This is a genomic window from Nonomuraea sp. NPDC002799 (assembly GCF_053592075.1).
Genome location: NZ_JBSFVA010000017.1, coordinates 56,830 through 169,475 on the forward strand (window position 1 = coordinate 56,830; position 112,646 = coordinate 169,475).

A 112,646-nucleotide genomic window follows, 5' to 3' on the forward strand; every position below is an offset into this window, starting at 1 on the left:
CCGACCCCGCCGCCGCGGGGCCGCTGGCCGCGCTGGGCGCCGACGTGGTGCACGATCCGGACCGCGGGCTGAACACCGCGCTGCGCACCGGGGCCGCCCATGCCGTACGCCTGGCGCCCGGCGACGGCGTGGGCGCCCTGCAGGCCGACCTGCCCGCGCTGCGGCCCGCCGAGCTGGGGGTGGCGCTGGGGGCGGCGGCCGAGTTCGACCAGTCGTTCGTGCCGGACGCGCTGGACGTCGGGACGACCTTCTACGGGGTGCGCCCCGGGAGGCCGTTCACCCCGCATTTCGGCGGGGAGTCGCGGGCCAAGCACCTGGCGGGCGGGGCCAAGGAGGTGTGCGTGCCGGGGATCGACTCGGTCAGGCGGGACGTGGACACACCCGACGACCTGCGGGCCGCCATCGCGCTGGGCCTGGGCGCGCACACGGCGGCGGTCGTCGAGGAGTTGTGGCCGCCGGCCTGATCAGATCATGAGGCGAGGTCCCCGCCCGGCGCCCTCGCAACGGGGCGGGCCGGGCCTTACGCTGGTCTGCGTGCAAGCCACGGTACGCAGCTTCGACGAGACCACTCGCGCGGGCACGGTCTTCCTCGACGACGGGACCGTGCTGGAGTTCGGCACGCCCGCCTTCGACGCGGGGCCGCTGCGGCTGCTGCGCTCCGGCCAGCGGGTCAACCTGGCGATGTCCGGCGGGGAGATCACGTTCATCACGCTGTCGACTTTCCCGGTCCCCGACGCGTAGGGCGGAAGGCGCCGCTGAATGCGTCACGCCCGGGCCTCGCGGCCCGGGCGTGACGGTGTGACAGGGTTACTTCTTCTTACCGATTTTCTTGCCGCCGTCGTTGACCAGCTCTTTGAAATCCGAGCCGGGGCGGAACTTGGGCGCCCAGCTCTCCGAGACCTTGATTTCCGCGCCGGTGGATGGATTCCTGGCGGTGCGGGCAGGCTTGTGCACCATCTCGAACGCGCCGAAGCCCGTGATCGAAACCTTGTCGCCGTTGGACACGGCCTTCTGGATGGCGTCGAGGACCGCGTTGACGGCCTCGGTGGCGGCTTTCCTGTCGCCGACCCGATCCGCGATGGCCTCGACGAGTTCTCGCTTGTTCATGAAAGTTCTGCTCCCCCAGTGACGGCTCGGGGTTCCAGCTCACGAGTTCGACGTAGAAACCCCTTACGCGCTCGAAAGTAGGCGGGATTGCGGGGGAACTCAATCACCTAGCGTGTTTTCCTCATTGCGTGGCGTGTCGGAGGCCCCGTCGAGAGCGGCCAGAAACGCGTCGAGGCGGGCCGCCGCCCTTTCCGGATCCCGCTTCGCAAGGTCACAGATCGTGAGATATCGGCGCGCGGCCCGCTCCTTCTCGGCGGCGGGCAGCACGCGGACGCGGCGGTGCGCTTCCCGCAACCGCCGCGCCAGTGCGTCGTCTTCTAGACGGTCGTCGGCAGCCATGGCTGCCGACCATTCTCGTACGCCGTCACATCCTCGGCGTGACGCAGGGTCAGCCCGATGTCGTCGAGGCCCTCCAGCAGCCGCCAGCGGGTGTAGTCGTCGATCTCGAACGGGACGACCTCGCCGGCCCAGCGCACCTGGCGTTCGACCAGGTCGACGGTGACCTCCAGCGTGGGCTCCGCCTCGACGGCCGTCTGCAGGGCCTCCACCTTGTCGGCGGGCAGGATGACCGGCAGCAGGCCCATCTTGGTGGAGTTGTTGCGGAAGATGTCGCCGAAGCGGGCGGCGATCACGGCGCGGAACCCGTACTGCTGCAGCGCCCAGACGGCGTGCTCGCGCGAGGAGCCGGTGCCGAAGTCGGGGCCGGAGACGAGGACCGAGGCGCCCTCGTAGGAGGGGTCGTTCAGGACGAACGTCGGGTCCTCGCGCCAGGCGGCGAACAGGCCCCTCTCGAAACCGGTCCTGCTGACCTGCTTGAGCCAGACGGCCGGGATGATCTGGTCGGTGTCGACGTTGCTGCGGCGCAGCGGCACCGCCGTACCGGTGTGGGTGGTGAAGGCGTCCATCGGTCGGGGTCTCCTTTACAGGTCGGCGGGGGCGGTCAGGCGGCCGGTGACGGCGGTCGCGGCGGCGACCTGCGGCGAGACCAGGTGGGTGCGGCCACCCTTGCCCTGGCGGCCCTCGAAGTTGCGGTTGGAGGTGGAGGCGCTGCGCTCGCCCGGCTGGAGGATGTCGGGGTTCATGCCCAGGCACATCGAGCAGCCGGCCTCGCGCCACTCGGCGCCCGCGGCCTTGAACACCTCGTGCAGGCCCTCCTGCTCGGCCTGCAGCTTGACCAGCATCGAGCCGGGCACGATCAGCGTGCGGGTCTTCACCTGACGGCCGCGCAGGACCTCGGCGGCCGAGCGCAGGTCCTCGATGCGGCCGTTGGTGCACGAGCCGACGAACACCGTGTCGACCTCGATCTCGCGCAGCGGCGTGCCGGCGGTCAGGCCCATGTACTCAAGCGCCCGCTCGGCGGCCGAGCGCGCCACCGGGTCGGCGAACGACTCGGGTGACGGGACCGCGTCGCCCAGCGGCAGGCCCTGGCCCGGGTTGGTGCCCCACGTGACGTAGGGGGTCAGCGTCGTGGCGTCGATCTCCACGACACTGTCGAACACGGCGTCGTCGTCGGTGCGCAGCGACTGCCAGTAGGCGACGGCCTGGTCCCAGGCTTCGCCCTCGGGGGCGTGCGGACGGCCCTTGAGGTAGTCGAACGTGGTCTCGTCCGGCGCGATCAGGCCGGCGCGGGCGCCCGCCTCGATGGACATGTTGCACACGGTCATGCGGCCCTCCATGGAGAGCTTGCGCACGGCCTCGCCGCGGTATTCGACGATGTAGCCCTGGCCGCCGCCGGTGCCGATCTGGGCGATGATGGCCAGGATCAGGTCCTTGGCGGTCACGCCGGCGGGCAGCTCGCCCGAGACCTCGATGGCCATCGTCTTCGGCCGGTAGGCGGGCAGCGTCTGCGTGGCGAGCACGTGCTCGACCTCGGAGGTGCCGATGCCGAACGCGATGCCGCCGAACGCGCCGTGCGTCGAGGTGTGGGAGTCGCCGCAGACGATCGTCATGCCCGGCTGGGTCAGGCCGAACTGCGGGCCGATGATGTGCACCACGCCCTGACCGGCGTCGCCCATCGGATGGAGCCTGATGCCGAACTCGGCGGCGTTCTTGCGCAGCGTCTCGACCTGGGTCTTGGACACGGGGTCGGAGATCGGGCCGAGCACGGTGGGCACGTTGTGGTCTTCGGTGGCGATCGTGAGATCGGGCCTGCGCACCTTGCGGCCGGCGAGACGGAGCCCGTCGAACGCCTGCGGGCTGGTCACCTCGTGAATGAGGTGCAGGTCGATATAGAGGAGGTCCGGCTCGCCCTCGGCACGCCGGACTACGTGTTGCTCCCAGACCTTCTCGGCCAGTGTGCGGCCCATGATCTCCTCCTTGAGATTGCCCCCGACTTGCTTCTCATATGTCGAGACGGCAGTATCGGTGTATGGACAACTCTAGCGGAGTCGGAGTACTCGACAAGGCGGTTCTGGTACTCAATGCCCTCGAAGCGGGACCCGCTTCCCTGGCACAGCTCGTCCAGGCCACCGGCCTGGCCCGGCCTACGGCACACCGGCTGGCCGTCGCTCTTGAGCATCACCGCATTGTGAGTCGTGACACACAGGGCCGGTTCGTGCTGGGCCCGCGGCTCTCCGAGTTGTCCACGGCGGCCGGCGAGGACCGGCTGCTGGCGGTGGCCGCCCCCGTCTTGCTTCAGCTCAGGGATCTGACCGGGGAGAGCGCGCAACTCTACCGCCGCCAGGGTGACGAGCGGGTCTGCGTCGCCGCCGCGGAGCGGTCGAGCGGCCTGCGTGACACGGTTCCCGTGGGGTCGGCACTGCCCATGACGGCCGGCTCGGCGGCGCAGATCCTGCTGGCCTGGGAGGAGCCCGACCGGTTGCACCGGGGGCTGCGCGGCGCCAAGTTCACCGCCGCCACGCTGGCCTCCGTACGGCGTCGTGGGTGGGCGCACAGCGTCGGCGAGCGCGAGCAGGGCGTGGCGAGCGTGTCGTCCGCCATAAGGGGGAGCGGTGGCAAGGTGATCGCGGCCGTGTCCGTCTCCGGCCCCATCGAGCGGCTCACGCGGGCTCCCGGGCGGCTGCACGCCGTACCGGTGATGGCGGCGGCCGAACGCATCAGCGAGGCCATGCGCCGCACGTCCTGACTTCTCCGACCCGCGCGCCGTGATCTTCCGGGCTTCGGGATCGACGGCCGCTGACGTGACTCTGGTACCCGGCACGCCAGGTGACCCTGGCGGAAGCGCCACGTCCGCAGGCCGTCTTCCCCTGTCGGAACCGCCACGTTCGCACGTCATGATCGGCGAAAGGAGGTATTTGGGGAGCCGACTGCCTCGCGGGCGCACTAGCCTGAGTGCGTGACAGATCGCATCGAGGTAGCCGCCACTGAGCTGCGACCCCTGCTCGAAGAGTTCATCCTGTGGGCGCGCGCGAACGCGCCCGGCAGCGACCCAGAGCTCGTGGGCCCCGCCGCACTTTGGCACCGTCTCGCCTTCTCGCAGGACCTCGGCACGTGGAAGCGTGCCGACCTGCGCAACCTCCTGCTCGACCGCATGCCCAAGGTCGTCGAGGATCCCGACGCGGCAGCCGACGGAATGCTCCCGGCCGTGGACGCGTACCTGACGTTCCTCTCGCAGACCGGCAAGCTGACCGAGGGCTCCGACTCCCTCGACGAGCTGCAGTCCGAGCTCGACGACGTCGAGGACGAGTTCGTCGACCTCATGGAGGAGCTGCTCGAAGACGCCGAGGGCGCGGACGGGGAGGACGACGAGGTCGGCGATCTGGGGGATTTCGAGCCGTTCGCCGACGAGCTGGCCGAGCTCGACACGATCAGGCTGCGACCCGACACCGAGCTGGCCGCCGCGGCCCGCGAGGTGCCGCTGGTCGCCAAGGCCCGCGATCTGGCCCTGTGGGTGGGCTCCGGGCGCCGGGTGGGCGAGGACACCCTGCTCACCGACGCCGAGGTGGAGGAGGCGCTGGTCGCCGTCGGGCTGCCCAGGCCCGAGACCGACGGCCCGGTCTCCGAGGTCGTCCCCTACCTGTGGAACATCTGGAACCTCGCCGTCGACCTGGAGTTCCTGGAGCCCGGTGACGCCGGCACGGTGGCGGTGCAGGACGACACGGCGGAGTGGCCGTTCGACGACGACGAGGACGTCCTCGACGCGTGGATGCTGGGGCTGCACTCGGTCGACTACGGCGACCCCGAGCTGGAGGACGACGACCTCACGATGGCCCTGGCGGGCCTGACGCGGGGCGTCCTGGTCAGGCTGCTGCTCGGCGGCGGCTCGCGCGACGTCGACGAGCTGGCGCAGGAGCTGTCCGAGGCCGCGGCCGACCTCGACGAGCTCGGCGCGGACGCGTGGGAGGCGGCGGGCGACCCGCTGGCGCCCGCGATCGACTGGCTGGTCGGCTATGGCATGGTCCAGCTCGACGGCAAGGTCCTCAGCCTCACGGCGCTCGGCACCGAGGGCGTCGTCCACCTGGTCGACGACGCCGACATCGAGGTGGACGCCCGGCCGGCGATCGAGTCGATGAGCGCCCACGAGCTGCTGGCGCTCAGCGCCGAGCTGCCGGAGGACGAGGCGGACGCGGAGTTCGCGGCCTGGATGCGGCTGCGGGAGCCCAGCAAGGCCGCCGAGGAGCTGCTGGACGCGGCGGCCGAGGACGAGAGCGACGCGCTCATCAGGGTGCAGGCGGCCAGCGTGGTCGGCACGCTGGGCGAGGCCGCGATCCCGGCCTGGCAGGCGGCACTCAAGCAGCCTTCCCTGCGGCCCTACGCGGCCACCCATCTGAGTCAGCTGGAGATCGAGGGTGCTCCCGAGCCCACGCAGGACGACACGCACTGGCTGATCCTGGACATGTGGACGATCTCCGCGGGTCTGGGGCGGTCGGAGTTCGTCGGCAGCCTGCGGGACATCGGGCCGGACATGGTCAACAGCCTGCTCGAAGTGATCTGGAAGATCCCGCACGCTCATGTGGAGGAGCTGCTGGACCTGATCTCGCAGGTCCACCCGGACAAGCAGGTCGCCAAGACGGCCCGCCGCGCCCTGTTCAAGGCCCGCTCGGTGTAACTCGCTTTTCGCGTGATGACGTCCCCCCACCGGCCCAATTTGCCCCGGTGGGGGAGGTGATTTCGTGTTTTACGGCTTCGCACGGGAGAGTCCGCCCGCCGCACATGGCCGGGCTCTGTCCAGGGGAACGCTCCTCCGGTTCACGGGGCCGGGCGCCGTTACGTGCGCACCGTGGGCCTGCGACGTGACAGCCGGGAACTTCGCGGAGGGCGGCGAGCTCGATCCGCCTCATCATGGCTCGTGAGCTTGGGATGCCAGAATGCGGAAAGCTCCGGGCTTTTGGGCTCCGGAGCTTTGGTGAAGGTGTAGTCCCGACCGGATTCGAACCGGCGCTACCGCCTTGAGAGGGCGGCGTCCTGGGCCACTAGACGACGGGACCTTCGTGAGCTTGTGACAGTGGTAGTCCCGACCGGATTCGAACCGGCGCTACCGCCTTGAGAGGGCGGCGTCCTGGGCCACTAGACGACGGGACCCTGTCCACAAGCTGCTGTGCCGGGGTTTCCCCCGGCGACGTCGGTAACTCTACCGCACCCCGCAGACCACAACCAAACCGCTTATCAGCCCATCAGGTCCGGCCTGTGGCGCCGGACCCGCGCGTCCGCCGGGCCTCGCGGCCCCCGGCACGTCGAGCTCTTCCACGCTGCTTCCACGCTGTCAGTCGTGGAGGAGGCCGCGGCGGTAGGCCTCCCCTACGGCGGCGGCGCGGTCGCGGACGTCGAGTTTGGCGTAGATGTGCAGGAGATGTGTCTTGATGCTGGCCTCGCTGATGAAGAGCGTGGCCGCCGCCTCCTTGTTCGTCGCTCCTGCGGCCACCAGGCGCAGCACCTCCGACTCGCGCTTGCTCAGCCGTCCCCTGGCGGGTCTGCGCAGGGAGTCGGCCAGGCGGGCGGCGACGGCGGGGGCGAGGACGGTCTCGCCCGCGTGGGTGGCCCGGACGGCGCGCACCAGCTCCTCGGGAGGAGCGTCCTTCAGCAGGTAGCCGCTGGCGCCGGCCTCCAGCGCGGGCAGGATGTCGGTGTCGAACGTGGTCAGCACCAGCACGCGTGGTCCGGTGCCGCTGAGCCGGCGGATGGCGGTGAGCCCGTCCATGCCGGGCATGCGCAGGTCCATGAGGATGACGTCGGGGTGCAGCTCGGCGGCCAGGCGCACCGCCTCCGCTCCGTCGGCCGCCTCTCCGACGACTTCGAGGTCCGGCTCGCCGCCGAGGGCCGCGCGCAGGCCGTCGCGCACGATGGGGTGATCGTCGGCTATCAGCAGCCTCAGCCGCATCGGTCCTCCGCGAGGTGATCGTGTCGTCCTGCCATCAGGCTCTCATTGACCGGGCAGGGCGGGGAGGGCGGCGGCGACGGCGGTGCCGTGGCCGGGGGCGGACTCGATCGTGAGGGTGCCGCCCGCGCCGCGGACGCGCTGCCGCATCCCGTCCAGGCCGAAGCCGTCAGTGGGCGTCTGCGGGGAGAAGCCCGCGCCGTCATCGCGAATGTCCAGGAGAATGGTTTCGCCGGTGTACGACAGGGTCAGGCCCGTCCTGGTGGCCCTGGCGTGCTTGGCGACGTTGGCCAGCGCCTCCTGGGCCACGCGGAACAGGGTGGCCTCCACCTCGGCCGCCAGGGTGACGGGGGTGCCGGTGATCTCCAGCGTGAGGTGCACGCCCGACGTCCGCGACCACGAGCCGGCCATCCGGCTGATCGCCTCCGGCAGCCGGGCGTCCTCCAGCGGCTCGGGACCCAGCGCGCGCACCGACCTGCGAGCCTCGGCCAGGCTGCGGCGGGCGAGCTCGGCCGCCAGGTCGAGGTGACGGCGGCCGCCGACGACCGGCGAGGCGCGGCGGGCGGCGTCGAGCTGGCTGATCAGGGCGACGAGATCCTGGGCGACCGTGTCGTGGATCTCGCCCGCCATGCGGTGCCGCTCGCCGAGGACGCCCGCGTGCCTGGCCTGGTCGAGGAGCCGGGCGTGCAGGTCGGCGTTCTCGGCCATGGCGGCACGCAGCCGATCGACGAGGCGGCGGCGCTTGTCGTGCTCGGCGGAGACGTACCAACCGGCCAGGACCAGCGGCAGGGCCACGCCGGCGATCACGGTGAGTACGGTGGACCGGGCGCCGGGGCCCGCCTGGGCGGCCACCGTCACCACGGCGGTGATCATCACCCCTGACATGACCAGCCGGGCGGGGAGCAGGGCGATCGCGAGCGGGTAGCCGATCGCGGCGAACAGGACGAACGCCGCACTCTGCACGATCAGCGCGCCCGCGAGGGCGATCAGGACGATGTAGTGGGCGATGACGAGGACGCGGCGGGTGTCGCGGCGGGGGTGGAGCCAGGCGATCGGCGCCAGCCACAACGCGGTGCACACGGCGAGCACGGGCCAGGAGAAAGCCCAGGGAAGGGGCCACGGCACGGGCGAGAGGCCGGGCTGGGACGAAGCCGCGGGCAGGAAGACGGCTCCGGAGGGCGGGGTCGCGAGGACGGCCGCGGTCGTGGAGATCGCGAGCAGTCCGTAGGCGAGCCCCAGGAAGACCCAGCGCTCGCGGCCGTCGAGCCGGCTCATGAGGTCAAGCCTGACACGACATCGGCCGATCGGTGGATGCCCGGCATCCCCCGGACGGCACGCCGCGCGTGCGATGCCCGGCATCCATCGGACGTCGCGCCGCGCGGGCGATGTGCGACCGCCCCGGCCTCGGCGAACATCGCCGTATGAACGATCCGACCCGCAGGAAGATGTTCCAGTTCGCCGCCGTAGCAGGCACGGGTGCCACCGTGGCCACGGCCAAGCCCGGCAAACCCAAGGAGGTGACCACGTACGTCTTCGTGACCGGCTCCAACGGCGTGGCCTCGGCCGATCCCGAGCTGACGCTGCGCGGCCACCGATCCGTGGGGGTGAGCCTGCCCGGGCACGGCCCCGAGGAGCAGTTTCACCACGCCTACCAGGCGCCGCAGGACCTGGCGAAGCTGGCCGTGCTCCCCTCCCCCGTGACCGGCGTGACGCTGGACGACTATGTCGAGGCCACGGTGAACGTGGTGCGCCGCGCCTCCGGCCACGGCCCGGTGATCCTGGTGGGCGGCAGCCTGGGCGGCGCGACGATCACGAAGGCGGCCGACGCGGTGCCGGACCTGATCGACCGGCTCGTCTACGACGCGGCGTACTGCTGCACCGAGCTGCGCTCGCCTGCCGCGTATCTGGAGACGCCAGAGAACGAGACGAGCCTGGCGACCAGCGTCCTGGGCGCCATCGTCGGAGACCCGCGCGTGCTCAACGCGATCCGCGTCAACTGGCGGACCAATGACCGCGACTTCCTGGAGGCGGCCAAGACGGCGTTCATGGCGGAGGGCAGCGACGGCGAGCTCCTCGCCATGCTGAACACGCTGCTGCCCGATGAGAGCCTCCAGGTGTCGAGCGCCGACGCGCGGGGACGGAAGGGGTCGTGGGGGCGGGTGCCACGGGTCTACATCAGGCACGCGCGCGACCGGGTGATCCCGCTCGCGCTGCAGGATCGCATGATCAGGGAGGCGGACGCGGCTACGCCGGGCAACAGATTCGAGGTCTTCACGGTGGAGACGTCACACGCGCCGACGCCGGCGGCGTATCGGCAGATCACTGACATTCTGCATCGGCTCGCGAAATGAAAAACGGACGCCTCTTCGCGGAGACATCCGTTCACTGCTGGGGTACCAGGACTCGAACCTAGACTAACTGAACCAGAATCAGTCGTGCTGCCAATTACACCATACCCCACCGCTACGCAGCAGTCCCGAGGAACCTGCGTTTGGCGACGTCCGAAAGAATAGCCCAGCTCTGGGGCTAAGACCAAAACGATTGGCGGACCCGCCCTCCCCCGCCCCCGGCACGGGCCCGGTCGTGCCAAGCTGATGGGGACAAAACACCACGTGGAGGAGCCAAAGCGTTGGTCGAGAATCCGTTCTTCGCCCCCAGCAGTCTGCCTTACGAACTGCCGCACTTCGCGGATGTCCGCGAAGAGCACTTCCTGCCCGCCTTCCAGCGCGGCATGGCCGTGCAGCTCGCCGAGGTCGACGCGATCGCCGGCAGCGCGGACGCGCCGACCTTCGACAACACGATCGCGGCACTCGAGCGTTCGGGGCGGATCCTCGACCGCACGGCCACCGTCTTCTTCAGCCTCGCGGCCTCCAACTCCAGCGACGGCATCATGGAGATCGAGAAGCAGATCTCTCCCGAGCTGACCAGGCACAGCGACGCGATCCGGCTCGACCGGGCGTTGTGGGCCCGGATCAAGCAGGTGAGCACGGACGACCCGGAGGAGTCCTGGCTGCTGGAGAAGTACCGCGACGACTTCATCAGGGCCGGGGCCGACCTGTCGGAGCCTGAGCAGGCCCGGCTGCGCGAGCTCAACGAGGAGTTGTCGAAGCTCTCGACCGAGTTCGCGCAGAGCCTGCTGAAGGCGTCGACCGAGTCGGCGCTGGTGGTGACGGACCCCAAGGAGCTCGACGGCCTCGACGAGGCCAAGATCGAGTCGCTGCGCAAGGACGACAAGTACGTCCTGCCGCTGCTGAACTTCACCGCCCAGCCCGCCCTCGCCCAGCTCACCGACCGTGACGTGCGCCGCAGGCTCTACGAGCTGAGCGTCCGCCGCGCCCCGGGCAACTTCGGGCTGGCGGCCAGGATGACGGCGCTGCGGGCCGAGCGGGCGGCGCTGCTCGGCTTCCCCAGCCACGCCGCCTACTCCGTGGCCGACCAGACGGCCAAGTCCGTCGAGGCGGTCGAGGCGATGCTCGGGCAGCTCGTCGGGCCCGCCGTGCGCAACGCCCGCAAGGAGGCCGGGGAGCTGGCCGAGCAGGCCGGGTTCGACATCGAGCCGTGGGACTGGTCGTTCTACTCGGAGAAGGTGCGCGAGGCGCGCTACGACTTCGACGGCGCCGCGATGCGGCCCTACTTCGAGCTCAACCGGGTCTATCGCGACGGCGTCTTCTTCGCCGCCGCCAAGCTGTACGGCGTCACCTTCACCGAGCGGTCCGACCTGAGCGGATATCACCCGGACATGACGGTGTTCGAGGTGTTCGAGGAGAACGGGAGCCGCCTCGGGCTGTTCGTGCTCGACCCGTACGCGCGGGAGAACAAGCGCGGCGGCGCGTGGATGAACAATCTGGTCGACCAGTCCCTGCTGTTCGCGCTGAAGCCGGTCGTGCTGAACAACCTCAACGTCACCAAGCCCTCCTCCGGGCCGACGCTGCTCACCTACGACGAGGTCAACACGGCCTTCCACGAGTTCGGGCACGCGCTGCACGGCCTGTTCTCGCAGGTGCGCTACCCGCGCGTGTCGGGCACCAGCGTGCCGCGCGACTTCGTCGAGTACCCGTCGCAGGTCAACGAGATGTGGGTGACCTGGCCCGAGGTGCTGGCCAACTACGCCAAGCACCACGAGACGGGCGAGCCGATGCCGGCCGACCTGGTGGGCAAGCTGAACGCGGCGGAGAAGTTCAACCAGGGCTTCAAGACCGTCGAATACCTGGGCGCGACGCTGCTCGACTGGGCCTGGCACAAGCTGGCAGCCGGGGAGACGGTGGCCGACGCCGAGGCGTTCGAGGTCGCCGCCCTGGAGGCCGCCGGGATCGCCCTGCCGACGGTCGGTCCGCGGTACCGGACCAACTACTTCGCGCACATCTTCGCGGGCGGCTACAGCGCCGGCTACTACTCCTACATCTGGAGCGAGGTGCTCGACGCGGAGAGCGTGGAGTGGTTCAAGGAGAACGGCGGGCTCACCAGGGCCAACGGCGACCACTTCCGCCGCGAGCTGCTCTCCCGGGGCGGGAGCCTCGACCCGCTGACCGCGTTCCGCAACTTCCGCGGGCGCGAGGCGAGCATTCAGCCGCTGCTCGTCCGCCGCGGGCTGGACTGACGGTCCGAGGCGGCGGGCTGACGAGAGGGACGGCGCCTCTCGTCAGCCGCCGCGCGGGCCGGTGCGGGGCCTTCAGCCGCGGCAGGGCCGTTCGGCGCAGGAGGCGGCCTGGCGCTACTTCTTCGTGATCAGCGTCATCCCGTCGGCGACGGGGAGCAAGAGCACGTTCACCCGCGGATCCTCGATCACCAGGTCGTTGAACTCGCGGATCTGCACGGTCGTCTCCTCCTCGTGCGCCGGATCGGCCACCCAGCCCCTGCGCAGGGTGTTGTCCACGACGATCAGCCCGCCCGGCCGCAAGCGGTCCATCAGCAGCTCGTAGTAGCCCGGGTAGTTGCCCTTGTCGGCGTCGAGGAAGGCCAGGTCGATGCTCTGGTCGAACGCGGCGAGCGTCTCCAGCGCCGGCCCGAGCGTGAGCGTGATCCGATCGGCGACCCCGGCCGCCTCCCAGTAGCGCCGCGCGATGGACGTCCACTCCTCGCTCACGTCGAAGCAGTGCAGCCGCCCGCCCGACAACCCGCGGGCGATGCACACCGACGAATAGCCGGTGAACGTTCCGACCTCGACCGCCACGGCCGGCGCCAGAAGCTGTGTGACCATGGTCAGAAAGGTGCCCTGGTCAGGGGAGATCTGCATGGCCACGGCCTCGCCCGTGGCCTCGGAGGTCTCCTTCGCCAGCGCCTGGAGCAGGGGGTCCGGCGGGGTGGAGTGCTCGAGCGCGTACTGCGCCACGGCGGGGTCCAGCAGGTATGCCTTCATGCGGCCATTGTTTCGGCTTCGGGTAAGGTCTGCGCGATCAATGACGTGAGAGTGGGCTGATGATGAAGCGGTTGATGGCGGTCGTGGTCGCGTGCGTGGCGATCGCCGTTCTCGGGGTGCTGGCGTTCTCGGAGCCCAGCGAGTCGTCCGACGGGGTGCGGCTGACGCGGCAGATCGACGGCTCCATGGTGCTGGCCGACAAGGCGAGCGACGCGCCCATCCTCGACCTGTACGAGGATTTCGACTGCCCCGTCTGCAAGGACCTGCACGCCAAGGTCGACGCCACGATCCGCAAGCTGGCCATGGCGGGCCAGGTCAAGGTCGTCTACCACGCCGTGACGATCTTCCGGGACGAGCCCATGCGCTCCAACTCCATCCGCGCCGCCGCTGCCGCCCGCTGCGTGCCCGAGACGAGCTGGCAGGCCTTCAGGGACGAGCTGTACGCCATCCAGCCCGCCCCGCATGGCGTGGCGTCCGGGTTCACCGTCGAGGAGCTGGTCAAGGCCGCCAGGAAGGCGGGGGCGTCCGTGGACGAGTGCGTGACGTCGCAGTCGTACGCGAAGGCGCATCTGGCGGAGACGGCGAAGGTGAGCCTGGAGGGCACGCCGACCGTGGTGCTCGACGGGCGGATGCTGGGCCAGGAGGCGTTCGATCCGGCGGCGCTGGAGCGCGCCATCACCGGCGACGACGGCGTACGGGTGTGACGGGCGTGTCCAGACCATGAGACCGGTGTGCCAAATGGTGAATACGTGTGGCAGACTGGGCGGCACCATGTTCTACGGTCTGCTCATTATCAGCAGGCGCGCTGGCTGACAAAGGGACACCGCCAGCGCGCAGACCTCTCACGTCCGTGAGGGGTCTTTTTGTTTTCCCGCAGGATGTGCTTTTCCAAGAGAGAAGAGAGTCATGGCCGACGACCGCTTCCACGTATACGACACGACGCTCCGTGACGGGGCTCAGCAGGAGGGCCTCAACCTGACCGTCGCGGACAAGATCGCTGTCGCACGTCACCTGGACGGCCTGGGCGTCGGCTTCATCGAAGGGGGCTGGCCGGGCGCCAACCCCAAGGACACAGAGTTCTTCAGGCTGGCTCGAACAGAGCTGGATCTGAAGCACGCGCAGCTCGCCGCGTTCGGCGCGACCCGCCGGGCCGGTGCGAAGGCAGCCGACGACCCCTTGGTAGCCGCACTGCGCGAATCCGGCGCGCCGGTCGTGACCCTTGTCGCCAAGAGTCACGACCGGCACGTGGAGCTGGCCCTCCGCACGACTCTCCAGGAGAACCTCGCGATGATCCGCGACACGGTCTCCCACCTCCATGCGGAGGGGCAGCGAGTCTTCCTCGACGCCGAGCACTTCTTCGACGGCTACAAGTCCAATCCAGCGTACGCGCTGGAGGTCCTGCGGACCGCCGCCGAAGCCGGAGCCGACGTCATCGCCCTGTGCGACACGAACGGCGGCATGCTCCCCGACGAGCTCGCCGAGATCGTCGCCAACGCCGTGGCGACCAGCGCCCGGGTCGGCATCCACTGCCACGACGACACCGGCTGCGCCGTCGCCAACACGCTGGCCGCCGTCAAGGCCGGCGCCACGCACGTCCAGGGCTGCGCCAACGGCTACGGCGAGCGCTCGGGCAACGCCAACCTCTTCACCGTCGTCGCCAACCTCCAGCTCAAGCGCGGCTTCGACCTCGTGCCGCAGGAGGCGCTCGCCGACATGACCCGCATCGCCCACGCGATCACCGAGGTCACCAACGTCACCCCCAACTCACACGCCCCGTACGTCGGCACGTCCGCCTTCGCCCACAAGGCCGGCCTGCACGCCAGCGCCATCAAGGTCGACCCCAACCTCTACCAGCACATCGATCCGGCCGCCGTCGGCAACGACATGCGCATGCTGGTCTCCGACATGGCCGGCCGCGCCTCGGTCGAGCTCAAGGGCCGCGAGCTCGGCTACGAGCTCACCCCCGAGCACACCAAGACGCTGGTGGAGCGGGTCAAGGACATGGAGGCGCGGGGCTTCACGTTCGAGGCCGCCGACGCCTCGTTCGAGCTGCTGCTGCGCGACACCGTGCACGGCTCCCGCAAGCGGCACTTCGAGGTCGAGTCCTGGCGGGTCATCGTCGAGCGCACCAAGGGCGGCGAGCTGGTCAGCGAGGCCACGGTCAAGCTGCACGCCAAGGGCGAGCGCATCGTGGCCACCGGCGAGGGCAACGGCCCCGTGAACGCCCTGGACAAGGCCGTTCGCCTGGGTCTGGAGCAGCTCTACCCCGAGCTGGCCAAGCTGGAGCTCGTGGACTACAAGGTGCGCATCCTTGAGGGCACGCACGGCACGGACGCCATCACCCGGGTCCTCATCACCTCCAGCGACGAAACGGCCGAGTGGGCCACGGTGGGGGTCGCGGAGAACATCATCGACGCTTCGTGGCAGGCGCTGGAGCAGGCGGTCACGTACGGGCTGCTGCGCGCCGGGCGCGAAACCGTCTGAAGGGCCTTCGCGGTCGGGGGCGCTGCGCGTCACGGGCTTCGGGCGGCGCCTCCCAGGGGGCTCCGCCCCCTTTTACAAGCCCGCTCGGCCATATGCCAATAACTGATGATCGGTCAGTTGCCGCGAGGGGTGCCTTCGGTGATCTGCCGGAGGATGGACGTGTAGCTCTGGAAGGCGTCGCGCCCTTCGTCGGTCAGCGCCAGCCAGGTTCGAGGGCGTTTGCCGACGAAGCCTTTCGTCACCTGTACATAGCCCGCCTTCTCCAGCGTTTGGATGTGCTTGGACAGCAGCGAGTCGCTGACCTCGATCGTGTCCCTCAAGAAGCTGAACTCCGCTGTTTCCGCCGCCGCGAGCATGGCCATGATGGACAGCCGCACCGGAGCGTGGATGATCTCGTCGAGGGCGTGCCGTGGATGGCTCACCGGTCCTCCGCGGAACGGAGCATGCGCACCGCGCCGTACAGCAGGGGGGCGCTCGCGATCAGCGCGACCAGGACATCGGCCACCACCCACCACGGGCCGGCCGGCTCCTGCGGGTGCAGGAACATGTTGTAGAGCGCCCCGATCACGGTCGTCCCCACGAACGCATAGGTGACGGGGTACGAGAGCCGGGACAACACCCGGCTGTAGACCCGCTGCCGGGAGATGTAGAGGAACCCGGCCACGACAAGGACGCCGAGCGCCAGATTGGCGTATCTCGTGACTGCTGCGGGGCCGAGCAGCATGGCCAGCCAGATGCCGGTGGATCCGAGCCCCATTCCCAGGAAGAAGTACCCGCCCCACCGGCTGGACTTTCGTACAGGGCCCTGCGCGCGGTCCACTTCACGAAGGGCGGCCTCTGCCGACAAGTCATCATGTTCCGGCATGTTTCCTCCAGATCACATAGTTGACTATCAGGAGAGTACTCAACCGCCGTTCAAGTGTCCAGCGATGAATGGATCGCCCCAGCCTCCGCCGTCCGAGCGCGAGAAATACAGAGATTCTGGTCTGTCTCCAGTGCAACGCAGGTCAGCGGCGGGGTAGCACGCCCAGGAGGGTTGCGGTCACGGCCAGCTTCAAGGAGTCCTTCAGCTCCAGGTGGAAGCGGGCCAGGTCGGGCTCGGCCTGGTAGGCCGCCTGCAGGCCGGGCGGGGGCGTGCTGTACGCCGACAGCGCGCCGGCCATGACCAGGGTTTGCAGGCTGAACTGTGTCGCGTTCTCGCCCAGCTCCGGCAGGCACTTCTGGAGCAGGGCGGTCATGGTTGCCAGGCGGCCCAGGGAGGCGCGCTTGTAGCGTGCCACGACCTCGACGGAGACGTTGTGTTCCAGGACGCTGCCCTGCGCGCCGAAGAGGCCGCACAGCACCACGCGGCCGGAGAGTGAGCGGCTGAGGATCTCGGCCACCGCTGCCGCTCGCTCGGCCATGGGCAGATTCTCGTCGATGCCGGCGGCCAACTCGCCCGCCAGCTCCGCCAGCCACTCCTGCAGGAAGTGGTCCAGCAGTTCCAGCAGCACCGCCTCGCGAGACTCGAAGTAGCGCAGCACGTTCGGCTTCGCCAGGCCCACCCGGCGGCTGAGCTCGTTCAGGGTGACCGCGGCCACGGGCATCTCGTCGAGCATCGCCGAGGCCATGTCGAGGATCGCCCGCCGGCGGATCTCCCGCTGCTCTTCGGTTCGCGCCCGCTGGAAACTCACGATCGCCAGCCTAACTTAGGTACCGGCGGTACGTTGACAACGTACCGAGAGTACTTTAACGTCATCACCACAAGATACCTTCGGTACGTTACTTGTTGGGAGCCTGACATGGGCGAGAAGTGGACGACGGCGAACATCCCGGACCAGGACGGGCGGGTGGCCGTGGTGACCGGGGCCAACACCGGACTGGGGTACGAGACCGCCAAGGCACTCGCCGAGCGCGGGGCGTCCGTGGTGCTAGCCGTGCGCAACATTGAGAAGGGCGAGCAGGCCGCGGCCCGCATGACCGGCGACGTGACCGTGCAGGCGCTGGACCTGACCTCGCTCGACTCCGTCCGGACCGCGGCGGCGGCGCTGCGGTCCCGGCTCGACCGGATCGACCTGCTGATCAACAACGCCGGCGTGATGTACACCCCGAAGCAGACCACCCGGGACGGCTTCGAGATGCAGTTCGGCACCAACCACCTCGGCCACTTCGCGCTCACCGGGCTGCTGCTGGACCTGATGCTGCCGGTGCCCGGCTCGCGCGTGGTGACGGTCAGCAGCACCGGCCACCGCATCCGGGCCGCGATCCACTTCGACGACCCGCAGTGGGAGCGGTCGTACAGCCGGGTCGCCGCCTACGGTCAGTCCAAGCTGGCCAACCTGATGTTCACGTACGAGTTGCAGCGCCGGCTCGCCACACACGGCACCACCGTCGCGGTGGCCGCGCACCCCGGCATGTCCAGCACCGAACTCGCCCGCAACACCCCCGCTGCTCTCCGGCTTCCGCTCACCTGGCTCGCGCCGCTGATCACCCAGACGCCGGCGATGGGCGCGCTGCCGACCCTGCGCGCCGCCACCGACCCCGCCGCGCTCGGCGGCCAGTACTACGGTCCCAGCGGACGCAACCAGATCATGGGCCACCCCCGGCTGGTCACCTCCAGCCCGGAGTCGCACGAGATAGCCGTCCAGCAGCGGCTGTGGGCCGTCTCCGAAGACCTCACCGGGGTGAAGTTCCCCGTCGTTCAGCCCATCGAGACCTCTGTGCAGTGGTGAAGTCAGCAACTCCACCGAGCTGAATCGCTGTATCGGCGACCCGTGTCGAGGGTGTTATCGACGGCCCTGACCTGCTTCACCCCACTCCTTGTCCGGCGGGTCCGAGACGGCCCGCCACAACGGCCATCTGGACATCCTGCGCGAGATGCTCGACGGCACGACCGGCGGCTAGATCTGGCGGAGATCATGGGCGAAGCCAGAGCCGGATCGAGGCGACGGTGACGGCGCCGTGGAAGATGTAGCCGCGCTTGTCGAACCTTGTGGCCACAACTCGGGAGTTCTTCAACGCGTTGACCCGCTCGGCTTCGTTCCTTCGCCTGTAGATCGTCTTGTCGAAGCCGGCGGGTCGGTGCCGACAGCGCCTTCGTTTCACTCACCGATCTGTGAGCCACCCTCCCAGGAGGCGGATCACGAAATCTGTCGCGCAGAACCAGCGACACTCAGCCGGGATCGAGAACGCGCCACGCCTCGGTGACGCAGCCCTCCTCGTAATCCCACCAGCCGTCCTGCCCTTCCACGAGGAGCCGCTTCGCTCCGGCAAGGTCCGCTGCCGGCGGAATGTTCAGCGCCACCAAACCGAACCGCTCAAACCCTTCCCCCTCAACGCCCAGCGGCGCGAACAGATCAAGGACAGTGATCAAGTCACCCTCGAGATCGCCGTTACGGTCTGGGACCACCCGGATCGTGCAGTTGTCGGAGAACTCCACGACTTCCTTTGCCCATACGGTGCCCTCGGCGTCCGCTTCGACGCGCACCACATCGCCGCAAGCGACTCCACGGGCGAAGAAGGGGATGTTGTCCAGCCTGACCAGACCTGGACCAGCGGGGGTAGCCCACAGACGCTCGGACCCGGCCGGCGGCCAGCCGTCCTCGTCCTGCTCAAGCTCGAACACCACACGCACATGCGTGCTCGCAACGCTGTTCATCACCGCAACAGGATGCCCTACGGGCGCGTATCCCCCCACTGGCACTCAGATCGGGCAGCAGCCAGAGATGAAGATCGTTATCTCAACTTGCCACGCGAGCCCGCCCGCGTACACACGGGATGTAGGGACCAGGGCACACCAGAGGGGCCCGCAGGCAGGCCCCTCTGGTAGACCAACTAGAAGTCGAACTCTCCCTTGGACATCCCGTCCCTGAATGCGGCCCACTCGGCCGGAGTGAACACCAGGGCCGCCCCGTTGCGGTTCTTACTGTCTCTCACGGCGACGCGACCTCCGCTGAGCGGAGCCACCTCGACGCAGTCACCGCCGGTTCCGCCACTAGCCGTCGCCTTCCGCCAGGCGGCGACTGCCAACTCCTTGTCAATCATGGCTCTCCATCACCCTCTGAATGATCTCCGTGCTTACGTACGTAGGTTGCGCCAGGCCGGACAGCAACTCCCATCGATCGTTCAGCTTCCTGATCATGTCGGCCTGGTGGGTAACCTCTCCGGTTTCGGCGTTCTCCAGGAATGCCGCGTAGGCGTCGTCATCGTGTGCGATCACGAACGGCCCGATCAGGCCCGCCGTGCTGCGCGACGACAGGGGGACAACCCGCACGGTAATACATGGGTGCTCCATCACGGCAAGCAGGTAACCGAGCTGTTGCCGCATGACCTCCCACCCTCCGATCTGACGGTGAAGGACGCTCTCGTCCAGGATGAAAGAGAGTGTGGGAGGGTTCGGCCTGTTGATGATCAGCTGACGTTGAAGCCGGGCTTTGACGGCTTTTTCCACCTCCCCGGAGATGGCTCCAGGCTCCCCGCCGAACACGGCCCTGGCGTATGCCTCGGTCTGGAGGAGGCCGGGGATGAGGGCCAACGCGTAAGCGCGAATGGCCCGTGCCGCCTCTTCGATCGCCGGCCATTTGCGGAACCATGTGGGGCTCACGTCTCGGATGGCGGGAAGTAGCTCAAGGAGCTCCCCATTCAGCCCGAGTGGCCTCTCCAACTGCCGGGTGAACTGCTCCGTAGGCAGGCGGGTGCCGCGTTCCACAGCCCCGATCAGACTTTCACTGCAGGGCAGCTTGAAGGTGAACGTTTTCCAACCTCCTGGACGCATGCCCTGATCACAGCATGATCGCGATGCTGGTGTTCGGCCGGTGATGCAAAGAAGCTCCTGGTAGACGGGTTGATCACCACAATCCTCACCGTCACGACCAGGAGCTCAGGTGCTGTTCTATCGCGCCGCCGTCGATTTGTCGCCTCAGACCCTGAACTACGTCGCCGGGGTGATCCGCGGACCCGGCGGACGCGCCAACGCTCAGCTGAAGAGCTGGAAGATCCTCGCAAGCTACGCTGCAGCCCTTCCAAGGTCGGCCACCTGTGCAAGGCCATCGCCGTCCTTCCTGACCACCGCGTCGCACAGGCAGCCTGAGGTTGAAAGGAGTCAATGATGATCGCGCAGGTGAAGATCACCATTCAGCGAGTGCGGCTTGGCGCCTCGGAATTCCGGGTGATCCGCCCGGCCAAGCCTCTGGCCAATGGGGCGCTCTACGACACCGGCAGTCAGTATCACATGTATGTGGACCGGGCGGATGGCCGACGGATCGGCGCGCTGTGGCTGCTCGCGGCCCGATCGCCACGCTCTCTGGTCTACCTGCCGATGCGCGCCACGCCGGCCGCCCCTGGGATCAACCCCGACTGGGACAAGGAGGAGAGGTGCCCGGACCGGCCGCTTGATCTCGTGCTGGTCCACCACTCGCTGCAGTTCCCGCCCTCCCGCTGGAAGCAGGTACGAAAGCGGATCACTGCGGAAAGCTCTCCGTGCGAAATACGGACAGCAGGTGTGCCGGACACCGACCTGCCCACCGACGAAGAGATCGACTACCGGGCCCTGAACTACCAGGAGAACAAGGACACACTCCACCAGCGCGTGCACGCCGAGACGCTGTTTCTGACCGGCAGCACTGCGGCGTTTCGGCAGCCGGCCCGTCACTTTTTCGCCGTGGCGAAAGAAGGGCCGCCCGTTGCCGCGACCTCGCTGTACATCTCGGGCGCCTGCAACTATCACGTCTGCCGACTGTTCTACTGGCCGAATCTGGATCCAGGCGGCGGGCAGGACATCCACCTGGAGTACGCCCCGCGATGGACGGTCTGACAAACCCATGACCTGTGACTTCAGGTTGGAAACCCTCCGTCTTCCGAACTACGAGGAAGCCCCCACGACCCGAGCGGTTAACCGTCAGTCCTGTTCCGTGAGGCGTCCATGAGTTCCGGTGGCCGGCCAACGACCTTGCCAGGCGGCCCGGCATGTGGATTCGTCGGAGCAGCCCTACCACTGCAGCGCACTGAGTCCGAACCGCTCCCGCAAGAGCTCACCTGCGCGTCTGTAGCCGGAGCCTTACTCGTGGGGGAGCAGATAACGCCACGAGAGCGCGATGTGCTCGCCGGTTGACATGCGATAGACGTGCCAGGATCCGTCACCTGGCATCAACCGGACGATCGTGTGCGCCTTGTTGCCCTTGTAGTCCTTGCTTCCCAAGCGCGCCTGCGTCTCGGGCGGCAGGGGGACGCCCCCCGGCAAGGGCTTGGCGGGCATCGCAGGAACCGTGACCTGCTCGGTGGACAGCCGTACACGGTCGGTGGAGTAGTTCCCGCCCTGTGCGGTCACGCGGTCGGCCACGCGGGCGAGGCGGTCGCGGGCGGTGACGAGCGCGGCGTCGTAGCCGGCCGCGGCATGTTCCAGAGACGGCACGTGCACCTCGCGCATCCCACTGCCGCTGTCGACGCCGAGGACCGTGGTGGGCGCGTCATAGATCCTCGGCGACCCCGGCAGGGGCGAGGCAGTGGCGGGTTGCCCTGCCAGATCATGATTGAGGGCCTCGACCAAGGTTTTGACCTCGGCGGGTGGAAGGCGCAGCTCATGCGCGGCGTCGGCGATGGCCCGGCCGTCGGCGTAGACCATCAGCATCGGAGGGCGCACGGCTGCGCTGCGGGGGGCCTTCGAACCACCCACCCGCAGCCATTCGGCGACAAGGCGCTGCGCGGGTCCGGCTGAGGCCGGCTCAGCAGCTGGCCGGCCAGTCTGCTCCAGCCTCGGCGTTGTCCCGGTCTCCTGACCTCCTGTGCTGCTGCACGCCGCAAGTATCAACACCAGAGCGAGGACCCAACTCCATCTCATATCCCTGAAACGATCACCTTCGGCGCATGGTTCAGGCGTGGTGCCACAACGCCGTACTCCGAACATCCCTGCTTGCCCCATGGCCCATCGTGCAGCCAGTCAGCGGGCAGGGACCACAGCGAGCGAGGGTCGAAGAGGGCGCTGCCCGAAGCCCCCCATGGCGCGCAGCGTCCCCGTCGGCGAAGGGCCTAGCTTTCAGAAGAGGTCGGCGGAGAAGGAGACGCCGTCGACGGTGACCTTGCTGCCCGAGCAGGACACCTTCGGCGAGTCCGTGCCCGGCACGATCACCGTCAGCAACGACTTCGCGGCCGGCGACACCACGACGTTGGCCGGCTTCTTCGACAGGTACGTCGGCGACACCCAGCCAAGCTTCCCGCCCCGCTCCACCTTCTGCCCGCCGACCTTGTCGCAGGACGACATCTGCAGCAGGGTGACCTTGAACTTCCCGTCGCCCAGCACGACCTTGCCGCCACCCTCGGAGAGCACCTTCAGGGACGGGTCGAAGCGCCACACGTTCTTGATCTTCTTGCCACCCGAGGCGGTGTCGAGCACCGCCATCAGGTCCTCACCATGGTTGACCAGCACGGAACGGGTCCGGCTCACGCCATAGGCCTTGTCCGTCAGCTTGAACGACTGCCGGTCCTTGCCGTAGTCCGTCTTGACGAGCTTGGACGGCACGCGCGGGCGGAAGCGGGCGCCCACCACGGTCGGCACGTTGTGCGCCTCGGGCGAGAGCGTCCAGTAGCGGTAGGCGCTCTTCTCGTAGGAGTGGAACCCGCCGTCGACCAGGATGTCGCGGCCCTCGGCGTAGTACGTCACGCCCAGGTGGTCCTCGTGCCCGTGGAACTTCAGGCCGGGCCCGAACCTGATCGAGTAGTAGGCCGACTCGGGCTTGCCGAACGCCGTGCGGCCGAACACGTAGCCCGCGCGGTAGGTCTTGACCTCCTGCTTCGGCGTGCCGGTCTCCATCTTGGGCTCGGTCTCGGCGCTGCCGTCCCCGAGGGGCACCATGTAGCCGTTGGGCATCGTCGAGTGGGCGATGAAGTCCTTCAGTGCCTCGGCGCGCTTGGCGATCTCGCCGGGCACCTTGCGGCCGCAGGCCTTCATGTTGGTCAGCGCGACCTGCAGCCGCCCGTACACGTACACCGCGTAGCGCGGCGCCTGCTCCATCAGCGCGCCCTGCGAGTCGACGTCGAGCTTGACCGTGCCGGTCAGCCGGCGGGCGGCCAGGCTCTCCCAGTCCTTGCGGTCATAGCGGCAGCCGATGCCCATGAGCGCGATGTCCTGGTCGATGCCGTGGTTGTGGCCCTTCTTGTACAGGCTCGCGTTCGACAGGAGCTTGGCGTGGGTGGCCAGGCTGTCCTTCAGCCAGCTCTCCTTGACGTGCATGCTCAGGCAGAGCAGCGGCTGGGTGCGCAGCGAGACCGGGTGGTCCTTCCAGACGTACGACTTCGTGCCGCGGGCGCCGTACTTGTTGCTCGCGACCCAGTCCTTGGCGATCTCGGTGGCGCGGTCCAGGTAGCGCTGCTCGCCGCTGTTCTCGTAGGCGACGACGAGCGAGCCCATCCAGCGCAACGACTGGAAGACGAACTCCCACGACCTGTTCTTGTACGGGCTCGCGCCCCAGTTGATCTTCTTGCCCAGCTCGTACGCGGGCAGCCCCACCAGCGAGATCTCCCCCCGCATGACGTCGTCGACCGTCGGCGTGCCGGGCAGCCAGTCGCCTTGGCACTCGGCCGTACGGGTGACCTTGTCGGCCTGCGCGGGGCTCACGAATGCGCCCAGTGCGACCGTGAGGGCAAGAGATATCGCAAACCGGCGCACGCCAGTTCCTTCCGGACAAAATGATGAGGGCGGGACATGCTTTCGGAACTTGATCAACCGGTCAAGCCGATTGCCGGATTCGTTAGCCGCCCGATGCGCTGTCGCCACCCCCGGCCGCGAGGGGAGATGCTGGAGAAGTGAGATACGACGACCTCGTGATCCCGGACACGCCCGCCTGCCGCGGCGCACTCGAAGTGGCCGGCCGCTACTGCTCGCCGTCGCTGCTCAACCACGCGATCCGCGCCTACCTGTGGGCCGCGGCGTACGCGCGGGAGCACGACATCGCGTTCGACGCCGAGCTGCTCTACGTGTCGGCGATGCTGCACGACATCGGGCTGGTGGCGGAGTTCGACAGCCACACGGTGCCGTACGAGGAGGCCGGCGGGCACGTGGCCTGGGCGTTCGCCGCCGGGGCCGGCTGGTCGCCCGAGCGCCGCCTGCGCGCGAGCGAAGTGATCATCCGGCACATGTGGGAGGAGGTGCCGGTGGAGGAGGACCCGGAGGGACACCTGCTGGAGTTGTCCACCGGCATGGACATCTCCGGCCGCCGCACCGAGGACATCCCCGAGGGGGTGCGCCGGGAGGTGCTGGAGCGTCATCCGCGCCTGGACATCACCAAGGAGTTCGCCGTGTGCGTCTCCGAGCAGGGCGCGCGCAAGCCGTCGAGCCACGCCGGCCGCTTCGTACGCGGCGGCATCCTGGACCGCATCGCGCGCAACCCGCTGGACGCCCCCTAAGACTTGGGGCCCGTGGTCTCGGCGACCTCGAAGGACCACACCTCCGAGCCCGTCGCCGCGGGCCCCTGGCCGTGCCCGTGGCCCTGAGCCGGGCCCTCGCCCTGCGCCGCGGCGGCGGCCTGGGCGTGCCCGCGCTGGAACGCCGCCCCCTGCTGCCACTTCTGGAAGTCCTCCTCGCTGCGCCAGCGGGTGTAGACGAGGTAACGCTCCGTGCCCTCCACCGGCCTGAGCAACTCGAACCACTCGAACCCGTCGGCCGACTCCACCATGCCCGCCCGCTTGGCGAAGCGGCGTTCGAGCTCCTCGCGCATGTCGGCGGGGACGGTCAGCACGTTGATCTTCACGACGGACAACGGAACCCCCTTCAGCGCACCGCTCGATGCGGCGCGGGTGAGGGCTCCAGGCTAACGCGGGCCACCGCCGGCACATGATCCCGGTCCAGCGCGTCGCGCACATGCGGCAGCGCCACCGTGGACAGGTGCCGGGTGAGCCCGCTCATCAGGGCCGTCTCGTCGGCGGCCAGCCGCAGCCGCACCTCCGGGCGGCCGAGCGCCTCCACCAGGCCGGCGTCGGCTCTCAGCACGGCCGGGTTCGACTCGACGTCGGCGGCGACGGCGTGCGCCATGCTGCCGGCGGAGACCTCGGTGCGGCCGGCCGGGCCGTCCTCGATGCGCAACGGCCCATGCGCCTCGCTGCGCCCCTGCGCGAACAACCACCGCAGCCCGATCAGCGCCAGGATGACGCCCACCACGGCCAGCGCCCACCAGATCCACGGGCTCGCGCCCGCGAAGAACGCGCGCACGTTTCCGTCCACGATGGGGGTCCGCGCGGCGGCCCAGTTCTGCGAGAACGCGCCCAGCCCCCGGGCCAGGCCGAGCCCGCCAAGGAGCGTCAGCGCCAGCCCCACCAGGGCCAGCCCCCATCGGTTGACGCGACCGGCGATCCTGTTCATCGGCGCTCCTTGACGTTGACGGCCACCCGGTACGGCTCGACGAGGTCCAGCGCCGCCAGCCTGGTGAGCACGGCACTGCGGACATCCTGGGCGAACCCCTCCTCGTCCCACCCCGAGGTGACGGGCGTGACGGCCACCGTGTGACCGCGCAGGGAGGCGCGAGCCGAGTGCACCCCGGGAACCTCCTCGGCGGCGTGCGCCAGCGCTCGGGTGAGGCTTTTGGGGCGCAGGCCGACGATCAGGTCGGGATCGTCGCTGCGGACCGGCACCATGCTCGGCCGTCCCGGCACCAGCGCCGTGACCAGCAGGGCGAGGCCGATCAGCGTCACGAGGGCCGAGCCTGCCAGGAACACCGGATCCGACCAGAGCGTCGTGGAGGCCCAGGCGAGCATCCTGTCGTACGGGATCAGACGCAGCGGCCGGCCGACCAGCGCGGAGATCGTCTCGGCGGCGATGAGCAGGCCCAGGAGCATCAGCAGGACGGCCACCACGATGGCCGGAATCCTGCGGTGCGGCCGGAACGCCCGGATCGCCGCCCGGTCCGCCGCCCTGTTCCGTGCCGGCGGCCGCGCCTGCTGCTCCCCGGATTCGGTGTACGCCTCCAGCGCACCGGACTCGGTGTACGCCTGATGTTCCCCGAACTCTGGGTATGTCTCCCGCGGGGTCATGGCAGGTCACCGCCCACGTTCGCCATGATCACGTCCAGACGGGTGACCTGCAGGCCGGTCTGGTACGCGATGCGGTTGGACACGTGCTGCCGCAGGCACGCCGCCACCGCGTGCAGCGGCGCCGGGTAGGCCACGCTCACGTTGAGACGGACGATGGCCCGCTCCCCGTGCACCTCGGCGCTCGACGGCCGCGACCACGGCAACCCTTTGAGATGCACGTCGCGCACCTCGGGCACCTCCCTGGCCGCACAGCACGCGATCTTGACGACCGCCCGGCCGGCGATCTCGGTGCGCCCGCGCCACTCCGGCTCCACGGGCGGGCGGCGCTGCGCGGGCACCGTCACGGCACCCGCGCCGGCGACGGTTTCCGGCTCGCGGCCGTCGCGGGCGACCGTGGTCATCTGCGCTTCCCGGTCAGGCCGGACAGGTTCACCTCGCCGGTCTCGGCGAGCCGGCCGACCAGGAAGCCGACCGCGCCCAGCACGAGGACCAGCAGGAACGCGCCGAGGCCGCCGAACGCTCCGGCCAGCCCGAGAATGATCCCGACCGTCATACCGATCAGCGGCATCCAATGAACGTTGTTCATGATCCCTCCACCATCGTGTCGTGCTTCTCCGTGTCGCTTGTCGCCGTGCCGCTTCTCGCCGTGTCGTGCTTCTCCGTGTCGGCCGTCTCTGTGTCGGCCGTCTCTGTGTCGGCCTTCTCTGTGTCGGCCTTCTCTGTGTCGGCGAGCGCGATGTCGTCGATGCGGACGTTCACCGGGCGGTCGCCCGCGAGGTCTGTCACGGCCCGCCGCACCTCATCCGCGGTTTCCAGCAGCGGGCGCTCCAACGTGGCGACGACGGAGATGTCCACGGCCGAGCCGCTCACGGAGACGCCGAGCAGCCGCTCGCCCGGCAGGTACGTGGCCACCGTCCCGAACGGCCCCCCGGACAACCCCGCCACCCCCCGGCAGCTCCGCACCCGTTCGGCGATGACCCGAGCCTCCTCAGTAGCCCCCGCTCCCCCACCGTCCCCCGGCCCCGAAGCCGCCGAAGCCGCCGAAGCGCCCGCAGTTCCCGAAGCCGCCGACGCCCCCAAAACGTCCGCATCGCCCGGAGTACCCGGAGCACCCGGAGCACCCGGAACCGCCGACATCTCCGAAGGGCCCGAAGCCGGAGGGTCCGAACCCGTCATCGGACCCTGGGCTCGGACTCGCCATCCGACCTGTGCCCGTTGCCCTCACCCTGACCCCGGTCCCGGTCCCGGTCCCGGTCCTGTTCAGGCAGGTGGACGTCGTCGACCCTGATGTTGACCTCGGTCACCTCAAGCCCGCACATCCGCTCGACGGCCTGGATGACGTTCTTCCGCACGGCCGCCGCCAGATCGGGGATGACCGTCCCGTACTCCGCGACCAGGTCGAGGTCGATGGCGGCCTCCCGCTCGCCGACCTCCACGGACACGCCCTGCATCGGGTTCCGGTCCCCGCCGACGATGCCGCGCATGCTGCCGAGCGCCCGCGCCGCGCCGCCTCCCATGGCGTACACGCCGGAGACCTCCCGGGCGGCGAGTCCGGCGATCTTGGCCACGACCGCGTCGTCGATGGTCGTGGTCCCCAAGTCAGTGACCAGCGTGCTCGCCGAGCCGCCGTCCTGAGTCCTGGCCCGCGGCACGGCCGGCGTCATGGACCCCACTGTGGAACCCCCCGCAGACCCCTCTGTTGACATCATGTTGGACACGGTTCTTCACCCCCTGATTTTCCTCCTAGGAGGGAGACATAACCGCTCCAACGCTGCTGATGCACAACAAAACGGACTCTAGGGGCATTTATCGACAGTTCCTGACTGCACCGTGGAGCGGGGTGGGCGGACCCCTCCGGCGGCGGCGATAGCCTTGTCGGGTGCGTATAGCGAGGTTCTCCACAGGCGACGGCGTCTCATTCGGTGTGGTCGAAGGCGGCCCCGGTGAGGAGTTCATCTCCGGCGTCTCCGGCCATCCGTTCGGCGACGTGCAGTTCACCGGCGACCGCTTCCCGCTCACCCAGGTGAAGCTGCTGGCGCCGATGTTGCCGACCAAGGTGATCGCCATCGGCAGAAACTACGCCGAGCACGCGGCCGAGATGGGCAACGAGGTGCCCGAGGAGCCGCTCATCTTCATGAAGCCGTCGACCACGGTGATCGGCCACGGCGAGAGCATCGCCTACCCCACGACGCTGTCCGACCGCGTCGACTACGAGGGCGAGCTGGCCGTGGTGATCGGCCGGCTCTGCCGCGAGGTGCCGGTCGAGCGGGTCAAGGACGTCATCTTCGGCTACACCTGCGCCAATGACGTCACCGCGCGCGACCTGCAGAAGAAGGACGTGCAGTTCACCCGGGCCAAGGGCTTCGACACGTTCTGCCCGCTCGGCCCGTGGATCCAGACCGATCTCGACGCCGGCGACCTGGCGCTGACGACCACGGTCAACGGCGAGATCCGCCAGGGCGGCCGCACCAGCCAGCTCATCAACGACATCCCCGCGCTGGTCGCCTACGTCAGCGCGGTCATGACCCTGATCCCCGGCGACGTCATCCTGACCGGCACACCGGCCGGCGTCGGCCCGCTGGAGATCGGCGACGAGGTCAGCGTCGCCATCGAAGGCATCGGCACACTCACGAACAAGGTGGTCTCCCGTGACTGACGTACGGGTGCGGTTCGCCCCTTCTCCTACCGGCATGTTCCATGTGGGCAGTGCCCGAGCCGCGCTGTTCAACTGGGCCGTGGCCGAGCAGTCCGGGGGGCGGTTCATCCTGCGCATCGAGGACACCGACGCCACCCGCAACCGGCCGGAGTGGACCGAGGGCATCATCTCGGCGCTCGACTGGATCGGCGTCAACGGCGGCAATCCGACGTTCGAGGGCCCCTACTTCCAGTCGGCCTACGAGCCGCAGCACCGTGAGGCCGTGGCCAAGCTGCTGGCCGACGGCAAGGCCTACTACTGCGACTGCACCCGCGAGCAGCTCCAGGAGCGCACCGGCTCCAAGGACAAGGGCTATGACGGCCACTGCCGCGACCGGGGGCTCACCGCCGGCGCGGTGCGCTTCCGCACGCCTGACGAGGGCGTCACGGTGGTCGAGGACCTGATCCGCGGGCGGGTGGAGTTCCCCAACGGCGCGCAGGAGGACTTCGTGATCGCGCGGAGCGACGGCTCGCCGCTCTACGTGCTGGCCAACGCCGTCGACGACATCACGCAGGGCGTCACCCACGTCGCCAGGGGCGAGGAGCACCTGCCCAACGCGGTCCGGCAGGAGCTGCTCTGGCCCGCGCTGGGCGCGCGCCCGCCGGTCTGGGCGCACCTGCCGGTGATCGTCAACGAGCAGCGCAAGAAGTTGTCCAAGCGCCGCGACAAGGTGGCGCTGGAGGACTACCGCGCCGAGGGCTACCTGCCCGAGGCCATGGTCAACTACCTCATGCTGCTCGGCTGGGGCCCCGGCGAGGACCGCGAGATCATGCCGTGGGCGGAGATGGTGCAGCGGTTCAGGCTGGAGGACGTCAACCCGTCCAACGCGTTCTTCGACGAGAAGAAACTGCGCGCGTTCAACGGCGAGTACATCCGGGCGCTGCCGCTGGAGACGTTCGAGGAGCGCTGCGCGCCCTACCTCGACCCCTCCTGGGACAGCGAGCTGTTCAGCAAGGTCGCCGCGCTGGCCCAGACCCGCATCTCGGTGTTGTCGGAGATCCGGCAGAATGTCGACTTCCTCTTCCTGGAAGAGCCGGTGTTCGACGAGACCTCGTGGGACAAGGCGATGAAGAACGCCCCGGTGGAGATCATCACCGGCTATCTCGACCGCCTCGGCGCCGTGAGCTGGGACGCCGAGTCGCTCAAGCAGGCGCTGGAGGAGGTCGGGGCCGCCCACGGGCTCAAGCTGGGCAAGGCCCAGGCGCCGGTCCGGGTCGCGATCACCGGCCGGACGGTGGGCCTGCCGCTGTTCGAGTCGATCGAGGTGCTCGGCCGCGAGCGCGCCCAGGAGCGCCTGCGTGCCGCCCTGGACCGCCTGCGCGGATGACCCGGGCCAGGCTGCCTGCGCGGATGACCCTGGCCAGGCTGCCTGCGCCGATTGTTCCTTCCGGATGAAGTCGGCGGCAGACGCGGGCGTGCGGCCACAGCCCGCGCCGCCGCCGTCGACGCCTTCCCTGGGGAGAAGCGCGTACGGTTGACGGCGGCGGCCCAGGCGCTGGGGCGCTCACTGACTTGTTGCGAGCGCTACGTTCCTGGCCTGGATGTCGTCCTGGGTCTCGGGCACCATCAGGCCCAGGTTGTCACTGATCCGCATCTTGGTATCGACCAGCTTTCGCTGCTGGTCCTCGTAGCGGCGGAAGGCTTCGCGGTGGTCCGCGCCCGCCAGCTCCGTGGCAAGCAGATAGCCGCCGGTCAGGGCCAGCTCCGCCCCGGCGCCCGAGGCGGGGGAGGCGCAGTAGGCGGCGTCGCCCACGAGGGCCACCCGGCCGGCCGACCACGACGGCATGCGTACCTGGCTCAGGGCGTCGAAGTACAGGTCGGGGTCGGCCAGCGCGCCGTCCAGGAGCTCCGGCGCCCGCCACGATGTCTCGCCGGCGAAGTTCTCCTTCAGCAGCAGGCGCTGCTCGTCCAGGTCGTGGTGATCGTAGTCCATCGCCTCCGGACGCCGGAACATGAAGTACGCCTTGGCCTGGGCGTGGTTACCCGAGCGGTAGATTCCCACCATCTTGCCCGGCGTGTTGAACATCGTGATCGTACGGTCCGCGCCCAGTGCCGCGTCGGCGTTGCCGAAGGCGAAGTAGTAGCCCTTGTAGTCGAGGAATTCCGACTCCGGCCCGAAGGCCAGGCGGCGCACGTTGGAATGCAGCCCGTCCGCGCCGATGACCAGGTCGAATCGGCCGGTGCCGCCGCTGTGGAAGGTGACCGTCACGCCGTCGGAGTCCTGCGCCAGGCTCTTGATCGAGTCGCCGAAGACGTAGTCGACGTCGTCCTTGGTCACGTCGTGCAGGATCTTCGCCAGGTCGCCGCGCATGATCTCGATGTCGTTCGCGAGCTCCACGGAGGCCACTCGCTGCCCCGCGGCGTCCACGAACCGCATCTCGCGCACGTCGGCCACCGCTGCCCGGATCCGCGGCAGGATGCCCATGCGCTCGACCACGTCCAGTGCCTGGTCGCGCACGTCCACACCCTGGCCGCCGGTCCGCAGCGTGGGCGTCCGCTCGATCACCGTGGTCTGGAAACCGTGTGTGGTCAGCCAATAGGCCAGGGTCTGCCCGGCGATGCCGGCTCCCGAGATGAGAACTGTTTTGTGCACTGCTACTCCAAGGGTGTCGTTGTCGTATGTGGCCCATGCAGGAGAAAGCCGGCTCAGGGCCCGGCTTGGTCTGGCGGGGCAAGGAGGTGGGCGATGACGATCTCGGCGGCCGGGAGTGAACCGACAGGTTGACGATCGGCGAGATGCCGAGCTAGGAGATGTCGGGATCTGGTCGGACGGACACCACCATCCGGCGAGGGGCGTCGGCCGCGCGCAGTTGGTGGGCGAGTGCGTCGATGGCGTCCCATGTGGCGTGCTCGCCGTCCAACGGGACGAGTCCGCCGTCTGCGAGCAGGTCCAGCAGATAGGCCAAGTCGGGTCCGAACCGGTCGCCCGCCCAGAATCCCTCGATCGCGCGGCGTCGCCCGACCATCTGGTAGGGGGCGAACGTGGTCGGCTGTCCCGAGCTCGCGCCCACCTGCTGGATGAGACCGCCCTCGGTCAGCAGGTCGAAGGCCTGGGTGAGGAGCGGGCCGCCAACTGATTCGATCACGCCGTGCACGGGAGCGGACACCTGGTCGAGGCCGGTGACCACCTCGTCTGCTCCCAGGGCCGGCAGCCGGTCGCGGCTGCCGGAGTCGCGGACCGCGGCGATCACGTGCGCGCCGGCGAGACGACCCAGCTGGATGGCGAAGTGCCCGACCGCGCCGCCGGCCCCGGTGACCAGCAAGCGGCGGCCGGTCAACGCGCCCAGCCGCCGCACGGCTCGCAGCGCGCTCACCCCGGGCACCAGCAAGGTGGTGGCCTGGCCGGAGTCGACCTGCTCCGGCACGATCGCCAGCTCGTGCGTGGGAACCGCACGCGACTGCGCCCAGGCGTTCCCGGTCATCAGTGTGGCCACTCGGGTGCCTGGCGCGGGACCGGTGCCGTCCTCGGCTGCCCGTCGTACCACGCCCACCGCGTCGAAGCCCGGGATGCTTCCCGCCGGCAGCGTGGCCGCGTGGTCAAGATTGCGGGCGAGCACGGTGAAGCACCGCACCTCGATCACGACATCACCGGCCTGCGGCACCGGCTCGGGGACGTGGCCGAACCGCACACCAGCAGGGGCGCCCGGGTCGCTGATCAGCGCTTGCACAGACCTCTCCAAACTCGTGAATTATCTGAAATAAGCATTCCACTTAAGGATATGGAACGGCTATTTCAGATGTCAACCGCCGACCACCCGCCGGGCCGATGCCATGACCCCGGCCAGGCTGATGGTGGCTCCGGCGGCCATCGACAACCACACCCCGGTGACGCCGAGCCACGCGCTCAGCAGATAGGCGAGGGGCAGCTGCACCGCGAAGCCCGCCAGCGTGGCGGCCAGCAGGCGGCTGCCCCTTCCGCTTGCCTGCAGCACCCCGCCCGCGGCGATCAGCCCGCCGAACGGCACCAGGTAGAGCGCCATCCAGCGCAGGAACCCCACGGCGGCCTCGGGCTCGGCGGTGAACAGAGCGGTGAGCGGCGGCGCGGTCACGTACAACACGGCCGCCACCACCGCGCCCGTGCCGAGCCCGAGCCAGAGGGGCGACGCGACGGGCTCGGAGCGCGCGGTGCGGATCATCGTGGCCTGGCGCAGCGCGTAGAAGATCATGACTCCGGCGAGCATGATCTTCTGCCCGATCCCGTAGCCGGCCACCTCGGCGGTGCCGAATCCGGCGACGATCTCCACCAGCGCCATGCCCACCAGGGCGCGGGCCAGGAAGTCGCCGGACATGGGGAGCCCGGTGCGGATCACCTCGCCGGTGACGAGGCCGTCGCCGGGTGAGCGGAGCCGTACGACGGAGATGAGCGCGATCGCCAGCGTGATGGCGCGGGCCAGCACGGTCGCCAGCGCGGCCCCCTGGACGCCCAGGTCGAAGCCGTAGATGAAGAGCGGATCCAGGGCGATCACCGCGACGTTGCAGATCAGCGCGTGCCGCATGGGGCGCTTGGTGTCGCCCCGGCCCTTGAGTATGCCGTCCACGACCGTCTGCGCGAAGTAGACCGGCAGCCCGCCGAGCGAGATCAGGAAGAAGTCCGCGGTCAGCGCCGGATCGTCGGTGAACAGCGCGGCCAGCGGCTCGCGCAGCAGCACGCCGGGGACCACGATGGCGACCGAGAACACGGCCCACAACAGCCAGCCCGTCCTGATCACCGGAGCCAGGGGCGCGGTGCCGTCGCGCCGCCCGACCAGCACGGTGATCCCCGTCGGCACCGCCAGGAACAGGCCGTAGGCCAGGTATTCGGCCGTGGTGCCCACGGTGACGGCGGCCATGGCGGACACACCGAGCCCCGACACCCAGAGCAGGTCGATCACGCCGACCGCGACCACGGCGGTGAGCAGTTCCACGTAGATGGGCAGGGCCAGCCGGATCATCTATACCTCGTTTCGATGTATATCGTTTAGAGGTATAGCGTTACGATGCATACCATGGCAAGCGGCGGTGACCTGAGTCTCACCATCCTGGGATTCCTGAACGAGCGGCCCATGCACGGCTACGAGCTCAAGACGCGTCTCACCGCGCTCACCGGCCACCTGCGCCCGATCAGCGACGGCGCGCTCTACCCGGCCATCCTCAGGCTGGAGACCAAGGGCCTGGTGGAGCGGCACGAGGAGGCGGGCACGGCCGCCGCGCGCCGTCAGGTGCTGACGCTCACCGGCCCCGGCCGCGCTGAGCTGCTCCGGCGGCTTCGTGAGCCCGCGGACCTGGACATCAGCGACCAGACCCGGTTCTTCGCCCTGCTGACGTTCCTGTCGGCGCTGCCCGACCCCGCCGACCAGGCGAAGGTGCTCGGCCGCAGGCTGGCTTTCCTGGAGGCGCCCGCGAGCTTCTTCTCCGAGGGCGGCCGGCCGGTCCGGATCAAGGACGAGCCCGACCCCTACCGGCGTGGCATGCTGGTGATCGCCCGCGCGTCGAGCCAGGCGGAGAAGGAGTGGCTCCGCGGGCGCATCGAGGAGCTCGACGCGCCGCAATAGTGTCTGCCTTTTAGCCCGGCCGGCTGTCCCGAGTTATTCCGGCAGCAAACCAGAGATAGCCATCTGGTCTGAGTGAACAGCGTGACGAGCGCCCGGCATTACGCTGAGTGACTCCCCCCACGGCACAAGGACGGCGCATGGTCAGGCCACTCGAAGAGCGTTTCCGCACGGTCCGTGATTTGTTTCCGGAATTCCGGGTGGAAACGCGTAGAGGCCGCCTCCTGGTCAACGAGTCGGGCACCTGGCAGCACAACACGATCCTGTCCAGATTGCTCTTCCAGATCGCCGCGCCGGCGGCCGGGCGGAGCTGGGAGCTCTGGCCCAACATCACCGTCCACCTGGGCGAACATGCCGACCGTTACGTTCCCGACCTGGCCGTGGTGCCCGAGTCCCCGCGCATGGAGGAGGACCACGCGATCCACGGGGACTCGACGCTGCTGCTCGTCGACGTCGTTTCGGCGAGCAGTGTCTACGACGCCTATTTCGTCAAGCCCCGTGACTACGCGCCGGCCGGAGTGCCGCTTTATCTGGTCATCGATCCATTTCGGCGGGAGCTGACACTCTTCAGCGAGCCGGGCGGGCGGGGATATGGCCGGGAAACGGCGGTGCCGGTGGGTGAGCCGCTGCGCCTGCCATGGCCGTGGCAATTCACCGTCGACACCGGGAAACTGCTGAATGCCGAGACGTAGCCGGAGAAGCCGCACTCTCAGCCGGCGGCGTCCTCGGGAGTGAACACGCAGAATTCATTACCCTCGGGGTCGGCCAGAACGTGCCAGTCGATCTCGTGATCACGCTTGCGGATCACGGTCGCGCCCAGCGCCACGAGCTGATCGGGGTCACCCCACACGTCGAGATGCATACGGTTCTTGCCCGACTTGACCTCGGGCACCGGATTGAGCCAGATCAACGGGCCGGCCCCGGAGGGATCGGCGATGGGGACCGGCCACTCAAGTGGCCGGTCCGAGCCGTCACGTGGCGCCTTCCGCGCATAACCCAGCGCCGTGCACCACCAGTCGGCCAGAGCCTGGTGGTCCAGGGCGTCGAGCGCGATGTCCTTGAAACGGGCGGGAGCCCTGTCCTCGTCAATCATGGGTCCCATGAAAACACGACACCGGAGCATGTCGCGCTACAGGCCGCCCGTTTCCGGACATGGCATCAAACGATCTTGTGGATCCAGTTGCGGGGGTCGGGGCGGACGCCGTACTGGATGCCCACGAGCTCCTCGCGCACCCGCATGGTCACCGGGCCCGGGGTGCCGTCGGCGATGGTCCAGGAGGTGGTGGCGCCCTTGACCACGCCGACCGGCGTGACCACGGCCGCCGTGCCGCAGGCGAACACCTCGGTGAGCTCGCCCGACGCGCAGCCTTCCTGCCACTCCTCGACCGAGACGAGGCGCTCCTCGGTCTCCAGGCCGAGGTCGCCGGCCAGCTCCAGGATCGACTCCCTGGTGATGCCGGGCAGCAGGGTGCCGGTCAGGGACGGGGTGACGAGCTTGTTGCCGAAGACGAAGAAGAGGTTCATGCCGCCCATCTCCTCGACGTACTTGTGCTCGCCGGCGTCCAGCCACACCACCTGGTCGCAGCCGTTCGCCACGGCCTGCCGCTGCGCCACGAAGGCGGCCGCGTAGTTGCCGCCGCACTTGGCGAAGCCGGTGCCGCCGGGGGCGGCGCGCGTGTACTCCGTGGACAACCAGACCGAGACGGGCTTGATGCCCCCCGTGAAGTAGGAGCCCGCCGGGGAGGCGATGACCAGATACTTGTAGGACTTGGAGGGATAGTTGACCCCGAGCCCGGCCTGGGTGGCGATCATGAACGGGCGCAGGTAGAGGCTGTGGCCCTCGGCCGTGGGCACCCACGCCTGGTCGGTCTCCACCAGCAGTTCGAGCGAGTCGACGAAGGTCTCCTCGGGCAGCTCGGGCATGGCCATGCGGAGGGCCGAGCGGTTGAAGCGGGCGGCGTTGGCGTAGGGCCGGAACGTCACGATCGAGCCGGTGGTCTGCCGATAGGCCTTGAGGCCCTCGAACAGCTCCTGCGCGTAGTGGAAGACCGAGGTGGCCGGATCAAGCGAGAGCGGGCCGTACGGGAGAAGCCTGGCGTCGTGCCAGCCCTCGCCCTCCGTGTAGTCGACCGAGATCATGTGGTCGGTGAAGGTCTGCCCGAATCCCGGGTTCGCCAGTACCTGCTCCCGCTCGGCCGCGGTGCGAGCGTGGTCGGATAGCTGCACGTCGAAGCTGAGCTTCTGAGCGATGGTCATGACGTCGGTCCTTCTCTCTGCGACTACTGCGAAATCTAGCGAAACTACCAGTTCTCCGGTTTTCGATGCCGGACAGCATCCTCGCGGAGGGCAGCTCGTACTTCCTATTGTCTCGCTATATGGGATGACAAGCGGCCGATGGGGTGGTTGGAACCTGCGGACGCGAAAAAGCGCCCGGCAGTCCTCATCGGACCGCCAGGCGCTGTGGGGGGCTAGGCGGTCCTAGCCGGATACTCGCGCGGTGATGTCGTTGCCGATCTCGCTGGTGCTGCGACCGGCCCAACCGGCCAGCCGGTCCACGATGTCGTCGGCGACCGCCTGCTCGACCCTGGCCGCCTCGGTGTGCAGGCCCAGGTGCGAAAGGAGCATGGCGACCGACAGGATGGTGGCGGTCGGGTCGGCCTTGCCCTGCCCGGCGATGTCGGGGGCGCTGCCGTGCACCGGCTCGAACATGCTCGGCGCGGTGCCCTCGGGGTTGATGTTGCCGCTGGCCGCCAGGCCGATGCCACCGGCGATGGCCGCGCCGAGGTCGGTGATGATGTCGCCGAACAGGTTGTCGGTGACGATCACGTCGAACCGCTCCGGCTGGCTCACGAAGAACATCGTGGCCGCGTCGATGTGGCTGTAGTCGGTCGTGACCTCGGGGAACTCCTCGGCCACCCGGTTGACCGTGCGCTGCCACAGGTCGCCCGCGTAGGTGAGCACGTTGGTCTTGTGGACGAGCGTGAGCTTCTTGCGGGGCCGCGACTGGGCCTTCTGGAACGCGTAACGCACCACGCGCTCGACGCCGTAGGCGGTGTTGAGCGACTCCTGAGTGGCGATCTCGTGCGGCGTGCCGCGCCGCATGACGCCGCCGGTGCCCGCGTAGAGGCCCTCGGTGCCCTCACGGACGACGATCATGTCGATGTTCTCGGCCGGGGTGTCGGCCAGCCGCGTCTCCACCCCGGGGAACAGCTTGACCGGGCGCAGGTTGACGTAGTGGTCGAACGCGAACCGGAGCCGCAGGAGCAGGTCGCGCTCCAGGATGCCCGGCGGCACGCTGGGGTCGCCCACGGCGCCGAGCAGGATCGCGTCGTAGCCGCGCAACTCGTCGAGCACCGCGTCGGGGAGCGTCTCGCCGGTGCGGTGATAGCGCGCGGCTCCCAGGTCGTAGTGGGTGGGCTCGATCTTCGTGCCCACGGCTTCCAGGACCTTGAGTCCTTCGGCTACGACCTCGGTGCCGATGCCGTCACCAGGGATGACGGCCAGGCGGATGTTACGCGACTCCATGGGCCGTACCTTACCGGCTCGTCTCGACTGACGGGCACACCGTCTCATTTTTTGGACGTCCGATTTGTTAGGTATTGCGCCTTTTTGACCGTTTCGTTAGAGTCCGAGACGCCTAATCCACACAGCCGCTGTGTGGAGCCGGGGACCCACTTTCCCCCCAGGGGCGAATCGGCACCCGCCGTAGGGCTACTTCCAGGCCCGAGCCCGTCAGCTAACCCGGTCGGCCACATGGAAGGACAGTTCACTGTCTCGCATCGCCATTCTCGTGGTGGCGGGCACCGCCGGGCTCTTCGCCCTGGCCGGCCCCGCCCAGGCAGCAGCCGCCCCCAAGGCCGCCCCCAAAGACGGCTCCGAAACGACGACCCTGACCGGCCCCCAGGTCAAACGTATCCAGCAGGCACGCGACAAGCCCGCCTGGAAGACCGCCCTCGACTTCGCCATGGACAAGCAAGGCGTGCCGTACGTCTGGGGCGGAACCAGCAAACGGGGTTACGACTGCTCGGGGCTCATGCTCCGGGCCTATGAGAAGGCGGGGATCGAGCTGCCCCGCACCGCCGCGGAGCAGTACGGCGCCTTCGACAAGAAGATCACCTGGAACGATCTAAAGCCAGGTGACCTGGTCTTCTTCAGCGGCCTCGGGCACGTGGGCATGATCTCCAAGCCCGGTTTCATGGTCCACGCGCCGCACACCGGTGACGTGGTGAAGGAGGAGCGGCTGTCGGCCTGGCGCAGGACCGCCTTCGTCGGCGCGGTCCGCCCCGACCCCAAGGGCGTACGACAGTGGGCCGAGCAGCGCCGCACTCCGGCGCCCTCGATGCTGACCGCGACCCTCTGACCAGCGCCGGGTGGCCCCGCGACGGCGGGGCTGCCCGGCGGCCGGCTCATTCCGCCGGGTGGACAGAGCTCGGCTCGTTCCGCCGGCGGAATTCCGGGACCGCGTCCTATCGGCCGGAGTCCTGGGGGGCGCCGCCGTTGTCCCTGCGGTCCAGCGCGATCTGCACGGCCTCGACGGCCTCGTCCTCGTGCTCCTCGGCACGGTTCCAGGCATACATCTCGTACATGTGAGTCATCTCTTTTCGCGGGCGCGTTCCAAAGGACGTCGGATCCCGGTCGCGAACCCGACCGGGCCTGATCTCGTGGTCCGGGTCACGGACCGAACGAAAGGGACTTGACGGCCGACGCGACGCCGCACACCGCGGCGGGTCGTCGACCTGCCCTAACAGGCCCCGCCGCGGCAGGTAATAAGTACGAGAACCTGGCGCATTTCCGTCAACGATACCCCAGCCATCTCGTTGGACGTCCTACTATCTCGCATGGTGAGACGAAAAAGGCCGCCGTCCCCGGTGGGGACGGCGGCCTGCGCGACTGGGGGAGGTCAGTCCTCCAGGTCCACCGAACGGCCGCTGTCGGCGCCGATCTCGGCCACGATCTGCTCGACCACGTCGGCCGGGATCGCGGAGTCGACCGTCAGCGCGATGAGCGCCTTGCCGCCCTTGACGTCACGGGCCACCTGCATCGAGGCGATGTTGATGCCGTGCTCGCCGAGGAGGCGGCCGACCACGCCGACGATGCCGGGACGGTCGGCGTAGGTCAGGAAGCACAGGTGAGCCGTCGGCTCGATCTCCATCTCGTAGCCGTTGACCTCGACGATCTTCGTGATCTGGCGGGGCCCGGACAGGGTGCCGGAGACCGAGACCTGGCGGCCGTCGGCGAGCACGCCGCGCACGGTCACCACGTTGCGCCAGTCAGGGCTCTCCGAGCTGGTCACCAGCTCGACGCTGAGGCCGCGGTCCTTGGCGAGCAGCGGCGCGTTGACGTAGGTGACCTGCTCCTCGATCACGTCGGCGAACACGCCCTTGAGCGCGGCCAGCTCGAGCACCCGCACGTCCTGCGCGGCGATCTCGCCGCGTACCTCGATGTCGAGCTTGGTGGCGACCTCGCCGGCCAGCGCGGTGAAGACCCGGCCCAGCTTCTCGGCCAGCGGCAGGCCCGGCTTGACGTCCTCGGCGACCGCGCCGCCCTGGACGTTGACGGCGTCCGGCACGAACTCGCCCGCCAGCGCCAGCTTCACGCTCCGCGCGACCTGGGTGCCGGCCTTCTCCTGGGCCTCGTGCGTGGAGGCGCCCAGGTGCGGGGTGGCGACGACCTGGTCGAGCTCGAACAGCGGGCTGTCGGTGCACGGCTCCTTGGAGAAGACGTCGAGCCCGGCGCCCGCGACACGACCTTCCTTGATCGCCGAGTAGAGCGCGCCCTCGTCCACGATGCCGCCGCGCGCCACGTTGACGATGCGCACGGACGGCTTGACCTGGTGCAGCTCCCGGTCCCCGATGAGCCCGAGTGTCTCCTTGGACTTGGGCAGGTGGACGGTGATGAAGTCGGCCTGCTTGAGCACCTCTTCGAGGCTGAGCAGCTTGACGCCCATCTGCGCGGCGCGGGCCGGCGGCAGGTAGGGGTCGTAGGCGATCAGCTCGACGCCGAACGGCTGCAGCCGCTGGGCCACGAGCTGGCCGATCTTGCCCAGGCCGAGGATGCCGACGACCTTCTCGTCGAGCTCGACACCGGTGTACTTGGAGCGCTTCCACTCCCCGTTCTTCAGCGCGGCGTGCGCCTGGGCGGTGTTGCGCGCGCTGGCCAGGATGAGGGCGATGGTCTGCTCGGCGGCGCTGGTGATGTTGGAGGTCGGGGCGTTGACGACCATGACACCGGCCTTGGTGGCCGCCTCGACGTCGACGTTGTCGAGGCCGACGCCGGCGCGGGCCACCACCCGCAGCTTGGGCGCCGCGGCGATGGCCTCGGCGTCGACCTGCGTGGCGGAGCGGACGATCAGCGCGTCCACGTCCGCGAGGGCGGGCAGGAGCTGGGAACGGTCGGCGCCGTCGGTGTGGCGGACCTCGAAATCAGCGCCGAGCACGGCGAGGCCAGCCTCGGACAGCTCTTCTGCGACCAGAACGACGGGCTTGTTCACGGGTGTGGATCCTTAGCGGGACGGCGGGTCTTCGGGGGACACCTCCACGGATCCCCCGGCGGTCCCACTGAGTCTAGCCGCCGCTTGTGAACGCGTTCACGAGAGACCCACCATGTGAGACGAGCTCCGGCCTACCCGGTGACCGAAAACTCATCCACGTCACACCCATCTTTGTCTTGATCGGGAGATTTATTCGCCATTAGCCTGATAAGCCGTGGCCGACTACCTATGGTTCGTCCTATGAGCATCGGGAATCCTGCGCTTGCCGACGTGCTCGCCCAGCATGGCACCCCACACCGCCTGCTGAGCGCACTCGCCGACGGTGGAGTCCTGGTGGCAGTGCGACCAGATCGTTCGGTTGTCCTAGGGACAACCCAAGCCGGTGACCGAGTGCTCCTCGGTTACACCGGTCCTGCTACCTATGCCAGACACCGCGGCAGCCATTCCCTGTCAGCGTGCGACGCCGACACCATCCTGGACATCCAGCGCGTCACCGGCGTGCGGGAGATCGTGATCGACGCGGCCGGACCAGCCGCCGCGGCCGTGCCGATCGAGGATCTCCAGCGCTTCCTCACCAGTACGCGCACGGGGCCGACGCCTGTGCTGTCCGGGGCGGTTCCGGCCGCCTACGCGACAGGGGCGATGGCGACCGTGTCGCGCGGTGCCGCGCTGGCCCAGGTGGCGCCGCCGAGTCCGGACGCCCCGGCGCTGCCGTGGGTGCCCGCGCCCCGGCCGCACCTGTCGGGGCCCATGCAGCAGGTGGACCCGGGATACCGGCGATGTACGCATCCGATCCTGCCCGGGCTGCGGCAGGCGATCGCCTACCTGCTGATGGACTTCCCGCTGGTGCACCACGTGTGGATCTCGGAGGCCAACACGGCGTCCGGGGCCCCGGGGATCATGCTGCACGTCAAGGTGCACATGTCGGCCGCCGAGGACGTCGTGCGCGACCTGCACCGCCTGGTGCGCGCCCGGCTGCCGCAGTTCGCGGCCTCAGGGGCGCCGATCCTCATGGCCAGGGTGGCGGACGCGCGCAGCGAACGCCGGATGATCGAGATCGGCGCGCACGTGGTGTGCGCCGACGTGTCGGACTGACCCACCGGTACGGCCGGAGCCCAGGGCGACCCGGGTTCCGGCCGGCCGAACTGGGCCCTACCGAACAAGCCCTCGCTCGGCTTCAATGAGGGGCATGATCACACCGGCGGCGCCCGCGTCCACGGTCCCCAGGAGCGTCCGCCTGGGCTACGGCGTGGGGTCGTTCTGCACGGCCACGGTCAACGCCGTGCCCGGCCTGCTGCTGCTCTACTACATGACCAACTTCATGGCCGTGCCCGCGTGGCTGGCCGGGGTGGTCGTGACCGCGCCCAAGGTCTGGGACCTGGTCGTCAACCCGCTGATCGGCCGCTGGTCGGACCGGACCAGATCGCGCCTGGGCCCCCGGCGGCCGTGGCTGCTGGCGGGGGCCTGCACGCTGCCGATCGCGTTCTTCCTGGTCTTCGCCGGGCCGCCGCTGACGGGAGTGCCCGCGGCGTTGTACGTCGGGGTGTGCTTCATGGCGACGGCGACGGCGTACGCGCTTTTCGAGGTGCCGTACAAGGCGATGCCCGCCGAGATGACCGACGACTACCACGAGCGGACCTCGCTCCTGCAGTGGCGGATGATCTTCATTGGCGCGGCGACCGCGATCAGCGGCGTGCTCGCGCCGGCCATCGTCAACAGCCAGGGCGATGACGGCACGCTGGGCAGCTACCGGCTCATGGCGGCCACGATCGCGGTCATCCTGCTCGCCTCGATGCTCGGCTCCTTCTTCGGCACCGCCCGCGCCCCCATGACCGGTGCGCCGGAGGCCGACCACGGCGGGTGGCGCGAGCAGTTCGCCGCGATCCGCGGCAATTCGGCGTTCATCTGGATCACGGCGCTGGCCTGCATGCAGATGCTCGCCATAAGCATGATGCTGGCCGCGGCGCCGTATTTCGCGGCCTACACCATCGGCACCCCCAGTGCCACGCAGACGTTGTTCGCGGCCCTGGTGGGGCCGATGGTGCTGACGATGCCGTTATGGGTGCGCCTGGCCAAGCGGTTCGACAAGCGGGGCGCGATGATCCTGGCCGCGCTGCTGTTCGGCGGCGGCACGGCGGCGGCCACGGCCACGCCGCTCTTCGGCCCGCTCTACGCCCACGCGGCGATTCTGCTGGTCGGCGTCGGGATCGCGGGGGTGCAACTCCTGCTGTTCTCGATGCTCGCGGACGTGATCGCGATGGACGCGGCGCGGACGGGCAAGCGGCGGGCGGGCGTGCTGACCGGGTTGTGGACGGCCATCGAGAGCGGGGTCAGCTCGTTCGGCGCGCTGATCTTCGGCATCATCCTGTCGCTGGGCGGCTTCATCGAGTCCGAGCCGAGCACGCCGGTCCAGCAGCCGGACAGCGCCGTGACCGCGGTCCTCATCGGGCAGACCGCGATCCCGGCGGTGATCATCCTCGCGTCGGTGCTCGTCACGCTGCGGTACCGGCTCACGCCACCCGTCGCGCCAGCCTCGGACGTGCCCGCGTGAACAACCCGGCCAGCAGGGCCGCCAGCAGCGGCAGGCCCAGCACGACGGCGGCGACGAAGGCCCACGGCACGGAGAAATACTCCGGCAGCCCGTACCTCGACGCCGTCCGCCAGGTCAGGGCGACGCCGGCCACGATCCCTCCGGCGAGCCCGAGCACCGCGCCGAGCCCGGCGATATAGCCGGCCTGAGAGGCCACCACGAGTCTGCGGGTGCGGGGCCGGCCGCCCACCGCCGACAGGGTGTCCAGGTCGCCGCGCATGTCGGCGGCGGCCAGCCCGGTGGCCGCCAGCGTGCCGCCGAGCACGAGGATCAGCGCCCCGGCCAGGGCCGCCGCGAGCAGGTAGACGATCTCGTCGTCGGAGCGCGTCAAGGCCACGTGGACGTTGCCGTGCACCGCCCGCAGGTCGCGCTCGAAACGCTCGGGGTCGGCGGGCTGATGCATGGCGTACAGCCGCCGCTCGGCCGTCTTGAGCCCGGCCCCGGTCAGCGCGGAGGGCGGGAGCACGCCGCCGCCCTGCCGCGAATCGGCCGAGGTGGCCAGCACGGCGGGCACCCGGATCGCCGCGGGCGCCTTCGACGCGTCCAGGGCTTCGAAGGAGACGGCGATCTCCCCCTTCCGGATCAGGCCGGGGTCGAACACCACGGCCTTGCCCGCGGCCAGCGCGGCGGCCGCCCGCGAGTCCCGCCGCCCTTGGAGGAAGGCGAGCAGCCGGGCGTCACCGACCGGCAGGTCGTAGAAAGAGGATCGGGTGAACGAGCAGGCGTCATCACAGGGCTGGATGCCGGTATTGACGAGCACGTTCAAGCTCCGCCCGCTCTTGTCCCGCGCCTCCGCCCCGGCGACCAGGCTCGCTCCCGGCAGCCGCTCCCCGGCGACCGCCCGCATCTTGGCCCAGGTCGGATCGTCCAGCGAGTGGCCGCGGATCTGCATGCTTCCGTCGGGGGCATCGAGCAGGCGGTGCACGTTCTGGACGGCGAAGGAGCTGTTGAAGGTGATGCCGAGGGCGACCGCCGCCATCGTGGCCCCCATGACCGCCGCCATCGCCGAGGCCGTACGGCCCGTGTGGCGGGCGCCGTCGCGGACCGACAGGCGCATCGGCAGCGGGAGCCGGGCCGCGAGCCGCCCGGTGCGGCGGACCAGCCACGGGGTCACCGCGATCACCCCGAACACGACCACCGTCGAGGCCACCACCACCGCCAGCTCGCTGCGGGCCGCGGCGAGAGCCGTCGCGCCCAGCCCGAGCACGATCAGCACCAGCCCGAGCACGGGACGGCCCGCGCGCCCGCGCAGGTCCCCCGGCCGGCCGGCCAGCACCTGGGCCGGATGCTGCCGGGCCGCCTGAAGGGCCGGCACGAGGGCCGCCGCCAGCGCGCTGACCAGGCCCAGCGCCGCGACGCCGAGCGCCTGGGCCCAGGGCACGTCCGGCGGCCCGCTCGTCCAGTCCAGCATCCGGGCGGTTACCGTCTCAGCCAGCAGGCCCGCGCCGGCGCCCAGCACCACGCCCAGCAGGGCCGCCGCGCCGCCGAGCACGAGACCGTCGGCCAGCACGATCATCCGCAGGTGACCGGCGGAGCCGCCCTGCGCGGCGATCACGGCCAGCTCCCTTCTGCGCCGCCGCAGTCCCACGGCGAACGCGGGCCCGGCCAGCAAGGCCGTCTCGGTGACGACCAGGATCACGCCGACGGCCGTCCAGCGCAGCGTGCGCCCGTCGTCGGGGGCGACGATCTCGGCCCCGCGCGGGCTCTCGATCACCGCGCGGGAGGCCACCAGCAGACCCGCCTTGTTGAGCCGCCGTACGTCCGCCCAGCGCACCGGAGCGGAGGTGTCGATGAGCCAGGCGGCGCCCGACCCGTCGCCCCTGTCCCGCAACATCGCGCCCGGCCGGCCGACCAGTTCCCTGATGCCGGGCCGGTTGGGATGCTCGACGACGCCCACGACGCGCAGCGGCTTGCCCTGCCGGGTCACCTTCAGCGTGCCGCCGAGCCGGACGCCCCGGCCGAGGAGCGCGGGCGTGACCGCCACCTCGTCGGTCGTGGCCGGGATCCGGCCCTCGGACAGCGGCCTGATCCCGGCGGCCAGCGGGTCGAGCAGGTCTGTCTCCAGCACCTCCACCTCGTCGTAGCCGTCCGACAGCAGCGCCTCCGTCCTGCTGCCCTGGATCGGCAGCAGGCGGCCGGCGATCAGGGCATTGACCTCAGCCGGGGTCCACGTCGGCGGCCGGTCGCCGGACTGGTTCCGGTTGGGGTACCGGCCGGCGGGGTCCTGCTCGACGGGGTCTCTGTAGTAAGTGGTCGTGATCCGCGCGTCGGCCACCGGGCCGAGCTGGGAGGCCAGCTCCTCGCGCGCCGTCACGCCAGTGGTGTCCACCAGAGTGAGCACGGCCGTGATGACCAGCACGGGCAGGCCGATCATGACCATGATGAGCGCGGTGCGGCCCTTGAACCGCAGCGCGTCCCTGCGGGAGATGCGCAGCGCGGCCCGGAACGCGCTCATCGGGCTCCTCCGCGCCGCCCGGCGGAACGCGCTCATCGGGCTCTTCCGGGCCGCCCGGCGGAACGCGCTCATCGGGCGCTTTCCAGGCGCACGGCGCCCTGCTCCGCGAGGAGGCCGTCGCGCAGGTAGACGACGCGGTCGGCCCAGGCCGCGTAGCGCGGCTCGTGGGTGACGAGCAGCACGGCCACGCCGGCGTCACAGCGGGTGCGCAATAACCGCAGGATCTCGTCGCCGGTGGCCGTGTCGAGCGCGCCCGTCGGCTCGTCGGCCAGCAGCAGCCGGCGCTCGCCCGTCAGCGCCCTGGCGATGGCCACCCGCTGGCGCTGCCCGCCGGACAACTCCTCGGGGAAGCGGTCGGCGACCTCGTCGGCTCCCATCTCGGCGAGCACGGTCAGCGCCTCCGCGCGGGCGCGCCCCGGCCGCACGCCGTCGAGCTCCCTGGGCAACATCACGTTCTCGGCGGCCGTCAGGGACGGGATCAGGTTGAGGTCCTGGAAGACGTACCCGACGCTGCCGCGCCTGAGGGCGGCCAGGTCCCGCACGCCGGCCAGGTCCGCGCCCTCGATCGTCACGCTGCCCGAGGTGGGCCGGTCGAGGCCGCCCGCCAGGTTGAGCAGCGTCGACTTGCCCGACCCGGACGGGCCCATGACCGCGACCAGCTCCCCCGCCGCGACCTCCAGGCTCACGCCCCTGAGCGCGTGCACCTGCCCGTGCTCGCGGGTCACGTCCCGCAACGTCATCACCGTCATGCCTTCTTCTCCTTGGAAGTGTCCTTGGACACGGCCTCGCAGTGGTCCAGCCAGCGCTGTTCCGCCTCGGCCTTGAAGATCATCGAGTCGAGGACGAGCCGCTGGGCGAGCCCGCCCGTGGCGGCCCGCTTGGCCTTGGTGAGCTCCTGCAGCGCGCGCATGGTGGCCATGCGCTGCGTCTGGATGACCCCGGCCACGTCCACGCCGCCGGACACGGCCATCGCGATCTTGATGGCCAGCTCGTCCCGAGGCCGGTCGGACTGGGCGACGGGGGTGCCGAACCAGCGCTCCAGCTCCTCGCGACCGGCCTCGGTGATCAGGTAGACCGACCGGCCCTGGTCGTCGGCGCCGCCGGGCGTGACCAGGCCGTCACGTTCGAGGCGGGAGAGCGTCGTGTAGACCTGGCCGATGTTGAGCGGCCAGGTCGCCCCGGTCGACGCCTCGAACTCGACCCGCAACTGGTAGCCGTAGCGTGCCCCGCCGTTCAACAGCGCGAGCAGCCCGTGTCTGATCGACATGGATACTGAGTATGCATACGCAGTATGTTCTTCGCAACTGATACGCGTATTCTGGACACGGCACGCGGTTCAGGCCGATACTCGCTACATGAGCTCGACGCATCCGCCTTTTCGCGCATCCGACGGCGAGCGCGACCGCGCGATCGACGAGCTCAGAGATCGGGCCGTGGAGGGCCGGATCTCCCATGACACGTTCGTGGGCCGGGTGGACCAGGCGCTGCGGGCCCGTAGTCAGCACGAGCTCGACGAACTGGTGGCCGACCTGCCGCGACGGGCGACGTTCCGGCAGCGGATGACGGACGCCGTGTCGTCGGTGTCGGAGTTCACCACCAGGCTGCAGTCGGCGTGGCGGCGTCCGCGCCTGCCCCGGCTGGCGCTGCCCGACGACGAGCGGCTGCGTTATGTGGTGGGCCGCGGCTCGGCCTGCGACCTCGTGTTGTCGGACCTGACGGTCTCCCGGGTGCACGCCGAGTTGCGGCGTGACGGCGGCGACTGGTGGATGCTGGTCGATCTGGGCTCGCTCAACGGCACCCGGCTGAACGGGTGGCGGCTGGTGGGGCCCGCGCGGGTCAAGCCGGGCGACGAGATCTCGTTCGGCGACTGCATCTTCCTGCTGACGGCCGGCCAGCCGGCGCACTGACGCCTCGGTCGCGCCCACTCCCCCGATATATACGGATATTTGCGGATTACAGGCTCACTGCGCTGATTCATGCTCTCAGGCGATCCCTCAGTCGACTTGGAGACCCCATGCGGCGCACCTCAGCCTCCCTCGTCGCGGGCACGCTCGTCGCGGCCCTCGCCTGGGCGTCCAGCCCCACCTCTCCCGCGGTCGCGCTCGATCCCTCGGCGGGCGTGGCCGATCTCACCCAGGACATCAACCAGATCCTCAGCGACTCCCGGCTCACCATCGCCCGCGCGGGCGTCGTGGTGAAGAGCGCGGCCACCGGCGAGGAGCTGTACGCCACCGACGCCGGCAAGCTCCTCACCCCGGCGTCCAACACCAAGCTGTTCACCTCGGCCGCCGCCGTGGAGACGCTCGGACTCGACTACCGCTTCCCCACCACCGTGCTGAACACCGGCCGCAAGGCCGGCTCGGTGCTGGCCGGCGACCTCGTGCTGCGCGGCACCGGCGACCCGACCATGCTGGCCGAGGACTACGACGCGCTGGCCGCGAAGGTCGCGCAGGCGGGCATCAAGGTCGTCACCGGCAAGCTGGTCGCCGACGACACCTGGTTCGACTCCCAGCGGCTCGGCAACGACTGGTCGTGGGACGACGAGACCGCCTACTACGCGGCGCCGATCTCGGCGCTGACCGCCTCGCCCGACCGGGACTACGACGCCGGCTCGGTGATCGTCTCGGTGGCGGCCGACGGCGACCAGGTCAAGGTGTCCACCACGCCGGAGACCGACTACCTGAAGATCGTCAACCGGGCCACGGTCGGCGCGGAGACCGACGTGCTCATCGAGCGGCAACACGGCACGCGCACGGTGGTGATCACCGGCACGGTGGCGGACCCGTACCAGGAGTGGGTGGCCGTGGACGACCCGACGGCCTACGTGTCGTCGTTGTTCCGCAAGTCGCTGACCAAGCACGGCGTCAAGGTCCTCGGGCCGACGGTCGCCGGCGCGGCCGCGTCCGGGGCCAAGGAGCTGGCCGCGCACCAGTCGATGACGCTGGGCGAGTTGCTGGTGCCGTTCATGAAGCTGAGCAACAACATCCACGCCGAGATCCTCACCAAGGCCATGGGCCGCAAGGTCGCCGGGCAGGGCACGTGGTCGGCGGGGCTCAAGGTCGCCACCGACTTCGCCAAGGCGGGCGGGGTGCAGATCATCAACATGCGTGACGGCTCCGGGTTGTCGCGCCGCGACGGCTTCTCACCGGGCTCGATCGTGCAGTTGCTCTCGACCGTGCGCGACAAGCCCTGGTTCGGCACCTGGTACGAGTCCCTGCCCATCGCGGGCAACGCCGAGCGGTTCGTCGGCGGCACCCTGCGCAGCCGGATGCGGAGCACGCCGGCCGCGAACAACGTGCACGCCAAGACGGGCTCGCTGACCGGCGTCACGTCGTTGTCCGGGTATGTCACGAGCGCCGACGGCGAGCCGCTGATCTTCTCGATCATGCTCAACCAGTATCTGTCGGGCTCGCCCAAGGACATCGAGGACAAGATCGCCGTCCGGCTCGCGCAGTTCTCCCGCGCCACGGCCACCGACGCCGTCCAGCTTCGCTCGGCCGACCCGGGGGCGCCGGCGGGCGACCTCGAATGCTCGTGGCTCAAGCCCGCGCAGTGCTAGCGGGATCCTGAAAGAAACTTTTCCGGCCCCCTGACGCGCAGGGGGCCGTTCAGGTTTACCGAGATCAGCACGGGTGCCATCACGATTCGGCCACTTGGAACTCCAGCTTCGGTTGGCAATTTCAGTACATAGCCGACTTTGGGGGGCCAGAATTCGGATCTGACGCCTACAGAGCCAAGGGAGCGTCGGGCTTCCAACCGGCCCCACCCCGAGCCGGTTAACCCACCGCACGCCCAAACGCTCCCCTTCGGGCGGACCCGGCCGCGCCTCCCCCCGCACACAGGACCGCGGCCGGGTCCGCATCACTCCATCCCATCCACCCGCCAGGGTCCGGTTAACTCGGTGCCATGCGTCCCAAAGCGGAACTCCACCTGCACATCGAAGGCACCCTTGAGCCCGAGCTCGTCGTCGAGCTGGCCAGGCGCAACCGGATCGAGCTGCCGACCTTCGACGTGGCGGCCATCCGCGCCCGCAACGACTTCGCCGATCTGCGGTCGTTCCTGGACGTCTACTACGACAACCTGGCGGTCCTCCGCACCGAGCAGGACTTCTACGATCTCGCCACCGCCTACCTGAAGCGGGCCGCCGCTCAAGGGGTGCGGCACGCGGAGATCTTCTTCGACCCGCAGGCCCACCTGAGCCGGGGCGTGCCGATGGACGAGGTGTTCGGCGGGTTGTCGGCCGCGTTGCGGGACGGCGGGATGTCGGCCGCGCTGATCCTGTGCTTCCTCCGGGACGAAGGCGCGGAGGAAGCCGAGCAGGTGCTGCGCGCGGCGCTGAAGCACCGGGAGCACTTCATCGGGGTGGGGCTCGACTCGGCGGAGGTGGGGTATCCGCCGTCGTTGTTCCGGCGGGTCTTCGACATCGCCGCCGCCGAGGGGCTGCACAGGGTGGCGCACGCGGGCGAGGAGGGCGGCCCCGGCTACGTGTGGGAGGCGCTGGACATCCTGCGCGTCGAGCGGGTGGACCATGGCATCCGGGCGATGGAGGACCCGCGGCTGGTGGCCCGGCTGCGGGCCGAGCGCATCCCGCTGACGGTGTGCCCGCTGTCGAACGTGCGGCTGCGCGCGGTGCCGTCCCTGCGGGACCACGTCCTGCCCGCGATGCTGGACGAGGGGCTGGTCGTGACCGTCAACTCCGACGATCCCGCGTACTTCGGAGGCTACGTGGAGGACAACTACGCGGCGTTGCGGCGGGAGCTGGGGATGACGGAGGCGCAGCTCGACCAGATCGCCCGCAACTCCTTCGAGGCGTCCTTCGTATACAGCGAAGGGGCCCGCCCTTGACGGGCAGGCCCCTTCGTGAGTCTGGTCAGCCGCTCAGAACCCGGCTGAGGAGCTGGTTCAGGAGGTCGAGGTCGACGACGTCGTTGTCCTCGCCGAAGTTGTTCCACTCACCGAAGTCGTACTTCACGTCGTCGTCGTGACCGTGGTTGGGGCCCGGCAGGATGCCGGTGTACGCCGGTGACGCAGCGAGCGCGGAGCCGCCGAACATGACCATCCCGCCGACGAGCCCGGCCAGGATGAGTCCTGATCTGTACATATCGATTCTCCCTGATACCTCTCGACTACTCTCCGTAGCTATCGGAGGAAGATCTGCCCTGCCCCCCTGTTCGACAAACTCTCGCCATTTTGCTCTTGACCAGGCAAGATCCGAGGCCTGATCGAACTGATGCCGGGGATCGTCCCGCTTGACGATCAGGTCGTCTTCGCCTGACGGGCGCGCTGGTCACTCATTGCCTGCCGACAACCATGGCGCGGGCCGTTCCGGAGCCTCACACTGGTCCGTGGCACGGGGAGGCAGATCATGACCGCACCTATCGGGCACACCCAGCGAGCCGCCGAGCGGCGCCCGGAGCTCGACGCGATGCGCGCTCTCGTGGTGGTCGGGCTGGTGTTCTTCCACGCGTCGATGGTGTTCGACTCGCGCGACGACTACTACGTCAAGAACGCCGAGACGACCGACATCACGCTCATCATCGCCGCGCTCTGCGTCATCTGGGCGATGCCGCTGCTCTTCCTCATCGCCGGGCTGGGGTCGTGGCACTCGACGCGGCGGCGCGGGCCCGGCGGGTTCGCCGCCGAGCGCCTGCTCCGGCTGGGCGTGCCGCTGGTGTTCGCCACGGTCACGCTCATGCCGTTGCCGCAGTGGTTGCGGCTGCGGGCCGATCCGGCCTACCACGAGTCCTATCCGGCGTTCCTGCCGAAGTTCTTCAGCGTGCGGCTGGACCTGGCCGACTTCCCGTTCATCCTGCGCGGGCCGTACTTCGAGACCGGTCATCTGTGGTTCGTGGTGCTGCTGCTGACGTTCTCGCTCGTGCTGGCGGCGCTGGTGCGGTGGGCGCCGCGCGTCCGGCTTCCGGCGATCGCGCGGCCACGCGGCGCGCTGCTGCTGCTCGGCCTGCCTGTCGGGGTGATCTGCGCGTTCGTGGGGCTGGAGGAGGCGTTCGGCGGCTGGAGCCGCTGGGCGTACCTGGTGTTCTTCCTGTACGGGTTCCTGTTCGCTACCGACCGTGACGTCCGGGCGGCCATGCGGCGCGACTGGAAGATCGCCGCCGTGCTCGGCGGCCTGCTGATGGCGGTGGGGGTGCCCGGCTTCCTCATCGCCGGCGACGCGCCCGGCGCGGACGCCTTCACGGACCTGACCCCGCTCGCGATCGGGGTCCGCGGCCTGTACGGCGTGGCCGGCTGGTGCTGGGTGGTCGCGATCCTCGGCGCCCTCGACCGCCCGCGCGCCCCCTCCTCCGAGCCCAGGCCGCCCCGGAGGTTCTACGGCTATCTCGCCCCCGCCGTGCTCCCGCTCTACATCCTGCACCAGCCGATCGTGGTGGCCGTGGCCTACCTCGTGGTCGGGTGGCGGGCGCCGATCCTGGTCGAGTATCTGGTGATCGTGGCCGTCTCGCTGGTCCTGACGGTGGCCGCGTACGACGTGCTGGTGCGGCGGACCAGGCTGACCCGGCTGCTGTTCGGGATGCGGGAGCCTACGGCACGGTGAGGACGACCGGGCCGTCCTCGGTGATCGCCACGGTGTGCTCGACGTGCACGCTCCTGCTGCCGTCGCCCGAGCACACCGACCAGCCGTCCTCGGCCATGTAGTAGCCGTCGTCGCCCCCGGCCATCAGGCTCGGCTCGATGGCGATCACCAGCCCCGGCCGCAACCGCAGCCCGCGACCCCTGCGGGCCTCGTTGGGCACGAACGGCGACTCGTGCATGGCCCGCCCGATGCCGTGGCCGCCGAAGTCGTTCTGCATGCCGTAGCCGGCGCCGCGCCCGACGGTGGACATCGCGTGGCCGATGTCGCCCATCTTGCCCCCGGGCACCGCCGCCTCGATGCCCGCGGCGAGCGTCTCCTGCGCGACCCTGATCAGCTTGAGGTCCTCCTCGCGGGCCTGCCCGACCGTGGCGCTCACCGCGCCGTCGGCATGCCACCCGTCGACGTACACGGCGCAGTCGACGCTCAGCAGGTCGCCGTCCCGCAGCCGGTAGGGCGTCGGCAGCCCGTGCAGCATGACCCCGTTCACCGACGTGCAGATCACCCCCGGATACGGCATCGCGCCGAACGACGGGTGGTAGCCCAGGAACGAGGCCCCCGCGCCGCCTTCCTCGATGACCGTCCGCGCCACCTCGTCGAGCTGCCGCAACGACACCCCCACGGCGGCCCGCGCCAGCACCGCGGCCTGCACGGCGGCGACGACCCGGCCCGCCTCCCGCATCGCGGCGATCTCACCGGCGCTCTTGAGCTCGATCACGGCTTCCCCTCCCGGTCGATAACTATACCGGTATTACTATCACGCCCGCCGGGTCAATCCATCCCCTTCCTGCCCGGCGTCCAGAACGGCTTCGTGCGGACGTCCTTGCGCTGCCAGCCCCGCTCACCGACCAGATGAGCCCGGACGGCCTGGATCGTCCGGGCCTCCCCCGCCAGGTAGGCCACGCCGGGCCCGTCCGGCAGATCGAGCTCCCTGACCGCGTTGACCAGGGTCTCCGACCGCGCCGCGGCCGCCCCGCCCCGGCAGACCTGGACCAGGCCGGGCAGGTCGAGGTGGTCGCCCGGCCCCTCGGCCTCCACCACGCCATAGGCGGTCGCGCGCGCGGGCAGGGCCCGCAGCATCGCCCCGAACGCCACCGACGCCGTCTCCTCGCCGGCGAACAGGTGATAGGGCGCCTCCTCCCGCAGCACGAGGCTCCCGTCCGGCCGGGTGAAGGAGATCTCCTGGCCCGGCTTCGCGCTCCGCATCCAGGACGTGCCCGGCGAATCGCCGCCGTGGTCGTACCCGATCAGATCGACGGCCTCCCAGCTCGGGTCGTACGCCCAGATCGAGTAGGTCCGCAGGACGCCGCCCAGCACGCCGCCCCCGTCGCCGATCAGCAGCCGCACGTGCTGGCCCGGCGTGTATTTCAGATCCCGCAGGGACTCTCCCCCGATCCTGACCCGGCGCATGCGCGGGGTGAGCTCCTCGGTTTCGACGACCTCGCCGCCGAGGAACATCCGGTCGAGCAACCTGCGGGCGATGCCCTGCCTCATCGCTGCCTCCTGGGGTCGAGCTGCTCGATCTCGCGGCGGGCGGTGACGAAGACCTCCTGGATGCGCTCGACCACCCGGGGGTCGCCGTGGGCGTGGTGCAGCGTCTTCACCGCGGCCTTGACCAGGCGCAGCGCCGGGCCGACGATCTCCGCCGCCTCCGGCTCGCGGAACATCCCCCACTCGCTCCTGCTGACCGCCCGGCCCCACAACCGCTCGATCACGTCGGCCTGCTCCCCGGCCGCGCGCCTGCCCTCGTCGGTGACGTGGTAGACCTTGCGGCCGTCGGCCGGCTCGACCCGCACGAGACCCTCGTCTTCCAGTAGTTGCAGGGTCGGGTAGATCGAGCCCGCGCTGGGCTCGTAGGTGCCGTTGAAACGGTCGGCGAGGCGGCTCATGACCTGGTAGCCGTGGCCGGGCTGCTCGGCGACCAGGGCGAGGATCGCCAGGCGGAGCTCGCCAGGCCCGAAGAAGCGTCCGGTCGGGCCCACGCCCGGTGTTCGACGCGCGTTCATCATGAGTCGGATGCTATATCGAACGATATAGCGAAGCAACACCGCCCGTCGTCCTGCCGGCAGGACACCGGGCCCCCAAGCAGAACGGCGGGCGAGGCGAAGGAATCGCCTGCCCGCCGTTTCGGCGGCGAACTACGCCTTGAGCCAGCTCATCATCGGACGGAGCTTGGCGCCCGTCTTCTCGATCGGGTTCTCGGCCAGCTCCTCGCGGTAGCGCGTGAACTCCTTCTGGCCGCCGTCGAACTCCTCGACGAGCTGCCGGGCGAAGGTGCCGTCCTGGATCTCGGCCAGGATCCGGCGCATCTCCTGACGGGTCTCGTCCGTGATGATGCGCGGGCCACGGGTGTAGCCGCCGTACTCGGCCGTGTCGGAGACCGACCAGTACATCTTGGAGACGCCGCCCTCGTACATGAGGTCGACGATCAGCTTCATCTCGTGCAGGCACTCGAAGTAGGCGACCTCCGGCTGGTAGCCGGCCTCGATGAGGGTCTCGAAGCCGGCCTTGATGAGCTCGGACACGCCGCCGCAGAGCACGGCCTGCTCACCGAACAGGTCGGTCTCGGTCTCTTCGGTGAACGTCGTCTTCAGCGCGCCGGCGCGGGTGCCGCCGATGCCCTTGGCGTACGAGAGCGCCAGGTCCAGCGCCTTGCCCGAGGCGTCCTTCTCGACGGCCACGAGACACGGCACGCCGCGCCCGGCCTCGAACTGGCGGCGCACGAGGTGGCCGGGGCCCTTGGGGGCGACCATGCACACGTCGACGCCCTCGGGCGCCTCGATGAGGCCGTAACGGATGTTCAGGCCGTGACCGAAGAACAGCGCGTCGCCCTCGACGAGGTTGGGGGCGACGTGGTCGGCGTACAGGTGGCGCTGGATGTGGTCCGGCGCCAGGATCATGGTGAGGTTCGCCTCCTCGACCGCCTCGGCCGGGGTGACGACCCGCAGCCCGTCGTTCTCCGCCTTCTCGCGGCTCTTGGAGCCCTCCGGCAGGCCGACGCGCACGTCCACACCCGAGTCACGCAGGGAGAGCGCGTGGGCGTGGCCCTGGCTGCCGTACCCCAGCACGGCCACGTGGCGCCCCTGAATGATCGAGAGGTCGGCCTGGTCGTCGTAGTAAATGTCCGTCACTTGCTTAAAACCTTTCAGGCGGTACGGTCCAGTGCCCTGAGGGACCGGTCGGTGATGGAACGGGCGCCGCGGCCGATGGCCACCATGCCCGACTGGACGAGCTCTTTGATGCCGAACGGCTCAAGGACCTTCACGAACGCCTCAAGCTTGTCCGGAGTGCCGGTGACCTCGATGGTCACGGCGTCGGCCGCGACGTCGACGCAGCGAGCGCGGAAGAGCTGGACGAGCTCCAGCACGTGGGAGCGGCTCTCGGCGTCGGCCTTGACCTTGATCAGCATGAGCTCGCGCTGCACGGATTGCGACGTGTCGAGTTCAACGATCTTCAGTACGTTCACCAGCTTGTTGAGCTGCTTGGTGACCTGCTCTAGTGGCAGCTCCTCGACACTGACGACGATGGTCATCCGCGAGATGTCGTCGTGCTCGGTCGGCCCGACTGCCAGCGAGTCTATGTTGAAGCCCCGCCTGCTGAACAACGCGGACACGCGCGCCAGCACGCCAGGCTTGTTCTCCACGAGCACGGACAGGGTGTGCCTGCTCATCGGCCGATCCCCGTTCCTCGCTCGTGTGCGCTCCTAGTCATCTTCGCCCTCCCACTTAGGCGCCATGTCACGGGCGATCTTGATGTCGTCGTTGCTGGTGCCCGCCGCGACCATGGGCCAGACCATGGCGTCCTGATGGACGACGAAGTCGATCACGACCGGCACGTCGTTGATCTCCATGGCCTTCTTGATCACGGCGTCCACGTCTTCGGGACGCTCGCAGCGCAGGCCGACACAACCATAGGCTTCGGCCAGTTTGACGAAGTCCGGGATGCGGCGCTTCTTCTGCAGGTCGGTGTTGGAATAACGCTGGTCGTAGAAGAGGGTCTGCCACTGCCGGACCATGCCGAGACTGCCGTTGTTGATGACGGCGACCTTGACCGGCACACCCTCCAGCGCGCAGGTGGCGAGCTCCTGGTTGGTCATCTGGAAGCAGCCGTCGCCGTCGATGGCCCACACCGTGGCGTCGGGGCGGCCCATCTTGGCGCCCATCGCGGCCGGGACGGCGAAGCCCATGGTGCCCAGGCCGCCGGAGTTGATGAACGTGCCGGGCTTCTCGTAGTCGATGAACTGCGAGGCCCACATCTGGTGCTGCCCGACCCCCGCCACGTAGTAGGCGTCGGGGCCGGCGATCGCGCTCAGCCGCTCCATGACGTACTGCGGGGCCAGCGAGCCGTCCTCGAACGTCTCGTAACCCAGCGGGTAGGTCTGCTTGTAGCCGTCGAGCGACGCCCACCAGCCGGTGTAGTCGCCCTGCTGCCCCGAGGTCTGGATGGCGGCGATGAGGTCGCTGATGACCTCCTTGCAGTCGCCCACGATCGGCACGTCGGCGTGGCGGTTCTTGGAGATCTCCGCCGGGTCGATGTCGGCGTGCACGATCTTGGCGAGCGGCGCGAACGAGGCCAGATGTCCCGTCACCCGGTCGTCGAACCGCACGCCCAGGCCGATGAGCAGGTCGGACTGCTGCAGCGCGCCCACGGCCGACACGCTGCCGTGCATGCCGGGCATGCCCATGTGCTGGCGATGGCTGTCGGGGAAGGTGCCCCTGGCCATCAGGGTGGTGACGACCGGGATGTTGGTCAGCTCGGCGAGCTGCAGCAACTCTGCCGAGGCGCCCGCCTTGTGCACGCCGCCGCCGACGTAGAGGACCGGGCGCCGGGCCTCGGCGATCAGCTTGGCGGCCTCGCGGATCTGCTTGGAGTGCGGCTTGGTGACCGGGCGGTAGCCCGGGAGCTGCATGGTCGGCGGCCAGCTGAACGTGGTCTCGGCCTGCAGCGCGTCCTTGGAGATGTCCACGAGAACCGGGCCGGGACGGCCGGTGGAGGCGATGTGGAACGCCTCCATGATCGTCCGGGGGATGTCCAGCGGGTCCGTGATCAGGAAGTTGTGCTTCGTGATCGGCATGGTGATGCCGGAGATGTCGGCTTCCTGGAACGCGTCCGTGCCGATGGCGCCGCTGGGCACCTGCCCGGTGATCGCCACGATCGGCACCGAGTCCATGTAGGCGTCGGCGATCGGCGTCACCAGGTTGGTCGCACCGGGACCACTGGTCGCCATGCACACCCCGACTCGGCCCGTCGCCTGCGCATAGCCCTCGGCCGCGTGCCCCGCACCCTGCTCATGGCGTACGAGCACGTGCCGGACCTTGGTCGAGTCGTAGAGGGGGTCGTAGGCGGGCAGAATGCAGCCGCCCGGGATCCCGAACACGGTGTCGACTTCCATGTGCTCCAGCGCCCGCACCAGGGCCTGCGCACCTGTCATCCGTTCGGTCATCGGCTCGTTCCTTGCGTGGCTACTCGCTTAAGGACATAAAAAAGGCCCCGTCCCACCAGTCGGCGGGTTTGGGGCGGCGCGCAGGTCGTCGTGCTTCGCTATCGGCCTGCGCGCCGGCGAAGTACTACGAGAATCTCACTGCGAAGCATGCTTTACACCATAGCCGCTCGGAACGCATGAGTGTCAACTTGGTGGACACAAGTCTCAGACAGTGAGACTAGTGCGCATCAGCGAGTCCACCCCACGGGCCGCCATCGGGCGGGCCACGAGGAATCCCTGCCCTCTGGTGCAGCCCATCTGCTTCAGCAGCTCGAGTTGCTCGGGACGCTCGATGCCCTCGGCGACCACGATCAGCCCGAGGTCGTGGCCGAGCCGCACGATCGTCCGGGTGAGCAGGGTCAGCGTGTCGTCCTGGCCGAGACCGGCCACGAAGGACGGGTCGATCTTGATCATGTCGACGGGAAGTTGCCGCAGGAACGCCAGCGACGCGTAACCCGTGCCGAAGTCGTCGATCGCCAGCCGGACACCGAGCGCGCGCAGCTCCGACAGCCGCTTCACGGTCTCCTCGGCGTCCTCGACGAGCATCTCCTCGATCACTTCGAGGGTGAGCGCGGAGGCCGGCAGCCCGCTCTCGGCCAGCGCCTCCTCGACCGTCTCCACGAACCTGGGCGCGGTGATCTGGCGCGCGGAGAGGTTCAGCGACAGGCCGATGTCCCAGGAGGAAGCCCGCCAGGCGGCCACCTCGCGGCACGACTCGCGCAAAATCCACTCGCTCAGCGGCACGATGAGCCCGGTGTCCTCGGCCGGGCCCAGGAACTGCTCGGGCGGCACGAACACCGAGCCGCGCCACCATCGCACGAGCGCCTCGACCGCGGTCACCCGCGACGTGGCCAGGTCGACCACCGGCTGATACTCGATGGCGAACTGTTGTTCGATAAGTGCGCGCTGCAGGTCCGCGGCCAGCTCCAGCCTGCGCACCACGTCGGCGTGCATCTGCGCGGCGAAGACCTCCACCCGGCGCCCGCCCAGCTCCTTCGAGCGCGCCATGGCGACGTCGGCGTTGCGGATGAGGTCGGCGGCGGGCAGGCCGTCCTCGGTGAAGGCCACGCCCACGCTGGCGGTCATCGCCACGTCGCGGTCGGCGACCCGGAACGGCTCCTGCGACACCGCGCGGACCAGCCGCTCGGCCAGGTCCACCGCCACCTGCGCGTCACCCCCGGTCTCCATGAGCACCGCGAACTCGTCGCCGCCCCACCGGGCGAGCGTGTCGTCGGCCCGGACGGCTCCGCGCAGCCGCCGCGCGGCCTGCCCGAGCAGGTAGTCGCCGCTCGCGTGCCCCACCGAGTCGTTGACCGAGGTGAATCCGTCGAGGTCGAGGAAGATGACCGCGACGTTGCCGGACGTGCGGCCGGTGAGCACCTCGCGGGTGCGCTCCTCGAAGTAGGCGCGGTTGGGCAGCCCGGTGACGCCGTCGTGGAAGGTCAGGTGCGCGACCTGGTTGCGCAGTGCCTCCTCGTCGCTGATGTCCCTGGTCGTCACCAGCATGAGGTCGTCGCCGCGCACGTGGCGGGTGGCGACCGACTCGGTGGGACGCCAGGTGCCGTCGGCGGCGCGCACCCGGCAGGCGATCAGGCAGACTCCGGGGGTGGCCTCCTCCTCGTCGAGGTGCATGGCCCGCAGCGCGAGCTGGATGCCGGGCACGTCCTCGGGGTGGATGTAGTCGAAGATCGACCCGCCGGTCACCTCTTCGGGGCGGTAGCCGTAGGTGACCTCGACGCCGGGGCCGATCTCGCGCACCACGCCTTCGTAGTCGCAGGTGAACACCACGTCGCCGGTGCTCTCCGCCAGGTCCTTGAGCTGGCGCTCGCCGAGCTTGACCAGGCCGCGCAGGCGTACGTTGGTCGCCGACACCACGAACAGGCGCAGCAGCAGGAGCAGCACCACCGAGACCGCGACCACCACGACGCCGGTCACGGGCTGCTCGGAGCGGCCGCCGGCCAGATGGGCGAGCAGCGTGCAGGCGGCCACGGCGACCAGGACCAGCGGCACCAGCGTGACGATGGCGCTGGGGGCGGACCCGCCGGCCCGGCCCTGGCGCGCGCTCCACGGCACGGCCGCCAGCAGCAGGAACGCCGCGGGCGCGAGCATGACGCTCCAGACCTGCGGGTCGCCGCCGTCGAGCCGCGCCACCGCCGTCGCCACGCCCGCCACGGTCGTGGTGGCGAGCACGCCCACGCCCGTCAGGCCGAGCAGCCAGGAGGACTTGCCGGTGAGCACCGACGGGATCACCGCGCACGTCACCAGCAGCGCGATCATCGGCGGCAGCATGACGAGCGTGAACGCGGGCGGGTCGGCGGCGTCGGCGTAGACGTGGCGCAGCGCCACCACCCAGCCGATCAGGAAGAGCGAGGCGGCGCACAGGTAGGAGTCGGTGAGGTGCCGGAAGGCCACCCTGGCCGGGAACGTGCGGTCGGCGGCGATCAGCACGCCGCCCCCCATGATCACCGTGCCGACCAGCACGAACAGGTCGGCGAAGCTGAGCACGAAGCTCTCGGCGAACGGGCGCAGCACCACTCCGGCCGCCCAGGTGACCGCGCCGGCGGCCATCCATCGGGTGCCCAGCGCCGTCGGACGATGTCCGGCCGGCCGCAGGGAGGCGACCAGCAGGGAGGCCGCGGCGATCAGCGCCGCCAGCACTCCGGCGATCGCGCCGGTGAGCGTGGCCGGACCATCCGCGAGGAGCGCGGCGGCGAACGCCACCACACCTGCCGCGGCCGCGGCCGCGGGCGGCACCCGTGGATCACGCCAGCGGATCACAGTCGTTGCCCATCCTGTCTCGAACTCTGCACCAGGGATCCGCCGAGGGCCGGCGGATCGTCTCGCCAGTGTGGGCGGTCGCGGGTGCGCGGGTGATGACAACGCCGATGTCGTCACCGATCTGATAACCACACAGACCATTTGCCGCCAAGAGTGCCTTGACAGTGAGTCAGGAACTCCCTGCAAACGTAACCGTACGCACCGAAGGTCACGGACCAGCCACGTTCCGGGATCCTCTCAATATGAGTCGGTGATGAGGTTGTTCAGGTCTTCGCCGGCGAGATAGCGCTGGAGCTGGGCCCGCATCAGCCGCAGGATGCGGCGGTCAGAGGCGGGGGTGCTGCCCGCGACGTGCGGCGTGATCAGCAGGCCGGGAGCGCTCCACAGGGGGTGGCCCGCGGGCAGCGGCTCGGGCGCCGTCACGTCGAGCGCGGCGCGCAGCCTGCCGGTCTTCAGCTCCGCGATCAGCGCGCCTGTGTCGACGATCCCGCCCCTGGCGGCGTTGACGAGGACGGCGCCGTCCTTCATCCGCGCCAGGAACGCCGCGTCGACCATCCCCGCGGTGGCGGCGGTGGCGGGCACCAGCAGCACCACGACGTCCGCCTCGGGCAGCAGCGCGGGCAGCTCCTCCATGCCGTGCACGCCCTCGCGGGCGCTGCGCGCCACGCGGACGACCTCGACCTCGAACCCGTCGAGCCGCCGCTCCAGCGCGCCCCCGATGGAGCCGTAGCCGACGATGAGCACGGTGGAGTCGGTCAGCACGCCGGTGTGGTGATAGGTCCACTCGCCCGCGCGCTGCGCGTCCACGAACCCGGGGAACTCCCGCAGCACCGCGATCATCGCCCCGACCGCCCACTCGGCGGTCCCCGCGTCGTGCACGCCGCGCGCGTTGCAGAGCACCGCGCCCTGCGGCATGTGCGGCCGGTACGGCTCCACCCCGGCGGTGACGGTCTGCACCAGCCGCAACGAGCTCATCCGGGCCAGCGTCCCCGGCACGTCGGGCACGGTGACCAGCGGCGGGATCCAGACCTCCACCTCCTCGACGCCTTCCGGCATCGGGGACGTGCCGTCATACACGGCACATTCCACCCCGGGAAGGTCGGACAGAACTTCAGCTACCGAAGCGGACGGAACCCAGGTCTTCATGCCGAGAACCCTACGACTCGGAGGGAAGTATGGAACACATGAGGAAGCTTGGCACGATCATGCTGCTGGCCGCCGTCACCGCCTGTTCCAGTGCCGGACAGGTGCTCCCGACCGCCGCCGTGGAAGGCGCCGCCGTTCCCGGCGCGCCCAGGGACGTGGCCACGGGACTGGCCGTGCCCTGGGCGATCGCGTTCCTGCCCGGCGGCGACGCGCTGGTGACCGAGCGCGACTCCGCCAGGCTGCTGCGGGTCACGCCGGCGGGCCGGGTGACCCCGCTCGCCACCATCGAGGAGGCCCGGCCGGAGGGCGAGGGCGGCCTGATGGGCGTCGCCGTCAAGGAAACGCAAATCTTCCTTTACTACACCGCGGAACAGGACAACCGGATCGTCCGCTACCGGCTCGCCGACGGCGGCCTCACCGACGAGCGGGTGCTCGTCCAGGGCATCCCGAAGGGCGGCAACCACAACGGCGGCCGGCTCGCCTTCGGCCCCGACGGCCACCTGTACGCGACCACGGGCGAGACCGGCGAACGCGGCCTGTCCCAGCGGCGCGACTCCCTCGGCGGCAAGATCCTGCGCATGACCACGGACGGCGCGCCCGCGCCGGGCAACCCGTTCGGCACCCTCGTCTACAGCTACGGCCACCGCAACGTCCAGGGCCTGGCCTGGGACGGCTCAGGCCGCCTGTACGCCACCGAGTTCGGCCAGAACACCTACGACGAGGTCAACCTGATCAAGCCGGGCGCCAACTACGGCTGGCCGGAGGTCGAGGGCCGCGGCGGCGACGACCGCTACGCCGACCCGATCCTCACGTGGAGCACCGGCGAGGCCTCCCCGTCGGGCATGGCGTACGCGAACGGCTCCCTGTGGGTGGCCGCGCTGCGCGGCGCCAGGTTGTGGCAGGTGCCACTCGGCGCGGACGGCGCGGCGGGCCGGCCGGTGGCCCACCTCACCGACCGGTACGGCCGGCTCCGCGCGGTCACCACCGCCCCCGGCGGCGCCGCCCTGTGGGTCGGCACCAGCAACAAGGACGGCCGCGGCTCACCCCGCGAGGGTGACGACCGCATCCTGTCGGTCGCCACCTCCTGAGGCCGGCGACCACATCCTGTCGGCCGCCACCTCCTGACGCCGGGGTCAGCCGGTCGCCGTGCAGGTCGTCTGCGCCTGGGGACGGTATTTGGTGGTCAGCTTCTTGTCCCGCTTGACCACCTTGCCGTCCTGGTGGAACACCCGGGTGACGTCGATGGTGAAGCCCTGCTCCCCCACCGTCGGCAGGCAGCCGGCCGCGGCGCTGGTGTCCCGGCGGAACGGGGTGAAACTCCTGCGCTCCGACTCGACCGCCTCGATCTGGTCGTAGCGCTTGACGCCCCACAACGTCACCGACACCGAGGTCTCGGTGAAGGCGGTCTTGATCAGCACGCCGTTCTCGGAGTCGTTGCGCCACTTCAGGTCCAGCGCCGGATAGAGCAGCGCCACGTCGCGCCCGGCCGGGTAGCGGGGGGCGAAGTAGTCCATGGGCTGGTGCTCGACGAGGTCGAACCCGCTGAAGAAGGCCGCGTTGTACATCGTGGTGGCGAACTGGGAGACGCCGCCGCCGACGATGTTGACCATCCGGCCGCCGACGATCTGCCCGGCCTCGACGTAGCCGTCCTCGACCGTGCGCTCGCCGATCACCTCGTTGAGCGAGAACGTCGCCCCCGGCTGCACGATCCGGCCGTCGACCTCCTCCGCCATGCGCTGGATGTTCTTCACGCGCGGCTGGCAGCAGTCGAACGAGGTGGTGAAGGAGGCCGTGATCTCCTTGATGCCGAGGCCCCGGATCTGCGTGGTGTCGACGTCGGGGGCGACCGCGCCCAGCCGTACGGGGATCGTGCGGGCGCCGCCCTTGTCGAACAGCTTCTCGGCGTCCCTGGCCAGCAGCTTGTCGTTCACGCCCCGGCCGGTGCGCGCGGCCACGAGCACCGGGTTGCCGTCCACGATCTCGTACGTGGCGTCGCGCGGCTGCTGGGCGGCGTCGACCAGGCCGCTCTCCAGGGTGGCGAGCACCGCCTTGGCGTCGAACTCGGGCACGAGCGCGCCGTCGCCGTCGGCGTTGTAGGTCAGGTTCGCGGCGATCATGGCCGGTGAGATGACCGCCTGCTTGGCGTCGAGGGTCAGCGTGACGGGCGCGGCGACGGCCGCCCTGGCCTTGACCAGGGCCGCCGCGACGGCCTCGTCGGTGGTGACGGGTTTGGCGGGCCGCAGCGTGAGCGCGACCGCGCCGCCGCCCTGGAGGAAGGCGTCGCTGATCCTGGTCACGGCGTCGTCGCGGTCGAGCAGCACACCGTCCTGGGGCCGGCGGGCCTTCGGCTCCAGCCCGGTGAAGGACACCCGGCCCTCGTGCGCGCGTTTGTCCGCCGCCTCGGCCAGGCCCTCGACGGTCCTGGTGAGCTGGGAGGAGTCGATAGTGATCTTGGGATCCAGCTCGGTGGTGCCGGTCAGGCCCCGCCACACCTCGCGCGGGCCGGGGAATCCGCTGGGCGCCTGCCCGATCGTGCCGACGACGTCGAGCTCCAGCCCGGCCTCGTCGGGCTGGACGGTCTCCTTCTTGCCGCCGATGTCGACCACCACCGGCTTGCTCAGCTTGGCGGCCAGCTCGCCGCGGAGCTTGTCGGCCGCCTGGGTCACGGTGAGGCCGCCGATGTCGACGCCGGACACGTGGGTGCCGCGCAGGACCGAGCCCGACATGAGCACGGCGGGCACGACGTACGCCAGCGCGGCCAGGATCACCACCAGCGCGAGCAGCCCCAGGACCAGCCGGCGCCGCCGGTGCGGCTCGGGCTCGTAGCCGGACGGACGTTCCGCCGGGCCAGGCGTGCCGAACACCGGAGCGGGCGGGACCACGGGGCTCTTGTCCTTCATCGGCCACGGTTGCGGGGGCGGCGCCACGGGGGGCAGCGCGCCGCCAGCAGGACCGCCCGGAGCGCTCGGACCCTGGGCCTGCCGCGACTCCTGCCGGTCCTGCGGGCCGAAGATGTCCCGGGAGACGCCCGGGGGGAGACCTTCGATCCGCGGCTTTCTGGAGACGCCCGACGCGGGCAGGGGAACCGAGGCGAACGGGTCGGTCGGTGATTCGATCGGTCCGGCGTTACGCACGCCTCAATCTCCTCCCGGTCCGCAGCCAAGTCTCAGGCAACAGTAAGGCACGGGGATCGGCATATGTCACGAGAATTGACTACGGAAGTGTGTCAACCTAGCCACCGGTAGCGATGTTCCGGACGGCCCGCCGTGCCGTAACGCGGCCGGAAGCCGGCCTGGCCGGTCGCGCACAGATGTTCGAGATAACGGCGGACGCTCACCCGCGACAGGCCCGTGAGCTCGGCGGCCTGCGCGGCCGACAGGTCATCGCCCGCCGTTCGCAGGATATCGGCCACCAGCTCGCAGGTGGCCGCGGACAACCCTTTCGGCATGGGGGCCGCAGTCTTGGGCGTGCCGAAGAGGCGGTCCACGTCGTCCTGGTTGACGCAGTGCCAGGTCACGCCTTCATCACATCACGAATAGCCGGCGCGGCGATCGGGCATGCGGATAGATGGTTCTTGGGATGGCCCCGCCGATATGTCCGGATCGGCGGGGCCGCCAAAGTCACTCAGCTCGGCGGGCCGCCACGGTCACTCGGAGACGCCGAGCTTCTCCAGGATGAGCTGCCGGGCCCGGCCCGCGTCGGCCTTGCCCCTGCTCGCCTTCATCACGCCGCCGACCAGCGCGCCGACCGCCGCGATCTTGCCGGAGCGCACCTTCTCGGCCGCGTCGGCGTTGTCGGCCAGCACCTGGTCGATGATCGCCGCCAGCTCGCCCTCGTCGTTGACGATGCGCAGCCCGCGCCGCTCGACCACCTCGTCGGGGCTGCCCTCGCCGGCCATGACGCCTTCGAGCACCACCCGCGCCAGCTTGTCGTTGAGCGCGCCCGAGGCGACCAGCGTGGTCACCTTGGCGATCTGCTCGGGCGTGATGGGCAGGTCGGCCAGCGCGACGCCGTTCTCGTTGGCGCGCCTGGCCAGCTCGCCCATCCACCACTTGCGGGCGTCCGCCGCCGGCGCGCCCGCCGCCACCGTGGCCTCGACCAGGTCGAACGCGTCGGCGTTGTGCATGGCCTGCATGTCGAGGTCGGACAGGGCCCACTCGGTCTGCAGCCGCTTGCGCCTGACCGACGGCAGCTCCGGCAGAGCCGCCTTCAGCTCGGCCACCCACGCCGGGTCGGGCGCGATCGGCACCAGGTCGGGCTCGGGGAAGTAGCGGTAGTCCTGCGCCTCCTCCTTGGACCGGCCGGACGTGGTCGTGCCGGTGTCCTCGTGGAAGTGGCGGGTCTCCTGGAAGATCTTCCCGCCCTCGGCCAGGATGGCCGCCTGCCGCTCGATCTCACTCCGTACGGACCGCTCGACGCTGCGCAGCGAGTTGACGTTCTTGGTCTCGGTGCGGGTGCCCCACTCGGTCGCGCCGCGCGGCATGAGCGAGACGTTGACGTCACACCGCAGCGAGCCCTCCTCCATGCGCACGTCGGAGACGCCCAGCGAGCGCATGATCTCGCGCAGCTCGGTGACGTAGGCCTTGGCCACCTCCGGCGCCATCCGGTCGGTGCCCGGGATCGGCTTGGTGACGATCTCGACCAGCGGGATGCCGGCCCGGTTGTAGTCGACCATCGAGTGGTCGGCCCCCTGGATGCGCCCGGTCGCGCCGCCCATGTGGGTGGACTTGCCGGTGTCCTCCTCCAGGTGCACCCGCTCGATCTCGATCCGCACGGTCCTGCCGTCGATCTCGACGTCGACGTAGCCGTCGAAGCAGAGCGGCTCGTCGTACTGCGAGATCTGGTAGTTCTTCGGCATGTCCGGATAGAAGTAGTTTTTCCGGGCCATGCGGCACCACTCGGCGATCGAGCAGTTCAGCGCCAGGCCGATGCGGATCGTCGACTCGATCGCCGCGGCGTTGGCCACCGGCAGCGCGCCGGGGAAGGCCAGGCAGGTCGGGCAGACCTGCGTGTTGGGCGGCGCGCCGAAGGTCGTCTTGCATCCGCAGAACATCTTCGACCTGGTGCCCAGCTCGACGTGCGTCTCCAGCCCGAGCACCGGCTCGAACAGGTCGAGCGCCTTGTCATAGACCATGGTCATAGCGACGGGGCCTCCTTCAGCAACGGGCCGCCCCAGCGGCTCTCCAGGGCCTTCTCGACGGCGGCGCCGACGCGGTAGCAGCGGTCGTCGGCCAGGACCGGCGCCATGATCTGCAGGCCGACCGGCAGGTTGTCCTCGTCGGCCAGGCCGACCGGCACGGACATGGCCGCGTTGCCCGCCAGGTTGGACGGGATGGTGCACAGGTCGGCGAGGTACATCGCCATCGGGTCGTCGGTGCGCTCGCCGATCGGGAACGCCGTGGTGGGCGTCGTCGGCGACACCAGCACGTCGACCTGCTGGAAGGCGGCGTCGAACTCCCGGGAGATGACGGTGCGCACCTTCTGCGCCTGACCGTAGTAGGCGTCGTAGTAGCCGCTCGACAGCGCGTACGTGCCGAGCATGATGCGCCGCTTGACCTCGGGGCCGAAGCCGGCCGCCCGGGTCAGTGCCATGACCTCCTCGGCGCTGCGGGTGCCGTCGTCGCCGACGCGCAGGCCGTAGCGCATCGCGTCGAAGCGGGCCAGGTTGGACGAGGCCTCCGACGGCGCGATCAGGTAGTAGGCGGGCAGCGCGGTCGTGAACGACGGGCACGAGACCTCGACGACCTTGGCCCCGAGCGACTCCAGGAGTTGCACGGCCTCGTTGTAGCGGGCCAGCACGCCGGCCTGGTAGCCCTCGCCGCCGCCGAACTCCTTGACCACGCCGATCCGCAGGCCGGCGATGTCGGCGTTCCTGGCGGCCTCGACCACCGACGGCACGGGCTCGTCGATCGAGGTGGAGTCCATCGGGTCGTGCCCGGAGAACGCCTCGTGCAGCAGCGCCGCGTCGAGCACGTTGCGGGCGAACGGCCCCGGCGTGTCGAGCGAGCTGGCGAACGCGATCAGCCCGTAACGGGAGGAGCCACCATAGGTCGGCTTCATGCCCACGATGCCGGTCACCGACGCCGGCTGCCGGATCGAGCCGCCCGTGTCGGTGCCCGTGGACAACGGCGCCTCGTAGGCGGCCACGGCGGCGCTCGAACCGCCCGACGACCCGCCCGGCACCTTCGTCAGGTCCCACGGGTTGTGCGTCGGGTGATACGCGGAGTTCTCCGTGGAGGAGCCCATGGCGAACTCGTCGAGGTTGGTCTTGCCGAGGATGACCAGCCCGGCCTCGCGCAGCCGCGTGGTGACGGTGGCGTCGAAAGGCGGCCGCCACCCCTCAAGGATCTTGGACGCGGCCGTCGTCGGCATGTCGCGGGTGCTGAAGATGTCCTTGTGCGCGATCGGCACGCCGGCCAGCGGCCCCAGCTTCTCGCCGGCCCTCAGCCTGGCGTCCACCGCCCGCGCCTGCTCCAGCGTCGTCTCACGATCGATGTGCAGGAACGCCCTGACCTTGGGCTCCACCTCGGCCATGCGGTCGAGATGCGCCTCGGCCACCTCGACGGCCGACACCTCACCACCGGCGATCATCGAGCCGAGCTCGGCGGCGGTCTTGCGGATCAAACTCATGCCTCCTCCTCGAGGATGCGCGGAACCCGGAAGCGGTCGTCCTCGACGGCGGGCGCGCCGGCGAGCGCCTGCTCAGGCGTCAGAGACTGTCGCACCTCGTCGGCACGGAAGACATTGGTGAGCGGGAGCGCGTGCGACGAAGGCGGCACATCCTCGGCGGCGACCTCTGCCACCTTCGCGACCGCTTCGATGATGGCATCGAGCTGGGTGGCGTAGTGGTCGAGCTCGTCGTCGGCGAGCGCCAGCCTGGACAACCGGGCCAGGTGCGCGACCTCGTCGCGGGTTATGGCGGACATGAGTCGGTTAACCCGTTTCGTGGATGGAGTCTGTGGACACTGCCATCCTAGGGGGATCGACGGAGCAGGCCCGAACGGTTAACTCCCTGGCAACACCCGCGTTACGCCCCCCGCGCACGGCCGCCCTCACCCGTAGAGCTCACCCAGCCCGACCTCGCGCACGTCTCCTTCCCCGCCCAGCGCGCTGTCGAATCCCACGCCGCTGTAACAGGCCAGCACGGCGTCCTCGACGTCGTAGCCCTTGGCGCCGAGCAGGTCTTTGGCCCGTCTGAGCCGCGCCACGTGACCAGGCCCCATGGTCTTGCCCCACTTCGCCTCGCCCAGCGAGAGAATGCGCCGGCGCTCTCCAGGCATGGCGGGGGCGAAAACCACGACATCGATCTGGATCTGCTCCCGCCGTACCGGATCCGTGACGGTCCCCGCGCTCACCTCGCCAGGCAAGCCGCCGAAGAAGTCATCCTGGATCATCACGAACTGCCGGCACATCTCCTTGAAGTGCGGGCCGAGCACCTGATCGCTGAATTTGCCACGGGCGTCCGCCCACACGTTGGCGGCTCGGCCCACTTCGAGCAGCCCCCAACGCGGCCGCATGACCACGTGGTAGAAGCTGATCAACGGCTCGCAGACACGGTAGACCGAATGCGACGGCCGAAAGGCGTCAGGTTCTCTGCGCAGGAGGCAACAGTCTTCCAGCACGTTGAGATGATGGCCGATATCGGCCGCTTTACGCCCGATGTAGGCGGCGATCGCGCCTCGTGTGCCATTGCCTGTCGCCACCGCCGCCAGGACCGAGTGATAGAGCGCCGAATCACGCACCTCCGCTTCCTCTTCAAGGAGGTAGCGGGCCTCTCTGAACAGGGAGCTACTGGGATCCAGCACAGCCCGCCGGACCCAGTCGTCGAAGTCCGCCGGCCCCACGGGTGTGTCACCTTGCACGAACCGCAGATAGGCGGGCGATCCCCCGACCACCGCATGGGTCTGCACAGCGAGCCGCCGGTCTTCTATGCGCCAATACTCGGCGGCGGCGCGGTAGTCGAACGGGCGGACCACGAGCTCCATCGAGGCTCTGCCCCGCAGTGGTGCATTACCCGCGAGCAGACGGCCCATGACCGACAGGGCGGAGCCGCACAGGAGCAGTGACACAGGAGCGTTCTGGGAAACCGCCCGATCTATCTCCCGCTGCACGATGGACGGCAGGGCCGGCGCGACCTTGCTGAGATAGGGAAACTCGTCGATCACCATGAGCAGGCGCCGCTCCGCGCTGATCGCGAAGAGCCGCCGGATCGCTTCATCCCAGGTGGCGAAGCGGAACGAGTGCGGCTCTCCGACGTGTTCGGCGAGGGCGGTGGAGAACAGGGCGAGCGACTCGGTCTCGGTGGCCTCCGTGGCCCCGAAGTAGAAGCCCCCGGTCTGCCGGGCGAGTGCCTCCAACAGGAAGGTCTTCCCCTGGCGTCGCCGCCCGCTGACGACGCCCAGCTGAGGGGTGTGGCCGATGCGCCCGGCGAACCTGGCCAGCGCCTGCCACTCGAACTCCCTGGCGAAGATGTGACTGGGCTTGGGGATCAACGCCGCTCCATCGTCGCGAACCATACTTCGACGAAGTGTACTTCGGTGCGGATGCGACTACGGATCGTCAAGCCGTACGGCTGACCTCGGGCTGGTAGCCGAACTCGGCCGGTGGCGCCGTCGCGAAGTGGTCGTGCAGCCACGCGGTCGCCTCGGTGGCCGGCATGGGCTGGCCGAACAGCCAGCCCTGCCCCATGTCGCAGCCCATCTCGGCCAGCCGGATGGCCACCTCGTCCGTCTCCACGCCCTCCGCGACCGACCGCAGCCCGAGCGAGCGCACCAGGTCCACGATCGAGCGGACGATGCGGTCGTCGTCCTCCGACTCCGCGATCCGGCTGACGAAGGAGGCGTCGATCTTCACCTCCGACACCGCCAGCCGCTGCAGCCTGATCAGCGAGGAGTAGCCGGTGCCGAAGTCGTCGAGCGCCAGGGGAACCCCTAGGGTGGCCAGCGCCTTGATGGTCTCCTGCGTGTAGGCCTGGTCGCCCGTCAGGATGCGCTCGGTGACCTCCAGCTGGATGGCCCCAGGCGGCAGGCCGCAGCCGGCCAGGCCCAGCTCCAGTTGCTCCGGCAGGGCCGAGTCGAGCAGGTCGCGGGCGGAGATGTTGACGGAGATCTGCACCCGCAGCCCGGCGCGCCACCAGCGGGCGGCCTGATCCAGTGCCACCTCGATCACGTACGCCGTGAGCTGCCGCATCAGGTAGGACTGCTCGGCCAGCGGGACGAACTCCGACGGCGGGATCGGCCCGTGCACCGGATGTTGCCAGCGCAGCAGGGCCTCCACCCCGCGGACGGCCCCCGTGCCGAGGCTGACCTTGGGCTGGTAGTGCAGCCGCAGCTCGCGGTTGTCGATGGCGCGGCGCAGGTCGCCGAGGAGATTGAGGCGTTCCGGGGAGTTGCGGTCCTTGTCGGGCTGGTAGAGCTCGACGCCGGTGCGGCCCTCCTTGGCCAGGTACATGGCCACGTCGGCACGCTGGAGCAGCAGCTCGAAGTCGGGGGCGTGGTCAGGGTAGAGCGCGATCCCGACCGAGCCGTCCACGTCGAAGGTCATGCCCTCCAGCCGCACCGGCTCGGTCAGCGCGGCCCGCAACCTGGCCGCCACCTCCCTGGCGGCGTGGGTGTCCCTGATCGAGGGCAGCAACACCGCGAACTCGTCGCCGCCCAGCCGGGCGACCACGTCCCCCGGGCGTACGGAATGAGTGAGCCGATGCGCGACCATCTGCAGCAGGCGGTCGCCCACCGGATGGCCCATCGTGTCGTTGACCTCTTTGAACCGGTCGAGGTCGAGCAGGAACAGGCCGACCCGCTCGTCATGGCGGGCCTCGGCCAGCGCCTCCTCGGTGCTGACGATGAGCATCTTGCGGTTGGGCAGGCCGGTCAGCTCGTCGTGCAGGGCCTGGTGGTCGCGGCGCATGGAGAGCGTGGCGGTGAAGTAGACGGCGGCCAACGGGGCGACGAAGAGGGGCACCAGGCCCGGCGAGTGCTCCATGACCACCACGACCAGGGGGGCCAGGCCGAGCAGCGCGGCGTACACGAGGCTCTGCGGGCCGACGGTGACCTTGAACACGCGCGTGATCGAGCGCCGCTCGTGCAGCGCGACCGCGCCGGAGACGAGGGTGGCCCTGGCCACGAAGTACGCGATTCCGGCCAGCGCGATCGGCAGCAGGTCGCGCCCGCCGGGCACCCAGGGCACGGCCGGGCTCGGCACGATCCCGAACAGTCCCAGCGTCACGGCCGCGGCCGTGAGCGCGAGCGTCGACTGGGCGATGTTGAACATGACCCGATGCCACGACTTGCGCGTCACCACGCCGTTGATGGCGACGGCGACGGCCTGCAACAACACCGCGACGGGCAGCCCGAGGTGCAGCAGCACGGCGAAGGTGAACATGGTGGACGGATAGGTGCCGCCCACCGCCGTCGCGGAGGACACCATCACGGGCCTGAGCTCGCCCAGGATGACCAGCACCGCCAGCACCCAGAACAGCGGCGTGCGGGCGAGGTCCATCAGCCAGGCCAGGTCGAGCCTCAGCATGGCCACCACCAGAGCGGTGAAGCCGATCACGGTCACGCCCGCGAGGAACGCCCACAGCGGTGTACCGGCACGTGGTCCGGTGTCGCGGGTGTCGGTTGGGTCAGTCATCGGTAACAGAACCCCCATTAGGTCACTATGGGAGGGTACGACCTTCACCCCACTTCGCGAAACCAAGCGCGTACGTTGCGTCACTTCTCCTTTCCGACATATACCCAAAAACCACCCTCGGTAGCAAATCGTGCACAATTACGAACATCAAGCCGTGATACGGGCGGCTCCCGGCGCGCCTCGACTTGAATAGCGGCGTGACACGGGCGGCCCCCGCACACCGACGTGACACGGGCGGCTCCCGCGCGCCGAGGGAAACGGCCGGGCCCGCGCAGGAGCGGAACCGGCCGGAGGGGGCGCCGTGACGGCGCGGCGCGGCGGTGCCCGCCGTCCGCGACGGCGGCGCCACGTCGTAACGGCGCGGCGCGCGCGTCCTATGCCTCGGGGGTGACCGCCCGGTCGGCCGCCGCCTGCGGCCCTTCGTCCAGCAGGACCTCGAACCCGGCCTGATCGAGGATCGGCACCCCGAAGCTCACCGCCTTGTCGTACTTCGACCCCGCGTTCTCCCCCGCGACCAGGAACGACGTCTTCTTCGACACCGACCCGGCGACCTTCCCGCCCCTGACGGTGATCGCCTCCGCGGCCGAGTCACGGGTGTATCCCTCCAGGGTCCCCGTCACCACGAACGTCAGTCCTTCGAGGGTCTGCGGCCCCTTCTCCGGCGCGGGCTCGTCCGCCATCCGCACCCCGGCGGCCCGCCACCGCTCGATGATCTCCCGGTGCCAGTCGACCTCGAACCACTCCCGGATCGTGGCCGCCACCCGGGACCCGATGCCCTCGACCGCCGCCAGCTCCTCCTCCGAGGCGTTCATGACGGCGTCGATCGAGCGCATGGCGCCGGCCAGGTCACGGGCCGTGGGCGGGCCGACGTGCCGGATCGACAGGGCGACCAGCACCTGCGCGAGCGGCGCCTGCTTGGCCCGCGCCAGCTCCTCGACGAGTTTGAGCGCGTTCTGGCTGGGCTCGCCGTTGATGTTGGAGAAGAAGGAGACGACCTTCTGCTCACCGGTCTTGGGGTCGATCTTGGGCAGGCCGGTGTCCGGGTCGCGGACGACCGACTTGATCGGGATGAGCTGCTCGATCGTCAGGTCGAACAGGCCGGCCTCGGTGCGCACCACCGGCTCCTGGGGCGGCAGCGGCTGGGTGAGCGCGGTGGCCGCGACGTAGCCGAGGCCGTCGATGTCGAGCGCGCGCCGGCCCGCGGCGAAGAAGATGCGCTCGCGGATCTGGGCCGGGCAACCGCGCGCGTTGGGGCAGCGCAGGTCCGCGTCGCCCTCCCGCTCGTACGCCAGCTCCGTCCCGCACTCCGGGCAGTGCGTCGGCATGACGAACTCCCGCTCGGACCCGTCGCGCAACGCCATGACCGGCCCGACGACCTCCGGGATGACGTCGCCCGCCTTGCGCAGCACCACGGTGTCGCCGATGAGGACGCCCTTCTTGGCCACGACGGCGGCGTTGTGGAGCGTGGCCCGCTCGACGGTCGAGCCCGACACCACGACGGGCTCCATCACCGCGTACGGCGTCACGCGCCCGGTCCTGCCGATGCCCACCTGCAGATCGAGCAGCTTGGTGTTGACCTCTTCCGGCGGGTACTTGAACGCGATCGCCCACCGCGGCGCCCGCGAGGTCGAGCCCAGCTCCCGCTGCGTGCGGAAGTCGTCGACCTTCACCACGACCCCGTCGATCTCATAGGGGGGATCGTGCCGATGCGCGCGGTAGTGCTCGATGAACTCGTCGACATCGGCGAGGCCGGGCACCACCTTGTACAGATCACTGACCGGGAGCCCGAACTCGCGCAGCCGGCCGTAGACGTCGGACTGCGCCCGCGGCTCGGCCGCGCCCTCCCAGACGCCGATGCCGTGCACCAGCATCCGCAGCGGGCGCTGGGCGGTGACGCGCGGGTCCTTCTGCCGCAACGTGCCGGCGGCGGAGTTGCGCGGGTTGGCGAACGGCGCCTTGCCCTGCTCGACGAGCTGCTCGTTGAGCCGCTTGAAGTCCTCGACCGGGATGTAGACCTCGCCGCGCACCTCGACCAGGCTGGGCACGTCGTCACCCGTGAGCCGGAGCGGCACACCCTTGATCGTGCGGACGTTGGCCGTCACGTCGTCGCCCGTGGTCCCGTCGCCTCTGGTCGCGCCCCGCTCCAGCTTGCCGTCCCGGTAGACCAGCGCGATGGCCAGCCCGTCGATCTTCAACTCGCAGAGGTAGGGGCCCGGGTCGCCCTCCGCCAGCCGCTCCACCCGCGCCTGCCAGGCCGCCATGTCCTCGGCGCTGAAGGCGTTGTCGAGGCTCTCCATCCGGTTGAGGTGCGCGACCTTGGCGAAGTCGCCGGAAAGCGGCGCGCCCACCTTCTGCGTGGGCGAATCGGGCGTCTGGAGCGACGGATGCGCCTCCTCCAGCGCGAGCAGCTCCCTGAACCACCCGTCGAACTGGGCGTCGCTCGCGGTCGGCTGGTCGAGCACGTAGTAGCGCCAGCGCGCGTCCTCGACCAGCTCGCTCACCTCGGCATGCCGCTTGAGCGCGGCAACGGGCACACCCCCGACCTCGGTCACCAGGGCCTCCTTCCGATCGACACCCTGAGCAAACGCTACCGCCGAGCAGCGGCCGGGACACGCCCCAGCCGCCGCGTCCGCATCCGGAACGGCCCAGCCTCCGCATCCCTCCCGGAAGCCGGGCCGCCTTCGGCCTCCAGGACGGCTCAGCCTCCGCATCCCCTCCCGGCCTCCCGGACGGCTCAGTCCTCCCGCATCCCGTTCGCGGGATCGTCCTTGAGGACCTGGGCCGCCTTGCGGCAGGCCGCCAGCGCCGCCCGCGCGTAGTGCGGCGACGCCCCGGCCAGCCCGCACGCGGGCGTCAGCACGACCTGCTCGGCCAGCGCGTCGGGCGCGAAACCCAGCCGCCGCCACAACGCCACCGCGGGCCTGGCGATCGCCCCCACGTCCGCGAGCCGCACGTCCGTCCCCGGCACGACCCCGAGGAACAGCGCGATCCCGGCCTCGACGAGCTCCCCCAGATTCTCGTCGTCCCTGCGCCGCAGCCGGGACGCGTCCATCGAGATCCCCCTGACCCCGGCCGACCGCAACACCTTGAAGGGCACGGAAGAGGCGCAACAGTGCACGACGGGCCGGTCGAACAGCCGCAACACCTCCTCCACCCGCCACGCCTCCACCGCCGCCAGCCGCCCGAACCCCGAAGCCGTCGGCACGGCCCCCGCCAGCACCCCCGGCAACCCGGGCTCGTCGAGCTGGAGCACGATCTCCGTCACCCCGGGCAGCCGCCGCCGCACCTCCGCGCAGTGATCCGCCACCCCTTGAGCCAGCGACGCGGTCAGGTCGCGTACGGCTCCCGCGTCGGAGAGCATCTTGTCGCCGTACTTGAGCTCGATCGCCCCTGCCAGCGTCCACGGCCCGCAGACCTGCAGCTTGAGCGGCCCGCTGTAGTCGTGTCCGATCTCCTCCAGCCCGTCGATGTCGCGCCGCAGGTGATCGACGGCCCGCCGGTGGTCGCGTCCCGGCCGATCGGACATCCGCCACCCCGACGGTTGCACCTCGACCGGCAGCTCGACGAGCAGCGCGGCCGTGCGCCCCACCATGTCGGCTCCGACGCCCCGGCCGGGGAGCTCCGGCAGGTACGGCAGCCGGGGCACCTCCCCGAACATGACCTTGATGGCCTCGAAATGATCCTCACCCGGATGCGAGCCGACTCCGGTGGCTTCCCACGTAGACATGGGGCAAGCGTAGGCTCTGGCGAATGGAGCTCACCAAATACCAGCACGCGTGCGTGCGCGTGGAGAAGAACGGCAAGGTCCTGGTCATCGACCCGGGAGCGTTCGCCGACGCTCCAGTCCTCGACGGCGCCGACGCCGTCCTCATCACCCACGAGCACTTCGACCACATCGACGTGGGCAAACTCGGAGCGGCCGGTCCCGATCTGGAGATCTGGACCTGCGAGGGCGTCGCCGCGGGGCTGACCGGCGTGCCGGGCAAGGTCCAGGTGGTACGCCACGGAGACGACTTCGAGACCGCCGGCTTCCAGGTGAAGGCGTTCGGCGAGTGGCACGCCAAGAACCACCCCGACATCCCGGTCGTGCAGAATGTCGGCTTCCTGGTCGACGACGAGATCTTCTACCCGGGCGACGCCCTGACGGTCCCGGACGTGGAGGTGCCGACCCTGCTGGTGCCGACCGGCGGGCCGTGGCTGAAGCTGGCGGAGATGGTGGACTATCTCCGGGCGATCCGGCCGGCGCGCGCCTTCTCCACGCATGACGGCCTTTACAGCGACATCGGGCTGATGCTGGTGGACAACTGGCTGAAGGAAGAGGCGGAGAAGCAGGGCGCCGACATGCGCCGCCTCGCGATCGGCGAGTCGGCCACCCTCGGCTAGCGTGGGACGGCCGAGACGACCGACCTCGGTCAGCGCGGGGCGGCTGAGACGATGGTGGCCGAGCCGATGACGGTCGAGCCGGCGTAGAGCACGGCCGCCTGGCCCGCCGCGACGCCGGTGGCCGGGCGGTCGAGGCCGATGCGCAGGCCGCCCTCGACCTCCTCGAAACTGCACGGGTAGACCTCGCCGTGCGCCCGCAACTGCACCGTCAGGTCGCCGTCGCGGGACGGGCCGTTCCAGACCGGGGAGCCGCAGGTGATCGAGGTGACCTCCAGCGCCGAGCGGGGGCCGACCGTGACCGTGTTGGACACCGGCTCGATCGAGAGCACGTAGCGCGGCCGGCCGTCGGTGGCCGGGCGGTCGATGTGCAGGCCCTTGCGCTGGCCGACGGTGTAGCCGTGGGCGCCCTGGTGGCTGCCGACGACCGCGCCGCTCTGGTCGACGATGGGCCCCTGCGCCGAGCCGAGCCGCCCGGCCAGGAAACCCCGGGTGTCGCCGTCGGCGATGAAGCAGACGTCGTGGCTGTCCGGCTTGTCGGCGACGGTCAGGCCGCGCCTGGCGGCCTCCTCGCGCACCTGCGCCTTGGTCGAGTCGCCCAGGGGGAAGATGGCGTGGCCGAGCTGCTCGCGGGTGAGCACGCCCAGCACGTAGGACTGGTCCTTGCCCTGGTCGGGGCTCCTGGACAACACCCCGTCGACCAGTTTGGCGTGGTGGCCGGTGGCGACCGCGTCGAAACCGAGGGCCAGCGCCCGATCCAGCACCGCCGAGAACTTGATCTTCTCGTTGCACCGCAGGCACGGGTTGGGCGTGCGGCCCGCCGCGTACTCGGCCACGAAGTCGTCGATCACGTCGCGCTGGAAACGCTCGGCCATGTCCCAGATGTAGAAGGGGATGCCGATCACGTCGGCGGCGCGGCGCGCGTCGCGCGAGTCCTCGATCGTGCAGCAGCCCCTGGCTCCCGTGCGATGGGATTGGGGGTTGGCCGACAACGCAAGATGCACACCAGTGACGTCGTGACCGGCCTCGGCGATCCGAGCGGCGGCCACGGCGGAATCGACGCCGCCCGACATGGCGGCAAGCACACGCAGTCCCATGACCTTTCCAGGGTACTGTCCGGCGGGGAGTGCGCGACCATGGCCCCGGTCTGGAAGGATTCAGCACATGCGACTGTTCGGGCGCAAGGACGCACAGGAAGAGGCCGGCGACGGCATCGCCGGGTTCTGGGCATGGTGGCAGGAGACCAGGCCGCGGATCGACTCGCTGGTCGCGACCGGCGCGGTCGAAGGTCTGGAGGAGCTGCTCGCCCCGGCCGTGGCCGCGATCCACTCCGGCCTGGTCTGGGAGGTGGCCCCCGGCAGCGACGCGGCGCACGCCCTGGTGGTGACGGCGGCCGGCGACGCCGAGCTCCGCTCGCTGGCGCACCGCTGGGCCAAGGCGGCGCCGGAGGCGGACCTGTTGTGGGAGTTCCACCCCTCCCGGCAGGCCAATCCGCAGGCGCTGGACCTCACCCTCGACGTCGGGGGCTACGAGTTCGCGCTCGACAAGCTGATGCTGGGCCTCCGGGTGCCACGCGACCAGCCCCGCGTCGACGTGTCCGCCTACCATCCGATCTTCGGCGAGCTCGACGAGGAGACCAGGCTGGAGGCCACGCTGCTGGCCCTCGACTGGCTGCTCGGCGAGGACGACGTGGCCAGGTGGGTGGGCGAGATCACGCCGGCCACGTTCCAGCCGATCGACTCCGTGGCCGCGGCGCACCTGCCCGCCGTGGTGGCCGACCTGGCCTCAGGTCATGAGGAGGAGTGGGTCCTGCTCGAAGGCAAGACCGGCAGCGGCGCGCCGCTCGTCGCCACGGCCCGCCATCCGCTGCGGCCGGTCGACCATCCGCTCTTCGACCAGCACATCGCGATCGCCCTCCCCTACGCGCACCGCGACGAGAACGGCCTGCCGGTCGGCGACTCGCTCACGGCGCTGCGCGACTTCGAGGAGCGACTCGCGGCGCGCCTGCTCAAACCGCACGCCGACGCCGTGCTCGCGGCGCATCTGAGCGCTGAGGGACATCGCATCATCCACGTGTACGCCGACCCGACCGGTGACGCGGCCGTTCACGCCAAGGAGCTGATCGTGAGCTGGGAGGAGGGCGAACCGCGCGTGGACGTGGGCACCGACCCGTCCTGGTCAGGCGTGCTCCCCTTCCTGACCTGACCGGGTCAGGTCAGGCCGGCTCTGCGGGCGCGTTCGACGGCCACCGGGAGCACCGCGATCAGGCGGTCGACGTCGTCGTGGGTCGAGGTGTGCCCCAGGGTGAACCTGAGCGAGCCCCGCGCCGCCGCCTCGGCGGCCCCCATCGCCAGCAGCACGTGGGACGGCTGCGCCACGCCCGCCGAGCACGCCGAGCCCGTCGAGCACTCCACCCCCTTGGCGTCGAGCAGCATGAGCAGCGCGTCACCCTCGCAGCCCGGGAAGGAGAAGTGGGCGTTGCCGGGCAGCCGGTCGGCCGGATCGCCGTTGAGCACCACGTCGGGCACGGCGTCGCGGACCCGCTGGATGAGCTCGTCGCGCAGCGACGTCAGGCGGCGGGCCAGGGCCTCCTGCCCCTGCACCGCGGAGCGGACGGCGGCGGCGAGCCCCGCGATGGCGGGCGCGTCGAGCGTGCCCGAGCGGACGTCGCGCTCCTGACCGCCGCCGTGCAGCACGGACACCGGCGTCTGCCCCCTGACCAGCAGCAGCGCGCCGACGCCCATCGGGCCACCGACCTTGTGGCCGGTCAGGGTGAGCGCGTCGGCCCCCGACCCGGCGAAGGAGACGGGCAGTTGCCCGACCGCCTGGACCGCGTCGGTGTGGAACGGGATGCCGTGGTCGCGGGCGATGGCGGCCAGCGCGGGCACGGGCTGGATGGTGCCGACCTCGTTGTTGGCCCACATGACGCTGATCATGGCCACGCCGTCGGGGCCGCGCTCGATGGCGGCCCGCAGCGTGTCGGGGTGCACCCGGCCGAACTCGTCGACCTCCAGCAGCTCGACCTCCGCGCCCTGGCTGTCGGCCAGCCACTGGGCGGGGTCGAGCGCGGCATGATGCTCCACCGAGCTGATCAGGACGCGCCTGCGCGGCCGGCGCGCCCAGTAGAGGCCCTTGATGGCGAGGTTGTCGGCCTCGGTGCCGCCGGAGGTGAACACGACCTCGCTGGGCCTGGCGCCGAGCGCGTCGGCGATCGTCTCGCGCGACTCCTCGACGACCCGGCGCACCTGGCGGCCGGTCGCGTGCAGTGAGGAAGCATTTCCGACGCGTTTGAGTTGATCCGTCATGGCCTCGATCGCTTCGGGCAGCATGGGGGTGGTAGCCGCATGATCAAGATAGGCCGACGGTCTGGTCACCCGTTCAGGGTATCTCGTTTGCGACTGTACCGTCCGGACGGTACAGTTGTGGCATGCGAAAGGACGAGTTGCTGGATGCGGCGGAGGAGCTCCTCTGCGACCAAGGCTCGGCCGCGCTGACCCTCGCCGCCGTCGCCGAGCGCGCCGGCGTGAGCAAGGGTGGCCTGCTCTATCACTACGGCTCCAAAGAGGCCCTGATCAAGGGCATGGTGGAGCGGCTGATAGACGACTTCGACGAGCTGCTGGCGGCCCAGCCCGGTGCGACCTACACCGAGCGCTATGTCGGCGCGACGCTGGCCTCCGTCCGTTCGGGCAAGCTCCGGCGATGGGCGGTCGTCACCGGAGCCTCAGGAAACCTTTTCCTGCTCGCGCCGCTGCGCGAGGCGATGGCCCGATGGCACCGCGAGGAGCTGGCCGGCGAGCCCGACCCGCTGGCGGCCCAGATCGTCCGCCTGGCCTGTGAGGGGCTCTGGGACGTGGCGAGCCATGACCCGGAGCTCAACACCGAAGACGACCTCCAGGCACTGGAGCGCCGCTTGCGGGCTCTGCTGAAACCTCAGCCCGCCTGACTTCCGCCTCCACCCTTTGCCGGCCCTGAGCCGGCCTTTCGCCACGTTCCGGGCCCTTTGCGCCCTGCCGTCCCCCGTTGCCCACCGCCCGGCGCGCACAGCCGGCGGGCGACGGGTGACGGCCTGCGGCGCGGCCTGACAACTCCTGAACGACCTTCGAGATACCCATGTGAGAGGTGTGGCCTTATGACCCGCGAGCTGAGGAGTGCCCGTTATGGGGCGGTCCTCACCTTTGTCCTTGCCGGCCTGATGGTGGGCACGATGACCGTGCGCATCCCCGCGCTGACCGACAAACTCGGCCTGTCCGAGGCCACGGTCGGCGTGATCCTGCTGGTGTGGGGCCTGGGCGCTCTGGTGACCATGCAGTCCATGCGGCGCGTCATGGCCCGCGTGGGCAGCCATACGGTCCTGCGGGTAGGCGGCCCACTGACGGCGATCGGCCTTCTGGCCGTGGCCTTCGCCCCCGACCTCCCCTGGCTGCTGGTGGCCGTGGCGCTCTTCGGCATGGCGTTCGGCATGGTCGACGTGGCCATGAACGCCCAGGGCTCGACGGTCGAGCAGGCGTACGGCCGGCCGCTGATGAACGGCATGCACGCGGGCTGGTGCGTGGGCGCCATCGCGGCGGGCGCGCTGGGCAGCCTGGCGATCGCCCTGAGCCTGCCGTTCACCGCCAACGTGGCGCTGATCGGCCTGGTGTCGCTGCCGATCATGCTGGCGCTCGGCCGCACGTACCTGCCCGAGACCCCGGCGGCGGCCGGCGCCGGGACGGCGGCCCGGCGGCGCATGCCGCCGATCGTCTACCTGCTCGGCGCCATCATGTTCTTCGCCTTCATGGTCGAGGGCACGGTCGCCGACTGGAACGGCCTGTACCTGCGCGACGAGCTCGGCGCGCCCGAGGCGCTGGCCGCGCTCGGCTACCCGGTCTTCGAGCTGGGCATGCTGATCGCCAGGCTCACCGGGGACCGGCTGCGGACCAGGTTCGGCGTGCGCGGCATGCTGACGGTCTCCGGCCTGGCCACGGCCGGGTTCTTCACGGTCGTGCTGCTCGCGTCGGGTCCGATGGTGGCGGTGGGGGCGATGTTCTTCGTGGGGCTCGGCGTGGCGACGATCTCGCCGCTGACGTTGTCGCTGGCCGGAACCGCGACCGACGCCCCGGGGCCCGCGATCGCCCAGGCCGGCGCCATGGGCTACGCGGGGCTGCTGCTCGGCCCCGTGGTGATCGGGTTCCTGTCGGACGTGAGCTCGCTGCGTGCCGCGCTGGGCATCGGCGTCCTGCTGGGCGTGCTGATCGCGCTGGCGGCCCGCCTGCTGCCGGACAGGGAGACGGCCAGGGTCACCTCGCTGCCGGTCCTGGAGCCCGCCGAGGTCGCGGCCTGACATCGGGTACGCCCGGGTGGCATCATCGCGGAATGGATCTTGAAAGGAACGTCCCCTTCGACGTCCAGGCGTACGAGGCCCGCGTGAAAACGATCCCCTGCTTCATCTGCGCCATAGTGGCCGGCGACCCCGCCTACGACCTGGAGCAGATCGTCTACGAGGACGAGGACCACCTGGCCTTCCTGGCCCGCTACCCCACCCTGCCCGGCTACCTCCTGGTCAGCCCGAAGCAGCACGTCGAGCATGCCGTACGCGACCTGGACGAGGCCGCCTACCTCGCCCTCATGCGCGTGGTCAGGAAGGTCGCGCTGGCCGTGGAGGCGGTCGTGCCGTCGGAGCGGACCTACCTTCTCTCCCTCGGCAGCCAGCAGGGCAACTCCCACCTGCACTGGCACATCGCCCCGCTCCCCCCGGGCACCCCCTACGCGAAGCAGCAGTACCACGCGCTCATGTCCGAGAACGGGCTGATCGCGTGGACGCCGGAGCAGGCCAGGGACCTGGCCGGCCGTATCAGACAAGCCCTGACATGACGGAAAACGGCGCCGCGATCCGCGACGCCGTCCCCCGTGAACCGCCTACTTACGCTTCTGCACCTCTTCGGTGAGCTGCGGCACGACCTGGTGCAGGTCGCCCACCACGCCGTAGTCGGCCAGCTCGAAGATCGGCGCCTCGGCGTCCTTGTTGATCGCGACGATCGTCTTGGCCGTCTGCATGCCCGCCCGGTGCTGGATGGCCCCGGAGATGCCGGCCGCGATGTAGAGCTGCGGCGACACCGTCTTGCCCGTCTGCCCCACCTGGAACTGGTGCGGATACCACCCGGCGTCCGTGGCGGCGCGCGAGGCGCCCACGGCCGCGCCGAGGGCGTCTGCCAGGCCCTCGATGATGGAGAAGTTCTCGGCGGAGCCGACACCGCGACCGCCGGAGACCACGATGGCGGCCTCCGTCAGCTCGGGCCTGGCGCCCTTCTCCTGCTTGACTCGCTCCACGACCCGGGTGGCCTTGGCGGCGTCGGACAGGGTGACCGAAACCTCTTCCTCGGCCCCGGCGCCCGCGACCGCCTCGGGAGGCGTCGAGTTGGGGCGTACGGCGACGATCGGCGTGCCCTTGCGCACCCGCGAGTGCACGTTGACGCCGCCGCCGAAGATGGACTGGCCGGCCACGAAGCCTTCGGCCAGACCCACGGCGTCGGTGATGACCCCGGAGTCCGTCTTGATCGCCAGGCGTCCGGCGACCTCCTTGCCCTCGGCCGTCGCGGCCACCAGCACGGCGGCCGGCGACTTGTCGGCCACGAGCTGGGCCAGCAGCTCGGCCTTGGGCGCGACCACGTACTCGACGATGTCACTCGACGGAGCGACGTAGATCTTCTCCGCGCCGTACTCGGCCAGCCTGGCCTTGGCCTCCGGTGTGATGCCGGGGCCGGCCCAGACGGCGGCGGGCGTGCCGAGGGAGCGGGCCAGGGTCAGCAGCTCAAGGGTGACCTTCTTGACCTCGCCTTCGACCTGCTCCACGAGAACGAGAATCTCCGACATATCAGCAAAACCCCCGTTCTCAGATGAACTTCTTGGACGCGAGGAAGTCAGCGGCGTTCGAGCCGCCGTCGCCCTCGTCCTTGACGATCGTGCCGGCCGCGCGCGGCGGCGCCGCGGCGAAGTCGACGACCTCGGACCACGCCGCGGCCAGGCCCACCTGGGCGGCGTCGATGGAGGCGTCGCCGATGGCGAGCGTCTCGACCGGCTTCTTCTTGGCCGCCATGATGCCCTTGAAGGAGGGGTAGCGCGGCTCGTTGATCTTCTCGACCACGGACACGACGGCCGGCAGCGTGGCCTCGACCTTGTCGTAGCCGTAGTCGGTGATCCGCTGCACCTTGATCGCGTTGCCCTCGACGTCGACCTTGTTGGCCAGCGTGAGCTGGGCCGTGCCCAGGCGCTCGGCCAGCATGGCGGCCAGGACGCCGGTGCGCGCGTCGGTGGACTCCGAGCCCAGGATGACCAGGTCGAACCCGATCTTCTTGAGCACCTGAGCCATCGCGTACGAGGTCGACAGCGCGTCGGAGCCGTGCAGCGCGTCATCGCTCAGGTGGACCGCCTTGTCGGCGCCCATGGCCAGTGCCTTGCGGATGGTCTCGGTGGCCCTGCCAGGACCCATGGTGAGGACGGTCACCTCGCCGCCGTGGGCTTCCTTGAGCTTCAGCGCCTCCTCGACCGCGTACTCGTCGAGCTCGTTGACCACGCCGTCAGCGGCGTCGCGGTCGAGCGTGTTGTCATCGGACCGCAGCTTGCGCTCGGTCGCCGTGTCGGGGACCTGCTTCACGCAGACGACGATGTTCATGGCCGGTGGCCGACCTCCCGTAGTTCACGTGCGCCACCGCCTGGCTGCGGTGGGCGCCGGATGCATGCTGTCCAGACTGCCAGGTGCCCGCCGGGCCCCCGACAGAGGGTGCCCGGCAGAAATGGTGCGTGGCTTCCGCGTCATGTTACCCATGAGTAGCTTGCGCGCAAACCACCAGCTCGTACGGTTCACTATCGTTCCCCACCATACCGAACTTTATTCGGTAGTCGCTTACGCGGACAGCAGGAACACGATCCCCACCACCAGAGCCGTACCCGCGAACAGCGCCAGGGTCACCGTGCTGAACAGCGCCGCCAGCCCGAAGCAGAGCCCGATCGAGCCTGCCACGCCGACCAGATCCATGATCATACGGCTGCGTTTGAAGGGACTGTGCGAGAACAACGCCACTCCGGCGTCGGCGACCACGCCCAGCGAGTAAGCCGCCAGCAGGAAGAGCGCCACCTCGGGCAGCGGCTCACGGGCGGCGGCGGCCAGCAGCGAGACGAACAGCCCCGAGCCGATCAGCCAGCGCCTGCGCACCTTCTCCCGGTGCCTGGCCCTGGACGCCTCCACCGACTTGCGGTGATGGGCGGCACCCGGCCGCCACTCACGGGTGCTCATGTCGTCGGCGGGACGGGGGCGCACCGCCGTGCCGGCGGCCGGTCGGTGGGAGATTTGACGTACGTGGGAGATCGGGGCGACGCCGAGCCTGGCGCAGAGTTGCGCGGCCGTCGGCCGGGCGGCCGGATCGGCGGCCAGGCACTCGCGTAACAGCGGTTCCAGCCACGCGGGCACGCCTTCGAGGTCGGGCGCGTGGTGCACGACCCGGTAGGCGATGGCGGAGGCGGGCCCCTGCCCGTACGGCTGCCGCCCGGTCGCCGCGTAGGCCAGCGTCGCCCCGAAGGAGAAGACGTCGGCCTCCGCGCCCACCCGCTTGCCTTCGAGCACCTCGGGGGCGAGGTAGCCGGGCGTGCCCACCACCGCGCCCGAGGCGGTGACCGACAACGAGTCGAGCGCGCTGGCGATGCCGAAGTCGATGACCACGGGCTCGCCCTCGGTCATCATCACGTTGGCCGGCTTGAGGTCGCGGTGCACCACGCCGGACTCGTGCATGGCGAGCAGCGCGTCGGCCAGCCCGCCCGCCAGCAGGCGCAGGTCCGTGACCGGGGTGGGGACGGCGCTGAGCGGCAGGCCCTGGACGTAGCGGGTCACGAGGTAGGGCCGGTCGCCCGCCAGCGAGGCGTCGAGGACCTCGGCGACGTGCGGCCCGCCGACCCGGCGCATGGTCTCCACCTCGCGGGCCAGCCGGGCCAGCGCGCCGGCGTCGGCCGTGACGTGCGGGTGCAGGACCTTGACCGCGACCGTGCGCCCCTCGGGGTCGAGCGCGAGGTGCACTTCGCCGAACCCGCCCGACCCGAGCCGGGAGAGTAGCTCATATGGGCCGAGGTGCTCGCTCATACCTCTACTCTCCCCCGCGGAGCCTGCGGGAACACTCAGGACCAGGGAGTCAGGAAGCCCAGCCCGAGCCCTTCGAGCAAGCTGTCGATCAGCCCGGTGATCAGACCGATCGTGCTCTGCCTGGCGTCGTTGGCCAGGTCGTCGATGACCGACGTGGGCGCCCGCCACGGCGACCACACCGGGTCCTGCCCCAGCGCGAACATCACCGCGAACAGCGCCGCGGTGCCCACCAGGACGACCGCGACCAGGGCCGCCCCCGGGCTGCGCAGCACGCTGGTGAGCGTGCGGGTGACGGCCTTGCGCGGCGCGCCGCCGCCGGGCAGCACGAACAGACCCCCGGCGAACGCGCCCGCGCCGTAGGAGGCGGCCTCGTTGACGCCCATCCCGCCGGCCCAGTGCAGCAGGCCCCACACGCAGACGCCGAACAGCAGCGCCAGCGGCACGTGCACCACCGTCACGAGCGCGGAGCGCACCAGCGCCCACGGCGTGCCGACCAGGGCGAGCAGCGGATCGGCCGCGCTGCTCCCGCGCACCTGGCGCCGCTTGACCAGGTCGCCGAAGAGGTATTCGCCGATGCGCAGCACCAGCGCCAGCGCGACGGCGACCGCGCCCATCACGACCGGCATCATGACGGTCAGCGCCACCAGCGTGACCAGCAGCAGCAGGCCGACGAGCTGGCTGCCGAACAGGTATCTGCGCCGCTCGCCCGGCGGCGTGTGCTGACGCGGCGGGGCGTAGGGCCGCACCTGCGACTCGGCCGTGGGCGGCGGGGCGTAGGGCCGCACCTGCGAGCCGGCCGTGGACGGCGGCGTGTAGGGCCGCACCTGCGACGCCGCGGCGGACGGCGGCGCCGGGTAGCCGGCCACGCGCTGGTCGGTACGGGGCATGGGCGGCCGCGCCGAAGCCGGCGCCGGCACGTAGGGTGGCGGCCGCTCCTCCCGGTAGGGGTGCGGCGGCTCCTGCCCGCGCTTCTTCTTGCCCGGCCGCGCCTCGGGCGGCGCCGACCTGCCGTACTCGACCGGCGGCAGCAGGTCGGAGTAGGTGTCCATGGTCCGCGTGCGGTTGTCGCCCATGCGCTTGGTGCCCGTGGGCCCCTCGAACTCGTTGAACGTCGTCACGGCCGGATCGAGCGCCCTGGCCGTCCGCAGCAGCTCGTGGGCGCCGGGCCGGGCCGACGGATCGACCTGCAGCGCCCGGCCGAGCCAGGTGCGCAGCCACGCGGGCGCCCGGTCGAGCTGGGCCCGCCCCTCCATGATGTTGAAGCAGACCGCTTCGAACGTTCCCGTGCCGAACGGCGGCGCCCCGGTCGCGGCGAAGAACACCGTCGAGGCCAGCGCGTGCACGTCGGCCGCCTGGGTGATCTCCGAGTCGCGGATGATCTCGGGCGCCAGATAGCCCGGCGTCCCCACGAACATGCCCGTCTGCGTCAGCCTGGTGGCGTTCACCAGGTGGGCGATGCCGAAGTCGATGACCAGCGGCTCGCCGTCGACCAGCATGACGTTGGACGGCTTGAAGTCGCGGTGGATCACGTCGGCCGCGTGGATGGCCACGAGCGCCTGGCAGAGCCCCTGGGCGAGCCTGATGAGCTCGCGCGCTTCAAGAGCGCCCTCGGACAGGACCGTCTCCTCCAGCGTGCGGCCCGGCGCGAAGCGCGTCACCACGTAGGGCTGGCCGCCTGCGAGCTCGGCGTCGATGACCTCGGCCACGTGCGGGCTGCGGACCCGGCGCATGGTCTCGACCTCGCGGGTCAGCCGGTCGCGCGCCTTGAGGTCCGCCGCCACGTGCGGATGCAGGACCTTGATGGCGACCTCGCGGCCCTCCCCGTCGAGACCGAGGTGGACGACCCCCATGCCGCCCTCGCCGATCTTCCTGACCAGGCGGTATGGGCCGAGGCGCTCTGGTGCTTGGGTGCTCATCGCCACCTTCCCCGAGTCATCCCCCGGTGTTCTCCGTCAGGGCGTCTAGCTGCTCTACCACTGGCTGAACGTTCAGCGGAGCCCATACGGCCTCCCCCTCCGGCTTGTCCCCGAACGTGCCGACGGCGAGGATCAGCGAGAGCGCGGCACCCGCCGCGAGGACTCCCGCCATCACCATGGCCGTTGTTCTCGAGGGTACGAGCGATGAGAGCGTTCTGCGCATTTGTTTGCCGGGACCCTCCACTCCGGGACCTGCGCAGACGGTCCACAACGCGACCGCGGCGCCCCAGGCCAGGGCATTGCCCGGAGCCATCTTGGCCACCACGGTGAGCAGCAGCGTCACCGGCAGGCCGAGGATGAGGGCGTACAGGACGAGCGCGAGCGTGATGCCCGCCGACTTGGCCAGCGCCCTGGGATGGGCGAGCACCCTGAACACGTCGAGCGCCGCCGCCCCGACGGCCCTGCGGGCCGTGAGCTGCGGCTGGGCCAGGTCGGCCGCGCGCAGCAGGATCGCGAACGGCACCGCCGCGATCGCCACGAGCACGGGCGCGCGCACGGCCGCCACGATCATGATGACGAGCAGCATGCCGCTCGACACGCCGTAGGCCTTGGAACGCTGCAGCACCTTGCCGGGAGCCACGGACGGGATGTACGGCTCCCGCTTGGTCATCGGGTCGGGCTGGTAGTGCGGCTGCGCCGGAATGTAGGGCGGCGGCTGGACCTGGTTCGGGCCCTGCCTGGCGTAGTCGGGCACCTCCGGCGGACCTGGCCGGCCGTAGTCGAGCCCGTCCTGGCCCGGACCTGGCCGGCCGTAGTCGACACCGTCCTGGCCCGGACCTGGCCGGCCGTAGTCGGCACCGTCCTGGCCAGGGCCCGTGCCGATGCGGCCCTGGTCCTGGTGCGGGGCGTATCGGCCCTGGTCCTGCGGCGGGTTGAGCCTGTTGTAGTCGGCCGAGTCGGGGCGCACGCGCCTGGTGGGCACGTCGGCCTCGCCGGACGGCGCCGGGTAGCCGCCGTGGTTGTTGACCGGCTGCTGGTAGGGCTGGGAGGCCCCGGCCTCGCGCTGGATCTGCCGCAGCTCCTCCGGTGTCACCCTGCGGGTCGGCCACGGGTCGGGCTGGTTGTGCAGGAGCGAGATGTACTGCTGGTCCTGCGGCGGCGGCGCGGCCGGCACGTCCTGGCCTTCGAGCAGCCGCTTCGGGGTCACCGGCGGCGTGGAGACGTCGTAGGACGGCTTGTCGCCCACCCGGGGCGGCACCCGCGGCGGCGCGACGTCGCCCGGCGGCGGGCCGGCGAACTCGACCGAGTGCTGGGAGTCGGGCCGCGGCACGGTCGAGATCTCGTCGGGCGCGCTGCCCGGCAGCGGCTGGGGCAACAACCTGGCGGTCTTCTCGGCCAGGTCCGGCGCCTTGGGGCGCTTGGCCGGGTTGCGCTGGAAGGCCGCCTTGAGCAGCGGCTGCAACGTCGCCGGGGCGGCGCTGACGTCGGCCTTGCCCGCGGTGATGTTGTAGAAGATCATCTCCAGCGTGCCCTTGCCGAACGGCGGCAGGCCCGTGGACGCGAACAGCAGCGTGCCCGCCCACGCGTGGATGTCGACCTCGGGCCCCGCCTCCTGGCCCTCGATGATCTCGGGCGCGAGGTAGCCGGGCGTGCCGATGAACATGCCGGTCTGCGTCAGCCGGGTCGCGTCGACCGCCTGCGCGATGCCGAAGTCGATGAGGACCGGCTCGCCGTCGAGGATCAGCACGTTGCCCGGCTTGAGGTCGCGGTGGATGACGCCCACCGAGTGGACCACGGCCAGCGCCGACGCCACCCCGTGCGCGAGCCTGACCAGCGCGGGCAGATCGAGCGGGCCGTCGTCCTTGACGATCTCGTCGAGGGGGCGGCCGGGCACGTAACGGGTGACGATGTAGGGACGATGACCTGTCACATCGGCGTCGAGCACCTCGGCGATGAACTTGCTCCGGACCCGGCGCATCGTCTCGACCTCGCGCGAAAGCCGCCGCCTGGCGACCTCGTCACTGGCGACTTCACCGCGCAGGACCTTGACCGCCACCTGCCGGCCCTGAGGGTCGACAGCGAGGTGGACAACGCCCATCCCGCCTTCACCGAGCCGCCTGAGCAGCCGGTAAGGGCCTAGTCGGTCATCGTTCATGGCATGAAGCACCATACCGGCTTAATCCCCGCCCACGAGATGAACCATGAGGCCACATTCCCACTCGTACAACGTCCAGAACGGCCTCATCGGTTTCCCATCCAACGGTCTCGAATCGGCTTCGATTTTCCCTCAGCCGGTCAGCGAGAGCACCTTTGCCCTCTTCAGCCCGGCCAGCGCGGCTCCCGGGAGAGCGAGCTTCGATCGGCGCACGCCGCTCCCGATGACCACCCTCGACTGCTCCGCCACACGTGGGTCCACCAGGATCGGCCAGTCGTCGGGCAGGCCGATCGGGGTGATGCCGCCGTATTCCATCCCGGTCAGCTCGACCGCGTCGGCCATCGGCGCGAAGCTCACCTTGCGGGCGTCGAGGTGCTTGCGCACCACGCCGTTCACGTCGATCCGCATCGCCGCGAGCACCATGCACGCGGCATAACGCGTCTCGCCGCCCCGCTTGGCCGCCACGACCACGCAGTTGGCCGACTCCTCCAGCGTCACGCCGTACTTCTCGCAGAACGCCACCGTGTCGGAGAGATCGGGGTCGATCTCGGCCACCTCGGCGGTCTCCACGGTCCGTACGGCTTGCGCCACCGGATCAGCCAGCAGGTCGATCCGCTCCGTGGCGGGCACCCAGTGCAACGTCATCCCATCTCCTCATTCGCTCTTCCAGGACCCTACGACGGTTCCAGAAGCAGCGTGCCGACGACGTCACGGGGACTGCAGCACGCGCTGGTGCAGCAGGGTGACGGCGCCGCGAGCGGACTCCATGGCCCCCGCCTGCCAAGCGATCAGATGGGTGAGCCAGTCGCCCGCGAAGTACACCCTTCCGGCCGGGCGTTGCAGAAGAGTGAAGGACGAATCAAAGGCCGGCCAGCGCACCCAGGCTCCCTGGATGTGCTCCTGGCGTTCCCAGGCGATGGAGGCGGAGGACAGCAGGTTCTGGCGGTACTTGTCGCCGTGGATCTTCTTGCCCTGGGTGAGGGCCCGGCGGCGCCGGTCCTCGGGGGTGAGGGCGCCGTACAGCTCGGCGTTCTGCTCGGTGTTGTAGTAGCCGACGAGGACGCCGCGGTCGGCGTGGTAGCCGTAGGAGGGGTACCAGATGTGGGTGATGTCGAGGTCGGTCTCGGTGACGCCGCCGTAGATCCGGTCCTCCAGCTCCCACCAGCGCTTGCCGTACTCCAGGCCGATCTTGCCGGCGGCGGCCGGGACCGGGGTCCGCAGCGCGGTGGTGACCTGGGCGCCGAGGTTGTGCGGGATCTTGGCGAGGAGGTGGGGCGGGAGGGCGGCCACGCAGTAGTCGGCTTTGAGGCTGCCGCCGTTCCAGGTGACCTCGACGCCGTCGTCCATGGTCGTGATCTTGGTGACCTTGGCGCCGGTTTTGATCCGGTCCTGGCCGACGGCCTCCGTCAGCTTGGTGACGATCGCGTCCATGCCGCCGACCGGCTGGAACATGGGGGTGGCCTGCTCGTAGCCGAAGTCGTTGGTGATGGCGCGGCCGGTGCCGGCGGCGAGGATCTGGTGCAGCGAGCCGGGGGGCGCGACGGGGGTGCCGGTGTCGAGCGCCGGATATTTCATGAAACCGCGGCGGTCGGAGCCGTCGTAGCGCAGCTTGGGCCCCAGGTCGCCGAACCGTCGGAGGAAATCGAGCAGGCGTTCCTGGTCGTCCTTGGTGACCGCCCTGTCCAGCGCGCCGACATTTGTTGCTTTGGACAGCAGTTCTGCGACATATCCGTAAATGTCGGCTCGTGCTGTCCTGGCCCGCACCGTCGTGCCGTTGGTGTGCACGTAGGCGGCGGCGTTGTTGTTGATGAACGTCTCGATGGGGATGCCGAGCTCGCGGCAGTAGTCGAGGGTGACCATCCACGGGGCGATCCGGCCGGGGCCCGCGTTGAAGTAGACGCCCTCGCCGAACGTCACCTCCTGCGCGGGGCCGTTCAGCTCGGTCAGGCGGTCGCCGCCGCGCAACGTCAGGTTCCGGCCGCCGGCCCGCGGCCTGGCCTCCAGCAGCGTGCAGTCGTAGCCGGCCTTGCCCAGCTCGTACGCGGCCGTCAGGCCGGCCACGCCCGCGCCCAGGATCACCACCTTGGCCGACCCCTTGCCACGCAGGGTGAAGTCGCCCGGCCGGGGGGCCACGAACTCCTTGTCCTGCTCGGAGGGGGCCAGGCCGAGGGCGCCCATGGCGGCGTACATGGCGCCCGCGCCACCGGCCGCCCCGATCCCGACGAGCAACCCCCGCCGGGTCAGCGCCGCGCCTTCCACGTCACCCGCTCCCTACAGACGATTCCGATGAACTACGCCGGTGAATTCCGTTCACACCTCAGCCGTAGGGACCGCTGCCGCAGGCGATCTGGCCGCCGATGGTGGCGAAGATGCCGAACAGCGCCATGATCTGCGTGAAGTCGTCGGTCGTGAACTCCGTGTGCCGCGCTCCTACGGACTTCACCCCCGGGACCAGCGCCACGGCCGCCGCGATGGCCGTCGAGTTCCACTCCACCCCGAGCGTGTACGGCGCCGCCAGCCGATAAGGCGTGAAGTCGCTCAACCGGCCCAGAGCCCGCGCCGTGGCCTCACGGATCCGCGCCTGGGCGACGCTCGGCGGCAGCAGCTCGGCCGAGAACTTGTCGATGCCCTTCTTCACCGCCACCGTCTCGACGTCCCCGAGCAGCTCGCGCGCCTCGGCGCCGACGGCCTCGTCCCCGGTCACCACCACGACCGGCACCCCGTGGAACCCCGCGCACGCGGCCACCAGCCGGGTCTCGCCGCACAGCTCGCCGTTGAGGTAGACGTTCTGGATCTCCTTGCCCATCCAGGTGTGGTTCAGCACGCCGTCCGGCACGCCCGCGCGAGCGTGATAGCCGACGAAACAGGCGGCCTGGAAGGACCCGTCGAGCCCCTGCGCCATCCGCTGCGCCTTGCCGGGGCCCCGGATGAGGCTGGCCCGGGGGTCCAGCAGGTCGATCCGGAGGTTCTTCGTGGAGCCGTGGGCGTCGTTGACCAGCACGCCGGCGGCCCCCGCGTCGAAGGCGCCCTCGACGGCGGCGTTGGCGTCGGCGGTCATCAGCTCGCAACCACGCTCATAGCCGCGCTTGCCGGCGTGCATCTCCTCGGGGTCGGTGAGCCCCGTCACGCCCTCCATGTCCACCGACAGGTAAACCTTCACGCGTCCCACTCCTCAACTGACATTCCGGCAGGCAGTCAGGAGCCCCATGTCTCCACCCGCCGCACCTCGTCCTCGGTCATGAACCCGACATTCGCCGCGATGAACGCGGCCGCCTCGTCCCGCCAGGGGGCCGGGATCTCCTCGATGGCCTTCGGGTAGCAATGATCGAGCCAGCTCGTGGACTCCTCGCGGAGGTCGAAGTAGCCGAGCGCCCCGGCGAACAGCGTGTTCTCGATCCCGGGGACGCGTGCCAGGCCGTACTGGACCATCTCCTGGCCGCCGTAGGGCGGCTTCTTGAGGTACTTGCGGGCGATCGACCGGTCGGCGGTGATCGGCGTGTCGAGCGGCCGGCGCTCGACGGCGGCCTGGATGAGCTCTTTGTACAGGCACTTCGCACAGTCGCGGCACGGCCCGTCGGTGCCGCGCAGGCACCAGCGCACCTGCTCCTTGAGGCCGGAGGTCGTGGCCAGGCGCATGGTGGTCGCCTCGCTCACGCCACCCACGGGCAGGACGAGGTGCACGCCGACCGTGGCGAACAACCTGCCCCAGAGGCCGTGCGGCGACCACATGACGTTGTCGGGGGTGTAGCGCCCCAGGTAGCGCCCGCCGCCGAGCCAGCGCGAGCCGAGCTCGTAGCCGAACCCCAGGGCCCCGAGGCCGAGCCGGTCGGCGTTGAGCAGCGCGCCCGCGGCCACGGCGTGGTGCTCCGGGTAGCCGGGCCGGGGCTCGGCCAGGGTGAACTCCAGGTCGGAGGTGACCGTGGTCAGCTCGCGGCCGGTCTTCGCCGCCAGCTTGGCGAGCACGTCGGAGCGGTAGTGGGGCCAGCGGTTGGGGATGCGCTTGTGCGGGACCCGCCGGAAATGCACGAACGGGGCCTGCGGGTAGATGACGGCCGCGGCCACGGAGTCCGCGCCGCCGCTGTACGAGATCGCCAGCGTCCGGCCCGCCCGGCGGGCCTCGGCCCCCACCGGGCCGGCCTCGATCCCCCAGCCGTCGTGGAGTGCGGCGGCCAGCTCGGCCGAGATGGCCCGGTCGAAGACGATCCGCTTCCTGGTCCAGGGGGCCACGACCGTCCACGCGGCGAGGGCGTAGAGGTCGGGATGGGCGTCGTCGGGGACGCCGCCGATGGAGCAGGAGTTGGTGGCCAGCTTGACGGGGTGATCGTCGGAGGCTCGTCCGGTGATCTCGTCCTCGGGGTCGAGCCGGAAGGCCAGATCCCCGCCGGTCCAGGTCACGCGCACGGCTGCGGCTCCTCCTTCACCGGCCCAGAGGCGGGGACAGCGGCGGGGGCGGGGGCGGGCAGCCGGTCACGCAGATCGTCGATGGCCTGCCAGAACAGGACCTCGTTCTGCAGCACCCCGTCCAGCGCCTTCGCCGTCTCCTGGGCGAGCCGGTGGGTGTCGTCGATCTTCGCCTTGTCGGCCGGCTTGCCGGCCGCCTGAGGACGGGCGTTCCTGAGCCGCTCCACCTCACCCTGGAGAGTGGCCATCTCCCGCCGCAACGTCTGAACCTCCCAGAGCGCGTCCCTGATGTCCTGACGGTGATCGGCGATGGAGATGTAACGGGAGTCGAACCATGTACGCACGGCCATCCGGAGCCGGGCAGGAACCAGGACGCGCATCATGAAACGCCACCATAGTGGCAAACCCCATCCCGGATGGACGCACTTCTCGAATGGTTCGCTTCGGATAAGAGCCTCAGGAAGGAGCCCTGGGCCAGGGCTCAGTCACTTTGCAAAGAGACGACACGCCCTGTACGCGACTGATAACGTTCCGCTACATGCCCGCCTCCGCGCATGCCACGTTGAACGCGCTCTTCGTCAACCGGCCGACGCTCGCCGTCGAGCTGCTGGGCGACGTGTTCGACATCGACCTGCCGGCGGACACCCTCGTCGAGATCGAGCCGAAGGACCTGAGCGGCGTTCCCATCGTCTACCGGGAGGACGACGCGTTCTTCACCGTCGGGCGGCGGTGCGAGCCGGTGCACGGCGTCATCGTGGAGATGCAGCAGTCCCTGAGCGAGGAGGACCGGCAGGCCTGGGCCCGGCGCGGCGCCGCGCTCTGGCTGCGGCTGAACCGTCCCGTGTTGCTGCTCGTCCTCACCTCCGACCCCCGGGTGGCGAGCTGGGCGGCGCAGCCCATCGTCACCAGCCTGCCGGGCTACGTGCTGCACCCGCTGGTCATCGGCCCCGAGCAGGTCCGGCCGCTCAACGACCCCTGCCAGGCGGCCGACTGCCTGGAGCTGGCCGTCATGTCGGTCATGACACACGGCCGCGAGCCGAAGGTCGTCGAGACGTTCCTGGAGGCGCTGACCAAGGTCGACGAGGACCAAGGCGCCCAATACCTCGAATACGCCTACCACCTGACGTCGGCCGACGGCCGGCGGGTCATGGAGGAGATCATGTCGACGGCCAGATGGCCCGTCCACAGCCCGTTCGCCCGCGAGCACTTCACCAAGGGGCGCGCCGCCGGGTTGTCGGAAGGCAAGGCGCGCGCCGTGCTGGCCGTCCTCAAGGCCCGCAAGGTCGCCCTCACCGACGACGCGCTCTCGGCCATCACGTCCTGCGTGGATCAGGCGCAGCTCGACGAGTGGGCGCGCCGGGCGGCGACCGCGCTGACCATCGAGGAGCTCTTCATCGGCCGGTGAAACCGACCATCGAGGAGCTTTTCACCGGCCGATGATCATCGAAAGCTTTTCACCGGCCGGTGAACTTGGGCTTGGCCTTCTCGGCGAAAGCCCGCATGCCGATCTTGGCGTCGTCCGTGGCGAACAGGCCGGCGAACTGCAGCCGCTCGATCTCAAGACCGGTGTCGAGATCGACCTCCAGCCCCTGGTCCACGGCCTGCTTGGCGGCGCGGAGCGCGACCGTGGCGCCGCCGGCGAACGTGGCGGCCCATTCCAGCGCGGCCGTGTAGACCTGCCCGTCGGGCACCACGCGGTCCACCAGGCCGATCGCCAGCGCCTCCGGGGCCGCGACGTGGCGGCCGGTGAAGATCAGGTCCTTGGCGCGCGCCGGGCCGATCAGCCGGGGCAGGCGCTGCGTGCCGCCCGCGCCGGGGATGATGCCGAGCAGGATCTCGGGCTGGCCGAGCTTGGCCGACTCGCCCGCGACCCGGAAGTCGGCGCAGAGGGCCAGCTCGCAACCGCCGCCCAGGGCGTAGCCGGTGATGGCGGCGATGACGGGCTTGCCGATCTGGGCGACCGCGGTGAAACAGGCCTGGAGCGTGCGGGAATGGGAGGCCATGTCGGCATAGGACATGTCGGCCATCTCTTTGATGTCGGCGCCGGCGGCGAAGACCTTCTCGCCGCCGTACACGATCACCGCCTGCGCCTGCGGATCGGCGTCCACGCTCCGCGCCGCTTCGGCGATCTCCCGCTGGACCTGTCCGTTGAGTGCGTTCATCTTCGGACGGTCAAGACGGATCGTGGCGATCTGGTCGGCCACCTCAACGCTTACGAACTCACCCATGGCCTGAACCTAACAGGCGGTCACCGCGTGGTGGCTCTCACCTCGTCGGCCGACTCCCCCGCGAAGGTTTTGCCGGCCTTGTTCCGCCGCCCCGCCACGCGGAAGCGACCCTGACCGACCGTTCCGGTGTTTGGGCCGGAGGCGCCAGGTAAGCGGAAAGTCTCCGATGACGGACAGTCGATGACAAAAGCTTCGAAGACGGACAGAGGAGAATGTTGTGCTGACCTTGACTGAGAACGCCGTGGTGGCGATCCGCGATCTGATGGTCGGGGAGGACGTGCCCGCCGAGGCGGGGCTGCGCATCTCGCCGAAGGCCGACGAGGCAGGCACGCTGGAGCTCGCGCTCACGAGCAATCCCGAGGCCGGCGACCAGGTCGTCCAGAAGGAGGACGTGCGCGTCTTCGTCGCGGAAGAGGCGGTGCCGATCCTCGACGACAAGTCGCTCGACGTCCAGGGGGCTCCCGGGCAGCCGGTGTTCCGCCTGGACCGGCGGGCCAACGGGAACGGCGCCGTCGGCTGACGCCGGCCGGGCCCAGACCGGCCCGGGTCAGCCCAGATCGGGGCCGGTTTGCGGCTCGCGCACGTCGCCGAGGCCGAACAGGCCCACCAGCGTCCCGTCCACGCCGGTGACGACGACGTGATCGACGTGGGCTCGTTCCATGCGCGTGACCAGCGCCTCGACCTGCTCGCTCGGCCGGACGGTGGTCACGCCGACGCGCATGGCCCGCTCGGCGGTGGCGCCGAGGTCGGCGCCCTTGAGCTCGGGCGAGCCCACGACACCCTGGACGACACCGTCATCGTCGACCACGACCGCGAGACCGGCCGGGTCGGCGATGACGCGTCCGGCCAGCCCCTCCAGCGGGTCCTCCAGGCCGGCGATCACCGGGTCACGGCGCACGGTCTGCGACACCAGCGCGGCGTGCCCGTCGAAGGGCAGGTCGGCGGAGAGCCAGTCCATCTTGCCCAGCCCGTAGTCGTGCACCTCGCCGAAGCCCAGGCGTCCGAGGCGGCGGGCGGCGCGCGGGCTCAGGTCACAGAGCCAGTCGTGGCAGTAGACGATGACGGGCCTGGCCGGGTCGAGCGTCTCGGCCGCGGTCCGGTCGAGGGCGCCGAGCGGGATGTTCACGGCTTGGGGCAGATGCGCCCACGTGTACTCCGGCTCCGGCAGGACCTCGACGAGCTGGGCCTGGCGGTGGGCGAGCAGGTCCTGGACGGCCGCGCGGTCGATGATGTGCGTCATGGCCTCCTCGTACCCTCAGACGCGGCTTCGTTTCACGCCGCCGGCGCGCCGGGCGCGGCGCTGTTCGAGCTGGTCAGAAAGGTCTTTCACAGGCGGCTTCTGGTACGTGCCCCGGAGTCCCCGGTTGCTCCCTGGAGCCGCACTTTCCGGCTTCGCGACCGTGAAACGGATTAAATCTCTCCGGTTTCCGCGGATATGGTGCAGGGAGGAAGAGACATAAGCAACGAGAGGCGGCTTACCGATGCACGCGCCTGGCGACCCCAAGGCCGACGCCCGACGGGACAAGGAGCCGAACATCGAGACAGTGCCGGTGGACACGGTGGAGCGCATGGCCGGCCTGGCTGAGACCGCGCGGAAGGAGGAGACCTGGGCCTGGGACGCGCTCAGCCGGTTCGTCGAAGGCTGCGCCGCGCTCCGGCTGGATCCGCTCATCTCCCTCGACGGGAGCCGGCCCAGGCTGCTGGAGATCCTCGACCAGATGGTGCGCGCCGCCCACGAGGAGGGGGCGCTACGCCCGGACGTGGGGACGGGCGACGTACTGGGGGTCGCGGGGCTGGTCATCCGGGGCCTGCCCGCGCTGCCGGAAGGCGTGAGTGACGAGCTCGGGGAGCGGGCGGTGCGGCTGGTGCTCGCCGGCATGCGCGCCCATCCCGCACCTACCCCGCCCGGAACCGCGATGACGACCGAGGAGCTGATCGAGCGCTTCCACGGGTGACCGCGAGGCACTTGCGTCGCAAGCGGCCGCGGAGGCGCTGATCCGGTGCTTCATGGGTGACCGCGGAGGCGTCTTCGCACAGGTGATCCTTCATGGGCCCGGCAACGGCGTGGTCACACCGCGGCCGGGCCCACGGATCAGCTGCCGAAGCTCACCAGACCCTCGGGCAAACCCTCCCGAACGGCATGGATGATCGCCTGGTGCAGTCCGGGCCCGGGGTCGCCGGCCGGTCCCAGGGGGCTGCCTTCGACCTCGTACCACTCGTCCGCGTCCACGTACTGGATCCTGACCGTCACCTGGCTCGCGTCGATCTCGGTCCGCACGGTGACCTCGCCGGTGATGACGCCCACCTCATCGGTCATCACCCCGCCGGGCCCCGCGACGACGCTGCTCTCGTAGCGTTCGACGGTCACTTACACATCGTCCTCCGGGCCGCAGGTCGCCATCATGTCGGCCAGCGCGTCCCGTTCGGGCTCGGTGATGGTGAGCTGGTAGCGGGACTTGATGTCGATCCAGGCCCGGCTGTAGGTGCACCAGTAGCTCTGCAGCGGCGGGCGCCACTGGTCGGGCGACTGGTCGCCCTTGGACCTGTTGGAGGCGGCCGAGACGGCGATGAGCTGCGGGCCCTCCAGGTCGTTGGCGAACACCCTGCGCTCGGCGTCGGTCCAGGCGTCGGCGCCGGAACGCCACGCCTGGGCCAGCGGGACCATGTGGTCGATGTCGATCTGCGCCGCGCTGGTGAAGTCCTTGCCGTCGTACACGCTGTGCCAGGCACCCGAGATGGCCCGGCACTGCGCGTCCTGCTTGACGTCAGAGCCGTCGCGGGCGAGCACGGTTTCACGGGTGTCACAGCCCTGGCCCTGCTGCGACCAGTGCGGGAAGCGGGAGCGGCTGTAGCCCGCCATGGGGCGGGGGGTGGCGATGTCCAGCTCCGCCAGGTGCTCGTAGGCGGCCCGGGGGGACAGCGGGGGCGGGAGTTCGGTGGGGACGGCGGCTGCGGCGGAGGGAGCCAGGGCCAGAAGGGCCAGGGCGGTCACCGCATAGGAGTGCCATGATCGCAAGTTGAACATGGCCAACGACTAACAGCGGCGATTACTCAGAGTAATTGCCGCCACTCCACATTGCCACTTATGGTGACGAAATTGGCGCTTCCCTTGCCTGGCGCTGACGCCGCGTAGCAGCGCGGAGTGGTCGAGTACGGTCGCGGCGATGTCGCCGAACCGGTCACGGTCCATGCGGCCGCGCCGAAACCCCTTCCGATCGTTCGCGGCGGAGCTGGCCGACCAGGCGCACCTGAGCCTGGCTCAGGTGGTGGGTCAGGCACTCCCGGGCCCGCTCCGGGTCCCGGTCGCCGATCGCCGTGAGAATGTCGTCGTGTTCGTCTGCCACGCTCGTCGCGTTCAGGGTGCGGTGCGCCCTGAACTGGCCCAGCGTGAGGTGCGCCTCGCCGAGGATCACCTCGTGCATGCGCGACAGCCGGCTGCTCCCGACGGCGGCGACCAGCGCGGCGTGGAAGGCGATGTCGGCCTCCACCTGACCGGCGAACTCCATGTCGCCGGCCGCCCGCATCGCCGCCTGGGCGCGTACGGCGTCAGGCGGCACGGACGCGGCCTGGGCCAGAGCGGCGACCGCGGCTCGCTCGACGGTCTCGCGGCTGAAGTAGAGGTCGCGGATCTCGTCCTCGTCCAGCGTCGGGACGACACCGGTCTTGTGGGAGGCGCGGCGCAACAACCCGAGCGCGGTGAGGCGTTCCAGGCAGGCCTTGGCGGTGGGCCTGGCGACGCCGTACTCGCCGGCGATGCGGATCTCGGTGAGCTTCTCACCAGGGGCGATGTCGCCGTTGACGATGCGTTTGCGCACCGACTCGTAGAGCGCGTCCGTCAGTGACGACGGTCCGAGGGGAAAGCTGGTCTGGCCATCCATGAAGCGCCTCCCGGAAGTCGGCGACATCGTCTGACAAGTCTACTCGTCTCCCTTAAAGCAGCATTTCGTACGGTTTCCGCCGCTATCCCGAGACGTCCGCCGGATCGTCCCGAGGCACTCCGGCGGCCCTCGGTGGCGGGCGTGGCGGAGTGGCTCCGTGAAGCTCAGGCGGGTCTATGATGTTGGAAACTGAAGCTGCTCCGGCTGTCCGAAGCCGCTGGGCAAAGCGTTCCGGAGGTCGCGCATGCTGGTGTCCGAGTGGGCCCGTGACACGTTCGGGCAGCGCGTGCCGGCGATCAGACAGGCGATCGCGGAGGCGCTGGCGATCGCGCTCGACAACGCCCGCGACGCGCAGGCGGCGGCGCGGACCGATCACACGCATCCGTTCGGGTTCACCCTCATGTCACGCAAGTTCGAGGCGCTGGCCGAGGCGTTGAAAGACGTGGGCGACGTGCGGACCATCAAGCCCGCCGGGTCCCCGCACGAGCTGGTGCTGCTCGACGGCAAGCTGCTGTTCCCGTTCCGCTACGCCAGAGACCGCTCGGTGGGCGTGGGGAGCGCCAGGATCGGCGAGGGCAAGCCGTCGACGCTGGTGCAGGCGCTGTTCAACCGGTTCGGGCCCGAGCCGCGCATGCGCCAGCTCGCACTGCACGACGTCGCGCCGCAGGCGGCGCCGGTGGCCGAGGCGCTGGCCGGGCTGCCCGAGGACACGAGCCTGGTGCTGATCGCCTATGCCTGCAACGCGCACGCGGGGCTGCTCGACGCCTGGTGGGGCGAGGCCGAGCTGCTGGATCGCACCGGCAACCTGCGCTGGCACGTGTGCGAGGCGATACCGCTGGTCACCGAGGCCGGGGCGGCCGGGGAGAGCGCGACGCAGCCGGCCGCGTTCGACCAGGGCGCGGTGCCGTCACCGTCACTCAACGCGCGCACCCCGGCCGAGCGACTGGCCCCACCGGTGAGCGAGCCGGCACAGGCCGACCAGCACGCGCCTGGGGCGGTTGAGGGGCGGGCCGGCGGGGCGGTGCCGATCAGGCGCGAAGCCGCGAGCGGTGAATAGCCGCACGCCGGGCGCGCTGACCCCGCAGGCCGTCGCCGACGCCTTCGACGCCACCCGCCTCACCCAGGCCCGCAACCTGGCGGCGCTCACGAAGAAGGAGGTGGCCGAGCACCTCGGTGTCTCCCCCGCCGCCGTCGGCCAGTACGAATCGGGTGTCACCCGCCCGCGCCCCGACCTGGTCCCGCTGCTGGCCGAGGTGCTGGCCGTGCCGATGGCGTTCTTCCTGCCCGGCCGCCCGCACGGCAAGCTCGACGGCTCCATGGCCCATTTCCGCAGCCTGCGCTCGACCCGCGCCTACCAGCGCGCCAAGGCCGTGGCCTTCGTGGAGCAGGTGTGGGAGCTGACCTACGCCCTGGAGAAGCGCGTCCAGCTCCCCCTCGTCGACCTGCCCGGTTTCGCCGGCGGCGAGATGCATTCGGCCCTGCCGCGCGACCCGGCGGGGGCGGCCCGCGCGCTGCGCGCCCACTGGGGGCTGGGCACCGGCCCGGTCAGCCATCTGGTGCGTCGCATGGAGGCCCACGGCATCGTCGTGGCCTTCCCGCGCCACGACCCCGACGCGGTCACCGTCGACGCCTTCTCCACCTCCAGCCTGCCCCGGCCGATCGTGGTGCTGACGCCCAACAGGTTCGACGACATCTACCGGCATCGCTTCACCGCCGCCCACGAGCTGGGCCACCTCGTCCTGCACGGCGACACGGCGGCCGGCGACAGCCACCAGGAGCGCCAGGCCGACGCCTTCGCCGCCGAGTTCCTCACGCCCCGCGACAACATCCTGCCGCAGCTCCCGCACCGGGCCGACCTGCGCAAGCTGGCCGAGCTGCGGCACACCTGGGGCGTGTCGGTCGACTCGCTGCTCTACCGCTGCCGCGAGACCGGGCTGATCTCCGACTCCGCCGCGAGCCGGGCCTACCAGCGGCTGGCCGCGCTGCGCGACCAGCCGGGCTTCACCAACGAGCCGGTCTCCGGTTATCCCGGCGAGCAGCCCGTCCTGCTGGCCCACGCCTTCGACCTGGCCACCCGGGAGAGCGACCTGAGCGCCGCCGCCCTGGCGCAGGAGCTGGCCTGGCCGATCACCCGCGTACGCGAGCTGATCGGCCTGCCGGACCAGCGGCCCGCGCTGAGACTGGTCCTGTGACGGCGCGCTTGGGCACGATGGCTTCTTGGTCAGAGCGGCGAGAAGATCAGGGTGGCGTTGTGACCGCCGAAGCCGAACGAGTTGGACATCACCGGACCCGGAGACATGGAGCGGACCCGGTTGACGACGTTGATGTCGCACCGCGGATCCGGGGTGTCGAGGTTGGCGGTGGGCGGGATGATCAGCTCGTTGAGCGCCAGGACGGCGGCCACCGCCTCGATCGCCCCGGCGGCGCCGATGGCGTGGCCGGTGACGCCTTTGATGGAGGTCACCGGCACTCTGAGCGGCCCGAAGACCTTCTTGATCGCCTGGGCCTCGCTCAGGTCGTTGCGCTGCGTGCTGCTGCCGTGCGCGTTGACGTGGGAGATCTCCGCCGCGTCGAGTCCGGCGTCGGCCAGCGCCGCCCGCATGCAGCGGTGGGCCCCCTCGCCCTCCTCGGGCGGCGCGGTGAGATGGTGGGCGTCGGAGGAGCTGCCGTAGCCGGTGAGCTCCGCATAGACGCGGGCGTCGCGGCGCAGCGCGTGCTCCATGTCCTCCAGGACGAGGAACGCGGCGCCCTCGGCCAGCACGAACCCGTCGCGGTCCAGGTCGAACGGCCTGCTGGCACCTTCCGGCTGGCCGGTGCGCTCTGACAGCGCCCGGCACCGGTGGAAGGCCAGCAACACCGTCGGGGTGACGCAGGACTCCGCTCCCCCGGCGATCACCAGGTCGGCCGAGCCGTCACGCAGCAGGCGCACGCCCTCTCCGATGGCGTGGGCGCCGGAGGCGCACGCCGTCGCCACCGACAGGCTGGGGCCCATGACCTGGTGGCGGATGCTGATCGCCGCGGCCGCCGCGTTGTGCATGACCATCGGGACGTGCAGCGGGCCCGGGTTGCCACGTCCGGGGTGGCGGACGTCGAGCAGGCTGGCCTCGTTCGTCAGCGTGCCGCCGAAGCCGCTGCCCGTCACGACCGCCCGCCGCTCGGGGGCCGCCTGCACGGCTCCGGCGTCGGCCAGCGCGTCGGTGGCCGCGCAGAGCGCGAGCCGGCTCACCCGGTCGAGCCGGTGCGCGTCCTTGGGCGTCAGGTACGCCTCGGTGTCCAGGTCGTCGATCTCGCAGGCGAAGTCGACGCCCAGCCCCTCGGTGTCGAACGAGGTGATCCGCCGTGCGGTGGAACGGCCGCTCAGCAGCGCGTTCCACAACTCCTTCGGATGGGCGCCGGCCGGGGTCCGCACTCCCATGCCCGTCACGGCGACCCGCGTGCGGTACCTCATCGACCGGCCAGACCACGGGCCTGCGCGAGCCTGCTCGGGTGCACCCTCAGGATGCTCGCGCAGCGGTCCCGCAGCACCGTCAAGATGTCGTCGTCTCCCACTTCTGATCCCTCCCTTGCGCCCTTTTCACCTAGCGTCACCGATGACGCGATAAGTGATCACTCGTGACGCGGCGACCGCCGTTAAGGAGTTGATCAAATCGCGCGGGCTAGAGAGGGCGCGACGCGATGCCGTCGACGACCGCCTGGGCGTGCCGGTCGGCCCCGACGGCGCGCCGCACCCGGGCCCACATGGCCGGCGACAGTCCCGCCATCATGCCCGCGAGCCGGACGGGGAAGGCCGCGACGTCGGTCTCCGCGATGTTCGCCCTGATCGCCCGGCAGACCGCGTCGGCCACCTGCTCGGGGCTGCGGGTGCGCAACCACTTCGGCAGGGGGACCGGCGAGCGCGCGCTCATGCCGGCCTCGCTCACGAAGGCGGGGCAGATGACCGAGACGCCGATGCCGTGCTGGGCCAGATCGGCCCTGGCCGCGTGGGCGAACCCGCGCAGGCCGTGCTTGGTGGCGTTGTCGAGTGTGGTCCGGGCGAGGGGCGTCTTGCCCGTCATCGAGCACATGAAGACCAGATGGCCGCGACCGCCCGCGATCATCTGCTCCGCCGCGAGCCGGGCCAGCACCATGGGGGCCCGCAGGTTGACGTCGAGGCAGTCGTCCATCTCGTCGATGTGGTGGTCGGCGAACGCGGCCGGATAGGAGAGGCCGGCGCTGACCACCAGGATGTCCACGGGCCCGCAACACTTCATGAGCTCGATGACCGCGTCGCGGCGGGTCAGGTCGGCGGTGATGGCGCGGGCGTCCAGCTCGCCGGCCAGGTCGGCCAGCACGTCGGCCCGCCGGCCGCTGAGCACCAGGCGCACACCCTCCCGGGCCAGCCTGCGCGCGGTCGCCTGGCCGATGCCTCCGCTGGCACCGGTGATCAATGCGGTGGTTCCTGCCAGTTTCATAGTGAATCCCCGTACGCGGCCATTGAAAGCCTACCGATCGTGCATGTGTCACTACCATCAGTAGCAGACTGATCGTTGTCTGGAAGGCCACGACATGGGACAACACAGGCCGCAGAGCGGCGCCGTTGACATCAATCAAGGTTGAGGTTGCACCCTCGGAGACGACCGTCCACGACTTTCGGGAGAGCCCATGTACGCCGTCGTCCTGCACAGCTTCGGCCCCGCCGAGAACCTCCGCTACGAGATCGTCCCCGACCCCGTGCCCGGTCCAGGTCAGGTGCGCATCTCGGTCAAGGCGGCCGGCGTGCACCTGGTCGAGACGATGTTGCGCTCGGGCCAGGCGAGCGAGACGCTGCCGCCGCCGCCCGAGCTTCCGACGATCTTCGGCGGCGAGGTGTCGGGAACGGTGGACCAGGTCGGCCCCGGGGTCCCGCCCGCGTGGCTCGGCCAGAACGTCGTGACCTCCGCCGGCAAGCCGGGCGGCTACGCGGAGCTGGCGGTGGCCGACGTGACGTCCGTGCACCGGCTGCCCGAGGGGCTGAGCCACGAGACGGCCGTCGCCATGATCGTCACCGGCGTCACGACCCTGGGGTTCCTGGACCTGGCCGAGCTGACCCCCGACGACGTCGTCCTGGTCACCTCCGCCGCCGGCGGGATCGGCCGCCTGCTCGTCCAGTACGCCCACCGCCTCGGCGCCAAGGTGATCGGCGCGGCCGGCGGCCCGGCCAAGGTGGCGGCCGTCCGCGAGCTCGGGGCCGACCTGGCCGTCGACTACGACCAGCCCGCCTGGGAGCGGGCCGTCGCCGACGAGCTGGGGGGCCGCGTGGTCACGGCGCTGCTGGACGGGGTCGGCGGCGACCGGGCACGGGCCGCGTTCGAGCTGCTCGCCGACGGCGGCCGGTTCGTCACCATCGGCAACGCCTCCCAGCAGGACTTCCAGCCCGACCCCCAGGTGCTCAAGGAGCGGAGCCTCACCGTCACCAACGCCCTGCTGATCCTCATCGGCCGGCCGCAGGACAAGCCGGCGTACGAGGTCAGAGCTCTGGACGCGGCGGCCACGGGCCGGCTGACGCCGGGCGTGGAGACGTTCCGGTTGTCGGAGGCGGCGGCCGCGCACGCCGCGCTCGAAAGCCGGGCCACGACCGGCAAGGTGGTCCTCGTACCGTGAGCGTTAAGGGCTGAAAAATATCTTCGCAAAGATCTCGCCTGCGAAGGAAAATGTTGAGACGCTGAGCTGCACTGCACCCCCAGCCCGAGGAGTGGCTCATGCGCAGACTACTCGCGATCAGCGTGGTCGCCCTGCTGCCCTTAGTGAATGTGACAGCGGCCCAGGCCGCCCAGGAGCCGGCCGACCGGCAGCAGGCCTTCACCGCGGCCGCCCAGGAGTTCCAGGTGCCCGAGAGCGTGCTGCTCGGCGTGTCCTACCTGGAGTCCCGGTGGGACGCCCATGCCGGGCTGCCCTCCGGCGACGCCGGGTTCGGGCCCATGCACCTGACCGACGCGGCGGCCTTCACCGGGTCCAACCACCACGACGAGGGCGAAGAGGACGCCCGTGGTGACGAGACCCGGCCCCTGCCCGCACCGGCGCCCGTGCCGGCGCCCGCCGAGATCCCCGCGTCCCTGCGCACGATGGAGCGGGCCGCCGCGCTGACCGGCGAGAGCCACGAGAGCCTGCGCACGGACGACGCCGCCAACATCCGCGGCGGCGCGGCGCTGCTGGCCGACTTCCAGAAGACCATCGGCGCGCCGCTGAGCGACGACCCCGGCGAGTGGTACGGCGCCGTCGCGAAGTACTCGGGCGCCGAGGAGTCCGGCGCGGCCAAGTTCTTCGCCGACGAGGTGTTCGCGACGATCAAGGCAGGCGCCACGCGGACGACCGACGACGGGGAGCAGGTCAGGCTGCCCGCCGTACCGACCCTGACGAAGATCGAGAAGTGGCTGGAGAAGCTGGGCCTGCGGCCGCCCGTGCGCCCCGACGGGATCGAGTGCCCCGCCGAGATCTCCTGCGAGTGGATCCCGTCGGCCTACCAGGAGCTGCCTCCTGACGACTACGGCCACTACGACCTGGCGAACCGGCCGGCCAGCCAGAAGATCGACTACATCATCATTCACGACATGGAGGGATATTTCCTCCCGTCCATCCGCCTCAACCAGGACCCGAACTACGGCGCCAGCTGGCACTACTCCGTCCGCTCCTCCGACGGCCACATCGCCCAGCACGTCAAGACCAAGGACGTCGCCTGGCAGGCCGGCAACTGGTACATCAACGCCAAGTCCGTCGGCATCGAGCACGAGGGTTTCCTGGCCGAGGGCGGCACCTGGTACACCGAGGCGATGTACCGCTCCTCGGCGCGGCTGGTGCGCTACCTGGCGCTCAGGCACGGCGTCCCGCTGGACCGCGCCCACATCCTGGGCCACGACAACGTCCCCGGCACCCTGCCGACCACAGTCCGGGGCATGCACGAGGACCCGGGACCGTTCTGGGACTGGGCGCACTACTTCCAGCTCATGGGCGCCCCGCTGTTCGGGCTCGGCGGCCCGAGGTCGGGCTCGATCATGATCAAGCCGGACTTCGCCACGAACAAGCCGTACTTCTACGGTTGCGACCGCAAGAACGGGGAGGCGGCCTGCCCGCCGCTGCCCGCCCACACCGTCTGGCTGCGCACCGAGCCGCGGGCGGACGCCCCGCTGATCAAGGACATCGGCAAGCACCCCACGGGCGAATCCCTCTACAGCGTGTACGACCACAGCGCCCGCGCCAGCACCGGCCAGCGCTTCGCCGTGGCCGAACGCCAGGGCGACTGGACGGCCGTGTGGTACCTCGGCCAGAAGGCGTGGTTCCACAACCCGGCCAGCGCGCCGACCGCCGTCCCCTCCATGGGGCTGGTCGTGACGCCCAAGGAGGGCAAGGCCACCGTCCCGGTGTACGGCCGGGCCTACCCCGAGCAGGAGGCGTACCCGGAGGGCATCCCCTACCAGGCCGTCACCCCGCTGCAGTACACGTTCTCGGCGGGCGAGAAGTACACGCTGGCCGGCCTGGCCCCCGCTGAGTATTACCGGGCGGTCACGTTCGACCTGGCGGACCACAAGGTCGTGCGGGGCAAGACGAAATATCTGGAGATCCAGTTCGGGCACCGCGTGATGTACGTCAAGGCTGACGACGTGCGGGTGACGTTCTCCGGGTGAACTCCTTGACGGCGCGCCTGGTGCTCGCGAGCGCCTCCTGAGAGGAGTCGAACGTGCGCTGGGCGACGCCGACGAACACGCAGTCGACGACGAGGAGCTGGCTGATCCGGCTGGCCAGGGCGCCGGGACGGAACTCCGTCTCGCGCCCGGCGGAGATCAGCACGTGTTCGGCCAGCTCGGCGATGGAGGAGCGGGGGTTGTTGGTGATCGCGACCGTGGTGGCCCCCGCCTCCTTCGCCCGTGACAGCGGCTCGATCACGTCGGGCGTCTCCCCCGAGGTGCTGATGCCGATCGCCACGTCGCCGGTCTTCAGCAACACCGCGCTGGTCAGCGCCAGATGCGCGTCCTGGAAGGCATGGCTGGACAGCCCGATCCGCAACAACTTCTGCGCGACGTCCTCGGCCACTAAGCCGGAGGCGCCGACCCCGTAGGCGTCGATCCGCCGGGCGCCGACGATGGCGTCCACGACCAGGCCGAGCCGCTCGGAGGTGAGCTGGGCGACGGTGTCGTTGATCGCCTCCGACTCGGCCCGCGCCACCTTGTGGATGACCTCCGACAGCGGGTCGTCAGGGGCGAGGTCGCCGGGCACGAGCCGGTCCGGCTGCGCCGCGGCGGCTGCCAGGGCCAGCCTGAGCTGCGGGTATCCCGCGAACCCGAGCAGCCGCGCGGTGCGCACGATCGTCGCCTCGCTGGTGCCCGAGGCGGCGGAGAGCTCCGTGATGGTGCTCTTCGCCACCGTCGCGGGGCTTTCCAGAATGAGGCGGGCGACGGTCTGGGCGGCAGGCGTCAGGGACGGCAGCACACCGCGGACCGTGGCCACCAGAGTGTCAGCCCGCAGGCCGTTCCCGCTGTCGTCCACGGTCCTGATTATGCCGCTCGTTCAGCGCAATGTGCCGTTCGTCATGCCTGCGGGTTCTTCGGGGACCGCGATCAGCCCCAATTCCGCGGGATTCGCCAGGAGCGGGTGATGGGGAACGACCCGCACGGTGTAGCCGAAGGCGCCCGTGCGGTCGAGCGGCACCACGCCCGTGTAGTGGGCGTGCCGGTCGTCGTCCATCGACTGCGCGGTCAGCGTCGCGTACGCCGGATGCACCAGCTCGTCGTGCGGCCCGACCTTCCCGTAGGCGGCCTGGACCAGCACGTCGCCGGGATCCAGGTCGCCGAGCGCGATCGTGGAGTGCAGCTCGATGGTGGCCCCGACCTCGGGCGTGTCACCGACGCCCGCCGCCTCGATGTGCTCGACGCGGATGCCCGGCCACGCCCGGGTGACCCGGACCCGCCAGGCGGCGAACGCCTTCGCGGCGGCGAAGGAGTCGGCCGACAACGCGCGGGCCGACTTGGCCGCCGGGGTGTAGAGATCGACGACGTAGTCGCGCAACATCCGGCCGGCCAGCACCTTGGGCCCGAGCGAGGCCAGGGTGTGCTTGACCATCTCCAGCCACCGCCGCGGCATCCCGTCGACAGGACGGTCGTAGAAGCGGTCGGACACCTCGTGATCGATCAGGTCGTAGAGGGCGGCGGCCTCCAGCTCGTCACGCCGGTCGGCGTTGGTGACCCCGTCGGCCGTGGGGATGGCCCAGCCGTTGGTGCCGTCGTACCACTCGTCCCACCAGCCGTCGCGGATCGACAGGTTGAGCCCGCCGTTCAGCGCCGACTTCATGCCCGAGGTGCCGGACGCCTCCAGCGGGCGCAGCGGGTTGTTCAGCCACACGTCGCAGCCCTGGGTCATGAGCTGGCCGAGGGCCATGTCGTAGTCGGGCAGGAAGACGATGCGGTGCCGCACCGCCGCCTGGTCGGCGAACTTGACGATCTGCTGGATCAGCTTCTTGCCGCCCTCGTCGGCGGGGTGCGCCTTGCCCGCGATCACGATCTGGACCGGCTTGTCCGGATCGAGCAGCAGGTCGGTGAGGCGCTGCGGGTCCTGCAGCATGAGCGTCAGCCGCTTGTACGACGGCACGCGCCGCGCGAAGCCGATCGTCAGCACCTCGGGGTCGAGCGCGTCGTCGATCCAGCCGAGCTCGGCGTCGGAGGCTCCCCGCTCGCGCCAGGACCTGCGCAGGCGTACCCGCGCCCCGTCGACCAGCCGCGCCCGCAGCGTGCCCCTGATCTGCCAGATGTCGGCGTCGGAGATCTTCTGGATCCCCTCCCAGCCACGGGCCCGCTCCAGCAGCGAGGGCAGCTCGCGCCCGGCCAGCTCCATGAGCTCCCGGCCGACCCAGGTCGGCGCGTGCACGCCGTTGGTGATCGACCCGATCGGGATCTCGTCCAGGTCGAATCCCGGCCAAAGATCCTTGAACATGTCCCGGCTGACCTCGCCGTGCAGCACGGAGACGCCGTTGACCCGCTGGGCCAGGCGCATGCCCATGACGGCCATGTTGAACCGCCCGGGGTCGGACTCCCTGCCGAGGGCGAGGATGCGCTCCACGGGCACGGTCGGCCAGGCGCTCGATCCGCCGAAGTGGCGCTCGATCATCTCCACGGGGAACCGGTCGATGCCGGCCGGGACGGGCGTGTGCGTGGTGAACACGGTGCCCGCCCTGACGGCCTCCAGCGCCTCGTCGAAGGAGAGCCTGGCCTCGGTCAGCTCGCGGATGCGCTCCAGGCCGAGGAAGCCGGCGTGGCCCTCGTTGGTGTGGAAGACCTCGGGCTCGGCGTGCCCGGTGATCTTGCAGTAGGCCCTGATCGCGCGTACGCCGCCGACGCCCAGCAGCAGCTCCTGCATGAGCCGGTGGTCGGTGCCGCCGCCGTAGAGGCGGTCGGTGACGTCGCGGGCGATCGTGTCGTTGTCGGCCACGTCGGAGTCGAGCAGCAGCAGCGGCACCCGGCCGACCGAGGCCACCCACACCTGGGCGTGCAGCACGCGGTCGTCGGGCAGTGCGATGCGGATCTTGACGGCCTCGCCGTCGGTGTCCTTCAGCAGGCTCAGCGGCAGCCCGCCGGCGTCCAGCGACGGGTAGTGCTCAAGCTGCCAGCCCTCCGGCGAGAGCGACTGCGTGAAGTAGCCGTGGCGGTAGAGCAGGCCCACGGCCAGGATCGGCACGCCCAGGTCGCTGGCGGTCTTGAGGTGGTCTCCGGCGAGAATGCCGAGACCGCCCGAATACTGCGGCAACGCGGCGGCGATGCCGAACTCTGGGGAGAAGTACGCGATGGTGCGCGCGCTGTCGGGCAGCGTCTGATACCAGCGTGGCGAGGTCATGTACTCGCGCAGGTCATCGGCTGCGTCGGCGAGGCGGCGCAGGAAACGGCGGTCGGCGGCCAGCTCGTTGAGCCGGGCCGGAGTGACCGCGCCGAGCAGTGCCACAGGGTCGTGCCCGACCTGATCCCAGAGCTCGGAGTCGACCTCGGCGAAGAGGTCGATCGTCTCTGGATGCCAGGACCAGCGGAGGTTGTGCACAAGCTCGCCGAGGGCGGCCAACTCCGCGGGCAGGACGGTGCGGACGGTAAACCGGCGGATAGCTCTCACGTTTCTGCACCCTACGGGCTAGGAGGGACCTCTCAGTCCTTCACCCCCATGAAGGCTCTTCAAACCCCTTCCGGGAACAAGCATGAAGAGGGACTATTGGGGCAACTTTCCTGATTGTTAACACTCCCGCGAACACACTCGGGAGGTCTATCCGCTGCTGTCCACAATTTACGTGCAAGGATCGTTCCTGCCACGGTTGGTCGCTTCCAGCGGTCCGCCGTCGGTCGCGGAGTCTGCGCCCACGGAAAGCCTCCGGCGGCACCGAGTGTGCCGTCGCAAACCCTTGAATGCGATGATCGGACGAATTCCCATCACGGACATCTCCCCCGTCGTCGACTGCGGGCAATGGCCCGCCAAGGCGGTCGCCGGCGAGACCTTCGGGGTCTCGGCGACCGTCTTCAGAGAGGGCCACGACGCCGTGGCCGCGGGCGTGGTGCTCACCGCGCCCGATGGGCAGCGCGGCCGTCTGAGACGGATGCGCGAGCTCGCCCCCGGCACCGACCGCTGGGGGGTGGAGGTGTGCCTGCCCGCGGAGGGCGACTGGTTGTTCCGCGTGGAGGCGTGGAGCGATCCGATCGCCACCTGGCTGCACGATGCCGAGATCAAGATCCCGCGCGGCATGGACGTCGATCTCATGTGCGCGGAGGGCGCCCGCCTGTTCGAGCGGGCCGCCAAGGCCGTGCGCCCGGCGGAGTGCCCCAACGGCCACGCGGGCGGCGGTGAGAAGAACGGCGCCCGGCAGACCCGGCAGAACGGCAACGGCGACACGGCCTGTGGTCACCGGGCGGCGCTGCTGTCGATCGCGGCCACGCTGCGCGACGAGGAGCTGGACCCGAGGGCCCGCCTGTCGATCTCCCAGCTTCCGGAGACGGCCGGCCTGC

At 70.2% G+C, this 112,646-nt stretch carries 107 protein-coding genes, 3 tRNA genes, 2 pseudogenes and 1 riboswitch (2 of these 113 only partly in view); of the genes and pseudogenes, 37 read left to right on the top strand and 75 right to left on the bottom strand.

The genetic code is table 11. From position 1 onward, the window contains the following. Positions 1–464, top strand: partial view of a 2-phospho-L-lactate guanylyltransferase gene (cofC, locus tag ACWD0F_RS28230; protein WP_449880484.1) — the 3' portion only. 172 nt of this gene lie to the left of the window's left edge; the window shows 464 of its 636 coding nt (coding positions 173–636); its start codon lies off the left edge, out of view; the stop codon is at positions 462–464. A gap of 70 nt (positions 465–534) precedes the next feature. Then, complete coding sequence (locus ACWD0F_RS28235) at positions 535–741, top strand: hypothetical protein (protein WP_449880486.1); 207 nt, start codon at positions 535–537, stop codon at positions 739–741. Between the two features lie 66 nt (positions 742–807). Here the strand turns inward: ACWD0F_RS28235 and ACWD0F_RS28240 are convergent, their stop codons facing one another. From ACWD0F_RS28240 to leuC, 4 genes are all read right to left on the bottom strand, one after another. After that, a complete protein-coding gene (locus tag ACWD0F_RS28240) occupies positions 808–1,107 on the bottom strand; it encodes an HU family DNA-binding protein (protein WP_449880488.1) in 300 nt (99 codons plus the stop codon). Between the two features lie 99 nt (positions 1,108–1,206). Beyond that, entirely contained in the window at positions 1,207–1,446 is a 240-nt protein-coding gene (locus tag ACWD0F_RS28245) for an SCO5555 family protein (RefSeq protein WP_449880490.1), read from the bottom strand. After that, a complete protein-coding gene (leuD, locus tag ACWD0F_RS28250) occupies positions 1,425–2,012 on the bottom strand; it encodes a 3-isopropylmalate dehydratase small subunit (protein ID WP_449880492.1) in 588 nt (195 codons plus the stop codon). Before leuD ends, ACWD0F_RS28245 begins: the two co-directional genes overlap by 22 nt. A 15-nt stretch (positions 2,013–2,027) precedes the next feature. Further along, positions 2,028–3,413: a 3-isopropylmalate dehydratase large subunit gene (gene leuC / locus ACWD0F_RS28255; RefSeq protein WP_449880494.1), complete on the bottom strand. Its 1,386-nt coding sequence runs from the start codon at positions 3,411–3,413 to the stop codon at positions 2,028–2,030. Between the two features lie 62 nt (positions 3,414–3,475). Between leuC and ACWD0F_RS28260 the strand changes: the two genes are divergently transcribed. Continuing rightward, the gene (locus ACWD0F_RS28260) at positions 3,476–4,192 is read left to right on the top strand and encodes an IclR family transcriptional regulator (protein WP_449880496.1); all 717 of its coding nucleotides are present in this window, start codon (positions 3,476–3,478) and stop codon (positions 4,190–4,192) included. Between the two features lie 210 nt (positions 4,193–4,402). Next, positions 4,403–6,115: a hypothetical protein gene (locus tag ACWD0F_RS28265; protein ID WP_449880498.1), complete on the top strand. Its 1,713-nt coding sequence runs from the start codon at positions 4,403–4,405 to the stop codon at positions 6,113–6,115. Positions 6,116–6,421: 306 nt separating this feature from the next. On the opposite strand, the gene ACWD0F_RS28270 is transcribed toward ACWD0F_RS28265, so the two are convergent. The 4 genes from ACWD0F_RS28270 to ACWD0F_RS28285 form a co-directional block, all read right to left on the bottom strand. Further along, positions 6,422–6,494, bottom strand: a tRNA-Glu gene (locus ACWD0F_RS28270). Positions 6,495–6,512: 18 nt separating this feature from the next. Next, positions 6,513–6,588 (bottom strand) — tRNA-Glu (locus ACWD0F_RS28275). Positions 6,589–6,769: 181 nt separating this feature from the next. Then, positions 6,770–7,384 (bottom strand): response regulator, encoded by a 615-nt coding sequence (locus ACWD0F_RS28280; protein WP_449880500.1) that lies wholly within the window; start codon positions 7,382–7,384, stop codon positions 6,770–6,772. 42 nt (positions 7,385–7,426) lie between these two features. Beyond that, positions 7,427–8,656: a sensor histidine kinase gene (locus ACWD0F_RS28285; protein ID WP_449880502.1), complete on the bottom strand. Its 1,230-nt coding sequence runs from the start codon at positions 8,654–8,656 to the stop codon at positions 7,427–7,429. Between the two features lie 146 nt (positions 8,657–8,802). Between ACWD0F_RS28285 and ACWD0F_RS28290 the strand changes: the two genes are divergently transcribed. Beyond that, positions 8,803–9,732 carry an alpha/beta fold hydrolase gene (locus tag ACWD0F_RS28290; protein WP_449880504.1) on the top strand — a complete coding sequence of 310 codons (930 nt, stop codon included), beginning with the start codon at positions 8,803–8,805 and terminating at the stop codon, positions 9,730–9,732. Between the two features lie 37 nt (positions 9,733–9,769). On the opposite strand, the gene ACWD0F_RS28295 is transcribed toward ACWD0F_RS28290, so the two are convergent. Beyond that, positions 9,770–9,841 (bottom strand) — tRNA-Gln (locus ACWD0F_RS28295). A 169-nt stretch (positions 9,842–10,010) separates the two neighbouring features. Here ACWD0F_RS28295 and ACWD0F_RS28300 point away from each other — a divergent pair. Continuing rightward, on the top strand, positions 10,011–11,978 hold the full coding sequence (locus ACWD0F_RS28300; RefSeq protein WP_449880506.1) for a M3 family metallopeptidase: 1,968 nt from the start codon (positions 10,011–10,013) through the stop codon (positions 11,976–11,978). Positions 11,979–12,092: 114 nt separating this feature from the next. Here ACWD0F_RS28300 and ACWD0F_RS28305 read toward each other — a convergent pair whose 3' ends face one another. Then, positions 12,093–12,737, bottom strand: a complete 645-nt coding sequence (locus ACWD0F_RS28305; RefSeq protein ID WP_449880508.1) for an O-methyltransferase — start codon at positions 12,735–12,737, stop codon at positions 12,093–12,095. Between the two features lie 59 nt (positions 12,738–12,796). Between ACWD0F_RS28305 and ACWD0F_RS28310 the strand changes: the two genes are divergently transcribed. Both ACWD0F_RS28310 and cimA read left to right on the top strand, forming a co-directional pair. Then, the gene (locus ACWD0F_RS28310) at positions 12,797–13,441 is read left to right on the top strand and encodes a DsbA family protein (RefSeq protein ID WP_449880510.1); all 645 of its coding nucleotides are present in this window, start codon (positions 12,797–12,799) and stop codon (positions 13,439–13,441) included. Between the two features lie 202 nt (positions 13,442–13,643). Beyond that, a complete protein-coding gene (cimA, locus tag ACWD0F_RS28315; protein ID WP_449880512.1) occupies positions 13,644–15,221 on the top strand; it encodes a citramalate synthase in 1,578 nt (525 codons plus the stop codon). A gap of 113 nt (positions 15,222–15,334) precedes the next feature. Here the strand turns inward: cimA and ACWD0F_RS28320 are convergent, their stop codons facing one another. The 3 genes from ACWD0F_RS28320 to ACWD0F_RS28330 all read right to left on the bottom strand — a co-directional run bounded on the left by ACWD0F_RS28320 (position 15,335) and on the right by ACWD0F_RS28330 (position 16,894). After that, positions 15,335–15,643, bottom strand: coding sequence for a winged helix-turn-helix domain-containing protein (locus ACWD0F_RS28320; RefSeq protein WP_449880514.1), 309 nt, complete (start codon positions 15,641–15,643; stop codon positions 15,335–15,337). Then, the gene (locus ACWD0F_RS28325) at positions 15,640–16,086 is read right to left on the bottom strand and encodes a hypothetical protein (RefSeq protein WP_449880516.1); all 447 of its coding nucleotides are present in this window, start codon (positions 16,084–16,086) and stop codon (positions 15,640–15,642) included. Before ACWD0F_RS28325 ends, ACWD0F_RS28320 begins: the two co-directional genes overlap by 4 nt. Before the next feature lie 142 nt (positions 16,087–16,228). After that, complete coding sequence (locus tag ACWD0F_RS28330; RefSeq protein ID WP_449880518.1) at positions 16,229–16,894, bottom strand: TetR family transcriptional regulator; 666 nt, start codon at positions 16,892–16,894, stop codon at positions 16,229–16,231. Between the two features lie 108 nt (positions 16,895–17,002). Here ACWD0F_RS28330 and ACWD0F_RS28335 point away from each other — a divergent pair, with 108 nt between their 5' ends. Further along, positions 17,003–17,932, top strand: coding sequence for an SDR family NAD(P)-dependent oxidoreductase (locus ACWD0F_RS28335; RefSeq protein ID WP_449880520.1), 930 nt, complete (start codon positions 17,003–17,005; stop codon positions 17,930–17,932). An 88-nt stretch (positions 17,933–18,020) separates the two neighbouring features. Beyond that, on the top strand, positions 18,021–18,104 hold the full coding sequence (locus ACWD0F_RS28340) for a mycothiol transferase (protein WP_449880756.1): 84 nt from the start codon (positions 18,021–18,023) through the stop codon (positions 18,102–18,104). A gap of 12 nt (positions 18,105–18,116) precedes the next feature. On the opposite strand, the pseudogene ACWD0F_RS28345 reads toward ACWD0F_RS28340, so the two are convergent. The 4 genes and pseudogenes from ACWD0F_RS28345 to ACWD0F_RS28360 form a co-directional block, all read right to left on the bottom strand. Continuing rightward, positions 18,117–18,302, bottom strand: a pseudogene (locus ACWD0F_RS28345) (IS5/IS1182 family transposase); the annotation flags it as partial. Between the two features lie 70 nt (positions 18,303–18,372). Beyond that, entirely contained in the window at positions 18,373–18,858 is a 486-nt protein-coding gene (locus ACWD0F_RS28350) for a DUF4265 domain-containing protein (protein ID WP_449880758.1), read from the bottom strand. Between the two features lie 176 nt (positions 18,859–19,034). Next, positions 19,035–19,244 carry a DUF397 domain-containing protein gene (locus ACWD0F_RS28355; protein ID WP_449880522.1) on the bottom strand — a complete coding sequence of 70 codons (210 nt, stop codon included), beginning with the start codon at positions 19,242–19,244 and terminating at the stop codon, positions 19,035–19,037. Then, positions 19,237–19,908: a DUF5753 domain-containing protein gene (locus tag ACWD0F_RS28360; protein ID WP_449880524.1), complete on the bottom strand. Its 672-nt coding sequence runs from the start codon at positions 19,906–19,908 to the stop codon at positions 19,237–19,239. Before ACWD0F_RS28360 ends, ACWD0F_RS28355 begins: the two co-directional genes overlap by 8 nt. Positions 19,909–20,304: 396 nt before the next feature. Between ACWD0F_RS28360 and ACWD0F_RS28365 the strand changes: the two genes are divergently transcribed. Next, complete coding sequence (locus tag ACWD0F_RS28365; protein WP_449880526.1) at positions 20,305–21,012, top strand: hypothetical protein; 708 nt, start codon at positions 20,305–20,307, stop codon at positions 21,010–21,012. A 243-nt stretch (positions 21,013–21,255) separates the two neighbouring features. Here the strand turns inward: ACWD0F_RS28365 and ACWD0F_RS28370 are convergent, their stop codons facing one another. Both ACWD0F_RS28370 and ACWD0F_RS28375 read right to left on the bottom strand, forming a co-directional pair. Next, positions 21,256–21,825, bottom strand: coding sequence for a hypothetical protein (locus ACWD0F_RS28370; RefSeq protein WP_449880528.1), 570 nt, complete (start codon positions 21,823–21,825; stop codon positions 21,256–21,258). Between the two features lie 405 nt (positions 21,826–22,230). Further along, the gene (locus ACWD0F_RS28375) at positions 22,231–23,808 is read right to left on the bottom strand and encodes a heparinase II/III family protein (protein ID WP_449880530.1); all 1,578 of its coding nucleotides are present in this window, start codon (positions 23,806–23,808) and stop codon (positions 22,231–22,233) included. A 188-nt stretch (positions 23,809–23,996) separates the two neighbouring features. On the opposite strand from ACWD0F_RS28375, the gene ACWD0F_RS28380 reads away from it, so the two are divergent. Then, positions 23,997–24,596, top strand: a complete 600-nt coding sequence (locus ACWD0F_RS28380; RefSeq protein WP_449880531.1) for an HD domain-containing protein — start codon at positions 23,997–23,999, stop codon at positions 24,594–24,596. Here ACWD0F_RS28380 and ACWD0F_RS28385 read toward each other — a convergent pair. The 7 genes from ACWD0F_RS28385 to ACWD0F_RS28415 form a co-directional block, all read right to left on the bottom strand. Further along, the gene (locus tag ACWD0F_RS28385; RefSeq protein WP_449880533.1) at positions 24,593–24,949 is read right to left on the bottom strand and encodes an antibiotic biosynthesis monooxygenase family protein; all 357 of its coding nucleotides are present in this window, start codon (positions 24,947–24,949) and stop codon (positions 24,593–24,595) included. The genes ACWD0F_RS28380 and ACWD0F_RS28385 overlap by 4 nt on opposite strands. Before the next feature lie 11 nt (positions 24,950–24,960). Continuing rightward, entirely contained in the window at positions 24,961–25,548 is a 588-nt protein-coding gene (locus ACWD0F_RS28390; RefSeq protein WP_449880535.1) for an alkaline shock response membrane anchor protein AmaP, read from the bottom strand. Continuing rightward, positions 25,545–26,216 (bottom strand): DUF6286 domain-containing protein, encoded by a 672-nt coding sequence (locus tag ACWD0F_RS28395; protein WP_449880537.1) that lies wholly within the window; start codon positions 26,214–26,216, stop codon positions 25,545–25,547. The genes ACWD0F_RS28390 and ACWD0F_RS28395 overlap by 4 nt, the downstream gene beginning before the upstream one ends. Further along, complete coding sequence (locus tag ACWD0F_RS28400; protein WP_449880539.1) at positions 26,213–26,617, bottom strand: Asp23/Gls24 family envelope stress response protein; 405 nt, start codon at positions 26,615–26,617, stop codon at positions 26,213–26,215. The genes ACWD0F_RS28395 and ACWD0F_RS28400 overlap by 4 nt, the downstream gene beginning before the upstream one ends. Beyond that, on the bottom strand, positions 26,614–26,802 hold the full coding sequence (locus tag ACWD0F_RS28405) for a hypothetical protein (protein ID WP_449880541.1): 189 nt from the start codon (positions 26,800–26,802) through the stop codon (positions 26,614–26,616). Before ACWD0F_RS28405 ends, ACWD0F_RS28400 begins: the two co-directional genes overlap by 4 nt. Next, positions 26,799–27,128 (bottom strand): hypothetical protein, encoded by a 330-nt coding sequence (locus ACWD0F_RS28410; RefSeq protein WP_449880543.1) that lies wholly within the window; start codon positions 27,126–27,128, stop codon positions 26,799–26,801. Before ACWD0F_RS28410 ends, ACWD0F_RS28405 begins: the two co-directional genes overlap by 4 nt. Before the next feature lie 260 nt (positions 27,129–27,388). Further along, entirely contained in the window at positions 27,389–27,880 is a 492-nt protein-coding gene (locus tag ACWD0F_RS28415; RefSeq protein WP_449880545.1) for an Asp23/Gls24 family envelope stress response protein, read from the bottom strand. A 215-nt stretch (positions 27,881–28,095) separates the two neighbouring features. Between ACWD0F_RS28415 and ACWD0F_RS28420 the strand changes: the two genes are divergently transcribed. Beyond that, positions 28,096–28,872 carry a fumarylacetoacetate hydrolase family protein gene (locus ACWD0F_RS28420; protein WP_449880547.1) on the top strand — a complete coding sequence of 259 codons (777 nt, stop codon included), beginning with the start codon at positions 28,096–28,098 and terminating at the stop codon, positions 28,870–28,872. Then, a complete protein-coding gene (gene gltX / locus ACWD0F_RS28425) occupies positions 28,865–30,238 on the top strand; it encodes a glutamate--tRNA ligase (RefSeq protein WP_449880549.1) in 1,374 nt (457 codons plus the stop codon). The genes ACWD0F_RS28420 and gltX overlap by 8 nt, the downstream gene beginning before the upstream one ends. Before the next feature lie 177 nt (positions 30,239–30,415). On the opposite strand, the gene ACWD0F_RS28430 is transcribed toward gltX, so the two are convergent. From ACWD0F_RS28430 to ACWD0F_RS28440, 3 genes are all read right to left on the bottom strand, one after another. Further along, the gene (locus ACWD0F_RS28430) at positions 30,416–31,504 is read right to left on the bottom strand and encodes an FAD-dependent monooxygenase (protein ID WP_449880551.1); all 1,089 of its coding nucleotides are present in this window, start codon (positions 31,502–31,504) and stop codon (positions 30,416–30,418) included. Between the two features lie 151 nt (positions 31,505–31,655). Continuing rightward, entirely contained in the window at positions 31,656–32,579 is a 924-nt protein-coding gene (locus ACWD0F_RS28435) for a zinc-binding dehydrogenase (protein WP_449880553.1), read from the bottom strand. 72 nt (positions 32,580–32,651) lie between these two features. After that, complete coding sequence (locus ACWD0F_RS28440; RefSeq protein ID WP_449880555.1) at positions 32,652–33,842, bottom strand: MATE family efflux transporter; 1,191 nt, start codon at positions 33,840–33,842, stop codon at positions 32,652–32,654. Positions 33,843–33,896: 54 nt separating this feature from the next. Between ACWD0F_RS28440 and ACWD0F_RS28445 the strand changes: the two genes are divergently transcribed. Both ACWD0F_RS28445 and ACWD0F_RS28450 read left to right on the top strand, forming a co-directional pair. Next, a complete protein-coding gene (locus tag ACWD0F_RS28445; RefSeq protein WP_449880557.1) occupies positions 33,897–34,442 on the top strand; it encodes a PadR family transcriptional regulator in 546 nt (181 codons plus the stop codon). A 137-nt stretch (positions 34,443–34,579) separates the two neighbouring features. Further along, positions 34,580–35,131 (top strand): Uma2 family endonuclease, encoded by a 552-nt coding sequence (locus tag ACWD0F_RS28450; RefSeq protein ID WP_449880559.1) that lies wholly within the window; start codon positions 34,580–34,582, stop codon positions 35,129–35,131. Between the two features lie 17 nt (positions 35,132–35,148). Here ACWD0F_RS28450 and ACWD0F_RS28455 read toward each other — a convergent pair whose 3' ends face one another. The 3 genes from ACWD0F_RS28455 to ACWD0F_RS28465 form a co-directional block, all read right to left on the bottom strand. Next, complete coding sequence (locus ACWD0F_RS28455; RefSeq protein ID WP_449880561.1) at positions 35,149–35,532, bottom strand: VOC family protein; 384 nt, start codon at positions 35,530–35,532, stop codon at positions 35,149–35,151. 65 nt (positions 35,533–35,597) lie between these two features. Beyond that, positions 35,598–36,695 carry a branched-chain amino acid aminotransferase gene (locus tag ACWD0F_RS28460; protein WP_449880563.1) on the bottom strand — a complete coding sequence of 366 codons (1,098 nt, stop codon included), beginning with the start codon at positions 36,693–36,695 and terminating at the stop codon, positions 35,598–35,600. A 222-nt stretch (positions 36,696–36,917) separates the two neighbouring features. Further along, on the bottom strand, positions 36,918–37,964 hold the full coding sequence (locus ACWD0F_RS28465; protein WP_449880565.1) for a 3-isopropylmalate dehydrogenase: 1,047 nt from the start codon (positions 37,962–37,964) through the stop codon (positions 36,918–36,920). 99 nt (positions 37,965–38,063) lie between these two features. Continuing rightward, positions 38,064–38,205, top strand: a riboswitch (cyclic di-AMP (ydaO/yuaA leader). 24 nt (positions 38,206–38,229) lie between these two features. On the opposite strand from ACWD0F_RS28465, the gene ACWD0F_RS28470 reads away from it, so the two are divergent. Further along, positions 38,230–38,799 carry a C40 family peptidase gene (locus ACWD0F_RS28470; RefSeq protein ID WP_449880567.1) on the top strand — a complete coding sequence of 190 codons (570 nt, stop codon included), beginning with the start codon at positions 38,230–38,232 and terminating at the stop codon, positions 38,797–38,799. A gap of 540 nt (positions 38,800–39,339) precedes the next feature. Here ACWD0F_RS28470 and serA read toward each other — a convergent pair. Next, entirely contained in the window at positions 39,340–40,929 is a 1,590-nt protein-coding gene (gene serA, locus ACWD0F_RS28475; protein ID WP_449880569.1) for a phosphoglycerate dehydrogenase, read from the bottom strand. Between the two features lie 390 nt (positions 40,930–41,319). Between serA and ACWD0F_RS28480 the strand changes: the two genes are divergently transcribed. Together ACWD0F_RS28480 and ACWD0F_RS28485 are read left to right on the top strand one after the other, a co-directional pair. Beyond that, positions 41,320–42,024, top strand: coding sequence for a hypothetical protein (locus ACWD0F_RS28480; RefSeq protein WP_449880571.1), 705 nt, complete (start codon positions 41,320–41,322; stop codon positions 42,022–42,024). A gap of 94 nt (positions 42,025–42,118) precedes the next feature. Beyond that, positions 42,119–43,480 (top strand): MFS transporter, encoded by a 1,362-nt coding sequence (locus ACWD0F_RS28485; protein ID WP_449880573.1) that lies wholly within the window; start codon positions 42,119–42,121, stop codon positions 43,478–43,480. Here ACWD0F_RS28485 and ACWD0F_RS28490 read toward each other — a convergent pair. The 3 genes from ACWD0F_RS28490 to ACWD0F_RS28500 form a co-directional block, all read right to left on the bottom strand. After that, positions 43,440–45,974, bottom strand: coding sequence for an FtsX-like permease family protein (locus tag ACWD0F_RS28490; RefSeq protein WP_449880574.1), 2,535 nt, complete (start codon positions 45,972–45,974; stop codon positions 43,440–43,442). The genes ACWD0F_RS28485 and ACWD0F_RS28490 overlap by 41 nt on opposite strands. Before the next feature lie 68 nt (positions 45,975–46,042). Beyond that, entirely contained in the window at positions 46,043–46,723 is a 681-nt protein-coding gene (locus tag ACWD0F_RS28495; protein ID WP_449880576.1) for an ABC transporter ATP-binding protein, read from the bottom strand. Further along, positions 46,720–47,241, bottom strand: a complete 522-nt coding sequence (locus tag ACWD0F_RS28500; protein ID WP_449880578.1) for a PadR family transcriptional regulator — start codon at positions 47,239–47,241, stop codon at positions 46,720–46,722. The genes ACWD0F_RS28495 and ACWD0F_RS28500 overlap by 4 nt, the downstream gene beginning before the upstream one ends. Before the next feature lie 88 nt (positions 47,242–47,329). Between ACWD0F_RS28500 and ACWD0F_RS28505 the strand changes: the two genes are divergently transcribed. The 3 genes from ACWD0F_RS28505 to ACWD0F_RS28515 all read left to right on the top strand — a co-directional run bounded on the left by ACWD0F_RS28505 (position 47,330) and on the right by ACWD0F_RS28515 (position 50,819). After that, positions 47,330–47,881, top strand: a complete 552-nt coding sequence (locus ACWD0F_RS28505; RefSeq protein WP_449880580.1) for an FHA domain-containing protein — start codon at positions 47,330–47,332, stop codon at positions 47,879–47,881. A 107-nt stretch (positions 47,882–47,988) separates the two neighbouring features. Next, positions 47,989–49,533, top strand: coding sequence for a D-alanyl-D-alanine carboxypeptidase/D-alanyl-D-alanine endopeptidase (gene dacB / locus ACWD0F_RS28510; protein ID WP_449880582.1), 1,545 nt, complete (start codon positions 47,989–47,991; stop codon positions 49,531–49,533). Between the two features lie 347 nt (positions 49,534–49,880). Next, positions 49,881–50,819 carry an adenosine deaminase gene (locus ACWD0F_RS28515; RefSeq protein WP_449880583.1) on the top strand — a complete coding sequence of 313 codons (939 nt, stop codon included), beginning with the start codon at positions 49,881–49,883 and terminating at the stop codon, positions 50,817–50,819. Between the two features lie 25 nt (positions 50,820–50,844). Here ACWD0F_RS28515 and ACWD0F_RS28520 read toward each other — a convergent pair whose 3' ends face one another. After that, positions 50,845–51,075 (bottom strand): hypothetical protein, encoded by a 231-nt coding sequence (locus ACWD0F_RS28520; protein ID WP_449880585.1) that lies wholly within the window; start codon positions 51,073–51,075, stop codon positions 50,845–50,847. A 264-nt stretch (positions 51,076–51,339) separates the two neighbouring features. Between ACWD0F_RS28520 and ACWD0F_RS28525 the strand changes: the two genes are divergently transcribed. Then, positions 51,340–52,527, top strand: a complete 1,188-nt coding sequence (locus ACWD0F_RS28525; protein WP_449880587.1) for an acyltransferase family protein — start codon at positions 51,340–51,342, stop codon at positions 52,525–52,527. Here ACWD0F_RS28525 and map read toward each other — a convergent pair. The 8 genes and pseudogenes from map to ACWD0F_RS28565 form a co-directional block, all read right to left on the bottom strand. Then, on the bottom strand, positions 52,514–53,281 hold the full coding sequence (map, locus tag ACWD0F_RS28530) for a type I methionyl aminopeptidase (RefSeq protein ID WP_449880589.1): 768 nt from the start codon (positions 53,279–53,281) through the stop codon (positions 52,514–52,516). The genes ACWD0F_RS28525 and map overlap by 14 nt on opposite strands. 53 nt (positions 53,282–53,334) lie before the next feature. Next, positions 53,335–54,057, bottom strand: a complete 723-nt coding sequence (locus ACWD0F_RS28535) for a siderophore-interacting protein (protein WP_449880590.1) — start codon at positions 54,055–54,057, stop codon at positions 53,335–53,337. Next, entirely contained in the window at positions 54,054–54,572 is a 519-nt protein-coding gene (locus ACWD0F_RS28540; protein WP_449880591.1) for a PadR family transcriptional regulator, read from the bottom strand. Before ACWD0F_RS28540 ends, ACWD0F_RS28535 begins: the two co-directional genes overlap by 4 nt. Positions 54,573–54,701: 129 nt before the next feature. After that, positions 54,702–55,685, bottom strand: coding sequence for a ketol-acid reductoisomerase (gene ilvC / locus ACWD0F_RS28545; protein WP_449880760.1), 984 nt, complete (start codon positions 55,683–55,685; stop codon positions 54,702–54,704). A gap of 23 nt (positions 55,686–55,708) precedes the next feature. Further along, positions 55,709–56,233: an acetolactate synthase small subunit gene (gene ilvN, locus ACWD0F_RS28550; protein ID WP_367799675.1), complete on the bottom strand. Its 525-nt coding sequence runs from the start codon at positions 56,231–56,233 to the stop codon at positions 55,709–55,711. A gap of 33 nt (positions 56,234–56,266) precedes the next feature. Beyond that, a pseudogene (locus ACWD0F_RS28555) lies at positions 56,267–58,012 on the bottom strand (acetolactate synthase large subunit); the annotation flags it as partial. A gap of 198 nt (positions 58,013–58,210) precedes the next feature. After that, positions 58,211–60,823: a putative bifunctional diguanylate cyclase/phosphodiesterase gene (locus tag ACWD0F_RS28560; protein WP_449880594.1), complete on the bottom strand. Its 2,613-nt coding sequence runs from the start codon at positions 60,821–60,823 to the stop codon at positions 58,211–58,213. Between the two features lie 237 nt (positions 60,824–61,060). Beyond that, entirely contained in the window at positions 61,061–61,900 is an 840-nt protein-coding gene (locus ACWD0F_RS28565; RefSeq protein WP_449880596.1) for a 2-hydroxyacid dehydrogenase, read from the bottom strand. A 98-nt stretch (positions 61,901–61,998) separates the two neighbouring features. Here ACWD0F_RS28565 and ACWD0F_RS28570 point away from each other — a divergent pair, with 98 nt between their 5' ends. Further along, positions 61,999–63,057, top strand: a complete 1,059-nt coding sequence (locus ACWD0F_RS28570) for a PQQ-dependent sugar dehydrogenase (protein ID WP_449880598.1) — start codon at positions 61,999–62,001, stop codon at positions 63,055–63,057. A gap of 45 nt (positions 63,058–63,102) precedes the next feature. Here ACWD0F_RS28570 and ACWD0F_RS28575 read toward each other — a convergent pair whose 3' ends face one another. The 9 genes from ACWD0F_RS28575 to ACWD0F_RS28615 form a co-directional block, all read right to left on the bottom strand. Then, entirely contained in the window at positions 63,103–65,103 is a 2,001-nt protein-coding gene (locus tag ACWD0F_RS28575; protein WP_449880600.1) for a VanW family protein, read from the bottom strand. Between the two features lie 92 nt (positions 65,104–65,195). Continuing rightward, entirely contained in the window at positions 65,196–65,486 is a 291-nt protein-coding gene (locus ACWD0F_RS28580; protein WP_449880602.1) for a helix-turn-helix domain-containing protein, read from the bottom strand. Positions 65,487–65,615: 129 nt separating this feature from the next. Beyond that, positions 65,616–67,103 (bottom strand): Asp-tRNA(Asn)/Glu-tRNA(Gln) amidotransferase subunit GatB, encoded by a 1,488-nt coding sequence (gene gatB, locus ACWD0F_RS28585; protein WP_449880762.1) that lies wholly within the window; start codon positions 67,101–67,103, stop codon positions 65,616–65,618. A gap of 2 nt (positions 67,104–67,105) precedes the next feature. Further along, positions 67,106–68,599, bottom strand: coding sequence for an Asp-tRNA(Asn)/Glu-tRNA(Gln) amidotransferase subunit GatA (gene gatA, locus ACWD0F_RS28590; RefSeq protein ID WP_449880604.1), 1,494 nt, complete (start codon positions 68,597–68,599; stop codon positions 67,106–67,108). Continuing rightward, positions 68,596–68,895 carry an Asp-tRNA(Asn)/Glu-tRNA(Gln) amidotransferase subunit GatC gene (gene gatC, locus ACWD0F_RS28595; protein ID WP_449880606.1) on the bottom strand — a complete coding sequence of 100 codons (300 nt, stop codon included), beginning with the start codon at positions 68,893–68,895 and terminating at the stop codon, positions 68,596–68,598. The genes gatA and gatC overlap by 4 nt, the downstream gene beginning before the upstream one ends. A gap of 126 nt (positions 68,896–69,021) precedes the next feature. Continuing rightward, positions 69,022–70,485 carry an AAA family ATPase gene (locus ACWD0F_RS28600; RefSeq protein ID WP_449880608.1) on the bottom strand — a complete coding sequence of 488 codons (1,464 nt, stop codon included), beginning with the start codon at positions 70,483–70,485 and terminating at the stop codon, positions 69,022–69,024. 43 nt (positions 70,486–70,528) lie between these two features. After that, positions 70,529–72,601 carry a putative bifunctional diguanylate cyclase/phosphodiesterase gene (locus tag ACWD0F_RS28605; protein ID WP_449880610.1) on the bottom strand — a complete coding sequence of 691 codons (2,073 nt, stop codon included), beginning with the start codon at positions 72,599–72,601 and terminating at the stop codon, positions 70,529–70,531. 374 nt (positions 72,602–72,975) lie between these two features. Then, positions 72,976–75,156 carry an NAD-dependent DNA ligase LigA gene (ligA, locus tag ACWD0F_RS28610; RefSeq protein WP_449880764.1) on the bottom strand — a complete coding sequence of 727 codons (2,181 nt, stop codon included), beginning with the start codon at positions 75,154–75,156 and terminating at the stop codon, positions 72,976–72,978. Between the two features lie 179 nt (positions 75,157–75,335). Continuing rightward, positions 75,336–76,328, bottom strand: coding sequence for a methionine synthase (locus ACWD0F_RS28615; RefSeq protein ID WP_449880612.1), 993 nt, complete (start codon positions 76,326–76,328; stop codon positions 75,336–75,338). 23 nt (positions 76,329–76,351) lie between these two features. Here ACWD0F_RS28615 and ACWD0F_RS28620 point away from each other — a divergent pair, with 23 nt between their 5' ends. Continuing rightward, positions 76,352–76,984, top strand: a complete 633-nt coding sequence (locus ACWD0F_RS28620) for an MBL fold metallo-hydrolase (protein ID WP_449880613.1) — start codon at positions 76,352–76,354, stop codon at positions 76,982–76,984. A gap of 29 nt (positions 76,985–77,013) precedes the next feature. Here the strand turns inward: ACWD0F_RS28620 and mnmA are convergent, their stop codons facing one another. Continuing rightward, positions 77,014–78,078: a tRNA 2-thiouridine(34) synthase MnmA gene (gene mnmA / locus ACWD0F_RS28625; RefSeq protein ID WP_449880615.1), complete on the bottom strand. Its 1,065-nt coding sequence runs from the start codon at positions 78,076–78,078 to the stop codon at positions 77,014–77,016. Positions 78,079–78,145: 67 nt separating this feature from the next. Between mnmA and ACWD0F_RS28630 the strand changes: the two genes are divergently transcribed. After that, complete coding sequence (locus ACWD0F_RS28630; protein ID WP_449880617.1) at positions 78,146–79,186, top strand: DUF695 domain-containing protein; 1,041 nt, start codon at positions 78,146–78,148, stop codon at positions 79,184–79,186. Between the two features lie 5 nt (positions 79,187–79,191). Here the strand turns inward: ACWD0F_RS28630 and ACWD0F_RS28635 are convergent, their stop codons facing one another. After that, a complete protein-coding gene (locus tag ACWD0F_RS28635; RefSeq protein ID WP_449880619.1) occupies positions 79,192–80,355 on the bottom strand; it encodes a cysteine desulfurase family protein in 1,164 nt (387 codons plus the stop codon). A gap of 53 nt (positions 80,356–80,408) precedes the next feature. Between ACWD0F_RS28635 and ACWD0F_RS28640 the strand changes: the two genes are divergently transcribed. The 3 genes from ACWD0F_RS28640 (at position 80,409) to ACWD0F_RS28650 (ending at position 82,831) form a co-directional block, all read left to right on the top strand. Continuing rightward, positions 80,409–80,924 carry a TetR/AcrR family transcriptional regulator gene (locus ACWD0F_RS28640; protein ID WP_449880620.1) on the top strand — a complete coding sequence of 172 codons (516 nt, stop codon included), beginning with the start codon at positions 80,409–80,411 and terminating at the stop codon, positions 80,922–80,924. Between the two features lie 186 nt (positions 80,925–81,110). Further along, positions 81,111–82,301 (top strand): MFS transporter, encoded by a 1,191-nt coding sequence (locus ACWD0F_RS28645; RefSeq protein WP_449880622.1) that lies wholly within the window; start codon positions 81,111–81,113, stop codon positions 82,299–82,301. 32 nt (positions 82,302–82,333) lie between these two features. After that, on the top strand, positions 82,334–82,831 hold the full coding sequence (locus tag ACWD0F_RS28650) for an HIT family protein (RefSeq protein ID WP_449880624.1): 498 nt from the start codon (positions 82,334–82,336) through the stop codon (positions 82,829–82,831). Between the two features lie 45 nt (positions 82,832–82,876). Here ACWD0F_RS28650 and ACWD0F_RS28655 read toward each other — a convergent pair whose 3' ends face one another. The 10 genes from ACWD0F_RS28655 to ACWD0F_RS28700 form a co-directional block, all read right to left on the bottom strand. Next, on the bottom strand, positions 82,877–83,830 hold the full coding sequence (locus ACWD0F_RS28655; protein ID WP_449880626.1) for an electron transfer flavoprotein subunit alpha/FixB family protein: 954 nt from the start codon (positions 83,828–83,830) through the stop codon (positions 82,877–82,879). Between the two features lie 19 nt (positions 83,831–83,849). Next, entirely contained in the window at positions 83,850–84,629 is a 780-nt protein-coding gene (locus ACWD0F_RS28660) for an electron transfer flavoprotein subunit beta/FixA family protein (RefSeq protein ID WP_449880628.1), read from the bottom strand. Between the two features lie 231 nt (positions 84,630–84,860). Next, positions 84,861–86,087 carry a serine/threonine-protein kinase gene (locus ACWD0F_RS28665; RefSeq protein WP_449880630.1) on the bottom strand — a complete coding sequence of 409 codons (1,227 nt, stop codon included), beginning with the start codon at positions 86,085–86,087 and terminating at the stop codon, positions 84,861–84,863. A 35-nt stretch (positions 86,088–86,122) separates the two neighbouring features. Beyond that, positions 86,123–88,003 (bottom strand): protein kinase domain-containing protein, encoded by a 1,881-nt coding sequence (locus ACWD0F_RS28670; protein ID WP_449880632.1) that lies wholly within the window; start codon positions 88,001–88,003, stop codon positions 86,123–86,125. A gap of 16 nt (positions 88,004–88,019) precedes the next feature. Beyond that, on the bottom strand, positions 88,020–90,158 hold the full coding sequence (locus tag ACWD0F_RS28675) for a protein kinase domain-containing protein (protein ID WP_449880634.1): 2,139 nt from the start codon (positions 90,156–90,158) through the stop codon (positions 88,020–88,022). Positions 90,159–90,290: 132 nt separating this feature from the next. Next, positions 90,291–90,803, bottom strand: coding sequence for a YbaK/EbsC family protein (locus ACWD0F_RS28680; RefSeq protein WP_449880636.1), 513 nt, complete (start codon positions 90,801–90,803; stop codon positions 90,291–90,293). Positions 90,804–90,866: 63 nt separating this feature from the next. After that, positions 90,867–92,417, bottom strand: coding sequence for a flavin monoamine oxidase family protein (locus tag ACWD0F_RS28685; protein WP_449880638.1), 1,551 nt, complete (start codon positions 92,415–92,417; stop codon positions 90,867–90,869). Between the two features lie 58 nt (positions 92,418–92,475). Continuing rightward, positions 92,476–93,318 carry a M55 family metallopeptidase gene (locus ACWD0F_RS28690; RefSeq protein ID WP_449880640.1) on the bottom strand — a complete coding sequence of 281 codons (843 nt, stop codon included), beginning with the start codon at positions 93,316–93,318 and terminating at the stop codon, positions 92,476–92,478. A gap of 35 nt (positions 93,319–93,353) precedes the next feature. Continuing rightward, positions 93,354–94,559 carry a DUF6395 domain-containing protein gene (locus ACWD0F_RS28695; protein WP_449880642.1) on the bottom strand — a complete coding sequence of 402 codons (1,206 nt, stop codon included), beginning with the start codon at positions 94,557–94,559 and terminating at the stop codon, positions 93,354–93,356. Then, on the bottom strand, positions 94,550–94,942 hold the full coding sequence (locus ACWD0F_RS28700) for a hypothetical protein (protein WP_449880644.1): 393 nt from the start codon (positions 94,940–94,942) through the stop codon (positions 94,550–94,552). The genes ACWD0F_RS28695 and ACWD0F_RS28700 overlap by 10 nt, the downstream gene beginning before the upstream one ends. Positions 94,943–95,097: 155 nt before the next feature. Between ACWD0F_RS28700 and ACWD0F_RS28705 the strand changes: the two genes are divergently transcribed. After that, complete coding sequence (locus ACWD0F_RS28705) at positions 95,098–95,964, top strand: hypothetical protein (protein WP_449880646.1); 867 nt, start codon at positions 95,098–95,100, stop codon at positions 95,962–95,964. A gap of 49 nt (positions 95,965–96,013) precedes the next feature. Here ACWD0F_RS28705 and ACWD0F_RS28710 read toward each other — a convergent pair whose 3' ends face one another. After that, positions 96,014–96,787 carry an enoyl-CoA hydratase/isomerase family protein gene (locus tag ACWD0F_RS28710; RefSeq protein ID WP_449880647.1) on the bottom strand — a complete coding sequence of 258 codons (774 nt, stop codon included), beginning with the start codon at positions 96,785–96,787 and terminating at the stop codon, positions 96,014–96,016. Between the two features lie 217 nt (positions 96,788–97,004). Here ACWD0F_RS28710 and ACWD0F_RS28715 point away from each other — a divergent pair, with 217 nt between their 5' ends. Continuing rightward, complete coding sequence (locus tag ACWD0F_RS28715) at positions 97,005–97,307, top strand: Fe-S cluster assembly protein HesB (RefSeq protein ID WP_449880649.1); 303 nt, start codon at positions 97,005–97,007, stop codon at positions 97,305–97,307. Between the two features lie 27 nt (positions 97,308–97,334). Here the strand turns inward: ACWD0F_RS28715 and ACWD0F_RS28720 are convergent, their stop codons facing one another. Beyond that, positions 97,335–98,027, bottom strand: coding sequence for a rhodanese-like domain-containing protein (locus tag ACWD0F_RS28720; protein WP_449880651.1), 693 nt, complete (start codon positions 98,025–98,027; stop codon positions 97,335–97,337). Positions 98,028–98,268: 241 nt separating this feature from the next. On the opposite strand from ACWD0F_RS28720, the gene ACWD0F_RS28725 reads away from it, so the two are divergent. Next, positions 98,269–98,742 carry an SbtR family transcriptional regulator gene (locus tag ACWD0F_RS28725; RefSeq protein WP_449880652.1) on the top strand — a complete coding sequence of 158 codons (474 nt, stop codon included), beginning with the start codon at positions 98,269–98,271 and terminating at the stop codon, positions 98,740–98,742. Positions 98,743–98,879: 137 nt separating this feature from the next. Here the strand turns inward: ACWD0F_RS28725 and ACWD0F_RS28730 are convergent, their stop codons facing one another. The 3 genes from ACWD0F_RS28730 to ACWD0F_RS28740 all read right to left on the bottom strand — a co-directional run bounded on the left by ACWD0F_RS28730 (position 98,880) and on the right by ACWD0F_RS28740 (position 100,665). After that, a complete protein-coding gene (locus ACWD0F_RS28730) occupies positions 98,880–99,155 on the bottom strand; it encodes a hypothetical protein (RefSeq protein ID WP_449880653.1) in 276 nt (91 codons plus the stop codon). After that, positions 99,156–99,812: an HNH endonuclease family protein gene (locus tag ACWD0F_RS28735; protein ID WP_449880654.1), complete on the bottom strand. Its 657-nt coding sequence runs from the start codon at positions 99,810–99,812 to the stop codon at positions 99,156–99,158. Between the two features lie 154 nt (positions 99,813–99,966). After that, entirely contained in the window at positions 99,967–100,665 is a 699-nt protein-coding gene (locus ACWD0F_RS28740) for a GntR family transcriptional regulator (RefSeq protein ID WP_449880656.1), read from the bottom strand. A gap of 244 nt (positions 100,666–100,909) precedes the next feature. Between ACWD0F_RS28740 and ACWD0F_RS28745 the strand changes: the two genes are divergently transcribed. Both ACWD0F_RS28745 and ACWD0F_RS28750 read left to right on the top strand, forming a co-directional pair. Next, positions 100,910–101,722: a hypothetical protein gene (locus ACWD0F_RS28745; protein ID WP_449880658.1), complete on the top strand. Its 813-nt coding sequence runs from the start codon at positions 100,910–100,912 to the stop codon at positions 101,720–101,722. Further along, a complete protein-coding gene (locus tag ACWD0F_RS28750; protein ID WP_449880659.1) occupies positions 101,715–102,857 on the top strand; it encodes a helix-turn-helix domain-containing protein in 1,143 nt (380 codons plus the stop codon). Before ACWD0F_RS28745 ends, ACWD0F_RS28750 begins: the two co-directional genes overlap by 8 nt. A gap of 29 nt (positions 102,858–102,886) precedes the next feature. Here the strand turns inward: ACWD0F_RS28750 and ACWD0F_RS28755 are convergent, their stop codons facing one another. Next, positions 102,887–104,113 carry a beta-ketoacyl-[acyl-carrier-protein] synthase family protein gene (locus tag ACWD0F_RS28755; protein ID WP_449880661.1) on the bottom strand — a complete coding sequence of 409 codons (1,227 nt, stop codon included), beginning with the start codon at positions 104,111–104,113 and terminating at the stop codon, positions 102,887–102,889. Between the two features lie 208 nt (positions 104,114–104,321). Then, positions 104,322–105,116, bottom strand: a complete 795-nt coding sequence (locus ACWD0F_RS28760) for an SDR family NAD(P)-dependent oxidoreductase (RefSeq protein ID WP_449880663.1) — start codon at positions 105,114–105,116, stop codon at positions 104,322–104,324. A 190-nt stretch (positions 105,117–105,306) separates the two neighbouring features. Between ACWD0F_RS28760 and ACWD0F_RS28765 the strand changes: the two genes are divergently transcribed. Next, a complete protein-coding gene (locus ACWD0F_RS28765) occupies positions 105,307–106,284 on the top strand; it encodes a zinc-binding dehydrogenase (RefSeq protein ID WP_449880665.1) in 978 nt (325 codons plus the stop codon). A gap of 98 nt (positions 106,285–106,382) precedes the next feature. Beyond that, complete coding sequence (locus ACWD0F_RS28770; RefSeq protein WP_449880667.1) at positions 106,383–108,302, top strand: N-acetylmuramoyl-L-alanine amidase; 1,920 nt, start codon at positions 106,383–106,385, stop codon at positions 108,300–108,302. On the opposite strand, the gene ACWD0F_RS28775 is transcribed toward ACWD0F_RS28770, so the two are convergent. Together ACWD0F_RS28775 and glgP are read right to left on the bottom strand one after the other, a co-directional pair. Next, entirely contained in the window at positions 108,265–109,161 is an 897-nt protein-coding gene (locus ACWD0F_RS28775) for a MurR/RpiR family transcriptional regulator (protein ID WP_449880669.1), read from the bottom strand. The two genes, ACWD0F_RS28770 and ACWD0F_RS28775, sit on opposite strands and share 38 nt — an antisense overlap. 21 nt (positions 109,162–109,182) lie before the next feature. Continuing rightward, positions 109,183–111,765: an alpha-glucan family phosphorylase gene (gene glgP, locus ACWD0F_RS28780; RefSeq protein WP_449880671.1), complete on the bottom strand. Its 2,583-nt coding sequence runs from the start codon at positions 111,763–111,765 to the stop codon at positions 109,183–109,185. Between the two features lie 292 nt (positions 111,766–112,057). Here glgP and ACWD0F_RS28785 point away from each other — a divergent pair, with 292 nt between their 5' ends. Beyond that, positions 112,058–112,646 carry the 5' end (the start) of an alpha-1,4-glucan--maltose-1-phosphate maltosyltransferase gene (locus tag ACWD0F_RS28785; protein WP_449880673.1) on the top strand. It continues 1,499 nt past the right edge of the window, so the window shows 589 of its 2,088 coding nt (coding positions 1–589); its start codon is at positions 112,058–112,060; its stop codon lies beyond the right edge, outside the window.

Bases quoted from the DNA above. Each gene is read 5' to 3' on its own strand.
- ACWD0F_RS28405 (WP_449880541.1), bottom strand. From the start codon at position 26,802: ATGAACAACGTTCATTGGATGCCGCTGATCGGTATGACGGTCGGGATC.
- ilvN (WP_367799675.1), bottom strand. From the start codon at position 56,233: ATGAGCAGGCACACCCTGTCCGTGCTCGTGGAGAACAAGCCTGGCGTG.
- ACWD0F_RS28630 (WP_449880617.1), top strand. From the start codon at position 78,146: ATGCGACTGTTCGGGCGCAAGGACGCACAGGAAGAGGCCGGCGACGGC.
- ACWD0F_RS28495 (WP_449880576.1), bottom strand. From the start codon at position 46,723: ATGACGGTGATGACGTTGCGGGACGTGACCCGCGAGCACGGGCAGGTG.
- ACWD0F_RS28450 (WP_449880559.1), top strand. From the start codon at position 34,580: ATGGTCAGGCCACTCGAAGAGCGTTTCCGCACGGTCCGTGATTTGTTT.
- ACWD0F_RS28335 (WP_449880520.1), top strand. From the start codon at position 17,003: ATGGGCGAGAAGTGGACGACGGCGAACATCCCGGACCAGGACGGGCGG.
- ACWD0F_RS28415 (WP_449880545.1), bottom strand. From the start codon at position 27,880: ATGACGCCGGCCGTGCCGCGGGCCAGGACTCAGGACGGCGGCTCGGCG.
- ACWD0F_RS28540 (WP_449880591.1), bottom strand. From the start codon at position 54,572: ATGATGAACGCGCGTCGAACACCGGGCGTGGGCCCGACCGGACGCTTC.
- ACWD0F_RS28620 (WP_449880613.1), top strand. From the start codon at position 76,352: ATGGAGCTCACCAAATACCAGCACGCGTGCGTGCGCGTGGAGAAGAAC.
- gatA (WP_449880604.1), bottom strand. From the start codon at position 68,599: ATGAGTTTGATCCGCAAGACCGCCGCCGAGCTCGGCTCGATGATCGCC.
- ACWD0F_RS28660 (WP_449880628.1), bottom strand. From the start codon at position 84,629: ATGAACATCGTCGTCTGCGTGAAGCAGGTCCCCGACACGGCGACCGAG.
- ACWD0F_RS28665 (WP_449880630.1), bottom strand. From the start codon at position 86,087: ATGAGCGAGCACCTCGGCCCATATGAGCTACTCTCCCGGCTCGGGTCG.
- ACWD0F_RS28770 (WP_449880667.1), top strand. From the start codon at position 106,383: ATGCGCAGACTACTCGCGATCAGCGTGGTCGCCCTGCTGCCCTTAGTG.
- ACWD0F_RS28445 (WP_449880557.1), top strand. From the start codon at position 33,897: ATGGCAAGCGGCGGTGACCTGAGTCTCACCATCCTGGGATTCCTGAAC.
- ACWD0F_RS28520 (WP_449880585.1), bottom strand. From the start codon at position 51,075: ATGTACAGATCAGGACTCATCCTGGCCGGGCTCGTCGGCGGGATGGTC.
- leuC (WP_449880494.1), bottom strand. From the start codon at position 3,413: ATGGGCCGCACACTGGCCGAGAAGGTCTGGGAGCAACACGTAGTCCGG.
- ACWD0F_RS28400 (WP_449880539.1), bottom strand. From the start codon at position 26,617: ATGACCACGGTCGCCCGCGACGGCCGCGAGCCGGAAACCGTCGCCGGC.
- ACWD0F_RS28605 (WP_449880610.1), bottom strand. From the start codon at position 72,601: ATGACTGACCCAACCGACACCCGCGACACCGGACCACGTGCCGGTACA.
- cimA (WP_449880512.1), top strand. From the start codon at position 13,644: ATGGCCGACGACCGCTTCCACGTATACGACACGACGCTCCGTGACGGG.
- ACWD0F_RS28455 (WP_449880561.1), bottom strand. From the start codon at position 35,532: ATGATTGACGAGGACAGGGCTCCCGCCCGTTTCAAGGACATCGCGCTC.
- ACWD0F_RS28260 (WP_449880496.1), top strand. From the start codon at position 3,476: ATGGACAACTCTAGCGGAGTCGGAGTACTCGACAAGGCGGTTCTGGTA.
- ACWD0F_RS28645 (WP_449880622.1), top strand. From the start codon at position 81,111: ATGACCCGCGAGCTGAGGAGTGCCCGTTATGGGGCGGTCCTCACCTTT.
- ACWD0F_RS28525 (WP_449880587.1), top strand. From the start codon at position 51,340: ATGACCGCACCTATCGGGCACACCCAGCGAGCCGCCGAGCGGCGCCCG.
- ACWD0F_RS28505 (WP_449880580.1), top strand. From the start codon at position 47,330: ATGAGCTCGACGCATCCGCCTTTTCGCGCATCCGACGGCGAGCGCGAC.
- ACWD0F_RS28765 (WP_449880665.1), top strand. From the start codon at position 105,307: ATGTACGCCGTCGTCCTGCACAGCTTCGGCCCCGCCGAGAACCTCCGC.
- ACWD0F_RS28395 (WP_449880537.1), bottom strand. From the start codon at position 26,216: ATGACCCCGCGGGAGACATACCCAGAGTTCGGGGAACATCAGGCGTAC.
- ACWD0F_RS28370 (WP_449880528.1), bottom strand. From the start codon at position 21,825: ATGCTGATGGTCTACGCCGACGGCCGGGCCATCGCCGACGCCGCGCAT.
- ACWD0F_RS28280 (WP_449880500.1), bottom strand. From the start codon at position 7,384: ATGCGGCTGAGGCTGCTGATAGCCGACGATCACCCCATCGTGCGCGAC.
- ACWD0F_RS28325 (WP_449880516.1), bottom strand. From the start codon at position 16,086: ATGCCGGAACATGATGACTTGTCGGCAGAGGCCGCCCTTCGTGAAGTG.
- ACWD0F_RS28670 (WP_449880632.1), bottom strand. From the start codon at position 88,003: ATGAGCACCCAAGCACCAGAGCGCCTCGGCCCATACCGCCTGGTCAGG.
- ACWD0F_RS28390 (WP_449880535.1), bottom strand. From the start codon at position 25,548: ATGAACAGGATCGCCGGTCGCGTCAACCGATGGGGGCTGGCCCTGGTG.
- ACWD0F_RS28465 (WP_449880565.1), bottom strand. From the start codon at position 37,964: ATGGAGTCGCGTAACATCCGCCTGGCCGTCATCCCTGGTGACGGCATC.
- ACWD0F_RS28735 (WP_449880654.1), bottom strand. From the start codon at position 99,812: ATGTTCAACTTGCGATCATGGCACTCCTATGCGGTGACCGCCCTGGCC.
- ACWD0F_RS28285 (WP_449880502.1), bottom strand. From the start codon at position 8,656: ATGAGCCGGCTCGACGGCCGCGAGCGCTGGGTCTTCCTGGGGCTCGCC.
- ACWD0F_RS28440 (WP_449880555.1), bottom strand. From the start codon at position 33,842: ATGATCCGGCTGGCCCTGCCCATCTACGTGGAACTGCTCACCGCCGTG.
- ACWD0F_RS28350 (WP_449880758.1), bottom strand. From the start codon at position 18,858: ATGAACAGCGTTGCGAGCACGCATGTGCGTGTGGTGTTCGAGCTTGAG.
- ACWD0F_RS28680 (WP_449880636.1), bottom strand. From the start codon at position 90,803: ATGACGTTGCACTGGGTGCCCGCCACGGAGCGGATCGACCTGCTGGCT.
- ACWD0F_RS28760 (WP_449880663.1), bottom strand. From the start codon at position 105,116: ATGAAACTGGCAGGAACCACCGCATTGATCACCGGTGCCAGCGGAGGC.
- ACWD0F_RS28515 (WP_449880583.1), top strand. From the start codon at position 49,881: ATGCGTCCCAAAGCGGAACTCCACCTGCACATCGAAGGCACCCTTGAG.
- ACWD0F_RS28535 (WP_449880590.1), bottom strand. From the start codon at position 54,057: ATGAGGCAGGGCATCGCCCGCAGGTTGCTCGACCGGATGTTCCTCGGC.
- gatC (WP_449880606.1), bottom strand. From the start codon at position 68,895: ATGTCCGCCATAACCCGCGACGAGGTCGCGCACCTGGCCCGGTTGTCC.
- ACWD0F_RS28755 (WP_449880661.1), bottom strand. From the start codon at position 104,113: ATGAGGTACCGCACGCGGGTCGCCGTGACGGGCATGGGAGTGCGGACC.
- ACWD0F_RS28640 (WP_449880620.1), top strand. From the start codon at position 80,409: ATGCGAAAGGACGAGTTGCTGGATGCGGCGGAGGAGCTCCTCTGCGAC.
- mnmA (WP_449880615.1), bottom strand. From the start codon at position 78,078: ATGGGACTGCGTGTGCTTGCCGCCATGTCGGGCGGCGTCGATTCCGCC.
- ACWD0F_RS28655 (WP_449880626.1), bottom strand. From the start codon at position 83,830: ATGTCGGAGATTCTCGTTCTCGTGGAGCAGGTCGAAGGCGAGGTCAAG.
- ACWD0F_RS28245 (WP_449880490.1), bottom strand. From the start codon at position 1,446: ATGGCTGCCGACGACCGTCTAGAAGACGACGCACTGGCGCGGCGGTTG.
- ACWD0F_RS28725 (WP_449880652.1), top strand. From the start codon at position 98,269: ATGCACGCGCCTGGCGACCCCAAGGCCGACGCCCGACGGGACAAGGAG.
- ACWD0F_RS28600 (WP_449880608.1), bottom strand. From the start codon at position 70,485: ATGGTTCGCGACGATGGAGCGGCGTTGATCCCCAAGCCCAGTCACATC.
- ACWD0F_RS28490 (WP_449880574.1), bottom strand. From the start codon at position 45,974: ATGAGCGCGTTCCGGGCCGCGCTGCGCATCTCCCGCAGGGACGCGCTG.
- ACWD0F_RS28720 (WP_449880651.1), bottom strand. From the start codon at position 98,027: ATGACGCACATCATCGACCGCGCGGCCGTCCAGGACCTGCTCGCCCAC.
- ACWD0F_RS28310 (WP_449880510.1), top strand. From the start codon at position 12,797: ATGATGAAGCGGTTGATGGCGGTCGTGGTCGCGTGCGTGGCGATCGCC.
- ACWD0F_RS28675 (WP_449880634.1), bottom strand. From the start codon at position 90,158: ATGAACGATGACCGACTAGGCCCTTACCGGCTGCTCAGGCGGCTCGGT.
- ACWD0F_RS28705 (WP_449880646.1), top strand. From the start codon at position 95,098: ATGCCCGCCTCCGCGCATGCCACGTTGAACGCGCTCTTCGTCAACCGG.
- ACWD0F_RS28290 (WP_449880504.1), top strand. From the start codon at position 8,803: ATGAACGATCCGACCCGCAGGAAGATGTTCCAGTTCGCCGCCGTAGCA.
- ACWD0F_RS28240 (WP_449880488.1), bottom strand. From the start codon at position 1,107: ATGAACAAGCGAGAACTCGTCGAGGCCATCGCGGATCGGGTCGGCGAC.
- ACWD0F_RS28710 (WP_449880647.1), bottom strand. From the start codon at position 96,787: ATGGGTGAGTTCGTAAGCGTTGAGGTGGCCGACCAGATCGCCACGATC.
- gatB (WP_449880762.1), bottom strand. From the start codon at position 67,103: ATGGTCTATGACAAGGCGCTCGACCTGTTCGAGCCGGTGCTCGGGCTG.
- ACWD0F_RS28305 (WP_449880508.1), bottom strand. From the start codon at position 12,737: ATGAAGGCATACCTGCTGGACCCCGCCGTGGCGCAGTACGCGCTCGAG.
- dacB (WP_449880582.1), top strand. From the start codon at position 47,989: ATGCGGCGCACCTCAGCCTCCCTCGTCGCGGGCACGCTCGTCGCGGCC.
- ACWD0F_RS28485 (WP_449880573.1), top strand. From the start codon at position 42,119: ATGATCACACCGGCGGCGCCCGCGTCCACGGTCCCCAGGAGCGTCCGC.
- ACWD0F_RS28570 (WP_449880598.1), top strand. From the start codon at position 61,999: ATGGAACACATGAGGAAGCTTGGCACGATCATGCTGCTGGCCGCCGTC.
- leuD (WP_449880492.1), bottom strand. From the start codon at position 2,012: ATGGACGCCTTCACCACCCACACCGGTACGGCGGTGCCGCTGCGCCGC.
- ACWD0F_RS28460 (WP_449880563.1), bottom strand. From the start codon at position 36,695: ATGACCATCGCTCAGAAGCTCAGCTTCGACGTGCAGCTATCCGACCAC.
- ACWD0F_RS28355 (WP_449880522.1), bottom strand. From the start codon at position 19,244: ATGATTGACAAGGAGTTGGCAGTCGCCGCCTGGCGGAAGGCGACGGCT.
- ACWD0F_RS28500 (WP_449880578.1), bottom strand. From the start codon at position 47,241: ATGTCGATCAGACACGGGCTGCTCGCGCTGTTGAACGGCGGGGCACGC.
- ACWD0F_RS28745 (WP_449880658.1), top strand. From the start codon at position 100,910: ATGCTGGTGTCCGAGTGGGCCCGTGACACGTTCGGGCAGCGCGTGCCG.
- ACWD0F_RS28740 (WP_449880656.1), bottom strand. From the start codon at position 100,665: ATGGATGGCCAGACCAGCTTTCCCCTCGGACCGTCGTCACTGACGGAC.
- ACWD0F_RS28700 (WP_449880644.1), bottom strand. From the start codon at position 94,942: ATGATGCGCGTCCTGGTTCCTGCCCGGCTCCGGATGGCCGTGCGTACA.
- ACWD0F_RS28365 (WP_449880526.1), top strand. From the start codon at position 20,305: ATGATGATCGCGCAGGTGAAGATCACCATTCAGCGAGTGCGGCTTGGC.
- ACWD0F_RS28615 (WP_449880612.1), bottom strand. From the start codon at position 76,328: ATGTCTACGTGGGAAGCCACCGGAGTCGGCTCGCATCCGGGTGAGGAT.
- ACWD0F_RS28650 (WP_449880624.1), top strand. From the start codon at position 82,334: ATGGATCTTGAAAGGAACGTCCCCTTCGACGTCCAGGCGTACGAGGCC.